The organism is Streptomyces sp. NPDC046939 (assembly GCF_040644575.1).
GTDB lineage: Bacteria > Actinomycetota > Actinomycetes > Streptomycetales > Streptomycetaceae > Streptomyces.
In genome coordinates, this window is record NZ_JBEYWV010000026.1 from 54649 (window position 1) to 138375 (window position 83727).

At 71.7% G+C, this 83727-nt stretch carries 86 protein-coding genes and 2 pseudogenes (1 of these 88 only partly in view); 41 read left to right on the forward strand and 47 right to left on the reverse strand.

Features of this window, described 5'->3' with window-relative positions; genetic code table 11:
* The 6 genes from ABZ877_RS26525 to ABZ877_RS26550 all read right to left on the reverse strand — a co-directional run.
* Positions 1 to 954, reverse strand: partial view of an ABC transporter permease subunit gene (locus ABZ877_RS26525; protein WP_361075426.1) — the 5' portion only. It extends 822 nt beyond the left edge of the window; 954 of the gene's 1776 nt are visible here — the first part of the coding sequence; it begins with the start codon at positions 952 to 954; its stop codon lies beyond the left edge, outside the window.
* Entirely contained in the window at positions 951 to 2426 is a 1476-nt protein-coding gene (locus ABZ877_RS26530) for an ABC transporter substrate-binding protein (RefSeq protein ID WP_361075428.1), read from the reverse strand. The genes ABZ877_RS26525 and ABZ877_RS26530 overlap by 4 nt, the downstream gene beginning before the upstream one ends.
* The gene (locus tag ABZ877_RS26535; RefSeq protein WP_361075430.1) at positions 2426 to 2983 is read right to left on the reverse strand and encodes a GNAT family N-acetyltransferase; all 558 of its coding nucleotides are present in this window, start codon (positions 2981 to 2983) and stop codon (positions 2426 to 2428) included. The genes ABZ877_RS26530 and ABZ877_RS26535 overlap by 1 nt, the downstream gene beginning before the upstream one ends.
* Before the next feature lie 116 nt (positions 2984 to 3099).
* Positions 3100 to 3615 carry a 2-C-methyl-D-erythritol 2,4-cyclodiphosphate synthase gene (ispF, locus tag ABZ877_RS26540; protein WP_361075432.1) on the reverse strand — a complete coding sequence of 172 codons (516 nt, stop codon included), beginning with the start codon at positions 3613 to 3615 and terminating at the stop codon, positions 3100 to 3102.
* On the reverse strand, positions 3605 to 4354 hold the full coding sequence (gene ispD, locus ABZ877_RS26545) for a 2-C-methyl-D-erythritol 4-phosphate cytidylyltransferase (RefSeq protein ID WP_361075434.1): 750 nt from the start codon (positions 4352 to 4354) through the stop codon (positions 3605 to 3607). The genes ispF and ispD overlap by 11 nt, the downstream gene beginning before the upstream one ends.
* A gap of 250 nt (positions 4355 to 4604) precedes the next feature.
* A complete protein-coding gene (locus ABZ877_RS26550; protein WP_003953493.1) occupies positions 4605 to 5087 on the reverse strand; it encodes a CarD family transcriptional regulator in 483 nt (160 codons plus the stop codon).
* Positions 5088 to 5722: 635 nt separating this feature from the next.
* Between ABZ877_RS26550 and ABZ877_RS26555 the strand changes: the two genes are divergently transcribed.
* The gene (locus ABZ877_RS26555) at positions 5723 to 6388 is read left to right on the forward strand and encodes a DUF461 domain-containing protein (RefSeq protein ID WP_361075436.1); all 666 of its coding nucleotides are present in this window, start codon (positions 5723 to 5725) and stop codon (positions 6386 to 6388) included.
* 101 nt (positions 6389 to 6489) lie between these two features.
* Here the strand turns inward: ABZ877_RS26555 and ABZ877_RS26560 are convergent, their stop codons facing one another.
* Complete coding sequence (locus ABZ877_RS26560; protein ID WP_018527980.1) at positions 6490 to 7170, reverse strand: response regulator transcription factor; 681 nt, start codon at positions 7168 to 7170, stop codon at positions 6490 to 6492.
* Positions 7167 to 8423 (reverse strand): ATP-binding protein, encoded by a 1257-nt coding sequence (locus tag ABZ877_RS26565; RefSeq protein ID WP_361075439.1) that lies wholly within the window; start codon positions 8421 to 8423, stop codon positions 7167 to 7169. Before ABZ877_RS26565 ends, ABZ877_RS26560 begins: the two co-directional genes overlap by 4 nt.
* 224 nt (positions 8424 to 8647) lie before the next feature.
* Between ABZ877_RS26565 and phoU the strand changes: the two genes are divergently transcribed.
* Positions 8648 to 9349 (forward strand): phosphate signaling complex protein PhoU, encoded by a 702-nt coding sequence (gene phoU, locus ABZ877_RS26570; protein ID WP_361075440.1) that lies wholly within the window; start codon positions 8648 to 8650, stop codon positions 9347 to 9349.
* A 113-nt stretch (positions 9350 to 9462) separates the two neighbouring features.
* On the opposite strand, the gene ABZ877_RS26575 is transcribed toward phoU, so the two are convergent.
* Positions 9463 to 9633, reverse strand: a complete 171-nt coding sequence (locus tag ABZ877_RS26575) for a hypothetical protein (RefSeq protein WP_361075442.1) — start codon at positions 9631 to 9633, stop codon at positions 9463 to 9465.
* A gap of 143 nt (positions 9634 to 9776) precedes the next feature.
* Here ABZ877_RS26575 and cpt point away from each other — a divergent pair, with 143 nt between their 5' ends.
* Positions 9777 to 10286 carry a chloramphenicol phosphotransferase CPT gene (gene cpt / locus ABZ877_RS26580; protein WP_361075603.1) on the forward strand — a complete coding sequence of 170 codons (510 nt, stop codon included), beginning with the start codon at positions 9777 to 9779 and terminating at the stop codon, positions 10284 to 10286.
* Positions 10287 to 10298: 12 nt separating this feature from the next.
* Here the strand turns inward: cpt and ABZ877_RS26585 are convergent, their stop codons facing one another.
* The 3 genes from ABZ877_RS26585 to ABZ877_RS26595 all read right to left on the reverse strand — a co-directional run bounded on the left by ABZ877_RS26585 (position 10299) and on the right by ABZ877_RS26595 (position 11940).
* Positions 10299 to 10499, reverse strand: coding sequence for an SCO3870 family protein (locus tag ABZ877_RS26585; RefSeq protein ID WP_361075444.1), 201 nt, complete (start codon positions 10497 to 10499; stop codon positions 10299 to 10301).
* A gap of 85 nt (positions 10500 to 10584) precedes the next feature.
* Positions 10585 to 11172, reverse strand: coding sequence for an HD domain-containing protein (locus tag ABZ877_RS26590; RefSeq protein WP_361075446.1), 588 nt, complete (start codon positions 11170 to 11172; stop codon positions 10585 to 10587).
* 9 nt (positions 11173 to 11181) lie between these two features.
* A complete protein-coding gene (locus ABZ877_RS26595) occupies positions 11182 to 11940 on the reverse strand; it encodes a GntR family transcriptional regulator (RefSeq protein WP_361075448.1) in 759 nt (252 codons plus the stop codon).
* Between the two features lie 175 nt (positions 11941 to 12115).
* Here ABZ877_RS26595 and ABZ877_RS26600 point away from each other — a divergent pair, with 175 nt between their 5' ends.
* Positions 12116 to 12553, forward strand: coding sequence for an ATP-binding protein (locus ABZ877_RS26600; protein WP_361075450.1), 438 nt, complete (start codon positions 12116 to 12118; stop codon positions 12551 to 12553).
* Positions 12554 to 13281: 728 nt separating this feature from the next.
* Here the strand turns inward: ABZ877_RS26600 and ABZ877_RS26605 are convergent.
* Complete coding sequence (locus tag ABZ877_RS26605) at positions 13282 to 13662, reverse strand: hypothetical protein (RefSeq protein WP_361075452.1); 381 nt, start codon at positions 13660 to 13662, stop codon at positions 13282 to 13284.
* A gap of 1100 nt (positions 13663 to 14762) precedes the next feature.
* Between ABZ877_RS26605 and ABZ877_RS26610 the strand changes: the two are divergent.
* The 4 genes and pseudogenes from ABZ877_RS26610 to ABZ877_RS26625 form a co-directional block, all read left to right on the forward strand.
* Positions 14763 to 15701 (forward strand): annotated as a pseudogene (locus ABZ877_RS26610) (replication initiator); the annotation flags it as partial.
* Positions 15694 to 15932, forward strand: a pseudogene (locus ABZ877_RS26615) (helix-turn-helix domain-containing protein). The pseudogenes ABZ877_RS26610 and ABZ877_RS26615, both read left to right, overlap by 8 nt.
* Positions 15932 to 17164, forward strand: a complete 1233-nt coding sequence (locus ABZ877_RS26620; protein WP_361075454.1) for a site-specific integrase — start codon at positions 15932 to 15934, stop codon at positions 17162 to 17164. Before ABZ877_RS26615 ends, ABZ877_RS26620 begins: the two are co-directional and overlap by 1 nt.
* A 305-nt stretch (positions 17165 to 17469) precedes the next feature.
* A complete protein-coding gene (locus ABZ877_RS26625) occupies positions 17470 to 17877 on the forward strand; it encodes a hypothetical protein (RefSeq protein WP_361075455.1) in 408 nt (135 codons plus the stop codon).
* A 100-nt stretch (positions 17878 to 17977) separates the two neighbouring features.
* Here the strand turns inward: ABZ877_RS26625 and ABZ877_RS26630 are convergent, their stop codons facing one another.
* A complete protein-coding gene (locus ABZ877_RS26630) occupies positions 17978 to 18739 on the reverse strand; it encodes a phosphoglyceromutase (protein WP_361075457.1) in 762 nt (253 codons plus the stop codon).
* Between the two features lie 145 nt (positions 18740 to 18884).
* Between ABZ877_RS26630 and ABZ877_RS26635 the strand changes: the two genes are divergently transcribed.
* From ABZ877_RS26635 to ABZ877_RS26645, 3 genes are all read left to right on the forward strand, one after another.
* Positions 18885 to 20162 carry an MFS transporter gene (locus ABZ877_RS26635; protein WP_361075459.1) on the forward strand — a complete coding sequence of 426 codons (1278 nt, stop codon included), beginning with the start codon at positions 18885 to 18887 and terminating at the stop codon, positions 20160 to 20162.
* A gap of 30 nt (positions 20163 to 20192) precedes the next feature.
* A complete protein-coding gene (locus tag ABZ877_RS26640) occupies positions 20193 to 20495 on the forward strand; it encodes a hypothetical protein (RefSeq protein WP_361075461.1) in 303 nt (100 codons plus the stop codon).
* 68 nt (positions 20496 to 20563) lie between these two features.
* On the forward strand, positions 20564 to 20755 hold the full coding sequence (locus ABZ877_RS26645) for a hypothetical protein (protein ID WP_361075606.1): 192 nt from the start codon (positions 20564 to 20566) through the stop codon (positions 20753 to 20755).
* Between the two features lie 23 nt (positions 20756 to 20778).
* Here ABZ877_RS26645 and ABZ877_RS26650 read toward each other — a convergent pair whose 3' ends face one another.
* A complete protein-coding gene (locus ABZ877_RS26650) occupies positions 20779 to 21279 on the reverse strand; it encodes a YbjN domain-containing protein (RefSeq protein WP_361075463.1) in 501 nt (166 codons plus the stop codon).
* A complete protein-coding gene (gene mshA, locus ABZ877_RS26655) occupies positions 21272 to 22621 on the reverse strand; it encodes a D-inositol-3-phosphate glycosyltransferase (RefSeq protein WP_361075464.1) in 1350 nt (449 codons plus the stop codon). Before mshA ends, ABZ877_RS26650 begins: the two co-directional genes overlap by 8 nt.
* A 192-nt stretch (positions 22622 to 22813) precedes the next feature.
* On the opposite strand from mshA, the gene ABZ877_RS26660 reads away from it, so the two are divergent.
* The 3 genes from ABZ877_RS26660 to ABZ877_RS26670 all read left to right on the forward strand — a co-directional run bounded on the left by ABZ877_RS26660 (position 22814) and on the right by ABZ877_RS26670 (position 26557).
* Positions 22814 to 23620, forward strand: a complete 807-nt coding sequence (locus tag ABZ877_RS26660; protein ID WP_361075466.1) for a class I SAM-dependent methyltransferase — start codon at positions 22814 to 22816, stop codon at positions 23618 to 23620.
* A 163-nt stretch (positions 23621 to 23783) separates the two neighbouring features.
* The gene (locus tag ABZ877_RS26665) at positions 23784 to 24884 is read left to right on the forward strand and encodes an NlpC/P60 family protein (RefSeq protein WP_361075468.1); all 1101 of its coding nucleotides are present in this window, start codon (positions 23784 to 23786) and stop codon (positions 24882 to 24884) included.
* A gap of 293 nt (positions 24885 to 25177) precedes the next feature.
* Positions 25178 to 26557, forward strand: coding sequence for a SpoIIE family protein phosphatase (locus ABZ877_RS26670; protein ID WP_361075470.1), 1380 nt, complete (start codon positions 25178 to 25180; stop codon positions 26555 to 26557).
* A gap of 36 nt (positions 26558 to 26593) precedes the next feature.
* Here ABZ877_RS26670 and ABZ877_RS26675 read toward each other — a convergent pair whose 3' ends face one another.
* The 3 genes from ABZ877_RS26675 to ABZ877_RS26685 form a co-directional block, all read right to left on the reverse strand.
* Entirely contained in the window at positions 26594 to 26929 is a 336-nt protein-coding gene (locus ABZ877_RS26675) for a DUF2516 family protein (protein ID WP_361075608.1), read from the reverse strand.
* A gap of 115 nt (positions 26930 to 27044) precedes the next feature.
* A complete protein-coding gene (locus ABZ877_RS26680; protein WP_361075472.1) occupies positions 27045 to 27662 on the reverse strand; it encodes a hypothetical protein in 618 nt (205 codons plus the stop codon).
* Between the two features lie 27 nt (positions 27663 to 27689).
* A complete protein-coding gene (locus ABZ877_RS26685; RefSeq protein ID WP_361075474.1) occupies positions 27690 to 28121 on the reverse strand; it encodes a helix-turn-helix transcriptional regulator in 432 nt (143 codons plus the stop codon).
* 164 nt (positions 28122 to 28285) lie between these two features.
* Here ABZ877_RS26685 and ABZ877_RS26690 point away from each other — a divergent pair, with 164 nt between their 5' ends.
* On the forward strand, positions 28286 to 29377 hold the full coding sequence (locus ABZ877_RS26690; protein ID WP_361075477.1) for a MerR family transcriptional regulator: 1092 nt from the start codon (positions 28286 to 28288) through the stop codon (positions 29375 to 29377).
* Here the strand turns inward: ABZ877_RS26690 and ABZ877_RS26695 are convergent.
* Together ABZ877_RS26695 and ABZ877_RS26700 are read right to left on the reverse strand one after the other, a co-directional pair.
* Positions 29368 to 29829, reverse strand: coding sequence for a TIGR03618 family F420-dependent PPOX class oxidoreductase (locus ABZ877_RS26695; protein WP_361075479.1), 462 nt, complete (start codon positions 29827 to 29829; stop codon positions 29368 to 29370). The two genes, ABZ877_RS26690 and ABZ877_RS26695, sit on opposite strands and share 10 nt — an antisense overlap.
* 32 nt (positions 29830 to 29861) lie before the next feature.
* Entirely contained in the window at positions 29862 to 31364 is a 1503-nt protein-coding gene (locus tag ABZ877_RS26700) for an MFS transporter (RefSeq protein WP_361075480.1), read from the reverse strand.
* 130 nt (positions 31365 to 31494) lie between these two features.
* Between ABZ877_RS26700 and ABZ877_RS26705 the strand changes: the two genes are divergently transcribed.
* Entirely contained in the window at positions 31495 to 31980 is a 486-nt protein-coding gene (locus ABZ877_RS26705; RefSeq protein ID WP_361075482.1) for a MarR family winged helix-turn-helix transcriptional regulator, read from the forward strand.
* 184 nt (positions 31981 to 32164) lie between these two features.
* Here the strand turns inward: ABZ877_RS26705 and ABZ877_RS26710 are convergent, their stop codons facing one another.
* The 4 genes from ABZ877_RS26710 to ABZ877_RS26725 form a co-directional block, all read right to left on the reverse strand.
* Positions 32165 to 34195: an AAA family ATPase gene (locus ABZ877_RS26710; RefSeq protein ID WP_361075484.1), complete on the reverse strand. Its 2031-nt coding sequence runs from the start codon at positions 34193 to 34195 to the stop codon at positions 32165 to 32167.
* An 85-nt stretch (positions 34196 to 34280) separates the two neighbouring features.
* Positions 34281 to 34934, reverse strand: a complete 654-nt coding sequence (locus ABZ877_RS26715) for a TetR family transcriptional regulator (RefSeq protein ID WP_361075486.1) — start codon at positions 34932 to 34934, stop codon at positions 34281 to 34283.
* 2 nt (positions 34935 to 34936) lie between these two features.
* A complete protein-coding gene (locus ABZ877_RS26720; protein ID WP_361075488.1) occupies positions 34937 to 37159 on the reverse strand; it encodes an aminoglycoside phosphotransferase family protein in 2223 nt (740 codons plus the stop codon).
* Positions 37160 to 37307: 148 nt separating this feature from the next.
* Positions 37308 to 38186 carry a GntR family transcriptional regulator gene (locus ABZ877_RS26725; RefSeq protein WP_361075490.1) on the reverse strand — a complete coding sequence of 293 codons (879 nt, stop codon included), beginning with the start codon at positions 38184 to 38186 and terminating at the stop codon, positions 37308 to 37310.
* Positions 38187 to 38358: 172 nt separating this feature from the next.
* Here ABZ877_RS26725 and ABZ877_RS26730 point away from each other — a divergent pair, with 172 nt between their 5' ends.
* A complete protein-coding gene (locus tag ABZ877_RS26730) occupies positions 38359 to 38550 on the forward strand; it encodes a hypothetical protein (protein WP_361075492.1) in 192 nt (63 codons plus the stop codon).
* Here ABZ877_RS26730 and ABZ877_RS26735 read toward each other — a convergent pair.
* The 3 genes from ABZ877_RS26735 to ABZ877_RS26745 form a co-directional block, all read right to left on the reverse strand.
* Positions 38541 to 39470: a GntR family transcriptional regulator gene (locus ABZ877_RS26735; RefSeq protein WP_361075494.1), complete on the reverse strand. Its 930-nt coding sequence runs from the start codon at positions 39468 to 39470 to the stop codon at positions 38541 to 38543. The genes ABZ877_RS26730 and ABZ877_RS26735 overlap by 10 nt on opposite strands.
* Positions 39471 to 39554: 84 nt before the next feature.
* Complete coding sequence (locus ABZ877_RS26740; protein WP_361075496.1) at positions 39555 to 40289, reverse strand: HAD family hydrolase; 735 nt, start codon at positions 40287 to 40289, stop codon at positions 39555 to 39557.
* Positions 40290 to 40321: 32 nt separating this feature from the next.
* Positions 40322 to 41218 (reverse strand): winged helix-turn-helix domain-containing protein, encoded by an 897-nt coding sequence (locus ABZ877_RS26745; protein WP_361075498.1) that lies wholly within the window; start codon positions 41216 to 41218, stop codon positions 40322 to 40324.
* 168 nt (positions 41219 to 41386) lie between these two features.
* Between ABZ877_RS26745 and ABZ877_RS26750 the strand changes: the two genes are divergently transcribed.
* Positions 41387 to 41578 (forward strand): hypothetical protein, encoded by a 192-nt coding sequence (locus tag ABZ877_RS26750; protein WP_361075500.1) that lies wholly within the window; start codon positions 41387 to 41389, stop codon positions 41576 to 41578.
* 14 nt (positions 41579 to 41592) lie between these two features.
* Here ABZ877_RS26750 and ABZ877_RS26755 read toward each other — a convergent pair whose 3' ends face one another.
* Positions 41593 to 42513: a GntR family transcriptional regulator gene (locus ABZ877_RS26755; RefSeq protein WP_361075502.1), complete on the reverse strand. Its 921-nt coding sequence runs from the start codon at positions 42511 to 42513 to the stop codon at positions 41593 to 41595.
* Positions 42514 to 42728: 215 nt separating this feature from the next.
* Between ABZ877_RS26755 and ABZ877_RS26760 the strand changes: the two genes are divergently transcribed.
* The gene (locus ABZ877_RS26760) at positions 42729 to 42914 is read left to right on the forward strand and encodes a hypothetical protein (protein WP_361075504.1); all 186 of its coding nucleotides are present in this window, start codon (positions 42729 to 42731) and stop codon (positions 42912 to 42914) included.
* Positions 42915 to 43001: 87 nt separating this feature from the next.
* On the opposite strand, the gene ABZ877_RS26765 is transcribed toward ABZ877_RS26760, so the two are convergent.
* Both ABZ877_RS26765 and ABZ877_RS26770 read right to left on the reverse strand, forming a co-directional pair.
* Entirely contained in the window at positions 43002 to 44282 is a 1281-nt protein-coding gene (locus tag ABZ877_RS26765) for a GNAT family N-acetyltransferase (RefSeq protein WP_361075506.1), read from the reverse strand.
* Between the two features lie 230 nt (positions 44283 to 44512).
* Complete coding sequence (locus ABZ877_RS26770; RefSeq protein ID WP_361075508.1) at positions 44513 to 45100, reverse strand: ABC transporter substrate-binding protein; 588 nt, start codon at positions 45098 to 45100, stop codon at positions 44513 to 44515.
* A gap of 165 nt (positions 45101 to 45265) precedes the next feature.
* Here ABZ877_RS26770 and dtd point away from each other — a divergent pair, with 165 nt between their 5' ends.
* A complete protein-coding gene (dtd, locus tag ABZ877_RS26775; protein ID WP_361075510.1) occupies positions 45266 to 45691 on the forward strand; it encodes a D-aminoacyl-tRNA deacylase in 426 nt (141 codons plus the stop codon).
* Positions 45692 to 45717: 26 nt separating this feature from the next.
* On the opposite strand, the gene ABZ877_RS26780 is transcribed toward dtd, so the two are convergent.
* The 7 genes from ABZ877_RS26780 to ABZ877_RS26810 all read right to left on the reverse strand — a co-directional run bounded on the left by ABZ877_RS26780 (position 45718) and on the right by ABZ877_RS26810 (position 53288).
* A complete protein-coding gene (locus ABZ877_RS26780) occupies positions 45718 to 46698 on the reverse strand; it encodes a folate-binding protein (RefSeq protein WP_361075512.1) in 981 nt (326 codons plus the stop codon).
* Positions 46699 to 46732: 34 nt separating this feature from the next.
* Positions 46733 to 47185 (reverse strand): transcriptional repressor, encoded by a 453-nt coding sequence (locus tag ABZ877_RS26785; RefSeq protein WP_361075514.1) that lies wholly within the window; start codon positions 47183 to 47185, stop codon positions 46733 to 46735.
* A gap of 16 nt (positions 47186 to 47201) precedes the next feature.
* Complete coding sequence (locus tag ABZ877_RS26790) at positions 47202 to 47774, reverse strand: FABP family protein (protein WP_361075515.1); 573 nt, start codon at positions 47772 to 47774, stop codon at positions 47202 to 47204.
* A gap of 240 nt (positions 47775 to 48014) precedes the next feature.
* Positions 48015 to 48857, reverse strand: a complete 843-nt coding sequence (locus ABZ877_RS26795; protein WP_361075517.1) for a hypothetical protein — start codon at positions 48855 to 48857, stop codon at positions 48015 to 48017.
* The gene (locus tag ABZ877_RS26800; RefSeq protein ID WP_361075519.1) at positions 48854 to 49657 is read right to left on the reverse strand and encodes a hypothetical protein; all 804 of its coding nucleotides are present in this window, start codon (positions 49655 to 49657) and stop codon (positions 48854 to 48856) included. Before ABZ877_RS26800 ends, ABZ877_RS26795 begins: the two co-directional genes overlap by 4 nt.
* Entirely contained in the window at positions 49654 to 50451 is a 798-nt protein-coding gene (locus tag ABZ877_RS26805; RefSeq protein WP_361075521.1) for a hypothetical protein, read from the reverse strand. Before ABZ877_RS26805 ends, ABZ877_RS26800 begins: the two co-directional genes overlap by 4 nt.
* A 122-nt stretch (positions 50452 to 50573) precedes the next feature.
* Positions 50574 to 53288: an AAA family ATPase gene (locus tag ABZ877_RS26810; protein WP_361075523.1), complete on the reverse strand. Its 2715-nt coding sequence runs from the start codon at positions 53286 to 53288 to the stop codon at positions 50574 to 50576.
* An 85-nt stretch (positions 53289 to 53373) separates the two neighbouring features.
* Here ABZ877_RS26810 and ABZ877_RS26815 point away from each other — a divergent pair, with 85 nt between their 5' ends.
* A complete protein-coding gene (locus ABZ877_RS26815) occupies positions 53374 to 54120 on the forward strand; it encodes an ABC transporter ATP-binding protein (RefSeq protein WP_361075525.1) in 747 nt (248 codons plus the stop codon).
* A complete protein-coding gene (locus ABZ877_RS26820; RefSeq protein WP_361075527.1) occupies positions 54114 to 56549 on the forward strand; it encodes an ABC transporter permease in 2436 nt (811 codons plus the stop codon). The genes ABZ877_RS26815 and ABZ877_RS26820 overlap by 7 nt, the downstream gene beginning before the upstream one ends.
* Before the next feature lie 6 nt (positions 56550 to 56555).
* Here ABZ877_RS26820 and ABZ877_RS26825 read toward each other — a convergent pair whose 3' ends face one another.
* The 6 genes from ABZ877_RS26825 to ABZ877_RS26850 all read right to left on the reverse strand — a co-directional run bounded on the left by ABZ877_RS26825 (position 56556) and on the right by ABZ877_RS26850 (position 61044).
* Positions 56556 to 56819, reverse strand: a complete 264-nt coding sequence (locus ABZ877_RS26825; protein WP_361075529.1) for a DUF3099 domain-containing protein — start codon at positions 56817 to 56819, stop codon at positions 56556 to 56558.
* A 125-nt stretch (positions 56820 to 56944) separates the two neighbouring features.
* The gene (locus ABZ877_RS26830; RefSeq protein WP_018527919.1) at positions 56945 to 57232 is read right to left on the reverse strand and encodes a DUF1416 domain-containing protein; all 288 of its coding nucleotides are present in this window, start codon (positions 57230 to 57232) and stop codon (positions 56945 to 56947) included.
* Between the two features lie 47 nt (positions 57233 to 57279).
* A complete protein-coding gene (locus ABZ877_RS26835; RefSeq protein ID WP_361075531.1) occupies positions 57280 to 58125 on the reverse strand; it encodes a sulfurtransferase in 846 nt (281 codons plus the stop codon).
* 135 nt (positions 58126 to 58260) lie between these two features.
* Positions 58261 to 58341, reverse strand: coding sequence for a putative leader peptide (locus ABZ877_RS26840; RefSeq protein ID WP_350203226.1), 81 nt, complete (start codon positions 58339 to 58341; stop codon positions 58261 to 58263).
* 674 nt (positions 58342 to 59015) lie between these two features.
* Positions 59016 to 59744 carry a DUF2993 domain-containing protein gene (locus ABZ877_RS26845; protein WP_361075533.1) on the reverse strand — a complete coding sequence of 243 codons (729 nt, stop codon included), beginning with the start codon at positions 59742 to 59744 and terminating at the stop codon, positions 59016 to 59018.
* Positions 59745 to 59988: 244 nt separating this feature from the next.
* A complete protein-coding gene (locus ABZ877_RS26850; protein ID WP_361075535.1) occupies positions 59989 to 61044 on the reverse strand; it encodes a hypothetical protein in 1056 nt (351 codons plus the stop codon).
* On the opposite strand from ABZ877_RS26850, the gene ABZ877_RS26855 reads away from it, so the two are divergent.
* Both ABZ877_RS26855 and ABZ877_RS26860 read left to right on the forward strand, forming a co-directional pair.
* The gene (locus ABZ877_RS26855) at positions 60994 to 61608 is read left to right on the forward strand and encodes a hypothetical protein (protein WP_361075616.1); all 615 of its coding nucleotides are present in this window, start codon (positions 60994 to 60996) and stop codon (positions 61606 to 61608) included. The genes ABZ877_RS26850 and ABZ877_RS26855 overlap by 51 nt on opposite strands.
* On the forward strand, positions 61609 to 62067 hold the full coding sequence (locus tag ABZ877_RS26860) for a hypothetical protein (protein ID WP_361075537.1): 459 nt from the start codon (positions 61609 to 61611) through the stop codon (positions 62065 to 62067).
* Between the two features lie 96 nt (positions 62068 to 62163).
* Here ABZ877_RS26860 and ABZ877_RS26865 read toward each other — a convergent pair whose 3' ends face one another.
* The gene (locus tag ABZ877_RS26865; RefSeq protein ID WP_361075539.1) at positions 62164 to 62418 is read right to left on the reverse strand and encodes a MoaD/ThiS family protein; all 255 of its coding nucleotides are present in this window, start codon (positions 62416 to 62418) and stop codon (positions 62164 to 62166) included.
* A 34-nt stretch (positions 62419 to 62452) separates the two neighbouring features.
* Positions 62453 to 63205, reverse strand: a complete 753-nt coding sequence (locus ABZ877_RS26870) for an alpha/beta fold hydrolase (protein ID WP_361075541.1) — start codon at positions 63203 to 63205, stop codon at positions 62453 to 62455.
* A 283-nt stretch (positions 63206 to 63488) separates the two neighbouring features.
* On the opposite strand from ABZ877_RS26870, the gene ABZ877_RS26875 reads away from it, so the two are divergent.
* The 5 genes from ABZ877_RS26875 to ABZ877_RS26895 all read left to right on the forward strand — a co-directional run bounded on the left by ABZ877_RS26875 (position 63489) and on the right by ABZ877_RS26895 (position 68810).
* Positions 63489 to 64286, forward strand: coding sequence for a response regulator transcription factor (locus tag ABZ877_RS26875; protein WP_361075543.1), 798 nt, complete (start codon positions 63489 to 63491; stop codon positions 64284 to 64286).
* A gap of 53 nt (positions 64287 to 64339) precedes the next feature.
* Positions 64340 to 65362, forward strand: a complete 1023-nt coding sequence (locus ABZ877_RS26880) for a LacI family DNA-binding transcriptional regulator (protein WP_361075545.1) — start codon at positions 64340 to 64342, stop codon at positions 65360 to 65362.
* A gap of 97 nt (positions 65363 to 65459) precedes the next feature.
* Complete coding sequence (locus ABZ877_RS26885) at positions 65460 to 66530, forward strand: trypsin-like peptidase domain-containing protein (RefSeq protein ID WP_361075547.1); 1071 nt, start codon at positions 65460 to 65462, stop codon at positions 66528 to 66530.
* A 121-nt stretch (positions 66531 to 66651) separates the two neighbouring features.
* A complete protein-coding gene (locus ABZ877_RS26890; RefSeq protein WP_361075549.1) occupies positions 66652 to 67386 on the forward strand; it encodes a response regulator transcription factor in 735 nt (244 codons plus the stop codon).
* Positions 67383 to 68810, forward strand: coding sequence for a HAMP domain-containing sensor histidine kinase (locus ABZ877_RS26895; RefSeq protein WP_361075552.1), 1428 nt, complete (start codon positions 67383 to 67385; stop codon positions 68808 to 68810). Before ABZ877_RS26890 ends, ABZ877_RS26895 begins: the two co-directional genes overlap by 4 nt.
* On the opposite strand, the gene ABZ877_RS26900 is transcribed toward ABZ877_RS26895, so the two are convergent.
* Positions 68803 to 70647 carry a bifunctional metallophosphatase/5'-nucleotidase gene (locus tag ABZ877_RS26900; RefSeq protein WP_361075554.1) on the reverse strand — a complete coding sequence of 615 codons (1845 nt, stop codon included), beginning with the start codon at positions 70645 to 70647 and terminating at the stop codon, positions 68803 to 68805. The two genes, ABZ877_RS26895 and ABZ877_RS26900, sit on opposite strands and share 8 nt — an antisense overlap.
* A gap of 140 nt (positions 70648 to 70787) precedes the next feature.
* On the opposite strand from ABZ877_RS26900, the gene mshD reads away from it, so the two are divergent.
* The 12 genes from mshD to pstB all read left to right on the forward strand — a co-directional run bounded on the left by mshD (position 70788) and on the right by pstB (position 83440).
* Positions 70788 to 71723 (forward strand): mycothiol synthase, encoded by a 936-nt coding sequence (mshD, locus tag ABZ877_RS26905; protein WP_361075556.1) that lies wholly within the window; start codon positions 70788 to 70790, stop codon positions 71721 to 71723.
* A 95-nt stretch (positions 71724 to 71818) separates the two neighbouring features.
* Positions 71819 to 72238 carry a GntR family transcriptional regulator gene (locus ABZ877_RS26910; protein ID WP_361075559.1) on the forward strand — a complete coding sequence of 140 codons (420 nt, stop codon included), beginning with the start codon at positions 71819 to 71821 and terminating at the stop codon, positions 72236 to 72238.
* Positions 72235 to 73143, forward strand: a complete 909-nt coding sequence (locus ABZ877_RS26915; protein ID WP_361075562.1) for an ABC transporter ATP-binding protein — start codon at positions 72235 to 72237, stop codon at positions 73141 to 73143. Before ABZ877_RS26910 ends, ABZ877_RS26915 begins: the two co-directional genes overlap by 4 nt.
* Positions 73140 to 74123, forward strand: coding sequence for a hypothetical protein (locus tag ABZ877_RS26920; RefSeq protein ID WP_361075565.1), 984 nt, complete (start codon positions 73140 to 73142; stop codon positions 74121 to 74123). The genes ABZ877_RS26915 and ABZ877_RS26920 overlap by 4 nt, the downstream gene beginning before the upstream one ends.
* Positions 74120 to 75064, forward strand: a complete 945-nt coding sequence (locus ABZ877_RS26925; RefSeq protein WP_361075568.1) for a hypothetical protein — start codon at positions 74120 to 74122, stop codon at positions 75062 to 75064. Before ABZ877_RS26920 ends, ABZ877_RS26925 begins: the two co-directional genes overlap by 4 nt.
* A 289-nt stretch (positions 75065 to 75353) precedes the next feature.
* Positions 75354 to 77645, forward strand: a complete 2292-nt coding sequence (locus ABZ877_RS26930) for an RNA degradosome polyphosphate kinase (protein WP_361075611.1) — start codon at positions 75354 to 75356, stop codon at positions 77643 to 77645.
* A 22-nt stretch (positions 77646 to 77667) separates the two neighbouring features.
* The gene (locus ABZ877_RS26935) at positions 77668 to 78621 is read left to right on the forward strand and encodes a CHAD domain-containing protein (RefSeq protein ID WP_361075613.1); all 954 of its coding nucleotides are present in this window, start codon (positions 77668 to 77670) and stop codon (positions 78619 to 78621) included.
* Positions 78618 to 79052, forward strand: a complete 435-nt coding sequence (locus tag ABZ877_RS26940) for an NUDIX hydrolase (protein WP_361075571.1) — start codon at positions 78618 to 78620, stop codon at positions 79050 to 79052. Before ABZ877_RS26935 ends, ABZ877_RS26940 begins: the two co-directional genes overlap by 4 nt.
* A gap of 219 nt (positions 79053 to 79271) precedes the next feature.
* Positions 79272 to 80402 carry a phosphate ABC transporter substrate-binding protein PstS gene (gene pstS / locus ABZ877_RS26945; RefSeq protein WP_361075573.1) on the forward strand — a complete coding sequence of 377 codons (1131 nt, stop codon included), beginning with the start codon at positions 79272 to 79274 and terminating at the stop codon, positions 80400 to 80402.
* Positions 80403 to 80521: 119 nt separating this feature from the next.
* Positions 80522 to 81529 carry a phosphate ABC transporter permease subunit PstC gene (pstC, locus tag ABZ877_RS26950; protein WP_361075577.1) on the forward strand — a complete coding sequence of 336 codons (1008 nt, stop codon included), beginning with the start codon at positions 80522 to 80524 and terminating at the stop codon, positions 81527 to 81529.
* On the forward strand, positions 81526 to 82605 hold the full coding sequence (pstA, locus tag ABZ877_RS26955) for a phosphate ABC transporter permease PstA (protein WP_361075580.1): 1080 nt from the start codon (positions 81526 to 81528) through the stop codon (positions 82603 to 82605). The genes pstC and pstA overlap by 4 nt, the downstream gene beginning before the upstream one ends.
* 58 nt (positions 82606 to 82663) lie before the next feature.
* Positions 82664 to 83440, forward strand: a complete 777-nt coding sequence (gene pstB, locus ABZ877_RS26960; RefSeq protein WP_361075583.1) for a phosphate ABC transporter ATP-binding protein PstB — start codon at positions 82664 to 82666, stop codon at positions 83438 to 83440.
* Positions 83441 to 83727: the final 287 nt, after the last annotated feature.

Here is an 83727-nt window from a genome sequence, read left to right on the forward strand (position 1 = left end):
CGTGGCCCGGGCCAGGCCGGGGAGCGCGCCCGCCTTCAGCGCGGGGCCGAGCAGCCATCGGCGCGCCAGGCCCACCGCCACGGCCGCCGCCACGCCCAGCGCGAGCAGCACGAGGAGGCAGCCCTGGAGGAGCGGCAGGTCGAGGTCGAGTGCGGCGGCGACCGCCGTGCCGCCGAGCCCGGGGATCGCGAAGACCGCCTCGACGGCCGCCGCCGCGCCGGTCAGCCCCACGACGGTGAGCCCGGCCTGCGGCAGTACGGCGGGCAGGGCGCGGCGTGCCGCGTGCCGGGCGATGCGGGCGCGGGGCATTCCGTTGGCCCGCCAGGTCCGCACCCAGGGTTCGGCGAACGCGGCGGGCAGCGCGTCCTGCGCGAGCCGCCCGAGGACCGCCCCGGCGGGGATGCCGAGCGCGAGCGCGGGCAGCACGGCGGAGGCGGGCGACTGCCAGCCCTGCGCGGGGAACCAGCCGAGCCGCACCGCGAACAGGGTGGCGAGGACGGAGGCGAGCAGGAACTCGGGGAGCGCGGCGAGCACCCCGGCGCCGACCCCGCTCGGCGGCCGGGTCCGGGTCGTGCCGCGCCACAGCGTCGGCAGGCACAGAGTGACGGCCAGGGCGACGGCGACGACCATCGCGTACGCCATCAAGGACAGGGAGACCGCGAAGGAGGCGGAGACGTCCGCGCCGACGTCGGCGCCCGTCACCCAGGAGGAGCCGAGATCGCCGTGGACCAGGCCCCGTACCCACTGGCCCAGGAAGGTGAAGGGGCCGTCGCCGAGGCCCAACTGCTCGCGCACCTCGGCGAGCTGTTCCGGGGTCGTGGGCGCGTCGCCGTACCGCGCGTGCAGGACGGTGAGCGCGGGGTCGGTGCGGGTCAGCCAGGGCAGCAGTGCGGTGAGCAGGAGCAGCCCGCCCGCCGCTGCCACGCGTCCGGCGGCGGTGCTCAGGTTCCTCATCGGGCGCGGGTCTCCAGACCGACGAACTGTCGCTCGTAGGGGTCGAGGACGGTTCCGCGCACCCCGGCGCCGACGCCCTGGAGGTGTTCCTCGTGGACGACGGGCACGGCGGCGTCGGTGCGCAGGATCGCGGCCTCGGCGGCGAGCACGGCCCGCCGGCGCGCGGTGCCGTCGAGTCCGGCGGCCTTCCGCACGGCGGCGTCGACGGCCGGGTCGCTGAGCTGGGAGATGTTGAAGCTGCCGCCGCTGGTGAAGTCGGAGGCGAGGTACGAGACGGGGTCGCCGGTGTCGAGCGCGGTGGAGCGGGACATCAGGAACGCGTCGTAGTCGCCCTTGAGCGCCCCGGACTCCAGGCGCGCGTAGTCCTTGACGACGAGCCGTACGTCGAACCCGGCCCGGCCGAGCTGTTGCTGAAGCGCTGCGGCGACCTCGGGCAGCTCGGCCCGGTTGGTGTACGTGGCGAGGGTGATCCGCTGCCCGCGCGGTGTCGCCGCCTTCGCGCGTCCGGTGACGGGGAGCTGCTTGCCGTCGGCCCAGGCGAAACCGGGGCCGAGGAGCCCGGTGGCGCGCTCGGCGTAGCCCTCGTAGACGCTCTTGGCCAGCGCGGACGTGTCGGCGCTCGCGCGCACGGCGGCACGGAGTCCAGGGTCGGCGAGCGGCCCCTTCCGGGTGTTCAGGTACAGGGTGGTGGTGCGGACGGTGGCGACCTTGCGGGCCCGGCCGCCGAGGACGAGCGCCTGTGCGGCGGGGACGAACTCGGCGAGCTCGATCTGGCCGGAGCGCAGGGCGTTGGCGCGGGCGTTGTTGTCGGCGACGAAGGTCACGTCGACACCGCGCGCCGCCGCCTTGCCGCGCCAGTGCCCGTCGAAGCGGTCGAGCGTCGCGGAGACGGCACCGTTCAGGTGGGTGAGGGTGAAGGGTCCGGTGGCGTGCCCGAGAGGGTCCACCTTGCCGTCCGTGCCGTCCTTGCCGTACGCGGCCGGGGAGAAGATCGCGAGAGATGGGTTGGCGAGCCGCGCAGGCAGCAGCGGGTCGCCGGTCGCGGTCGTGATCCGCACGGTCCGCTCCCCCGCCGCCCGCACCGTCAGCTCGACGTCGCTGAGCACGCGCGGCTTCACCTCGGCCCGCCCGGCGGCGCGAAGGGCCCCGGCCACGGCGTCGGCGGTGACGGGCCGCCCGTCCTGGAAGCGGGCGTCCCGCAGCGTGAACTCCCAGGTCGTGGCGTTCGTACGGGTCCACTGCGCGGCCAGCGCCGGATGGATCACGCCGTCGGTGTCCATGCGCGTGAGCCCGTCGACCACCGCGAGCCGGCTGAGCAGGAGCCCGTCGTCGCCGTACGGGGACATGCCCTGGGTCGGCGCGAAGGCCAGGTCGACGGCGATCCGGCCGCCCCGCGCGGTGCCGGTGAAGGACCCGCAGGCGCTGGTGAGCCCGGCCCCGGCCGCCGCGAGCAGGAAGCCGCGGCGGCGCATCACCGGGCGGGGACGGCTAGGGGCGCGGGCAGCGGCAGCTCGAAGTGGACGATGCCCTGTCCGCCGCCGGGCAGCTCGCGCTCGTCGCAGACCTCCTGCGCGAGGGAGCGCCAGAACGGTTCGGCGCCGGGCACGGCCGGGTCGGTGTGCAGATAGAGCCGCTCGTAGCCGCCCGCCGTGGCGACGAAGTCGGTCAGCTCCCGTACGAGGGCGCGGGCGAGGCCGTTGCGCCGGTGCTCGGGGCGTACGTAGATCCGGCAGAGCTGGGCGGTGGTGCCGGAGGGGAAGCGGTCGGCGACCCAGCGCGGGTTGGGCGGGGAGGCGGGCCCGCGGTCGCGCACCGCGCCGGTGGCGACGATCTCCCCGCTCGCCACGTGCTCGGCGACGAGCAGGGTGCAGCGCTCGGGGCGCAGGTAGGCGGTGGCCGGGTCGATGATGTCGGCGTGCCAGCGCGGCACGTACCCGGAGCGCAGATCGCGGTAGACGGTGTCCAGCATGACGGCGCGGGCTCCGTCCACGTCGCCGTCACCGGCCGCGCGGATCTCGTACTCACCCATTGCCTGACACTGCCTCACCGTGGACCGACGACACTTGCCGGTCCACTCTAACTGCAATCGATGTGCAGTAAGGTGGGCAGGGCCCAGGTGACCTGGGCCTATGCCTTCGATGCCTGCTACGCCTCCTGGGCGCGCACCACCAGGGCGGTCGCGATCGCCATGAGCCCCTCGTCGCGCCCGGGGAACCCGAGCCCGTCGGTCGTCGCCCCTGAGACGGAGACCGGCGCCCCGGCCGCCTCGGAGAGCAGCTTCTGCGCCTCCTCGCGCCGCTTGCCGATCTTGGGCCGCGGCCCGACGACCTGCACGGCGACGTTCCCGATGACGAAGCCCGCCTCGCGCACGATGCGCGCGGCCTCGGTGAGCAGGGTCAGCCCGCTCGCCCCCGACCACTCGGGGCGGCCGGTGCCGAAGTGCTGCCCGAGGTCGCCGAGCCCTGCGGCCGAGAACAGCGCGTTGCAGGCGGCGTGGGCGACGACATCGGCGTCGGAGTGCCCGGCGAGCCCGGGGCCCTCGCCCTCCCACTTCAGCCCGGCGCACCACAGCTCGCGCCCGTCCTCGAAGGCGTGGATGTCGGTCCCGATGCCGACCTGCGGCAGCGCCACGTGCGGCGGTACCTGCTGGTCAGAACCCATCGTTGGCCCTCCTGCGGGCGAGCACGGCCTCGGCGAGCACCAGGTCGAGCGGCCGGGTCACCTTGAACGCCTCCTCGTGCCCGGGCACGAGCACGACCTGGAGGCCCAGCTTCTCGACCATCCCGGCGCAGTCGGTGACGTCATCCTTGACGCTCTCGTGGGCGCGGACGAGCGTGGCGTGCGCGAAGCCCTGCGGCGTCTGCACGGCACGCAGCCGGGCGCGCGGCGGCGTGGCGACGACCGGCTCCGGCGAACCGTCATCGGTCGGCGTGACCTCCTTCACCGTGTCCGCGAGCGGCAGCGCCGGGACGACGGCGGGCGCCCCGTCCCGTACGGCCTCGATGACCGCGTCGACGGTGTCGACCGGGACGAGCGGCCGGGCGGCGTCGTGCACGAGGACGATGTCGATGCCGTCGGGCAGCGCGTCGAGCCCGAGCTTCACGGACTCCTGACGCGTCTCACCGCCGGCCACGACGACGAAATCAGTCCTCTCGGGCAGGGCGTGATCGGCGAGGAGCGTCTTGACCTCGGCGACGCCCTCCGGCGGCGCGACGACCACGACGAGGGAGACGGAGCGGGACGCCGCCATGGCGCGGACGGCATGGATGAGCATCGGTGTGCCGCTGAGCGCGCGGAGCGCTTTGGGGGCGCCAGGACCGAGGCGTACGCCCCGTCCGGCGGCCGGAATCACGGCCGCGGTGCGGGCGCCGCCGACGACGGGACGCGTTTCGTCAGACATCGGTTCCGTTCAGGTTTGTACGCTCGGGGGTGGTGGGTATGGCCACATCGTGTCGGGCGCGACTTCTTGACCGGACCCTTCCGTGACACTGGTCGAGCCAGCTGTCCGGGCCCGGCACACCCACAGAAACATAGACGGGTACGAACATGCCGCAGCGCCCGGCGACACCATCTGGGTCATCGGGCACCACGGCATTGTTCTGCGCGGCGGCTGGCCTGGACTGCGTATGTCTTCAGTCAGGCCGCGCGTATCAGGACGCGAGAACCTCGTCGAGCAGGGCCTCGGCCTTGTCCTCGTTCGTGTTCTCCGCGAGAGCGAGCTCGCTCACCAGGATCTGCCGAGCCTTGGCGAGCATGCGCTTCTCACCTGCGGAGAGTCCGCGCTCGCGCTCCCGGCGCCACAGGTCGCGCACGACTTCCGCGACCTTGATGACATCGCCGGACGCGAGCTTCTCCAGGTTTGCCTTGTAGCGGCGCGACCAGTTCGTGGGCTCCTCGGCGTACGGCGCGCGCAGTACCTCGAAGACCCGGTCGAGCCCGTCCTGACCGACCACATCACGCACGCCGACGAACTCCGCATTGTCCGCTGGCACACGTACCGTCAGATCGCCCTGGGCGACCTTCAGCACCAAGTAGGTCTTGTCCACGCCTTTGATCTGGCGAGTTTCGATAGCCTCGATCAGCGCGGCCCCGTGATGGGGATAGACCACGGTGTCGCCAACCTTGAACGTCATGTGACAGGTACCCCTTCCGTGGCTATCCAGGGTAACACGGAAACGGCGGGTTCTGAATGGCGTTTTCGCAGGTCAGGGCATATCTCGGGGCTTGACAACAACAACAGGAACGTGCTGCGGAGGGGTAGCGGAGCACGGTATTCGCAGGTCGGAGCGGCTCTCCGGCAAGCCCGAAACGACTACGTCACAGACGCCGGAACGAGGCCAGGAGGGGCGTAACGTCCCGTTTTGCGTAGTTCGAAGCACTGAAGTTCCGCTGCTCCGTTCGGGGTCACAGAGGTCCGTTCGAGCCGATTCGGAAATTGATCAACGCCGCCCCGTCGCGATTCCCGGAGTTTCCCTCCGTCGGGTGATCGTTTTTCCGGACCGCCATGCATTCCTTACCGGAAATCCCCACGCGCGCGTGGACAACGGCACGGGAAGCGTTATGTGAATGGTGAACCGGGCGCGGCGCGGACGACGGCCCATGCGTCCGACCGGGGTCGCGGGCGAGGCCAGGTGGCACGTAGGGGCGGGTCGGGTGCGGCGACCTGGGAACGGCTCGGTAGCCTAAGGCCGCTGACTGTCCCTTAGGGCGGCTTTACACCCCGGTGGAAGCCGTCCGCTTCGCCCACGTTCAAGGAGATGCCGCCGCCGTGAGCAGCAGCCTTCGACGCGGCGCCCTCGCCGCCGCCGCCATCGCGTTCTCGATCGCCTCGCTCGCCGCGTGCGGTGCCGGCAACAGCGCCGAGACCCTCCAGGTCAAGCCGGACAACGCCGAGACCTCCGTCGGTGACATCAAGGTCCAGAACGCGACCGTCATCACGCAGCCGGACCGCAAGTCCGACGGCCCGGCCGTGGTCAACGCCACCCTCTTCAACAACGGCTCGACCGACCAGACCCTCGACTCGATCAAGCTGGACGGCGTCGACAAGACCGCCAAGCTGACCGGCGCCAAGGGCGGCTCGAAGATCACGGTCCCGGCCGGCCAGTCGATCGTCCTCGGCGGCAAGGACAACGCCTCCGCCGAGTTCGCCAACAGCGACGCCGCGATCCTCGACGGCAACGCGCAGCTGATCACCTTCGGCTTCAGCAAGACCGGCGACGTGAAGATCCGCGGCTTCGTCGTGCCCGCCGAGAGCTACTTCGAGCAGTGGGGCCCGACCGAGGCGCCGGCCACGCCGAGCGCGAGCGCCAAGCCGTCCGCGTCCGCCTCGAAGAAGACCGGCTCCTCGCCGGACGCGTCCCCGTCGAACTCGGCGTCGAACTCGGCCTCCGGCAGCGCGTCCCCGGACGAGCAGACGGACGCCGGCGGCCACTGAGCCGTACGGCGCACGCAGCACGCAGACAGAACGGCTGAGGGCGGGCCCCGGGTTCCGGGAGCCCGCCCTCAGCCGTTCTGTCTGTTCCGGTCCGCGCCGGCCTACGGCTCGAACTTGTAGCCGAGGCCGCGCACCGTCACCAGGTAGCGCGGCGCCCCCGGATCGGGCTCGATCTTGGCGCGGAGCCGCTTCACGTGGACGTCGAGCGTCTTGGTGTCACCGACGTAGTCCGCGCCCCACACCCGGTCGATGAGCTGCATACGGGTCAGGACGCGGCCCGCGTTGCGCAGCAGCATCTCCAGGAGGTCGAACTCCTTGAGCGGCAGATCGACCTTGGAGCCGGAGACGGTGACGACGTGCCGGTCCACGTCCATCCGGACCGGGCCCGCCTCCAGCGCCTGCGGGGCGACCTCCTCGGGCTCGCCGCGGCGGCGCAGGACGGCGCGGATGCGGGCGACCAGCTCGCGCGAGGAGAACGGCTTGGTGACATAGTCGTCGGCTCCTATCTCCAGGCCGACGACCTTGTCGATCTCGCTGTCCTTGGCGGTCACCATGATCACCGGCACGTTCGACCGGCCGCGCAGCTGGCGGCAGACCTCGGTGCCGGGCAGGCCGGGCAGCATCAGGTCGAGCAGCACGAGGTCGGCGCCGTTGCGCTCGAACTCGTCCAGGCCGTCGGGCCCGGTCGCCGCGATGGCGACCTCGAACCCCTCCTTGCGGAGCATGTAGGACAGGGCGTCGGAGAAGGACTCCTCGTCCTCGACGACGAGCACTCGGGTCACGGAAGGACCTCCGGGGCGGGGATGGATGCGTAGGCGGTGGTGGTGCGGTCGGACCCGGGTGCGTCGTCTTCGTCGCGTACGGGGGGCTTGCCCGGGGTGCGGGTCGCGGCGGCCTCGGGCAGCCGCAGGGTGAACGTGGAGCCCTGCCCCTCCGAGCTCCACACGGTGACCTCCCCGCCGTGCGAGGCGGCCACGTGCTTGACGATGGCGAGGCCGAGACCGGTGCCGCCGGTGGCGCGGGAGCGGGCCGGGTCGACGCGGTAGAAGCGCTCGAAGATGCGCTCCTTGTCCTTGTCGGATATGCCGATGCCCTGGTCGGTGACGGCGACCTCGATCAGATCGCCGCCGGGCGCGGCCACCCGGCGGGCGGCGATGCCCACGCGTGTGCGCGCGGGCGAGTAGTTGACGGCGTTCTCGACGAGGTTGCCGAGGGCGGCGGCGAGCTGGCCGCGGTTGCCCCAGATCTGCAGGTCCGCGGTGCCGCCGGCGGCCATGGTGATCTGCTTGGTGGCGGCGGGCTGGCGGCAGCGGTCGATGGCCTCGGCGACGAGCTCGTCGACGCGGACCGGTTCGGCGTCCTCCAGGGGATCGTCGTTCTGCACCCGGGACAGGTCGATGAGCTCCTGCACGAGGCTGGTCAGCCGGGTCGCCTCGATCTGCATGCGCCCGGCGAACCGCTCGACGGCCTCGGGATCGTCGGAGGCGTCCATGACGGCCTCCGACAGCAGCGACAGAGCGCCCACCGGCGTCTTCAGCTCATGGCTCACATTGGCGACGAAGTCGCGCCGTACGGCCTCGATGCGCCGCGCCTCGGTCAGGTCCTCCACGAGGAGCAGCACGAGGCGGGAGCCGAGCGGGGCGACCCGGGCGGAGACCGCGAGGGCGTCGCCGCGTCCGGTGCCGCGCCGGGGCAGGTCCAGCTCGACCTGGCGTATCTCGCCGTCGCGCCGGGTGTCGCGGGCCATCTGCAGCATCGGCTCGACGGCGAGCTTCCCGCCGCGTACGAGACCGAGCGCGTACGCCGCCGAACTGGCCTTGACCACGCTGTCCGCCTCGTCGAGGACGACGGCGGAGGAGCGCAGCACGGACAGCACGGTGTCGACGCCGGGCGGAAGGACCGGGTCCGTGTGCAGGGAGGTGCGGGTGGGGCGCTTCTGGTCGCGTTCGCTCCAGCGGAACGCCAGCATCGCGATGACACCGGTGCACACTCCGGCGATCGCTGCCGCTGCGGCGACCGCCGCGTTCACGTCCATGTCTTCAACGATATGCGGCACGACCGGGTCCTCCACAGCCGTCCGAGTGGTCGCTCGAACACTCGTCGCCCAGAGTTCACCTTGGATACGGGGTTGGTTCACTTGGGGTGCCGGATCCGGACGCGTACGGCCTCGAACGTGGGAGCGTGGGGCTCACCCGGCCCCACAGAGCCCCACGGAGAGCCTCACGGAGAGAGCCTCACGTACAGAGAGGGAACGTTCGTATGCGTGACGCGTACCACGAGGAACTTGACTCGATCGGCGAGGGCCTGGTCGAGATGGCCCGCCTTGTCGGGTCGGCGATCGGGCGCGCCACCACGGCCATGCTCGACGCCGACCTGAAGCTCGCCGAGAGCGTGATCGCCGCCGACCAGAAGGTCGACGACCTTCAGCACGACCTGGAGGCGCGGGCCATCGCCCTGCTCGCCCGGCAGCAGCCGGTCGCCACCGACCTGCGGATCGTCGTCACCTCGCTGCGGATGAGCGCCGACCTGGAGCGCAGCGGCGACCTCGCCCAGCACGTCGCCAAGCTGGCCCGGCTCCGCTTCCCCGACCGCGCCGTCCCCCACGACCTGCACGCGACCATCCTGGAGATGGGCCAGCTCGCCCAGCGCCTCATGGCGAAGGCGGCCGAGGTCATCATCACCAAGGACGTCGACCTGGCGATGCAGCTCGAACAGGACGACGACGAGATGGACCTGCTGCACCGCACCCTCTTCCAGCACCTCATGGACGAGAAGTGGAAGCACGGCATCGAGACGGCCGTCGACGTCACCCTGCTCGGCCGCTACTACGAGCGCTTCGCGGACCACGCGGTGTCGGTGGCGAAGCGGGTGGTGTACCTGGTGACGGGCGAGCACGCGGACGTGCAGGCGTCTTCGTCGTCGGCGTCGTCCTCGGCGGTGACGGCGGTGGAGACGGCCTGAGGACCGGACGCTCCGGACACCTCCGGATGCCTCCGGATGCCTCCGGACGACGACAGGGCCCCGCGGGCGCGGAGACGCGGGGCCCTGGCTGTGCGCTTCGCCGGCTGTGCGGGTCAGCCGCAGCAGCCGCCGCACTGGCAGGGGGCGCCCGACTGGCAGCCACAGCCGCAGCCCGAGCCGCAGCCGCAGGCGCCGAGCAGCACCAGCCTCGGCGCGGGGCGTGGGGCCGGGGCGGCGGCGGATGCTTCGGGGGTCCGGTCGGGCCTGGATGACTCGGCAGCCATGGGCTTCCCTCCTGAACGCGGGATCTCTACGGGTCTGTGCCCATTGCATGCCCGCGGGGGTGGGCGCATCAACGGCGCATACGCGCGCGGTAAAGCATTGGCGGTCGCGCCACCGGCGGATCTACGGTGCGACGGTGACTGACGTGATCGTCCTCAACGGCGGCTCCAGCTCCGGCAAGTCGGGCATCGCCCGCTGCCTCCAGTCCGTCCTCCCCGACCCTTGGCTGACGCTCGGCACAGACACCCTCATCGAGGCGATGCCCGCGTCGGGTACGGGGATCGACTTCTCCTCCGACGGCTCGGTGACGGTCGGCCCGGCCTTCCGCGAACTGGAACGGGCCTGGATCGCGGGCGTGGCGGCGATGGCGGCGGCCGGGGCGAGGATCGTGGTGGACGAGGTCTTCCTGGGCGGCCCGGACTCCCAGTCCCGCTGGCGCGAGGCGCTACGCGGTTCGTCGGTGCTCTGGGTAGGGGTCCACTGCGACGCGGAGGTGGCGGCGGCGCGCGAGGTGGCGCGGGGCGACCGGGTGACGGGGATGGCGGCGCGGCAGGCGGAGCTGGTGCACAAGGGCGTGACTTACGACGTGGAGGTAGACACGACCCACACGGAGTCCCTGACCTGCGCCCGAGAAATCGCCCGCCACGTCGCCTGAGGTGCCGGTCGCTCAGTTCCCGCGCGGCCGAGCGTCCCGCACCCAGGTGACGACGGTCAGCGCGGCGGTGACGTACATCAGCACGCTGAAGAGGGTCACGTCCTCGACGTACTGCTCGTAACCATGAGCCTGCAACTGGAGCGAGAGCGCGGCGAGGACGGTGCCGAGCGCGGCGGTGGCGGCGGTGACGGCGACGAACGGGCCTTTGTGCACGGGAACTTCCCCCTTGGCAGAGAGACGGCTGGTCATCAACGAGGCTACATGGAAGGCAAATCGACGGCCTCCGCTTCCCGAGGCCTCAGGTCGATGGCGGAGCTTCCCCCATGGCCACCCGCAACCAGTCCAACGGGGCCTGCGCCAGCAACTCGTCGGCCAGCCGCTGCGCGGACGCGGTGACGAGGCGCGCCCGGCTGTTGTCGACCCACCGCTGAGCACCGGCGTAGCCCTGCCCCCTGTACTCCAGCCCTTGCAGCATGCACTCCAACTTGTCGGCGTCCCGCGCGCAGACCGCCTCGGCGGATTCGTTGGCCTCGTACTCGGCGACGACGGCACGCACAGCCGCGCGAAGGATCTCGGGCATACCGTCCGTCTGATCGGCGGTGACCGCTTCGGCGTCGGCTGCGTCGGCGTACTTCTTCCCCAGGTGGTTCACATCCCCCGTACGCGTCTCCTGGGAGTCGTGCCACACCGCGAGATGCGCCGCGCGCGCCGCGTCGGCGCCTTCGAGGGTGGCGATGACGGAGGCGAGCAATGAGGTCCGCCACGAGTGCTCGGCCACGCTCTCGGGATCCCGGACCCCGGCCATCCACCACCCGGTCCGCCGTGCGTTCTTGAGAGTCCCCGCTTCCCACAAGAAGTGGGCGACCTCTTTGAGCTGGTCGGTCACGATGTCCCCTCACGCCTCGAAGTCGTACTCCAGGATGTAGGAGGCGGCGTCCAGGGTCATTTCGTTGATCTCGACGGGGCGGCCCTCGGCCGTGTACGCGGTGCGGCAGATGAGGAAGACCGGAGTCCCCGTGGACATGCTCAACTGTGCCGCCTCGTCCTTCGAGGGCATCCGTGAACGGATCTCCTCGCGGAAGTGCACCGGTTCGTAGCCGAGTTCGGCGAGCCTGGCGTACGTTCCGCCCGGCCCGGTGTCCAGACGAGTGATCGCGGTGCCGGTCACCAGGGACGAGGGGAGATAACTCACCGCGAGCAGAACGGCCTTGTCATCCAGCACGAAGCGCCGGCGCCGCACACACACGGTGTCCTCGGCGGCCAAGTCGAGGACTGCTCCGACGCGTTCGGGCGCCACCTCGTCCGACACCGAGACCTGGTCGACCACCAGATTGCGGTCCTCGATATCCGCCGACCAGATGGAACGGCCGTTGCCCCACTGCTGCTGGGCGAGACGCTGAATGCCGCGCCGCCGCAAGGGCCGGTACTCCCGTACGAACACACCGGCACCCTTACGGGCTTCGGCCACACCTTCGTCCCGGAGAACGCCCAGGGCCTGACGCGCTGTCATGCGGGCCACGCCGTACGTGGCCATGAGGTCGTTCTCCCCGGGGAGCCGATCACCAGGACCGTACTCGCCCGACTGGATCGCCTCGCGCAGAGCGTCCGCGATCCGCTGGTATTTGGGCCGACGGTCTTTGTCGGTGTTGGCCATCCCGCGGGCCTCCTCTCATCTCTAGACACCTTAGGCCACGGGTTGACGGCTTGCTCGGTGCGCTCGCCGAGCCGACCACACCGCACTCACCCTTGACCTCTCTAGAGACGCGCGCCACAGTGGAACATGTCTAGAGAGGATGCGCGGCGGCCTCCATGAGGGACGGGGTTCCTGCATGACGTCATCCGAGATCGATTCTTCCCGCGAACGAACTCCGTGCCTCGGCGCGATGGCCTTGCACCCCGTCGCGGAGTCCGTACCTCGGGCCCGGCGCTGGTTCCGCAAGTTCATCGCCCCATACGACGTGAGCTGCCCCGTCGAGGACTGCGTCCTCCTGATCTCGGAACTGGTGACCAACGCGATCGTTCACGGCAAGTCGGACGAACCCGGGGTCGTCCGGGTCCAGTGGTTCCGCGAAGGAACCTCCTTGCGCGTCGAGGTGCACAACCCTGGGCTATCGGGAAACGTGCGGCTCAGATGCCCGGACGCCAACGATTCGCACGGGCGCGGGCTGCTCCTGGTCGACGCCATCGCCGACTCGTGGCACTCGGGGGCCAGCCGCTTCGGCGGAACGGTGGTCTCCTTCGAGATGGCCGGCACCTGGTCCGCGTGAGCGCGGCCCGATCGGGCGAGCGACACCGACTCCGGCTGCGAAAAGCCCCCTACCAGCGGTGACCCGCGTGCAGGGGGCTTCAGCCAACGTGCGGGCTACTTCTTCTTGCCCTGGTTCTTGTCTGGGATCTTGGGGACCTGCGTTCTTGCAGCTCCGGGGCTTGCTGGCGGACACCTGGTTGGTCGACATTGGTCGTTGTCGGCCGGTGTTGAGCAACCCCGGACGACCCAGAGACGGCCCAGCCATCAGGTTCACCTGCGGCGGCTGATGACGTCGCGGAGCGTCTCAAGCCAGCTCATCAAGAGCCACCGCAGTCTCCACCACCATCCACGCTGTCTTCCTTGCGGCTGCGGGCTGGCTGATATTCGTGGAGGCCGGCGCGGAGGACGAACATTGGCGCTCTGAGTTCGACGACCACCACCATGCAGGTGGCAGTAGCCGTTCCGCCCAGCCGGGTTACCGCACATTCGCCCTTGCCGTGTCATGCCCAAGCAACGCCTCATGAGCGGAGTCTGACAGGGCCTATGTGAGCAAGAGCCCCAAGTGAGACAACTGCACCGCGTAGCTACAGGACAGGCCTACGGATGTCAGCTTGGGAGGCGCGCGTAAGTTAGGGGCGGGTCAACTCCTGAACTGCGAGGGGACGGCGTGGTAGGCCGTCGACGTTGACGCCCTACTTCCCGTCGTTCCCGCTGTCCCCCGACGAACCCGGCACGGGTCTGGCACGGTCAGCTTCCCGACGTTGGCAGGTCTGGTGCCGGGCGCTCAGCTGGGTCGTCCGCCCACAAGCGCAAGCATGATGGCGTCGACTCAAGGGCGCCTACAACAGCCCCGAACTTCCTTCCATCCTCGTGTACGAACTCCAGGTCGTACCGATGAGACTCAGCATCGATACCCGACCGCACGAGGTTCAGCTTCTCGACAGCCACCTGGTAGTGCCGATGCAGTCCCGACCGCGCCAGTTGCTCGGCCTCGTCGAGAGTTTGGACCTGTGGCCAGTCCCCCTGCTCTGCAGAGTTCTTCAGCTTCTCGAAGACAACCTTGATGGCGGCGGTGATGGCCGTCGCTCCGATGCCTCCGGCTGTCCCCGTCGTGACCTGCATGATCACTTCGGAGAATGATCCTGACGCCCCCCCAGTTGTGTACGCCGGTACGTGCCGACACAGTGCTGTGCAGTGGCACGTCGCCTTGTTCTGCCCAAACCACAGTATTCAGTTCGTCGATGACCTGTTCGACGAACATGTCGAGGTGATCCAGTTCCAGCTCCCAGACTTCGTCCGGGTACCGGCCCAGATCGTCCCCGAGAGATACTGAGATACGAGACTCTTGTGCTTTCACGACTGCTCCAGCCTCAGGGTGTAGCTGATGGTGACAGGTTGCCTGGTTCGCTCGCAGGGAAACGTGTACTTGCAGATGCCGGAGCTACGCGAACGATCTTGAAAGCCGTTGCGGCGCGAGTCGTCATGGGTACAGATCTGGAACTCATAGCCTGAGTTGAAGGCCCCTGACCAGCATCGACAGCCAGGGGCCTTCGTCATGCAGACTGCCCTTTGATGACTGTGATCCCCGCGAGCTCCCGGCCTATCGGGCTATCAGGCACGTCAAGGGCACGGCCACAAGGGCATGGTGGTGCGGCTACCCGCTCCTGGTTATGAGTGCGGTGACGATCGGGGACAGGGCAGCAACGAATGGGGTCAGGATCCGAACTACGCCCTGCCACTTGGGTGGCTCTGGCGGTGAGCTTGCGCAACGCGCGCACTCGCCGCTAGATTGCGCGTAACCATTGCTGCGCAATGGGTTATGGATTACGGTTGGCTCGTGCTCTCCGGGCACTAAGGCTCTCCTAACGCCATCGGACGCTTGTAATCTGTGAGAGGTGACGCAGGCGTCCTTTAGGCATGTCTTTTTTCTGTTGTGGGCAGCGGGACTCTAGCATCTCGCCACACACAACTGCCGCATTCCCGACCGGCGTTGACTTTTCCCGCAGGTCGGATGGGCATACATGGGCCCAACGCCAAAAGTCAGCGATGCCCTTAGCGGAGAGTCTGCCCCATACTGGGCGGATGGGCAAGAATCGCAGGCGGGAGGCCCCATCTGCCTTGGTTTTATTAAATCAACCTCGTCTTTTGGGTCAAAGATCCTTGGATCCGAAGGTCGGTAGGACACCCCTGCCCCTCAACCCACCACCTTCCCCAGCTCCCATCCCGTCCGCCCCTGCCGCTGCGGCGTCCTCCACGACCAGGACGACCCCGCCCTCGGCACACCCCTCGACCCCGACACCTACGACTACGAGGCAGCCGTCCTCTGGAACGCACACGCGGGCCTGCTCTGGCGCCGCTTCTCCATCTACCTCCGCCGCGAGGTCGCCAAGCGCGCCGGCCTCACCCAACGCGCCCTCCGCGACTACGCCCGCGTCTCCTTCGCCAAGGTCGCCGAGTACCAGAAACGCGGCGCCGTCCACTTCCACGCCGTCATCCGCATCGACGGCCCCCAAGGCGGCGACACCCCACCACCCGCCTGGGCAACCGCCGAGCTGCTCACCGACGCCATCCGCGCCGCCGCCCGCGTGGACGGCCCGGTCATCGACGACCGCGCGCACGCCTTCACCTTCGGCCGCCAACTCGACGTCCGCACCATCCGCTCCGCCGACCTCGACGACGGCCAGGACCTCACCGAGCGGGCCGTCGCCGCCTACATCGCCAAGTACGCCACCAAGGGCGCCGAAACCGCCACGGGAGCCCTCGACCGCCCGCTCAAGTCTCTCGCCGAACTCGCCCAGCTCGACATCAGCGACCACGCCCGCCGCATGGTCCGCACCGCCTGGACGCTCGGTGCACGAAAGGAACTCGCAGACCTCCGGCTCCGCGCCTGGGCCCACATGCTCGGCTTTCGCGGCCACTTCTCCACCAAGAGCCGCCGCTACTCCGTCACCCTCGGCGCCCTCCGCGACGCCCGAGCCGAATGGCGCCGAAGCCAAATGACGGAGGCCACCGAAGGCCGTACCAACTCTGAACATTCAGGGTTGGTCACGCCCCTCATCCTCGCCCACTGGGTCTACGCCGGAACCGGCCTCACCGACACCAAAACCTGGCTCCCCGAAACCCTCGAACCCGCGCCCGGAACGGAAGGAGAGCCCACCCATGGCTAGCCGACACCGCGCCGCCACCGACGTGGCTGCCGAGTCGTGGACGCTGCCATCGCGGTTTCTGACTCCTGAAGATCTGGTGGCGATGTTCGACCTGCCCAGCGTCGAGACGGTCTACCAGTGGCGTCGCAAGCGCACGGGCCCGCGAGGCTTCCGGTCGGCCAGCATCTGCATTATGCCCCCGTGGATGTCCGGGCCTGGGTCGAGTCCCTGCGCGAAGGGGCGGCCGCCTGATGGCTGGGCACATCCAAGACCACTGGTACAGAGCCGAGACCGGCCCGGATGGGAAGCCGCGCAAGGCCAAGACCGATCGGTACGGGACTGGGCAGCGTTACCGCGCTCGCTACATCGGCCCGGACGGTACCGAGAAGTCCAAGAGCTTCCCCGGCAGGCAAAAGCGCCTAGCGGAACAGTGGTTGGCCCACATCGAGGCCGACATGGCGCGCGGGCAGTACATCGACCCTCGTGCCGCCCGGATCACGTTCCAGCAGTACGCCGAGCGCTGGGTAGCCACGCAGGGGGCCGACCCGAACACCCAAGCCTCGATGGAGTTACAGCTAGGACTGCACGCCACCCCGTATCTGGGTACGCGTCCGCTCGGCTCCTTCCAGCCTGCGCACGTCCGCGACTGGGTGCGCCAGCTCCAGGAGAACGGCGTCCGGGGGACGGATGCCCGGACGATCTACTCCAACGTACGGACTGCTTTGAGCGCAGCCGTGGACGACGGACACCTTCCCCGCAACCCTTGTGCTGCCCGTTCCGTCCGGCCGCCGGTCGTCGACACGAAGCGTGTGCTCCCGTGGACGCCAGAGCGGGTATTCGCCGTCCGGGCCGCCATGCCCGAGCGCTTCCGAGCCATGGTCGACCTGGGCGCCGGTTGCGGGCTCCGCCAAGGCGAGATCCTCGGCGTCGCCGTCGACGCGATCGACTTCGAGACGGACACGCTCCACGTCGTCCAGCAACTCAAGCTGAGCCGCAGCAAAGCCGTGTTCGCTCCGCCCAAGGGCGGCAAGCTCCGGGACGTACCGCTTCCCGGTCCGGTCGCTGACGCGCTCCGCGCCCACATGAAGCTGTTCCCGCCGGTCGAGATCACCTTGCCGTGGAAGGTCGCGGACGGGACGCCCGTAACCAAGCGGCTGATCTTCACCGGGCCGCGTGGTGGTCACGTCTGGCGGACGTCCCTCAACGAGGAGGTGTGGAAGCGGGCGCTGGCCTCAGCCGGCGTGATCTCTGATCGAAGGCCGGGCGAGTCGTATGCCGAGTCTCGCGAGAACGGCATGCACGCGCTGCGACACTTCTACGCCTCGGTCCTCCTGGACGCGGGCGAGAACGTCAAGGCTCTCGCCGAGTACCTGGGCCACTCAGATCCGGGGCTGACGCTCCGCGTGTACGCGCACCTCATGCCGTCCAGCCAGGAGCGCACCCGCAAGGCAGTCAGTGCAATCTTCAAAGTGCAGAAGCCCTAGCCCCTCAATAGCCACTTCGCGGCATTTGATTCGGATCCTCACACTTTGAGATCCGTTTCAGGGTTCCAAATCTAGGTTCCAAATCTAGGTTTAAAACCTAGGTTTAAATCGCTTCAGCCAAATCGGTTTGGCCAAACCGATTTGGCAAAGCTGATTTGGCAAACCGAACCTGGCCGCCAAACCTGAAAGTCACTGTCCAGCCGGCCCTCGTCAGCGAGCGGCGCAGCGAGCCCAGGGAACAGCGCGACGCAAGACGGCAGGAGCGGCACGGCGACGCGGGGAGGCTCCTGGAAGGATGGAGACCCTTGGGAGACTTCAAAGAATTCTGGCTGCTCCGCTTGTCCACGAACTTGGACAGGCTGTCCACGCAAACGAACAAGGCGGCTTTTAGCTGGCCGTTTGTCTGGCACGTGATGACTATGGGAAAGTTCCAGCGGCATGCGAATGCCGCCCGTCCAGGGGCGGCATTCGCCTCCATTGCCATACCCCAGAAATCACGGTGTGAAGTGAACAGAGCACAGTTGGAGGACTTCATGGTCCCACGCGTAGGCGTAACCGTCGACATCCACCCTCGCGATCTGCCGATCATGCTCATCGGCACGGCAGGCGGCACGTTCGCCCTGTGGACCAACGCCCCCGCCGAGATCGCCATCCCGACGGTCCTTCTGATCGTCTTCAACGTCCGAGTGCGTCGCTGGAGTCGACGCGCCTGACGGTCCGATCAAGCACCTGGCGGCCCACAGATGGCCCCGGGGTACAGACAAGCCCCTCACCGACAGCGAAATAGCTGGTGAGGGGCTTGATCGTTTCGCGTTACTTCTTCTTGCCCTGGTTCTTGACCGCCTCGATCGCCGCCGCCGCCGCGTCCGGGTCCAGGTACGTACCCCCCGGGTTCAGCGGCTTGAACTCGGCGTCGAGTTCGTAGGTGAGCGGGATGCCCGTCGGGATGTTGAGGCCCGCGATGTCGGCGTCCGAGATGCCGTCGAGGTGCTTGACCAGGGCGCGGAGGGAGTTTCCGTGGGCCGCGATCAGGACCGTGCGGCCCGTGAGGAGGTCCGGGACGATGCTGTCGAACCAGTACGGCAGCATGCGGTGCACGACGTCCTTGAGGCACTCCGTGCGCGGGCGCAGCTCGGGCGGGAGCGTGGCGTAGCGGGCGTCGTGGAACTGGGAGAACTCCGCGTCGGCGTCGAGCGGCGGCGGGGGCGTGTCGTAGGAGCGGCGCCAGAGCATGAACTGCTCCTCGCCGAACTCCGCGAGGGTCTGCGCCTTGTCCTTGCCCTGGAGGGCGCCGTAGTGGCGCTCGTTCAGGCGCCAGGAGCGGTGGACCGGGATCCAGTGGCGGTCGGCGGCCTCGAGCGCCAGCTGCGCGGTGCGGATCGCGCGCTTCTGGAGCGAGGTGTGGACCACGTCGGGGAGCAGGCCGGCGTCCTTGAGCAGCTCACCGCCGCGGACCGCCTCCTTCTCGCCCTTCTCGTTCAGGTTGACGTCCACCCAGCCGGTGAACAGGTTCTTCGCGTTCCATTCGCTCTCGCCGTGGCGGAGGAGGATCAGCTTGTACGGTGCGTCGGCCATGGGGCCAAGACTAATCGGCCGCCTCATGCCGTGCCGATTGACGGTCCCCGTCAAATGAGTGGCCCGGCGAGACAGCCCAGTCGTAAGTTGTGTGGCGCTGCCGCACCGCTTACATCAACGCCTTTTCGCCCCGGGGGACGCACCCATGTCAGTCACCGCGCTCAGACGTGCCGCCACGCAATCCGTCGCCGGACTCCCCCGCGCCTTCTGGTGGCTGTGGACCAGCACCCTGGTGAACCGGCTCGGGGGGTTCGTTCTCACCTTTCTCGCGCTGTATCTGACCGCTCAGCGCGGGTTCTCCGCCGCTTACGCCGGGCTCGTCGCCTCGCTCATCGGGCTCGGCGGTGTCATCGCCTCGATCCTCGGCGGGGTCCTCGCCGACCGGCTCGGGCGGCGGCCCACTCTGCTCGGCGCGCAGCTCGCGACGGCCGCGACGGTCGCCGTCCTCGCCTTCGTGCGCGACCCGGTCTCCATCGCCGTCACCGGCTTCGCGCTCGGCCTCGCCTCGAACGCGTCCCGGCCCGCCGTCCAGGCGATGATGGCCGACATCGTCCGGCCCGAGGACCGGGTGCGGGCCTTCTCGCTCAACTACTGGGCGATCAACCTCGGGTTCGCCGTCTCGTCCGTGTACGCGGGTTTTCTCGTCGCACAGAGCTATACCGTCGGGTTCCTCGTCGAGGCCGGCATGACGCTCGCCTGCGCCCTCGTCGTCTTCGTCAAGGTCAAGGAGACCCGGCCGGACACCCGGAAGGGCGTCAGCTCATCGGCCCCCTCCGTGGCCGGTCCCGCCGTCACCATGGTCACCGTGCTGCGTGACCGGCGCTTCATGCTCATGGTCGGGCTGTCGTTCCTCGTCGCCGTCGTCTTCACGCAGAGCTCGGTCGGGCTGCCCATCGTCATGGGGCAGGAAGGGCTGTCCAGCTCCGATGTCGGGCTCGTCGCCGCGGTCAACGGGGTCATCATCGTCGCGCTCCAGATCCCGCTCACCCGGTTCATCGAACGCCGGGACCCGGGGCGGCTGTTGACCGTCTCCTCGCTCCTCATCGGGTTCGGCTTCGCCCTCACCGCGTTCGCTGGGTCCGTCCTCACGTACGCCCTGACCGTGGCCGTGTGGACGCTCGGCGAGATGGTCAACGCGCCGACCCAGTCCGGGCTCGTGGCGAAGCTGGCCCCCGCCGAGGGGCGCGGGCGGTATCAGGGCGTCTATACGACCTCGTGGTCCGCGGCGGCGCTCGTCGCCCCGCTCGTCGGCGGCTGGGTCCTCGACTCGGCGGGCGCGGGCTGGCTGTGGGCCGGGTGCGCGGCGCTCGGGACCGTCACGTCGGTCGGGTACTGGATGCTGATGCGCGGGCTCGACGGGAACCGGGTCGCCGCGGGAAGCCCCGTCGACACCACGGCCGCCGTCACCAACACCCCCGCTTGACCCGGCCTCCCGACGGGTACGGAGCCGTACATGTCCGAAGTCGCCAGGACCGACAGCACGGGCGCGGGCACCGGCGTGGGCAGGGCGGAAGACCCGCCCAGAACCCTCGTCGCCGGTGTCGAGGTCGACGTGCCCAACAGCATCCCCGCGATCCGCGCCGCGCTCCCGCTGAAGCGCCGCACGGAGTTCGACCGTGCCATCAACGCGGCCGGGATCGGCGAGATCCACGCCGTGATGCGCCACTGGATGCTGGAGGCCGTGCCCGATCCGGAGGCCGACGCGATCCTCGCGCGGCTCGCCCGGGACGAGGCGGAGAGGCGGGGCCCGGCTTGAGTCGTCGTCGCAGGCGCAGCGCCTGCCGTATCGCGTACGCGCCGCCCGCGGACGACACCCTGGCCAAGATGGCGAACGGGGACGCGTTCCGCGCCGAGATGGGGCGCACTCTGGCACACGATCCGTACGGGCACGGGTCCAGCTCGGTCGCCGGTGAGCGGGACCGCCGCGAGGCCACGATCGGCGGGGCGATCGTCCTGTACTACGTGTCGGGGACCGTGCTGACCGTCACCGTCGTGCGGATGGTCGCGCTGAGCTGACCCCAGCGGCCCAGCGTCCGCCGTTACTTCGACGGGCGCTCGATCAGGTGCGTGAACGCGTCCAGGTTCCGTGTCGACTCGCCGCGCGACACCCGCCACTCGTACTCCCTGCGGATCGCGCTCGCGAAGCCGAGTTCGAGGAGGGTGTTGAACGCGCCGTCGGCCGCCTCCAGGACCGAGCCGAGCAGGCGGTCCAGCTCGGTGGGGGCGACGGCGGCGAGCGGCAGTTTGCCGGTGAGGTAGATGTCGCCGAGCTGGTCGACCGCGTAACTCACGCCGTACAGGCGGAGGTTGCGCTCCAGGAGCCAGCGGTGGACGCCCGCCTCGTTCTCGTCGGGGTGGCGGATCACGAAGGCGTTCAGCGAGAGGCTGTGCCGGCCGACGCGGAGCGAGAGCGTCGTGGAGAGCTTGCGGGTGCCGGGGAGCTTGACGACGTACGCGCCCGGTTCGGGGTTCTCCCACTCCAGCTCGGCGTCCTTGAGCACGGACTCGACGGTCTCGGCGGCGGTGGAGTGGTCAGCCATGGTGCGAGGGTACGTGACGGCGGTGTTCCTGCATGGCGGCCGTGTAGACGTCGGCGGTCCGCGCCGCCGAGGCGTCCCAGCCGAAGTCCTTCGCGTGCCGGGCCGCCGCGGCGCCCATCGCGTCCACGAGGTGGGGGTGGTCGGCGAATTCGCGCAGCACGCGCGCGTAGCGGGCAGGTTCGTGACCGTCGACAAGGAAGCCCGTTTCGTCATGCCGTACGGCGACGGGCAGGCCGCCGACCGAGGCGGCCAGTACGGGCGTCCCCGCGGCCTGCGCCTCTATGGCGACGAGCCCGAACGACTCGCTGTACGACGGCATGACGAGCACGGACGCGGCGCGGAACCAATCCGCGAGCTGGTCCTGGCCGACCGGCGGGTGGAAGCGGACGACGTCGGCGATGCCGAGGCGGGCGGCGAGCTTCTGCAGGGCGGCGGGCTTGGCGAGGCCGCTGCCGCTCGGGCCGCCGACGACCGGGACGACGATCCGCGCGCGCAGCTCGGGCCGCTCGTCGAGGAGGACGGCGACGGCCCTGAGCAGGATGTCGGGGGCCTTGAGGGGCTGGATGCGGCCCGCGAAGAGCGGCACGAGCGCGTCCTGGGGCAGGCCGAGGCGGGCGCGGGCGGCGGCGCGGCCGTCGGCGGGGCGGAAGCGGTCCAGGTTGACGCCGGGGTGGACGACGGCGACCTTGGCGGGCTCGGCGTCGTAGTGCCGGACCAGTTCGTCGCGCTCCTCGGCGGTGTTGGCGATGAGGCGGTCGGCGGCGCGGACGATCTGGGTCTCGCCGATGACGCGGGCGGGCGGCTCGGGGGTGTCGCCCTCGGCGAGCGCCGCGTTCTTGACCTTGGCCATGGTGTGCATGGCGTGGACGAGCGGGACGCCCCAGCGCTCGGCGGCGAGCCAGCCGACGTGGCCGGAGAGCCAGTAGTGCGAGTGCACGAGGTCGTAGTAGCCGGGGCGGTGGCCCGCCCACGCCTGCATGACGCCGTGCGTGAAGGCGCAGAGCTGGGCGGGCAGCTCCTCCTTGGCGAGGCCCTCGTAGGGGCCCGCGTCGACGTGGCGGACGAGGACGCCGGGGGCCAGCTCGACCTCGGGCGGCAGGCCGCCGGTGGTGGCCCGGGTGAAGATCTCGACGTCGATGTTGATCGCGGCGAGGCGCTTGGCCAGCTCCACGATGTAGACGTTCATGCCGCCCGCGTCGCCCGTGCCGGGCTGGTGCAGGGGGGAGGTGTGCACGCTGAGCATGGCGATCCGGCGGGGGCGCCGGGAGCCGCCGGGGAAGCGCAGCCGGGCCGCGGGCGCCCCGGAACCGGAGCGGCGGAACCTGGTCACGTACTGGCTCACGTGGCGGGCCCTCCTCGGTGGGGCGTACGGACGGTGGAGCCTGCGGTGCTCCGGGCACGACGCGGAGAGGGCAGGAGCCCTCTTCCAAGAGCGGCAACACCGGAAGGTCCGCCTCCATTTCCAGTTTGCCGAATCATTACCGTTCGGGTCTCAACCAAAATCCCTTCGCCCGCACCGCATACCCTCGTAGCCATGAACCCGCGTACCCCTTCCCGTCCCGTGGGAACGGTGACGCGGGGAACCACCAACCCCAACCGGCTGCGCCGCATGGACCGCTGGATCGCCGCCACGCACGGCGCCGCGTTGCGCCGCGCCGACGACCCGGTCGCCGTCGACCTCGGCTACGGGGCGGCGCCCTGGACCGCCGTCGAGCTGCTCGCCCGCCTGCGCGGGACCGCGCCCCACGCGCGCGTGGTCGGCATCGAGATCGAACCGGCGCGGGTCGCGGCCGCGAAGCCGTACGAGCGCGAGGGGCTCACCTTCCGCCACGGCGGCTTCGAGCTGCCCCTCACCACGCCGCCCCTGCTGATCCGCGCCGCGAACGTGCTCCGCCAGTACGACGAGGACCAGGTCGCCGGGGTCTGGGAGCGGCTGTGCGGGCGGCTCGCGCCGGGCGGCCTCCTGGTCGAGGGGACCTGCGACGAGATCGGGCGGCGGCACGTGTGGGTGGCCCTGGGTCCGGAGGGTCCGCGCACGGTGACGTTCGCGACCCGGCTCGGCTCCCTGCACACCCCCTCCGACCTCGCCGAGCGCCTGCCCAAGGCGCTGATCCACCGCAATGTGCCCGGCGAACCGGTCCATGCCTTCCTCCGCGACTTCGACCGCGCCTGGGCCGCCGCGGCCCCCTACGCCTCGTACGGGGCGCGCCAGCGCTGGATCCGCACGGCGCGGGCCCTGTCGGAGGCGTGGCCGGTCGTGGACGGGCCGGGGCGATGGCGGCAGGGCGAACTGACGGTCGAGTGGGAGGCGTTGGCACCGCGCGGGCCGTTCACCGGCTGAACCACGGGCGTTCACCCGTTCCCGGGAACGATCAGCCCGTTCCGTTCGTCACACCGTGCGGGGTCTGTCGCATTCGGCGCTCACGTGGCACGATCCCCGGAGCGCACACATGTTACTGACGGTAAATCAGGTGCGGTCGGTCGTGGCTGTGGGGGCGGAGCGGATGAGCAAGCGGAGCACGATGACGATGGCGGCCGTGGCGCTGGTCTGCGCCGTGACCGTCCTTACGGCACCGGGCGCGGCCTTCGCGGCACCGGCACCGCCCGCCTCCCCGGGCCCGTCGCCGTCCGCGTCCGCGCCGTCCCCGTCCGCTTCGGCCACGGTCGAGACCAAGGACCTCGAAGCCGTCCGCAAGAAGATCGAGAAGCTGTACCACGACGCCGCGGTCGCCACGGACGCGTACAACGCGGCGGAGGAGAAGGCCGACCAGCAGTCCGTCGAGATCGTGAAGCTGGCCAGGAAGATCGCGGCGGGCCAGGAGCGGCTGGACCGCCTGGAGGCCGGCGCGGCCGCGGCGGCCCGCGAGCAGTACCGCACGGGCGGTGTCCCCCGCGAGGCGCAGTTCCTGCTCTCCGGCGACCCCCAGCAGTTCCTCGACAACGCGGGCCGGATGCACCAGGGCCAGCTCGCCACGAAGAACCTGCTCCAGCAGCTCGAACAGGCCCAGAAGGACCTCGCCGGGTACGCGGCCGACGCCTCCGCCAAGTGGAAGGACCTGGAGCAGGGGCGCAAGAAGAAGGCCGCCGCGAAGAAGCGGATCGAGAAGCAGATCAAGGAAGCCCAGGCGCTGGAGAGCAGGCTCGAGCAGAAGGAGCGCGAGCGGCTCGCCGAGCTGGAGGCAGAGGCGGCCGAGAAGGCGCAGACCGCGTGGCTCTCCTCGGGCGCCCTCAAGGACGTCGACGGCACGGCCACGCAGGCCGGCAAGGAAGCGGTGCGGTACGCGACCGCCCAGATCGGCAAGCCGTACGTGTGGGGCGCCGAGGGCCCCAAGTCGTTCGACTGCTCCGGCCTCACCTCGCAGGCGTGGGCGGCGGCCGGGACCCCCATCCCGCGCACCTCGCAGGAGCAGTGGAAGCGGCTCAAGCACGTCGACGTGAAGGACATGCGCCCCGGCGACCTCATCATCTACTTCGCCGACGCCAGCCACGTCGGGATGTACATAGGCGACGGGTCGATCGTCCACGCCCCCCGCCCGGGACGGGACGTGACGGTCGCGGGCGCCGGTTCCATGGAGATCCTCGGGGTCGTACGGCCCGACGCCTGAACCCGTACGTTCCCCGCGCCCCTCTCCCCCACGGGGGTGAGCTGGGGCACGTGACCGAGCACACGCGGGTGCACACGGGCGCGCCCGGTTCCGGCGCTCCGGCGTGATGTTCGTCATTCCCCCGCATCCGGGCAGGTCCGCGACCTGCCCAATTCCGGCCCCTGCCCCGGCATATGACGCTGGCCGTGCGCCGTTCGCCATTCCGCTGACGAGCCGGGTACCGCTAAGGTCCCCGTCTGGTGACGACGACCTTCGTCGCACCACGCCCTCGGGGGAGGGAAGGAAACCGAGCGATGCCCGTACCCGTACCGCGGCAGAGAGCGATCCCCGCCGTGGAAGGTGGTCAGGCTCACGCCGCGCCGACCGGAGCGACCACACAGGCCGCGGAACCGCCCCGACCGCAGACGACCACCCGCGCCACCGCCGAGGCGCCCGCCGCCACGACGACGGGCACCGCCCCGGCCAGGACCACGACCGAGTCCGTCCTCACGCTCCTGGTGATCGAGGACGACCCGGCCGGCCCGTTCAGCATCCCGGAGCTGCCCGACGCCGCCGGACGGCCGCTGCGCGTGCGCACCGCCCGCAACCTCACCGAGGCCGAGCGGCTGCTCACCCATGACGTGCACTGCGTCCTGCTCGACCTCGCGCTGCCCACGCCCGGCGCGAGGCCCGGTACGGGCGCCGGTCCCGACACGGACGCGGACACCGACGAGCTGGCGACCCTCCGGCACGTCCTGCGCCTCGCGCCGCGCCACGCCGTGCTCGCGCTGACCACGTCGGGCGACGCCGAGCGCGCCGCCGAGGCGGTCCGGGTCGGCGCCCAGGACTATCTGTTCCGCGACGAGCTGGACGCGCGCCTCCTCGGCCGCGCCGTCCGCTACGCCGTCGAACGCAAACGCGCCGACATCGCCCAGCGCAAGCTCACCGAGTCCCGCATCCGCGCCCAGGAGAACGCCCGCCTGGAGCGCGGCCTGCTGCCGACGCCGCTGCTCGACGGCGCGCCCCTGCGGTTCGCCGCCCGCTACCGGCCCGGCCGCTCCCGCGCGCTGCTCGGCGGCGACTTCTACGACACCGTCCGCACCCCGGACGGCACGGTCCACGCGATGATCGGCGACGTCTGCGGCCACGGCCCCGACGAGGCCGCGCTCGGCGTCGAACTGCGCATAGCGTGGCGGGCGTTGACGTTCGCGGGGCTGTGCGGCGACGCGCTGCTCTCCACGCTCCAGCAGGTCCTGGAGCACGAACGGGAGAGCGAGGAGATCTTCGCGACCCTGTGCATGGTGGACATAAGCCCGGACGGCCGCCGCGCGGGCCTGTGCCTGGCGGGCCACCCGGCACCGCTGCTCACCAGCGCGGGGCGACCCGCGACACTGCTCCCGTACGAGAACGGCGGCCCGGCGCTCGGTCTGCTGCCGAACGCGCGCTGGCCGCGCACACAGGTCGAGCTGGGCGCGTCCTGGAGCCTGATGCTCTACACGGACGGCCTCATCGAGGGCCGGATCGGCGAGGGCAATCAGCGCCTCGGCCAGGAGGGCATGGTCGAACTGATCCGCCGGCGGCAGGCGGACGGCCTGGACGGCGAGGAGCTTCTGGAAGCCGCCATGAACGAGGTCCGCGACCTCAACGGCGGCGATCTGACGGACGACGTGGCGGTCCTGCTGCTCGACCGCTGAGCCCGCTGAGCTTCTAGCTTCTAGCTTCTAAAAGGGTCAGCGGCCGCCGTTGTACGGACCGTACGGGCCGTCGCTGCTGGAGCCACGCCCCCTGCGGCCCCCGCCGCCGGTGATCTGCCGGACGGCGGGCCGCACGTCCACCATGTAGACGATGGTCGCGATCAGCCCGATGATCGGCAGGAACGACAGGATCGGGAAGAGCAGGTTCACCACGAACGCGAGCCCGAGGATGATCAGCCAGAACGGCTTGGTCTTCTTGTCGGCGGCGCGGTAGGCGTCCTCGCGCCTGATGGCGGCGTCGACGAGCGCGAAGCCGCTGAAGGCGATCAGCGCAAGGCTCAGCAGCCACATCACATTGGCGAACCCCTGCATCAGCACAACGCCACCACCAAAATCGTCCGACAGTTCCCGTGACCTGCGGCCACCGTACCCGCACAACGAGCCGGGCACGCGCCTCGTGCCCGGCTCGTGACGCTGCGGGTCGCTGCTAGGCGCCCGGCGTGCTCTCGCCGCTCTCCGGGTCCTTCTTCGCGGTGGTGGTCTTCTTCGCCGGCGCCTTCTTGGCGGTGGCGGGGGCCTTCTTCGCGGTCGCGGGCTTCTCGGCGGCCGGGGCGGCGGCGCTCGCGGTCGCGGTCTCCGGCCGGGGCTCCGGGTCCGGCTCGACGGCCACGGCGATCTCGTTGATCTCCTCGGCGGCCTCGCCGCGCCACGCCTTCACGGCCTCCTCGCCGTGCTCGGCGACCTTCTCGTACGCCTCGCGCGCCTTGACGGCGGCCTCGGCGGCGAGACCCACCCCGCGCAGGGCGAGGTCCTGGGCGCTCTCGGTGAGCTTCTTCAGATCGGTGTCGAGGGTGGCCACGAACTCGCTGAACTTCGACGTGACGACCGCCTGCGCCTCCTTGGCGCGCGCGGCGGCCTTGTCCTGCACGTCCTTGGGGTCGGTGTTGCGCACGGCCTCGAAGCGCGCGGGCGCCTCGGCCCGCAACTGCTCCACGAGCTGGGGCACCTTCTTGGCCTGCTGGAACGCCAACTCGGCCGTTCCGGCCGCGAAGTAGAGCGGGGTCGGGTCGGAGAAGGTCTTGCGCAGGTCGTCCTTGATGGCCATTGCGTGGTCCTCCCGGATCACATCTGCTTACGTCGTCGAGGGCTGGGCATCGCCGTCGTCACGCGTCGGGTTCTCACGCGTCGAGTTCTCACGTGTCCCGTTCTCATGCGTTCCGTTCTCATGCCGGAACGAGTCGTATATCTGCAACAGCACCTGCTTTTGGCGCTCATTGAGCGAGGGGTCGGCAAGGATCACCGCACGCGTCTCCACGTCGTCCCGCTCCCGCTCCGCGTCGAGGATCCCGGCGCGTACGTACAACGTCTCGGCGGAGATCCGCAGCGCCTTCGCGACCTGCTGCAGCACCTCCGCGCTCGGCTTGCGCAACCCGCGCTCGATCTGGCTCAGGTACGGATTGGACACACCGGCGGCGTCCGCGAGCTGACGCAACGAGAGCTGCGCGTTCCGGCGCTGCTCGCGCAGGTACTCGCCGAGATTCCCGACGACGTTGAGCGATGCCATACGCCGATGGTGCCGCACCCGCGCTAACTCTTGCAAGCGAGTGCTTGCAAAAGTGTTCCACGCCACGCGAACTCCCGGCGTTGACCTTGCCCTTGGGGAAAGACCCAGCATCGGGAGGACCGGGCGGCACGCCCGGTACGAGGAGGAAGTGCGGAGGAACGGGCATGACGCTGCTGACCATCGGCGCGTTCGCACGGGCGTCCCGGCTGTCGCCGAAGGCGCTGCGGCTCTACGACGAACTGGGGCTGCTGCCCCCGGCGCGCGTGGACCCCGTCACCGGCTACCGCCTGTACGAGCGCGGACAGTTGGAGCGGGCGCGGCTCGTGGCCTGGCTGCGGCGGATCGGGATGCCGCTCGCCCGGATCGCGGAGGTGTGCGCGCTGCCTCCGGGCGCGGCGGCCGAGGAGATCCGCGCGTACTGGGCGCGGGTCGAGGCCGACACCGCCGCCCGCCGGGACCTGGCCGCCTTCCTCGTCGACCACCTGTCACGGAAGGACTCCGACATGCCGACGAGCACCACCGAACCCCTGGGCATCCGTTACGCCGCCCTCTGCGACCGGGGCCTGGTCCGCGAGGCCAACCAGGACACCGCCTACGCGGGCCCGCGCCTGCTCGCCGTCGCCGACGGGTTCGGGCCGTCGGGAGCGCGGGCGAGCGCCGCCGCGGTCGACGCGCTCCAGCAGTTCGACGCGGAACGGTACGGCGGCGAGGGCGGCACCGTCCCGGCCGGTGAACTCCTCAACGCGCTCCAGGACGCGGTCGCCGACGCCGTCACGGGACCGGACCCCGCCGGCACGACCCTCACCGCGCTCCTCCGCACCGGCCCCGGCGCCCAATTGGCCCTCGTCCACATCGGGGACACCAGCGTCCGGCTGCTGCGCGACGGCGAACTGTTCCAGATCACGCACGACCACACGCTGGTGCAGTCAATGGTCGACGAGGGCCGCCTCACTCCCGAGGAGGCGCTCACCCACCCGCGGCGTTCCCTTCTCGTACGGGCCCTGGGCGCGGCCCCCGAAGGCGACGACGCCACCGCCCTGGACCTGCGCCCGCACGAGGCCCGCCCCGGTGACCGCTACCTGCTCTGCTCGGACGGGCTGTCGACCGTGGTCCCGGAGAACGACATCCGCCGGGTCCTGACCGGGACACCCGAGCCCGAGCACGCGGTACGCGCCCTGGTCGACCTGGCCAACGCGGCCGGAGGCCCCGACAACATCAGTTGCGTGGTCGCCGACGTCGTACCGGCTCACGACTGATCGGCCACCCCGTCGAGCGCCGTGCCGTACAGGCGCGTCACCGCGATCCGGAGGACGACCCGGCGCTCGGCGACCATCTCCGCGTAGAACTCCTCCTCGGCGCCCTCCTCGACGAACTGCCGTGCCATGGTCAGGAGTTCGCGGCCGACCGTGTCGCCGGGTGTCGTGCTCGGGGCCGTCACCTCCGCCTCGCCCTCCGCCACGGCGAAGGCGAAGTCGTCGCGTCGGACGTGGAGCGCGGCGTGCGGGTCGGCGCGGTAGTGGCGCGGCTTGAGGCGGTCCTGGGTGGTGGAGACACGGAGCAGGCGCTCGGCCGGGCTCCAGTGGTACAGGACCGTGGACAGGTGCGGGTGGCCGGTGGAGCGGACGCTCGCGAGGGTGCCGAAGCCGCCCTCTTCGAGGATCTCCGACAGCTCGGGCTCGGTGAGGGAACGGGGGGCGGGGCCGGGCATGGGGGTCTCCTTCTTCGGTGGCTCAGGTGGCCTTAGGCGGCCTTAGGCGGCCTACGGGGCTTACGCGGATCGCTGGCTGGGGCTACGCGGCTTGCCTTACGGGGATCGGGTGCGCGCAGCACCAGCAGCGCCACCAGGAACGCCGCCCCGATCAGTCCGGCCCCGACGCCGAACGCGAGCCGGTATCCGCTGGTCAGGGCCGTCTCCCGGGCGGCTCCCCCGGCGAGCAGCGTGCCCGTGCGGGACGCGGCGAGCGTGGACAGGACGGCGACGCCGAGCGCCATGCCGATCTGCTGGGTGGTGTTGAAGAGGCCGGAGGCGAGGCCCGCGTCCTCCTCCCCCGCCGCCGACATGCCGAGCCCGGCGAGCGCCGGCAGGACCAGCCCGCCGCCGGAGATCAGCAGCATCACGGGGAGCAGATCAGGGACGTACGAGCCGTGGACGGGCACCCGCGCGAGATAGCCGAGGGCGCCCGCGAGCAGCACGAGTCCGGCGAGGAGCACCTGGCGCTCCCCGAAACGGTGGGCGAGCCGCGCCGACGCACCGAGCGAGACCGCCCCGATCATGACGGCGGCGGGCAGCATGGCGAGGCCGGTCGCGAGGGCCCCGTACCCCAGGACCCGCTGCATGTAGAGCGCGGCGAGCACCTGGAAGGCGAACATCGCGGCGAGCGTGAGGATCTGGGTGACGCCCGCGCCGACGACGGCGCGCGAGCGCAGGACGCGCAACGGCATGAGCGGCGTGCGCGCCCGGCTCTGCCGCACACCGAACCCGGCGATCAGGGCGAGCGAGCCGCCGACCGACCCCACCGTCTGCGCCGACCAGGCCCCGTACTCCTCGATCTTCACGACGCCGTAGATGCCGAGCATCAGCCCGCCGGTGATCAGCAGCGCGCCCCACGCGTCGGCGCCCGCGCGCAGTCCGAGGCCGCGGTCGGCGGGGAGCGCGGGCAGGGCGAGGGCGAGGACGGCGGCGCCGATGGGCAGGTTGACGAAGAAGATCCAGTGCCAGTCGAGGGCGTCGGTCAGTACGCCGCCGAGCACCTGCCCGATTGAGGCCCCGGCGGCGCCGGTGAAGCTGAACACGCCGATGGCGCGGGCCCGTTCGCGCGGGTCGGTGAAGAGGGTGACCAGGATGCCGAGCCCGACGGCGGCGGCCATGGCGCTGCCGACCCCTTGCAGGAACCGGGCGGCGAGCAGCACGGCGGAGCCGGTGGCGAACCCCGCGAGGAGCGAGGCGGCGGTGAACACGGCGGTGCCGGTCAGGAACATCCGCTTGCGGCCCACGAGGTCGCCGAGGCGTCCGGCGAGCAGGAGCAGGCTCCCGAAGGCGATGAGGTAGGCGTTGACCACCCAGCTCAGGCCGCCGGGCGAGAGGCCGAGGTCCTCCTGCATGGCGGGGAGGGCGACGGTGACGATGGAGCCGTCGAGGATGATCATCAGCGTTCCGGTGGCGATGACGCCGAGGGCGAGCCAGCGGGAACGGGGGCGGGGCGGCGCGGGTCGCGCGGCTTCGGTGACGGGCGGGGCGGACACGGCGAACGGTCCTCCTGGGTCGGGCCACCACCCCCTCCGGGCGGCGACGACGGAATGACCGTAACAGATAGTTCCGTTGCAGACTATCTTTCACGGGATCGTGACCGCGAAGGCGACTACCCTGAAGGCCATGACCGCCATGACGCCCGCCCCCACCCGGACCAGGCCCGACCTCTCCTACCTCCTGGACCACACCAGTCACGTGCTGCGGACGCAGATGGCGGCGGCGCTCGCCGAGATCGGCCTGACGGCGCGCATGCACTGCGTGCTCGTGCACGCGCTGGAGGAGGAGCGCACGCAGAACCAGTTGGCCGAGATCGGCGACATGGACAAGACGACGATGGTGGTGACCGTCGACGCGCTGGAGAAGGCGGGGCTCGCGGAGCGCCGCCCCTCCAGTACGGACCGGCGGGCGCGGATCATCGCGGTGACGGAGGAGGGCGCGCGGACGGCGGCGCGCAGCCAGGAGATCGTGGACCGGGTCCACGAGGAGGCACTGGCCGCGCTCCCCCCGGCCGACAGGGAGACGTTCCTCCGCCTCCTGACCCACCTGACCACAGGCCACCTCTCCACCCCAACCCCGTCCCCCACCCGCCGCCCACGGCAGAGGGCGTGAGACGCCGCCAAGGACAACCCGGCCAGGGGCGCGGGGAACTGCGCGCCCAGCCACGACACACCCGCACCCACCCAACAAACCAACCGGGACAGCCCCCTCAGGGGCGCGGGGAACTGCGCGACCAGCCACAACACACCCGCACCCGCGAACAAACAGACCGGGCCACCCCGGAGGCACCCCGCCCCTACCGCGGAGCGAACGGCAACGCCCGCCCATGCACAACATCCAGCCGCGAAACCGCCCGGGTCAGCACGACATACAGCCGCTCCAACCCCCGCACCTCCCCTCCCACCACCGCCGCCGGTTCCACCACAACGACGTGGTCGTACTCCAGCCCCTTGACCTCCCCGGCCCCGAGCACCGCGACCCGCGCCCCGAGCTCCCCCACCCCGGCCACCCGCACACCGGCCCGGGTCAGCGCCGAGCGAACCCCCGCCACGTCCCCCTCCGCCGCGATCACCCCGACCGACCCCTCGTACGTCAGCGCCCGCCGCACCGCCCGCACCACCCCGCCCGCCACGTCCTGGACGCCGACGCGTTCGACCCGCACCTCGCCGTCCCGGCGCAGCGACCGCGCCGCGGGCACGTCGACGTCGATGCGCTCCAGCACTTGGTTCGCCAGTTCGACGACCCCGGCCGGCACCCGGAACCCGGTGGTCAACGCCACCACGTCGGCCCCGGGCTTGCCCAGGTGACCCAGGAGTTCACCCCAGTTCCGCGCAGCCCACGGCGTGGTCCCCTGCGCGAGGTCCCCGAGCACGGTCAGCGACCCGAACGCGGCGCGCCGGGCGACGACCCGCGCCTGCATCGGCGAGAGGTCCTGCGCCTCATCGACGACGATGTGCCCGTACCCCTCAGGACGTTCGATCAGCCCGGCGACCTCGTCGAGCAGCACAAGGTCCGCGGCGGACCACTTCGCGGACTTGTACGAACGTGAGGGCCGGTCCCACAGCAACGCCTTCTGCTCGTCACCGTCCAGCACCCCCTCCGCGGCGGCGGCCAGCTCCCCGGGGTCGGACAGCAGCCGCCACAGCACCTCCTCGGGGCGGACCCGGGGCCAGACGGCGTCCACGTACTCCCGTACGGCCCGTGACCGCCCGATCTTCCGCAGCCAGGCGTTGGTCACCGCGACACCGCGCCGCTCGGCCCGCTCCCGCACAAGCCGCACGGCCCGGTCGCGTACACGCTCGCGCCCCATGGCGTACGGCGGCTCCTCCTCGCGTACGTCGGCCACGATGCGCCGGAGTTCGGTGAGCGGTACGCGCCAGCGGTAGGACCCGTCGGGCACGGTGAGCCCGTCGGGGGCGGCGTCGGGTGAGACCCGGGCATAGAGCGCGCGGCGCAGCACCTCCGCCATCCGCACGTCGTGCTTGACGACGGCGGCGAGGTCGCTGTCGTCCCGGGCCGCCCCTCCCCGCTCGACCAGCTCCTCGACGGTCGACTGCCGCACCCCGCTCTCCCCGAGGGCGGGGAGCACGGCGGAGATGTAGGTCAGGAAGGTCCGGTTGGGCCCGAGGACCAGCAGTCCGCCGCGCTGGATGCGCTGCGGATACGTGTAGAGGAGGTACGCGGCCCGGTGCAGCCCCACGGCGGTCTTGCCGGTGCCGGGCGCGCCCTGCACGCACAACGACGTGCCGATCCCGGCCCGCACCAGGTCGTCCTGGTCGGGCTGGATGGTGGCGGCGATGTCCCGCATGGGGCCGACCCGGGGCCGTTCGATCTCCCCGGCGAGGATCCGGCTGCCGCCGCCGTCCTCCCCGGCGCCGAGCCGCTCGTCCTCCATGCTGGTCAGGTCGGCGGAGTCGCCCGGGCTGCCCGGCGCCCAGCCGAACCGGCGCCGTACGTCCACACCCTGTGGATCGTTGACGCCCGCCTGGTAGAAGGCCCGGGACACCGGCGCCCGCCAGTCGACGACGAGGGGCGGCGCGGCCGGGTGCTCGGTGATCCGCAGCCGCCCGACGTGGTAGCTCTGCCCGGCGTGCTCACCGGCAGGGCCGAAGTCGAGCCGCCCGAAGAACAGCGGCCCGCGCGGCAGCTCCTTGAGCCCTTTGGCGAGACTGCGGAGCTGGTATCCGAGGACTTCGGCGTCGGCACCGGAGGCGGAGGCGTTCTCCCCGATGACGACCTGTTCGTCGGCCCCTTCGACCATGGCGGTGAGGGCGGCGCGGCAGGTGTCGTGGAAACGGCGTTCGGCATGGAGGGAGGACTGGTCCATGCGTCCACGGTACCCCGAAAACGCAACCCGGTTAAATCTTTTACTCAGACCCGGAAGTGAAACCCGAACTCGAACCGCGACAGCCCTACATCGGGGCGCTCCGCCCGCCGCCCCCGCCGAACCGCCCCGGCAACCCCGCCACCAACTGCCCGAACCCGGCCTCGGCGGCGCGCACCGCGTCCGCCTCCACCGCGTCCGCCGCCTCCCCGTCCCGGATCCGCCGCACGTTCTCCTCGGCGAGGATGCGCTGCACCGCGACGATCTGCCCGGCGGCGAGCCGCGCCTCGACGGCCGGTCCGCCCAGCGCCTTGGCCAACGCCAGCTCCGACCGCTCCCGGTACCCGTACAACCGCGCCACCAGGGACGGCGTCCCGTACAACAGCTCCTGGTACGCGAGCACGTCCGGGTGATCGCACAGCCCGGTCACCGGGTCCCGGCGCCGGAGCCCCGCCAGGAAATGCCGCCGCAACGCCTCGACCGGCGCCTCCCCGTCACCCCGGCCCGCCACGACCCGGGCCGCCTCGTCCTCGTGATCGGCGAACCGGTGCAGCACCAGGTCCTCCTTGGCCGGGAAGTACCGGAACAACGTCGGCTTCGACACCTCCGCCGCCGCCGCGACCTCCGCGACGGACACCTTGTCGTACCCCCTCTCCAGGAACAGCCGCACAGCGACATCGGAAAGCGTCTGCCGAGTCCGCTGCTTCTTGCGCTCACGGAGGCCGGGGGCGGGGGTGGTCATGGTCAGGAGGGTACGGGTCCCGGCTCCGCGTGCGGCAGCGCGAGGGCGAGGTACGGGTTGGCCGCCGTCCAGGAGCCGCGGGGCATGTCCAGCCACCTCAGGGCCTTGTGGAGCGTCGTCGTGTACGAGCCCACGGCGCGCCGGACGTTCGGGGCGTCGAGGCCGGACCCGGTGACGAGCCGGTCCAGGTCCACGTAGGCGGAGCGGACGATCTCCAGGCCCTGGTACACGGGCACGTCCTGTTCCCAGCCGGCCGTGTGGGCGGCCGGGAGCAGTCGCCGCCAGCGGGCGTACATCCGGTCCCGGATCTCGCGCGTCGTCGGCGTGAGGTGGATGTGGCGCACGAGGTCGTAGAGCGGGTCGCCCACCATGGCCATCTCCCAGTCGATGAGGGTGAGGCCGAAGCCGCGCTCGCCCCGCACCAGGTTCCACGGGTTGAGGTCGCCGTGGAGCAGGACGTTCGGGCGCTCGCGCACCTCGTGCCGGCGCAGGCGCTCGTCCAGCCCGGTGGCGTCCGGCAGGCCGAGGCGGGCCGCCAGGTCCTTCGTCGTGCGCGACAGTCCGGCGACCATCTCCACGAGCCGGCCGCAGAGCCATCCGTGGAAGCCGGAGCCCGCCATGTCCTGCGCCAACGGCCCCGGATCGACCTCCGTCAGCCTCGCCAACTGGTCGACGAGGTCATGGGCCTCGCCGAGGAGCAGTCCGTGCACCGGATGGGCCGGGCGCAGTCCCGCCTCGGCCGGGCCCACGTACGTGTGGATCGTGAACGGCTCGTCGAAGTCGCTCTCGCCCAGGGCCAGCACCTTGGGCACCCGCACGGCCACGCCCGCGTCCTCGATGGCCCGCAGGACCGCGTGCTCGGCGAGGAACCGCGGCTCGATCGGGCTGTCCGTGCCCACCTTCCGGCGGACCATGACGGGGGCGTCGTAGCCGCCGACCTCCACCACCGTGCCGAGGTGGGCGGTGCCCTTGAAGATCTGCCGCGCGGTCGCCGCGCCCTCCGCCCACAGGGCCGCCTCGACCTCCGCCTCGGAGAAGGGCGCCCGCAAGGGCACGCGGTCGTCGCGCCGCCAGTTGATGGCCGCGGAGAAGAACCTGCCCCGGTGGCGCGAGCCTCGCGCCACCCGCCACCGGAAGAGCAGCGGCTCGATCGCGTCCGTGGCCAGCACGTCCCGCAGCCGCAGCGGCCGCCGGGCCACGAGCAGGGCCCGGTGGACCTCCTCCGACGCCGCTTCAAGATCGCTCTGCGTGAAGGTGTCGCCGAGCGATCCGACCGCCCTGATCACATCCGGATACACGGACTGGGCGCGCTCGAAGTCGACGTAGTGCCGCAGGTCCTCGTCGAGCCCCGCGACCGCCGCCGGGCGCACCCGGCGCATCGCCTCCCGCCAGCGCTCGATCACCTCGGTCCACTGCTCCCGCGGATAGCGCATCCGCACCAGGTGGACGGCGAGGTCGTGCAGCGGATCGCCGTACGTCGCCAGCTCCCAGTCCACGAACATCAGCGGCGGCACGCCGTCGTAGGTGACGATGACGTTGTCCCGGTGCAGATCGCCGTGGAGGAGGCTGAACGGACGCGGGGTCAGCTTCGGCGCCCAGTCCGCGTACAGCCTCAGGGCGTTCTCCGGTACGCCGAGCGCCACGAACAGTCCACCGTATTCAGCCCAATTGGGCTGGCGCACCTGCTCGTCGGCCGCGAGCGCCAGCCTGCGCAGGAACCCCCGGCAGTCACGGTCGCGGGGCCAGTAGGACGGCCGGGGCGGCAGGCGCTCCTCCGGGACGCGCGCCATGTCCGCGAGCAGACCGGCGAAGGCGTCGATCAGCAGCGAGTCGACCGGCTTCCCGTCCCGGCACACGCCGGACAGCGGCGTGCCCTCCATATAGCTGTGCACGGCGATGTCATCGCGCCGCGCCAGGCACTGCGGTACGTGGCCGAGCGTGCCGCCGATCGCGTCGAGGACCGCCCGCTCGTCGGGCCACGTCCTGATCACCACCGAGGGCGCGTCCTTCTTGCGGCGTCTGACCATCACGCGGGAACCGGCCGGACGGCCGAGAAGGGCCGCCTCGTCGGCGGAGAGCTGCACCACCTGGTTGCAGTTGTGGTGTCCGCTCAGCTCCTCGCCACGGCGTCGCGCGCCCTCGACGACGCTGTCCCACAGCCACGGCGTCCGTACCTCATGGACCTCGTCGGGCTGCTGGGACCTCAGGGCGAGATCTGCGCCCACCGGTCACTCCTGGATACTCATGCATCGGGCCGTAACAGGCCCACAGAGTAAACCCGGACGGGACAGCCCACATCCTGAGACCGGGACTGCCGTATACGGACGGAGTAAAGACAACTCTTCCGTGGCGCGCGTTCGGACGACGACCGATTCAGTACGCCAGGTGCTCCCACACCGAGTCGAACCACGCCTGCCACGCCGCCACGAAGACCGAACCGCGCGAGTCCGGGTTGTCGTCCTTGAGGTAGTGCGTGAGCATCGCGCCCAGGCCGAGCACGTCCAGCGCCTCCACCGTCTCCTTGTCGCTGAGGACGATGGGCCGCTCCAGGACCTCGTACGGGCCGTGCAGCGCCTGCGCGCCGTTGATCAGGTACAGCTTGAAGGCCGGCGCCAGATCCACATGGCGTATCTCGACCCGCGCGTACTCCACCAGGCCCTCGGCCTCCAACTGCCTGAGCTGCACCTCGATGGAGCCGCTGTGCCGGTGGGTGATCCCGAGCAGCCTCTTCTGCAGCCGCGCCGTCAGACGGCCGCCCGGGTCCTCGATGGCCCGCGGATACGGCAGGTCGAGGGATTCCGAGGGCAGCAGCATCCGGATGGTGACGCCGCGCGGCCGCGTCTCCTCGGACCTGATCCGTTCGATCTGCCCGCGGACCTGGGTGTCCAGCGACTCCGACGTCAGGGTGAAGACGTCGAGCGCCAGCTCCTCCTGGGTGAACGCCTCGTCGAAGAACTCGCGCAGCGTCACCCGGCCGCTTCTGGCCGCCCTCGCGGTGTACGACTGGACCTGCTGGGCCTTGACCACGCGTGTACCGCTGCCCTGCCGGGACTCGACCCAGCCTTCGTCGCGCAACTGCTGAAGCGCCTTCTGCACGGTGTCGCGCGAGACGTCGTAGGTGTCCGCCAACGCGCGCTGCGGCGGCAGGGGCGCGCCCAGCGGCAGATCCCCTCCCGCCATCCGTGCGCGCAGATCCTCGACGACGCGGAAGACCGCGCTGCCACCGCTCGAACCGCCTCGGCCGCTCACCACAGGGGGAACGTACCTCCGTCAGCCCAACCGCACACCGGTTTCAGTCAACTTCCCGTACACGTATGTCCGTTGATTAACGATCTGCCCGTCCGGGGAGGACCCATCCAAGTCAACCAGTCCAATTGGACCAGTAGGTGACGGCAGCGACGCGACATCACAAGGGGTGGGGTACATGAATCCGGTATGGCACGTCCTGACGCCTCTGATCGGCTATGGCGTCGAACAGTTCCTGCAGTCCCGGTACGGGGTGTTCGGCGTCTTCGCGCTGGCGGTCCTGACCCTCCTGTGGTCGGCCGAGCGGAAGTCCACTCCGTGGGCGTTCACCGGGGTCGTGCTCGCGCTCCTGGTGCTGGCTCAGGCCTGAGCCCGCGCCACGTGCTCCCAGATGCCGTCGAACATGGCCTGCTCGGCCTGGGCGAAGGCCGCCGCGTCCCCGCGGTCGTCGGCGTCGAACACGAACATCGGCGTATCGAACCCCTCCACATCGCACAGCGGCACCGGGTTCGCCCCCTCGTAGTCCTCCACCTCGCGGAGGAAGCGGCCGGGGATGTAGTGGCCGACCAGGGCCACCCGGCGGTTCAGGAGGTAGACCTTCCGGGTGGGGGTGCCGAGGGTGTAGCGGAAGGTGACGTGGGCGTCGATGCCGCTGCGGCGCAGGCCCGTGACCGTGTTGGTGAGGACCGTCTGCTGGGCGGCGCGCTGGGCGCGGCTGCGTTCCTTGACGGCGCGGTCCAGGGCCTCGTCGTGGCCCCAGCCCTTGTCGGGCGAGGGGTAGTCGAGGTCCTGGTCGAGGAGCGGCAGCAGGACGCGGAGGCGGACCGATTCGGGGCGGTCGGTGCCCTCGTAGACGCGGCGCAGGGGTTCGCCGAGCGCGGTCATCAGGGTCTCGGCCGTCAGGCAGGCCACGTCGACCCGTACGCGGGGCTGCCCGAAGGCGGCGACGAGGCGGGGGCCGAGGATGGAGCGGGCCGCGCGGGAGCCGCCGGGGGCCGGGGCGGCGGAGGCGGCGGCGACCTGGGGCGGGCTGCCCTTGCTGACGTTGGTCAGGAGGCCGTCCGCGTGCAGGTGCTGCAGCGCGTGCCGGATCGTACCGCGCTCCACGCCGAACTGTTCGGCGAGCGCGGCCTGCGTGGGCAGCCGGTCACCCGCCTTGAGGACGCCTTCTCTGATGCGCTCGCGCAGGATGCCGGCGATCTCGTCGGAGGTGGCTCTGGGGGTGGGGCTGCTCTTGCCGTTCACCGCGACGTACTCCCGTCCCGCCTCGGCAAGTTTCCGCCTTGCCAAGTTGCGTCAACTCTACGTCAGTTGGTCGCCAACTCCACCTGACGTGCGCGGAGCAACGGGTTCCGCGGGGGGCGTCGGGCGGTCCTACGGACCCCGCAGGATGGTGAGGAGGGTCTCCAGGGAGCTGATCACGTGGCGGGCGCCCGCCTCGCGCAGCGGCACGGCCTTGCGCTCGTTGCGCGCGTAGCCGAGGAACGGGACGCCCGCGGCGCGTGCGGCCAGCAGGTCCGTCGGGGCGTCGCCGATCATCAGGGCGGCGGCCGGGGCCGCGCCCAGGGCCCGCAGGGCGAGGTTGAGGCAGTACGGGTCCGGTTTGAGCAGGCGGAGGTCGTGGGTGCGGCCGTAGATGTGGGGCTCGAAGCAGGGGGCGAGGCCGCGGCCCTCCAGGTAGCGGCGGGCCGCCTCGGGCGAGTTGTTGGTGGTGATGGCGAGGCGGGCGCCGACCGCGGACCAGGTGCGGATCAGCGGGTCCGCGTGTTCGGTGGGCCAGGCGGAGCGGACCGCCTTGAGCTCCTGTTCGGTGAGACGTTTCTCCATCTCGATGACGAGGTCGCTGTCGGGCCGTTGCAGCCCCAGGCTGCGCAGCGCGCTGTGCGGATCGCCGTCGGTGCGCTCCGCCGGGGTCAGCACCTCGCCGAGGCCCTGCGCGTCCAGCCAGTCGACCTGCTCGCGGGCGATCACGGGCGCCGGGCGCCCCGCGAAGAGGCGGCAGATCGGCCCGTCGAAGTCGAAGAGCACATGGCGTGCGCCCCTGACCAGATCGGCGAGCGACCGGCCCGCACCGTCGAACTCCGTCTCCGCTCCCGTCACTTCGGCCACGGGAACGCTCTGTTTCGTCGCATCTGAAGTCACTAGGAGAGTGTCAGGTCGGAGGTGATGGTTTCCCAGAGGGCGGTGAACCACTTCTGCGACTCCTCCACGAACGCCCGGTCCCGGTGGCCCGCGCGCTGCTCGAAGGAGAACAGCAGGGCCTGCGAGCCGGTGGCGGCGTACATCTCCAGCTTGGTGCCGCTGTCGATCTCCTCCTCCCGGCGCGTGACCATGTAGTACGAGAGGAGCGCCTCCGCGTCGTTCAGCAGGTAGAGCTTGACCGGCGGGGTGAACGGCAGCGCCCGGAAGGTGACCTGGACGTCGATGCCGTGCGAGGAGCGCAGGGAGCGCAGGTTGTGGCGCAGGACCTGGCCCTGGGCGTTGCGCGTGGCGAGCCAGCGCTGGTGGACCGCCTCGTCGTCGGCGCGGTCGGTGCCGTCCGTGTCGTCGGGGACCGGCACCGGGAAGGCCAGGTCGATGTCGCGGCTCGGCAGCAGGATGCGTACGTCGATGGACTCGGGCCGCATCCGGCCCTCGTGGATGAGGCGCAGCGGCTCGCCGAGGGCCAGCATCAGCGTCTCGGAGGTCATGCAGACGGCGTCGATACGGACCTTGGGCTGGGCGAACGCCTCCACCAGGCGGGGCGCGAGCGCGACCATGGTGGGCCGTGGCTCGTCCCGGGCCGGGGAGGCGCTGGCGATGCGCGGGGGGCTGCCCTTGCTGATGTTGCTCAGGAGGCCGTCCGACTGAAGGAGGTGCAGCGCCTGGCGGACCGTGCCGCGCTCCACGCCGAACTCGACGGCGAGCGCCGCCTGCGTGGGCAGCCGCTCGCCGGCGCGCAGCCGGCCGGCCCTGATGCGCTCCCGCAGGTCGTCGGCGATCTCCTGGGGCGAACGCCTGCCCCCGCCGTTCAGTGCCGCGTCTGCCATGTCAGCCATGTCTGCCACGCTCCCCAGTCACGAACCAAATGGTACAACTCCCTGTCACTTGGCGGCACTTGTTGATGACTTGTTTATTACCAGCGACCAAGTGGGCACAACTACAGTAGAGTTGGTCGCCAACTCGGACCAACCAGCATCACCGCAGCCGAAGAAGGAGGAAATGTCATGGCCTTCCTGAGCCTCCTCTCCGCGGTGTTCGTGATCACCTTCGAGCAGCTCGTCCAGTGGCACTACGGACCGGCCGGCATCGCCGGTCTGCTCCTGCTGGCCATCGGCGCGAAGTCGCGGAACGCCACGTGCAGTTCCGTCGGCGGCGTCCTGCTCGCCATCATGGTGGCCGGCCCCGCGCTCACCTGAGGAAAGGGACCGCACTAGGCGCTCAGCGTCAGGTCCCCGCTGATCGTGTTCCACAGGCTGTTGAACCAGAGGTGGGACTGTTCGACGAACGTCGTGTCCCGCAGTCCCGCCCCCTGCCGGAACCCGAACAGCATCTGGCGCACGCCCTGGGTGTCGTAGACGTCCACCCACTCGTGGTCGATCTGCGTGTCCCGCCGCGCCAGCGTGTAGTACGCGAACAGCGCCTCCACGTTGTTGAGCAGGTACAGCTTGACCGGTGGCGTGAACGGCAGCGCCCGGAACGCCACCTCGACGTCGATGCCATGCGTGGTCCGCAGGGCCAGCAGGTTGTGGCGCAGGACCTGCCCCTGCGCGTTGCGCTGCTCCAGCCAGTCGCGCTGCAGCCGGTCCGTCGTCACGCCGTCCGCCTCCACCTCGGCGTCGGCCGGGGCGGGGAAGGCGAGGTCGATGTCCCGGCTCGGCAGCAGCACCCGCACGCGCACCCTGGCCGGTTTTATGCGGCCCGCGTGGATCTCGCGCAGCGGCTCGCCCATCGCGAGCGTCAGCGAGACCGACGTCAGACACAGGGCGTCGATCTCCACGTCGGGATGGCGGAACGCCGCCGCGACCCGCTGCGCCAGCGCGACCATCGTCGGCTGCGGCAGGCCGCCGGAGCCGTCCGGCGCGGGGCGCGTGGTGTCCGCGACGGTGGCCGGGCTCCCCTTGGAGACGTTGGACAGCAGTTGCTCGGACTGCAGGATGCGCAGCGCCTGGCGCACGGCGGAGCGGTCCACACCGAAGTCGTCCGCCAACTGCGCCTGCGTGGGCATGCGCTGGCCGGGACGGAGAACCCCGGAGCGGATCCGGGTGCGCAGTTCATCGGCCACCTCGCGGTACGTCCACTGCGTCCGCGGCGGCTCCGGCCGTCCATTGACGGCGGCATGTTCCGCACTCACAGCCAAAGACTACAACTTCCCGCCATCTTGGGGGAGTTGCGGGAAAGGTGGTTATGAGTCGCGCTTCAGCGGAGATAAGTATCAGTGAGTTGGTGACCAACTTGCGCGACATGGTCGGACAACCTCGGGGGTTGGCGTCGGTCACACAGGTTGGTCTACGTCACCGGCATGGAGCCGGAGTTGGTCACCACTCGGACCTAAAGGGGGTAAGTCCAATGCCGGTCCTCGCCATCCTGATCGCCGCTCTCGCTATCGGATTCGAGCAGCTCATCCAGTGGAAGTACGGCCCGATGGGCATCATCGCCTTCGTCGTGCTCTCCATCGGCCTCAAGGCCAAGAACACCACCATCAGCGGCATCGGGGCGGCCATCCTCGTCCTGCTGCTGGCCCAGAGCGGCTGACCGGGCTCCCTTCCGGAGGGGAGCCGGGAGTCCGGTCGGTCTTCGACCCCGTACGTACGCAAGCGATACGTGCGTACGGGGTCGCCGTCAGAACATGTCGACGCACCACGGGCGTCTCGCCGTACGGAACAGGGCGTCGGCCCGCGCGGCGGCGCCCTCCGTCTCCTCCCCGACCCGGCCCAGAGCGGCCAGCCGCACCGCCGACACATCGCCCAGCCACAACGCGCCCAGCTCCCCGACGTCGAGCGTGAGCTGCGGCGCCTCGGTCGTCGGGACGCACGACGCCCCGTCCGGCCCCGCCGACAGCCGGAACCGGCCCTCGGCGAAACCCGCGCCGTCCCGCACCTGGACGACCAGATCGCCGCTCGCCGCGTACGTCCGCGCCTCCAGCGCCCGTACGACGTCCAGGATCCGCACCCACAAGAAGTCGGCCTGCGTCACGATGCGGGCCGCGCGCGGGTCCGGGAGCAGGTGGGGCAGCAGGTCGTCGGGGGCGCGGCCGTCCGTCCGCACCGTGGTGACCCAGTCGATCGAACACAGGTGGTGCCACAGGGCGCGCTCGGCGGCCGGGGTGGCGCCGAGCAGGTTCAGCACGGTCGCCGTGTTGCCCGGCACCTTCGCGTCGCCCCAATGATCGTCCGCTCGGTACGCGACAAGGCCGTCCACCTCGCCGTCCGCGGTGCGGTACACCGCGTAGAACGGCTCCGTCCAGGGGTCCTCGGGCGTCGGCCACCTACCGGTCGCGTACTGCCACCAGAAATCGTCCCGCGACGGGACGCCGGCCACGCGGGCGCGCACCCGCGCGTGCAGCGCCGGGCCGATCCGGCGCACCTCCTCCGGGTCCGCCGGATCGATCCGGGCGCCGTCCGTCGGGCCCGACCAGCGTGGGTCCAGGCCGGCGCGCGGCACGTCGATCTCCCACCGGGCGGTCGTGGCGGCCGGGCCGAAACCGTAGCGGCCGTAGATGCGGTACTCGGCGGCGATCAGCGTCGCCGCGACGTCGCCCCGGGCCTTCGCCTCCGCCAGGTCGTCGGCCATCATGCGGCTCAGCAGGCCGCGGCGGCGGTGCGTCGGGCTGACCGTGACGTTCGTGACGGCATCGGTCGGGACGGTGGCTCCGCCCGGGACGCTCAGGGTCTGCGCGAACGAGCGGAAGGTGGCGACCTGGTGCCCGGGCCGGCCCGGGTTCGTCTCGTCGAACGCGGCGCGGGTGCGGGTCAGGTCGAAGTGGGCCCGGCGCTTGGTCACGGTCTCCGGTGACGTGGTGGGGGTGCGGAGGAAACCGGCGTTCAGGGCGCGGGACCAGGCGGGGAGTTCTTCTTCGGTGATGGGCCGTACGGGGGTGCCTTCGGCGGGGCGGGTGATCATGGGGCCACGTTAGGGGTGGGGCGGGCTTGGTGTCGCCGGGATTCTAGGGCCCCGGGGGCGGGTGGTTCGGTGCGGGTACGTCGTGGCTGGTCGCGCAGTTCCCCGCGCCCCTGAGAGCGCCGCGAGCGTCGGTCTTCGTCGCCGGGTGCGGGTTCTTCGTGGTTGCTCGCGCAGTTCCCCGCGCCCCTGGAGGCTGCGGCTTCGCCGCGCCTCCCCCGAGGGCACGCCCCTCAACCCCCGTTGACCAGCAAGTCGTCCACCTGGGCCTCGCCCTCCCTGTAGCGGCGGGCGATTTCCGCGATGCAGTCGTCCGCCGTTCGCTGGAGGTGGTGGCGGCGGGTCGAGACCTGGTGCTCGTAGCGGATGAGGCGGCCCATCGCCGCGTGGAGTTCGTCGTCCGTGCGGGCCGCCAGGTCGGAGAGTTCGACCTCGGAGAGCATCTCGGCGGCGAGGCGCCGGTACTCCTCGCTGTGCGGGGTGCCCAGGGTGACGTGGCGGGCCGAGGAGCGCTGGCGCGTCGGCTGGTCGCGGAGGATCTCCGAGAGCCGGTCCACGACGGGCGTCTCGGGGTCGCGGCGTCGCCCCAGTTCGGCGCGGAGGATGTCGATGCGGCCCTGGAGCAGGCGGCGTACGTAGCTCAGGTCCGCCTCGTCCTGCTGCGACTCCCGGCGCACCCGGCGCAGCTCGGGCAGGTCGAGGCGGGCCAGGTCGTGCGTGGGGGCGGCCGGCAGTTCGGGGCTGTCGACGCGCTGCACGGGCGGCCGGGCCGCCGCGGCGTCCGGGTCCCCGGACCGAAGCGTGCTCGGTGTGTGGCTCATGGCTTGGGCATCCATGGTGTGCTTACCGTCCCCTCGACCGGACCGCCGCCGTGCGCCACCGGCGCACCGCGTGTGTGCATGGTGCCACTCCCGGTGCCCGCTCTGTGCGCGAGTACCCCATATCCGCCCCGGATGGGGGGTTCTGGACCACGGCATGATGGGGGCATGCGAGCAGTTGTACAGAGGGTGGACGGCGCCAGCGTCGTCGTGGACGAGGAAGTCGTCGGCGAGATCAAGGGGGAAGGGCTCTGTGTCCTTGTGGGCGTCACCCACGAGGACACAGAACAGAAAGCCGCTCAGCTCGCCCGCAAGCTGTGGTCCTTGCGGGTGCTCTCCGACGAGAAGTCGTGCAGCGACGTCGACGCGCCCCTGCTGGTCATCAGCCAGTTCACGCTCTACGGCGACGCCCGCAAGGGGCGCCGCCCCACCTGGAACGCGGCGGCGCCGGGGCCCGTCGCCGAGCCGCTGGTCGACGAGGTCGTGGCCCAGTTGCGGGCGCTCGGCGCCACCGTGGCGACGGGCCGGTTCGGGGCGCAGATGCGGGTGTCGTTGACCAACGACGGACCGTTCACCGTGCTCCTGGACCTCTAGACCCGAACCGGGCGGGCAGCGGAGCGCTACGGCTCGACCACGACCTCCTGCGCCGCCGCCGTCGTCTCCGCCATCAGCTCCGCGTCCACCGGCACGTTCCGCTTCACCAGGGCGAGGGCGATCGGGCCCAGCTCGTGGTGGCGTACGGACGTCGTCACGAAGCCGATCTTGCGGCCCTCGGGGCCGTCGGCGGCGAGCCGGACGTCGGCGCCGTGGGGCGGCAGGTGGACCTCGCTGCCGTCGAGGTGGAGGAAGACGAGGCGGCGCGGCGGCTTGCCGAGGTTCTGGACGCGGGCGACCGTCTCCTGGCCGCGGTAGCAGCCCTTCTGGAGGTGGACGGCGGTCTCCAGCCAGCCCAGTTCGTGCGGGATGGTGCGGTGGTCGGTCTCGAAGCCGAGGCGCGGGCGGTGCTGCTCGACGCGGAGCGCCTCGTAGGCGAGGAGTCCGACGGCGGGGCCGTTCTCCTTCGCGTACGGTTCGAGGTCGCCGCGCGGCAGGAAGAGGTCGCGGCCGTACGGGGTCTCGCGCACGGTCGCCCCGTCCGGCACCGGGGCGATGGACCCGGCGGGCAGGTGCACGACGGCGATGTCGGCGGTGCGGTCGGCGACGTCGACCCGGTAGAAGAACTTCATCGACTCCAGGTACTCCACGAGGGCGTCCTGGGTGCCGGGCTCGACATGCGCCCACGTGGTCGTGCCGTCGTCGACGAGGTACAGGGCGTGCTCGATGTGGCCGTTGGCGGAGAGGATCAGCGCCTCGGTGGCCTGGCCGGGGGGCAGCTCGGTGACGTGCTGGGTCAGCAGCAGGTGCAGCCAGCTCAGCCGGTCCTCGCCGGTGACGGTGATGACGCCGCGGTGGGAGAGGTCGACGACGCCCGAGCCGTCGGCGAGGGAGCGCTGCTCGCGGAAGAGGTCGCCGTAGTGCGCGGCGACGCCTTCGTCCACGCCCTCACCGGGGACGGCGCCGGGCAGGGTCAGCAAGGGGCTGCTCGTTGCGTGTCGCTGCATGTTCACCAACATTACGACGAGGGGCCGACGCCGCTTATTCCTGCGCCTGGTCCTCTTTCCGGGAGTCCGTGCACTTGGCGCAGCGGCCGAAGATCGCGAAGTGCTTCAGGTCGGTGTCGAAGCCGAACTCGCGGCGCAGCTTGGCGGTGAACTCCGCGGCCACGTCGACGTCGGCCTCGATCACGTCCGTGCAGTCCCTGCACACCAGGTGGATGTGGTGGTGGCGGTCGGCGAGGTGGTAGGTGGGGGCGCCGTGGCCGAGGTGGGCGTGGCTGACCAGGCCCAGCTCCTCCAGGAGTTCGAGCGTCCGGTACACCGTGGAGATGTTGACGCCCGACGCCGTCCTGCGGACCTCGCTGAGGATGTCGTCGGGGGTCGCGTGCTCCAGGGTGTCCACGGCCTCGAGAACAAGCTGGCGCTGCGGCGTCAGCCGGTAGCCGCGCTGCCGCAGATCGCTCTTCCAGTCGATTCCCTCGGTGCTCACCACACCACCGAGTGTAGGACTACTTGAAGAAGGCGATGCCGTCGTCGGGCATGTCCGGGAGGTTGCGCGCCATCTCGGCGACCTCCTCCGGGGTGACGACCTTCTTGAGCTGTGCCGACATGTAGGGGCGCAGCGGAACCTCGGGGGTCTGCTTCTCGCCGACCCACATCAGGTCGCTCTTGACGTAGCCGTAGAGGCGCTTGCCGCCGCTGTAGGGGCCGGAGGCGGCGGTGCGGGCGACCGCGTCGGTGGCCAGGTCGATCTGCGGCTTCTTGTCGGCGAGCTCGCCGTACCAGACCTCGACGACGCCGTCGTCGCGGACCATGACGACCTCGACCTTGCGGTCCTTGTCGACGCGCCAGAAGCCGGACTCGGTCTCCAGCGGCTTCACCTTGTTGCCGTCGCTGTCGAGGATCCAGCTGTGCGAGTGGTACTCCAGGAAGTCCCGCCCGTCGTGGGTGAAGGAGACCTCCTGACCGAAGTTGGCCTTCTCGGCGCCCGGGAAGTCGGTGACGCCTGCGCCTGCCCAGTTGCCCAGGAGGAAGGCGAGCGGGACGAGGTCGGGGTGCAGGTCGGACGGGATCTGGATCATGGCGTTACTCAATCGGTGCGATAGGTCAGCGCTGGCCCTGGTACAGCTTCTTCACGGTCAGACCGGCGAAGGCGAGGACGCCGACGCAGACCAGGACAAGGAGAGCGGAGAAGAAGGCCTCAAGCACGGGTGCTCCTCGGTGAGCGGATTACATCGCGGGTGACATACAGAGCCGGGCCCCACTGTAGTCGGGTGGGGCCCGGCGCTCTCGGTGAGGTCCGCCGCACGCGGCGGCCGGGCTCAGCCGAGGAGCTGGTTCTGCAGGGCGACCGTCTGGCGGAAGGGGACCTTGGGCGTGCTGCCCTTGCCGGACTGGACGACGAGGGCGACCAGGTCACCGGATTGGATGTAGGCCTGCCGGACCTGCTCCGCGTCGTAGGGCGGCACCTCCTCGTACACGTTGAGCTTCGTGTACTGCACGGGGGTGCCGACGTCCCCGGTCCAGGAGAAGTCCTCCTCGGTGGAGGGTGCCCCGAGTAGCGCGGAGGAGTTCCCGGACACGTGCGCCGCGTACTCGCGCGCGAAGGCTCCCGTCTGGAAGCGGAGCAGGTAGATACGGGTGTGCGTGCCGTCGGGCATGGTCCAGCCGCGGGCGGCCACGTGGCGCAGGCCGCCGTCCTTCAGGAACTGCGCGAGATCGCTCCGCGCGTCCTCCTCGTACGCGTTCAGGTAGTCCGCGGTGGGCAGCCAGCCGTCCTTGCCCGCGAGCGCCTTGTCGCCGGTCGCCCCCTTCGGCGCGGGCAGGATCAGCTCGCGCAGGTCCGCGAAGTGCTCCTCGCGGGCGTTCGTCTCGGCGAACGCGGCCGGGGCGCCGGCGGGCAGCGGCGGCTTCTCGATCGCGGGGTACTCCCAGCGGCCGTCGCTCTCGGTGGCGAGGCCCGGCAGGTCGCCGCGGTCCTGCTGTGTGACGGCGTAGGCGGCACCCGCGCCCACGGCGGCGAACACGGTGACGGCCGCCGTCCAGCGCAGCACGGCCCGCAGCACGCGGCGGTCCTTGCGGACCGGGGCGGGTGCGGGCTCGGGCACGGTCGCGGGCTGCGGCAGCTCGGGCGCCGGTTCGGGCTGTTCGGTCGTCTGGGTCATACGAGTTCTCCCCGCGACGCGATGTGGTCGAGCTGTTGGCCGAGCAGCGTGGCGACGGCCTTTCTGTCGATGGCCTTGGTGCCGTACGCGGTCACGGTGACCAGGACGTCGTCCTCGTAGGCGCTGCACAGCAGCATGTCGAGCTTGGTGTCCTTGGTGCGGGGCGCCAGGAAACAGTCCGCGTTCTTGTGGCCCTTGATCTTCGGGCCCTTGGAGAATCCGGCGAACGTGTGCAGGAACGCCGACCGGAACGACTCCAGCGCGCGGCCCATCCGCCTGTTCTCCAGCTCGGCGAGCTGGATCTCGACCACGGCGTAGTCGGCGTCCTGGTTGACGTAAGGGCGGGAGAACTCACCCGAGGCATAGCTGCGCATCGCCAGGCCCTTGAGCTTCAGCTTGTCGATGGCCCTCTGCTGGGCGTCGCGCTGGCGGGCGGGCAGGTCGTCGCTGCCCTTCTTGAGCCGGGCGACGGCTTCCGGGCCGGTGATCGCCTTGTCGTTGCCGAACTCGTCGATGTCGGGTCCGGGGACGTACCCCTCGGGCATCGGCAGCAGGCGCTCCATGAGGTCGCTCTTCGCGCCGGTCGCGCGGCCCGCCCGCTGCTCCTGCTGCTTCGGCTTGCCCCATACCGTGGTCGTCACGGTGCGGTCGGCGGCGTCGACCTTCGTCACGGTGTAGCCGGTGCCGCCCGCGACGGCGAGCAGGACGGCACAGGCGGCCGCCACGGCGGGCCACCGCCGGCGCTTGCGCGCGGCGGGCGTCTCCGGGGTGTTCTCCGGAGCCGGGATCTGGTCGCTCACAGCCGCTCCAACTGCTTCTTCGCGAGGTCCATCGCGGACTTCTTCGGGATGGGCCTCGTGTCGTAGAGCCAGATGTCCATGACGATGTCACCGCGTGTGGCGAGGGCCCTCGCCTCGTACAGCGGCAGATAGCCGGGCTCGGTGTGCGGATGGTCGAAGACCCAGACGCGGCCCTTGGAGCTGCCGGGGATGGGCTCGCCGTCGTTGCCCGCCCACTTGCTCTCGCTCATGTACCCCTGCTGGCCGCTGAGGAAGTCACGGGACCCGAGCTTCTCCGCGTCGCGGAACTGGATCAGGTGCACCTTGGCCGAGGACCGGCCCTTCTTCCAGGCGGTCACCGCTGCCCGGCGGAAGGAGGCCGTGGACAGCTCGCGGAACATGTAGTCCGGCTCTCTGTAGTCCTTCGCGTAGCCGTACAGGTCGCGCCAGCCCTGTACGGAGTCCGCCTCCTGCGTTCCCGCGGGGCGCCGGACGAGCAGTTTGCGCAGGTCGCCGTCGGTGCGGGTGCGCCGGTCGCCGGTGGCGGCGTACGCCTGCGGGGCCGCGCCCCCGGCCTGCGCCATGGTCTGCGCGGCGAGTGGCGGCAGCGGGTCGGGGTCGCGGTCGGCCTGGACGAGGTAGCCCGTGCAGACGCCCGCGACGACGCCGAGCACGGCGGCGCAGGCGATCAGCAGGGTGGTGCGGCCGCGGCGGCGCGGGCGTGTGGTCGCGGGAGCCGCCTCGGGCGGGTCCGGCTGCGACGGTGGTGGTGCGGACGGCGGCTGATCGGCCGTCAGCGGTGGTGCGTCTTCCAACGGGTCCCCCCACGGAACTCGACGCGCGGATTCCGTATCCGCGCGCACAGGAGACCCACAGACACCCGTGCGGGTTGCATGGATTTCGGTAACGAAACCGCCTCGGCCGGGCGCGGGCGGGCTCACGCCTCCGTCAGGTCGAGCCCCGCCAGCTGCGCCCTGCTCGCGACGCCGAGCTTCGGGAACGCCCGGTAGAGGTGGTAGCCGACCGTCTTCGGGCTGAGGAAGAGCCGGGCGCCGATCTCCTTGTTGGTCATCCCGGTCGCCGCCAGCCGGACGATCTGCAGCTCCTGCGGGGAGAGCGCGTCAAGCGCCACGGACGCGCCGGACGGTGTGCCCGGGTCGCCGGTGGCGCGCAGTTCCGCGCGGGCCCGCTCCGCCCACGGCGTGGCACCGAGCCGCTCGAAGGTCTCGGCCGCCGACCGCAGATGCGCCCTGGCCTCCGTCTTGTGCCGCTCGCGGCGCAGCCGCTCCCCGAACAGCAGCCGGGTGCGGGCCGCCTCCCAGGGCCGCCCGCTGTCGGCGTGCAGCCGTACGGCCGTGGTGAACAGGGTGTGCGCGCGTCCCCAGTCGTCCTCGGTCAGCGCGCGGCAGCGGTGCAGTACGGCGTCGGCCCAGGGCTGCCCGGACGCCTCGGCCCAGGACGCGAACCGGGCGAGCGGCGCCCGCGTCGGGTCGCCGGTGCGGGCGGCGGCCTCGATCCAGTCGGGGGCGGCGTACACGCTGTGGATCTGGCGCCGCGCAGGCCCCTCCTGCGCGGAGGCGAGGCGCTGGACGGTGGCCGCACCGTCGCCGCGTCCCAGGTCGGCGAGGGCGAGCGCCCATTCGGCCCAGGCGAGGCTGTTGACGATGCCGGTGGCGTCGTAGTGGTCGTGGCAGCGGGCGGCGTGGGCGCGTGCCTCGTCAAGGTCGCCGCGTACGGCGGCCAGCCAGGCGAGCATGCCGTGGAGATGGCCGCCGCGGTGCGGCTGGCCGGTGTCGGCGGCGAGCCGCAGCCCCTCGGCGGCGGTGGCCGCCGCCTCCCGGAAGCGGCCCAGGTACAGCTCGCTCGCGGCCAGCGGAAGGTGGGCGAGCGGCAGCCAGCCGATGTCCCCGCCGTCCCGGCACTCCTCCGCCACCTCGGCCGCGATCCGCCGCCCGGCCTCGAAGTCGCCGATGAGGCCCGCGACGAACGCCGCGTTGATCCGCAGGGCGCGCGGCGCCTTCGTCGCGGTCCGGCCGTACGCGACCAGGGGCCGCATGACGGGGACGGCGTGGGCGGGCCCCTGCTCCAGGAAGACGGCGGCGCCGCGCACCGCGTCGATCGCGGGTCCGAGTCCGTCGCCGGGGTCGAGGGCGAGGGCGGTGAGCCGGTCGGCGCAGCCGCGCAGCCGTACGGGGTCGCCGAGCTGCCAGGCGTTGCGTGCGGCGTCGACAAGGAGCGCTGCCGCCTCGGCGCCGCCCGCCAGCGCCTCCGCGCCGCGCACCAGCAGGTCGTGGGCCTGCTCCGGGGCGCCCTCCTCGAACGCGGCGCGGGCCCGCAGTGCGTGGAGGCGGGCCAGGGTGTGCGGGTCGTCGGGGGCGGGGCGGGCCTCGTCGAGGAGGGCGCGGGCCCGCTCGGGCAGGCCCGCGTCGGCGGCGGCGCGGGCGGCGTCGACGAGGCGGCGGGCCTTTCGCGCCGGGTCGGTGGTGAGGGCGGCGGCGCGGGCCAGCGCGGCGCCCGCGCCCGCGTGACCGCCGAGGGCGTCGGCGCGGGCGGCGGCCCGGGCGAGCGCGTCGGCGACCTCGTCGTCGGGGCCTGTCGCGGCGAGCGCCCGGTGCCAGACCTGCCGGTCGGGGTCGTCGGCGAGGGCGTCCGCCAACTCCGCGTGCACCGACCCGAGTTCGCCGTGTCCGGCGGTGCTCAGGATGGCGCCGCGCATCAGCGGGTGGCCGAACTCCAGGCGCCCCGCGCCACCCCGCAGCCGCACGAGCCGAGCCCGCTCGGCCTCCTGGAGCGGGGCGCGCCCGGTCACCCGCTCGATCACGGCGAGGTCCCCGTCGCCCGCCGCCGCGACCAGCAGGGCCCGGCGCGCGGGCGCCGAGAGTCCGGCGACCCGGGCCGCGTACGCGTCCTCCAGGCGGCGCGGCAGCGGCAAGGCCGTGTCGCCGCCGAGCACATCGACGTACGGCGGGAGTTCACGCAGCGCCAACGGGTTTCCCGCGCACTCCGCGACCGTCCTGGCCCGTGCCGCGCGCGGCAGCTCCGGCGCGTGCGCGTCGAGCAGCCGTCCGGCGCTCGTCCCGTCGAGGCCGGTCAGGCGGAGCGAGGGCAGGCCCGGCGGGTTGAAGCCGTGCCCGAGCCGGGCGCCGAACAGCAGCACGACCCCCTCGGCGGCGAGCCTGCGGGCGGCGAAGAGCAGAGCCTGCGCGGAGTCGTGGTCGAGCCAGTGGGCATCGTCGATCACGCACAACACGGGCCCGTCGGCGGCCAGTTCGGCGAGGAGCGACAAGGTGGCGAGGCCGGTGAGCAGACGGTCGTCCGTCGCCTCCGCGCGCAGCCCGAACGCCCCGCGCAACGCGTCCGCCTGCCGCGCGGGCAGCCCGTCCAGCCGGTCGAGCACCGGGTGGAGCAGCAGATGCAGCGAGGCGAACGGGATCTCCGCCTCCGTCTCGATCCCGGTGGCCCGCACGACGCGCATGCCGTACGTGTCCCGGGCGCGCCCGGCGGCGTACGCGAGCAGCGCGCTCTTGCCGATGCCCGGGTCGCCCCGGACCACGAGCACCCCGCTTCGCCCCTCGGCCGCCGCGCCGAGCAGCCCGTCGAGCCGCGCCTGTTCCTCGTCGCGGCCGTACAACCGGCCGTCTCCCCCGCCCATGCGGCGCATCCTAGATCGCCCTGGGCGCCGGTCCTGGGCACATGTCCGATACCGGCGCCGTCCGCGCCCGGCCAGGCTCTCGGCCATGGAGAAAAGACCAGCGGACGCGTCCGTCGTCCTCGACCACGTCACGCGCCGCCATCCCGGCGGCGAGGCACCGGTGACCGCCCTCGACGACGTGTCGGTGACGTTCGCGCACGGCACGTTCACCGCCGTCATGGGACCGTCCGGGTCCGGCAAGACAACGCTGTTGCAGTGCGCGGCCGGACTCGAACGGCCGCAGGCGGGACGGGTGCTGGTGGCCGGGCACGATCTCGCGCGGCTCAGCGAACGCAGGCGGACGCTCCTGCGCCGCGAGCGGATCGGATTCGTGTTCCAGTCCTTCAACTTGCTGCCGTCACTGACCGCCGCGCAGAACGTCGCCCTGCCGCTGCGCCTCGCGGGCCGCCGCCCCGACCCGGCCCTGGTCCGGCAAGGGCTGGCCGCCGTGGGCCTCGCCGACCGGGTGGGGCACCGGCCGGCCCAGCTCTCCGGCGGCCAGCAGCAGCGCGTGGCGCTCGCCCGCGCCCTCGTGACCCGGCCCGCCGTGCTCTTCGCGGACGAGCCGACCGGCGCGCTCGACGCCTCGACCAGCCGCGAACTCCTCCAGCTCATGCGCACCCTCGTCGACCGGCACGCCCAGACCCTCGTCATGGTCACGCACGACCCGCTCGCGGCGGCCTGCGCCGACCGCGTCCTCTTCCTCGCCGACGGCCGTCTGACCGGCGAGATCACCGATCCGACCCCGGACGCCGTGACGACCCGGATGCTCCACCTGGAGGCATCGTGCTGAACCTCGCCCTCGCCACCCTCCGCACCCGCTGGGCCTCCCTCGCGGGCTGCTTCACCGCCCTCGTCCTCGGTACGTTCCTGATGGCGGCGGCGGGCCAGGTGCTCGCCTCCACCCTGACCTCGCCCGAGCGCGGCCCGCAGCGGTACGCCGCCGCGCCCTCCGTCGTCGTCCCCGACACCGAACTCGTCGTGGACACCGCGCGCGGGACGAGCAGCGCGCCGCTCGCCGCACCCCGCCCGCTGACCGCCTCCCTCGCCGGGCGCGCCGCCGAGCTGCCCGGCGCGGTCGTCGACCGGATCGTCCCGGCGCGGCTCGCCTCCGGCACCGCGCTGACCGGCCGCCCCTGGTCGGCGCACCGGACGGCCCCGCACCGGCTGACGGCGGGCCGTGCGCCGCGCGCCGCCGACGAGATCGCCCTCGCCGGGCGCGGAGCCCGCCCGGGCGCGCGGGTCACGGTCGTGACGGCGGCGGGCCCGGCCTCGTACCGCGTCGTCGGCACGACGACCCCGGGCCCCGAGCCGACCGTCTTCTTCACCGACGCGCGCGCCGCCCGCCTCTCGCCCCGTGTCGACGCGCTGGCACTGTGGCAGCCCGCCCCTGAGGTGCGCGCGCTGGTGCGCGGCACCGGCGCGCACGTCCTGACCGGCGACGACCGGGCCCGCGTCGATCCGGCGCGGGCCGCCGACGCCAAGGCCCGCAACGACGCCAACACGGTCGTCGGGATCGCGGGCGGCTTCGCCGTGTTCGTCAGCGCGTTCGTCGTGTCGTCGACGTTCGCGTACGCCACCGGGCGGCGCCGCCGCGAGTTCGCCCTGCTCCGCTCGGTCGGCGCGACCGGCCGCCAGGTGCGGCGCATGGTGCGCGCCGAGGCGTGGCTGCTCGCGCTCGTCGCCTCCGGGATCGGCGCCCTCCTCGGCCCGCTCGCCGCGCCCGCGCTCCTGGACCGGCTGATCGCGCTCGGCCTGGCCCCCGCCTGGACGGTGCCGAGCGATTCCGTCGTCCCCGCCCTCGTCGCCTTCCCGACCGGGGTCGTCGTCGCGCTCGTCGCCGCCGCGACCCCGGCGCTGCGGGCCGGGCGCACCGGCCCCGCCGAGGCGCTGCGCGAGGCGGCGGTCGAGAGCCGGGCGATGACCCCGGTCCGCTGGGTCCTCGGCCTCGGCTGCCTGACCACGGCTCTCGTCTCCATGGCGGTCAACGCGCTCACCGAGCCCGACTCCGCCACCCACAACAAGACGGGGATGCCGCTGGTCATGCTCCTCGTCGCCGCCGCCGCACTGCTCGCGCCCGCGGTCGCCGCCCCGGTCGCCCGGCTCGTCGCCGTACCCCTGTCCCGGCTGCCCGGCGCGGCGGGCGAGGTCGCCGCGTCCGCCGCGCTCGCCTCGGCCCGGCAGACCGCGATGACGGCCGCGCCCGTCCTCGTCACGGTCGGCCTGACGGCGGCGCTGCTCGGCGGCGCGGCGACCGGCGACGCCGCGAAGGAGGAGATGCGGACGCGGCCCGTGCGCGCCGAGTACGTCGTCACGGCACGCGGTGACGGCGGCCTCGACCGCGCGCTGGTGGGCCGGTTGCGCGCGCTGCCCGGCGTGGACGTGGCGACGCCGACCGCGACCAGCGTCTACACCCTCGAAGGCGACACGGCGCTGATCCGGCGGCCCGTCGACGCCGTCGACCCGAAGGCGCTGGCCGCGGCGGCCGACATCCCGGTCACGGCGGGCTCGCTGGCCGCGCTCCGTCCCGGCACCGTCGTCGCGTCGCCCACCTGGGAGCGCCGCCTGGGCGAGACGTTCCGGGTCTGGGGCGCCGACGGCACCCGGACCACGCTCAAGGTGGTCGGCCTGCTCGGCGCGGGCGCCACGGCCGACGCGTACGTCACGCCCGACCGGGCCCTCGGCGCCCGCCCGTCGCTCGCGTACGTGAAGCTGCGCCCCGGCACCGCACCGGCCACCGTGCGCACGGCACTTGAACGGGCCACACGCGGGCACAGCGCCACCGCCCTGACCAAGGAGGAGTGGAGTGCGGGCGCGAGCAAGGAAGGGGGCGGCCGGTCCGCGAGCCGGACGGGGCTCCTCGCCGTCCTCGCCGTCGTCCTCGCCTACACGGTCCTCTCCCTGGTCACCCTCTCCCTGATGGCGGCCGCCGACCGCGCGCCCGAACGCCGCGCGCTCGCCCTGCTCGGCGCACGCCGCCGCCAGATCGCCGCGTTCGCCGCGACGGAGGCGCTGCTGGTGGTGACGGTCGGCACGCTGCTCGCCCTCGGCGCGGCGACGCTCAGCCTGGCCGGCCTGTCGTGGTCGGTGCTGCGACTGACCGGCCCGACCTGGCCGAGCGTCCCCTGGGCGGCGACGAGCGCGGCGACCGCGGTCTGCGCGCTGCTCGCGGTGGTGGCGGCGGCACTACCGGCGGCACTGGACCGCCGCCCGGGAACATGAGACCCGTTACGGACGAGGCCGCTTCTTGCCGTCCAGCTCGTCCCACCACTCGTCCGACTGGGCGTCGCCCGACGGATCGTCCCACCAGCGGTCCTCGGGCCCCCGCCGGTTCGCGACGATCGCGGCGACCGGCGGGATGACCATGGCGACCACGCACATCCCGACGGCGGCGGGCACGGACCAGAGCCGCACGAGCCCCCACGCCAGGACGAAGAGGCCGATGCACAGCCCCATCATGGCGAAGTACACATGCTTCCGCCGCGCAGACATACCCCCAGCGTAGGCCCGCCGCGAGGCCCCCGCGCAAGCCGAAGGACCGCACCCCGTACCAGTGGCGTCCAACCCCCGGGGATGCGGCCCTTCGAGCCTGTCGTGTGCGCGTCGCGGCGCCGCCGTCACACGGCGATCGCGACCTCCGCGAGACCACCGGTCCGCGCGACGACCGTACGGTCCGCCGTCCCGCCCGGCACCAGCGCGCGCACGGTCCACGTGCCCTCGGCCGCGTAGAAGCGGAACTGGCCCGTGGCCGAGGTCGGCACCTCGGCGGTGAACTCGCCGGTCGAGTCCAGGAGGCGGACGTAGCCCGTCACCGGCTCGCCGTCACGGGTCACCTGACCCTGGATCGTGGTCTCACCGGGCTTGATCGTCGAGGCGTCGGGACCGCCGGCCTTCGCTCCACACATACGTAACTCCTAGGCAGGAAGGGTCTGTTGAACCCGGGTCGGGGGTCTTACTTCGCGGCGCCGAGCTCGATCGGCACACCGACGAGGGAGCCGTACTCGGTCCACGAGCCGTCGTAGTTCTTGACGTTCTCGACACCGAGCAGCTCGTGCAGGACGAACCAGGTCAGCGCGGAACGCTCACCGATGCGGCAGTACGCGATGGTGTCCTTGGCCAGGTCGACCCGCTCGTCCTCGTACAGGGCCTTGAGCTCGTCGTCCGACTTGAACGTGCCGTCGTCGTTGGCGTTCTTCGACCACGGGATGTTGCGCGCGGACGGGACGTGACCCGGGCGCTGCGACTGCTCCTGCGGCAGGTGGGCGGGGGCGAGGAGCTTGCCGGAGAACTCGTCGGGCGAGCGCACGTCGACCAGGTTCTGGCTGCCGATCGCGTTCACGACGTCGTCGCGGAAGGCGCGGATCGAGGCGTCCTGCGGCTTCGCCTTGTACTGCGTCGCCGGGCGGTTCGGGACCTGCGAGCCGTCGACCAGGTCGCGGGAGTCCAGCTCCCACTTCTTGCGGCCGCCGTCGAGGAGCTTCACGTCCTGGTGGCCGTAGAGCTTGAAGTACCAGTACGCGTAGGAGGCGAACCAGTTGTTGTTGCCGCCGTACAGGACGACGGTCGTGTCGTTGGCGATGCCCTTCTCCGACAGGAGCTTCTCGAAGCCCTCCTGGTCGATGAAGTCACGGCGGACCGGGTCCTGGAGGTCCTTGGTCCAGTCGATGCGGATCGCGTTCTTGATGTGGTTCTTGTCGTAGGCCGAGGTGTCCTCGTCGACCTCGACGATCGCCACGTTCGGGTTGTCGAGGTTGGCCTCGACCCAGTCGGCGTCGACCAGGACGTCACTGCGGCTCATGCTGTCTTCCTCCGGGGCAGTTGCGGCGGGGCATGCGGGGATTCGGTGCGCGGAGTGGGCGCGGGCGGCCCCGAGTTCCGGACTCGAGGGGCCTGGGAGAAGGCGGGGCCGGTCGTGTGTGGCCGGGTGTCCCGCTCAGACAGTGCGACAGAGCATGGCGGCGACGCGGCACAGGTCTACTGCCCGCCGCTTCGTGAGGTCCGCCTGTCGCTTCATGCGTCCGATCGTAAGGACGCATCGGGCATCGTGTCACCGCCATGTCGCATGCTGAGACGCAATCGTCCGGATGGCGGGACGTGAGGGGGATCCGGCGGGTCGCGGGGCGGCGGCCGAGGCGCCGGAAGGGCCCGGCCTTCTGCGGAACGGACGTCGCCGTCTCGCAGTGCGGACGGGGCCGCGCCGTCTGAGTGCGGGGCGGGTGCCGCGCCGTCCGGCAGGGGGGCGGGCGGCGTGCCGTCTCGCGGTGCGGGGCGGGTGCCGCGCCGTCCCGTAGCGGGGCGGATGCCGCGCCGCCCCGCAGCAGGGCGGATGCCACGCCGCCCCGCAGCGGGGCGGATGCCACGCCGCCCCGCAGCAGGGCGGATGCCACGCCGCCCCGCAGCGGGGCGGGTGCCGCGCCGTCCCGCAGGGGGCCGGACCACGCGCCGTCCCGCAGTGCGGGGCGGATGCCGCGCCGCCGCTCAGCGGGGCGAGTGCCGCGCCGTCCCTCAGCAGGGCGGGTGCCGCGCCGTCCCGCAGGGGGCCGGACCACGCGCCGTCCCGCAGTGCGGGGCGGATGCCGCGCCGCCGCTCAGCGGGGCGAGCGCCACGCCGTCCCTCAGCGGGGCGAGTGCCGTTGCCGTCTTGTCGGCTTCGGACTCGGTCCCGCCGTCGTTCGGTTCTGTTCGTCCCTACCCGACGAGCTTCAGGTTCGAACCCTTCACCGTGATCTCCACGCCGTCCTTCACCGCCTGGACGTTGTCCAGTTCGATCCCCGCGGGCAGCTCGTCGATCGCCTGCTGGAAGTCGGTGACCGCCCGCACCCGGCCCTCCGCCAGATCGAACGCGCCGATCTTCGGCAGGCTGTCGGCGCGCGCCGAGACCTTGCCGTCGGTCACCTTCACGGCGCTCAGCACCGTCGGGTGCAACGTGCCCACCGGCGTCTTCACCGACACCGCCACCTTGATCTTGTCGCCGCCGCCGTACGAGAGACCGTCGATCTGGGCGGTGACACCGGGTGCCACCTGGGCGACGTCCCCCTTCTTCACGGCCTTCAGGAGCTCGTCGTAGGAGATCCGGGCGGTGCCCGTCGCCGTGTCGGCCGTCGCCGAGCTGTAGCTGCTGTCGAACTCCACGCCGTGCATCTCGGCGTCCAGGTCCGCGATGCGGATGCTGCCGCTGCCGCTCTTCGCGTCGTAGTCCTTGATGCCGATCTCCACGTCGTCCAAGGTGCCGCCCACCACCTGCGTGAGGAACGGGAAGCCCTTGATGCTCACATCAGGGGTGTCGGCCAGGCCCTCGCTCGTGCGGATCCTGTCGGCGGCCTTGTCCTCGGCGAAGTTCACCGCGACGCGGTCGGCGATCACGAAGAGGCCGCCCACGATGACGACGAAGATCAACAGTATTCGCAGTGCGCGCATCGGGGTCCCCCCATTTGCCGTGTGTACGTACCCGGCGCCTGGTCTTCCCCGGCCGGGGTGGATCTCGGGGCCGAGGGTACGTTGCCGCGGGGGCCTCCGGCGGGACCGGGCGGGGTTGTAGCGGAGTTGTCGATCACCGCGGGGTCTGCGGACGCGGGGTTCGTCGTGGCTGAGCGCGCGGTTCCCCGCGCCCCTGGAGCAGGCGGCTTCGCCGCAGCTCCGACGGGGACGCGGGGGGGGACGGTCAGATCAACGCGCGGCCCAGCAGGTAGATGGCCGGGGACGCCGCGGCCAAGGGGAGCGCCACGCCCGCCGTCATGTGGACGAAACGGGACGGGTAGTCGTACGAGGCGACCCGGTGGCCGATCAGCGCGCAGACACCCGCGCCGAGCCCCAGCAGGGCCCCGCCCGTGCCCAGGTCCGTCACACCGCCGGCGGCGATCCCCGCCCCGGCGGCCGCGAGCAGCGCGACCACCACGGACGCGGGCGTCGACAACGGCAGCGCGCGGGCCACCATCGCGACGGCCACGGCGGCCGCCCCGACGACGACCGCGTCCGGCTCCGCCGCGAGGAACCCCGTGGCGATGATGGCCAGCGCCGCCGAGGTGACGGTCGCCATCAGCCCGTACATGCGCTCGTCCGGCGACGCGTGCGAACGGAGCTGGAGGACGAGGGTGAGCAGCACCCAGACCCCGAGGGTGCCGAGGATCGCGGCGGGCCCGTGCTCCCGCCCGGCCGCGAGCAGGGCGACGTCGGCGACGACCCCGCCGAGGAAGGCGAGGGCGATGCCCTGGCGGGCGGGCCACATGCCGTTGAGCCGGAACCAACCTGCGGCCGTGACCGCCTGGAGCAGCAGCAACGGCACGAGCAGCCCGTACGAGCCGATGAGGGCGCCGCCCGCGAGGAGCACGCCGAGCGCGGCCGTCAGCGCGGCGGGCTGTATACCGGGCTCGATGATCGGCGACCGCCCCTCGGCGCGGGCGCGCTGAGCGTCGGTGACACGGGCATTACCGGTGACAGTGGCCGGCCCATACCCCGGCTCACCGGCCCCCTCAGAAGAACCGCCGGCCACCCCATCCCCACCCCACTCCGCCTGCTGCTCCCCGAACACCTGCTGCTCCCCGTGGGACTGCTGCCCGCCGCGAGACGACTGCGCCTCGTAGGACTGCTGCCCCCCGCCAGACGGCTGGCCGCCGTAGGACGACGGGCCCCCGTGATCCTGCGGGGCCCCGTACACCTCTTGGCCCCCGTGGGACTGCTGAGCGCTGTGGGGCTGCTGGCCCCCGTAAGACGGCAGCACGCCCTGGACCTGCGCGCCTCCGTAAGACTGCTGCCCGCCGGGGGACTGCTGGCCCCCGTACGACTGCTGAGCGCCACGAGACTGCTGCCCGCCGGAAGGCTGCTGGTCCCCGTAAGTCCGCTGCCCACCCTGGGGCTGCGGCCCACCGTGCGACGGCTGAGTCCCGTAGGGCTGCTGACCGCCGCCAGATTGCTGTCCGCCGGAGGGTTGCGGACTGTGGGGCTGCTGCCCGCCGTGGGACTGTTGGCCCCCGTAGGACTGCTGCCCGCCCTGGGGCTGCGGCCCACCATGCGACGGCTGAGCCCCGTAGGGCTGCTGACCGCCACGAGATTGCTGCCCGCCGGAGGGCCGCTGGCCGCTGTCGGACTGCGGCCCGCCGTGAGACTGCTGAGCCCCGTAGGACTGCTGCCCGTCGGAGGGCTGCTGGCCCCCGTACGACTGCTGCCCGCCCTGCGGCTGCGCGCCTCCGTGAGACTGCGGGTCCCCATATGGCTGTTGGCCGGCGCCAGACTGCTGAACCCCGTAGGACTGCTGAGCCGCATGGGGTTGCGGGCCACCGTGTGATTGCTGGCCGTCGTAGGGCCGCTGGCCGCCGCGCGGCTGCTGAACTCCGCGAGCCTGCTGGCCCGCGTAAGACTGCTGGCCCTGCTCATCCCCGTACGGCTGCTGGCCTGCGTAGGGCTGCGGGCTCCCGTGAGGCTGCTGGCCTCCGTATGCCTGCCCATCCCCGTACGCCTGCCGACCCCCGCCAGCCTGCTGGCTTCCGTACGCCTGCTGGCCCCCGCGAACCTGCCGCCCCCCGTACGCCTGCTGACCCCCGCCAGCCTGCTGGCCTCCGTACGCCTGCTGGCCCCCGCGAGCCTGTCGCCCCCCGTACGACTGCTGCTCCCCGTACACCTGCTGGCCTCCGCGAGACTCCTGCCCCCCGTAAGCCTGCCGGCCCCCCTGAGCCCCCTGCTCCCCATAAGGCTGCTGCTGCGGCACATGCTGTTGAGGGGGCTGGGGCCGGACCGGGGGCTGTAGTTGGGTGTCCCATGTCTGGGCTTGCCATTGTTGGGTTTGGGGGCCCTCGTCCTCGTAGCCCGGCTGCGGGTACTGCTGATCGTTGGTCATCGGGTGTCACCCTCCTGCGAACGGCGGGAGCACCTCGACCGTGCCGCCCTCGGCCAGCCGTACCGTCTCATGCTCGCGGGTCCCCACGGGATCCCCGTCGATCAGGAACGAGGAGCGCCGCAGGACCCGTACGAGATCGCCGGGGTGCCGCGCGCGGGCCGCGTCCAGGGCCGCGGCCAGGGTCTCCGCGTCGTACGGTTCCTCGGCGACGCCGGCGGCCGCTTTGGCCGCCGCCCAGTAGCGGATCGTGCCCTGAGCCATGGGGGCGGCTCCTCTCCTCGTTGCGGTCGGCGTCCTATTGTGCGGCACCCGCGGCGACGGCCCACGCGCCGATCCGGTCGAGCAGGGCGTCGCTCGCCGCGTGCTCGGCGTGGCCCATGCCGGGTTCCAGCCAGAGCTCGGCGCCGCCCCCGGCCGCCTCGGCGAGCATCCGGGGGTGGTCGACGGGGAAGTACGGGTCGCGGTCGCCGTGCACGACGAGCAGCGGCGTCGGCGCGATCAGCGGCACCGACTCGACCGGGGAGAGGGGGACGGGGTCCCAGTCGTAGGGGTGGATACGGGTGCGCAGGCCGAGCCTGCCGACCACGCGGCCCGTGGGCCGGGTCACCACCCAGTGCAGCCGCCGCATCGGGGCCGTCCCCCGGTAGAACCAGCGGGCGGGGGCGCTGACCGCGACGACCGCGTCCGTGCGCGCTTCTGTGCGCCCCCTGTGCGACGCGGCGTGCCGCAGAACGACGGAACCGCCCATCGAGAAGCCGACCGTCACCACGCGCGCGTGGCCGAGCGAGCGTGCCCACTCCACGACCGCGGCCAGGTCGAGGACCTCCCGGTCGCCCACGGTCGAGCGTCCGCCCGAGCGGCCGTGACCCCGGAACGAGAACGTGATCACGGCCGCACGCTGGGCGAACACCGCCGCGGCGCGCCGGACGTGCGGCCGTTCCAGATCGCCCGTGAAGCCGTGCGCGAGCACGATCACGGGGTCCTCGCCGGGCGCCGGACCGGGCTCGTACGCCGCGTCGATGGCGACCCCGTCAGGTGTCCGCAGCATTACGCGCCGTGTCCGTTCAGTGATCGGTCGCACGGAAGATCCGCTCTCTTCATCTGCCGGACCCCAAGTCATGTGGGCTATTGTGCTGTGGAGAGGACTCGGGCAACGCAGCCCCCGGGTCCTTTTGTGCTTTCAGGAGCACAGGCAAGCACCACCACGAAGTACCGCGAAGAAGTACCACGAAGCAGTGCCGCAACGTCCTCGCAGGGACCGAGGAGGAACCAGACGTTATGGGCCAGCGAACCGTGCACGAACGTATGACGACCCGGGTAGGTGGGGCGCGATGAGCTCTCTGCTGCTCCTCACCAACGCCCTCCAGCCGTCGACGGAGGTGCTCCCCGCGCTCGGCCTGCTGCTGCACTCCGTGCGGGTCGCCCCCGCCGAGGGCCCCGCACTGGTCGACACCCCGGGTGCCGACGTCATCCTCATCGACGGCCGCCGCGACCTCCCGCAGGTCCGCAGCCTCTGTCAGCTCCTGCGCTCCACGGGCCCGGGCTGTCCGCTGGTCCTCGTCGTGACGGAGGGCGGCCTCGCCGCCGTCACCGCCGACTGGGGCATCGACGACGTGCTCCTGGACACGGCGGGCCCCGCCGAGGTCGAGGCGCGGCTGCGGCTCGCGATGGGCCGCCAGCAGATCGTCGCCGACGACTCCCCCATGGAGATCCGCAACGGCGACCTCTCCGTGGACGAGGCGACGTACAGCGCGAAGCTCAAGGGCCGCGTCCTGGATCTGACCTTCAAGGAGTTCGAGCTCCTGAAGTACCTGGCGCAGCACCCCGGCCGGGTCTTCACGCGCGCGCAGTTGCTCCAGGAGGTGTGGGGCTACGACTACTTCGGCGGCACCCGCACCGTCGACGTGCACGTACGGCGCCTGCGCGCCAAGCTCGGCCCCGAGCACGAGTCGCTGATCGGCACCGTGCGCAACGTCGGCTACCGCTTCGTCACCCCGGAGAAACCGGAGAAGAAGGCCGAGGGGAAGGCTGAGGAGAAGGCCGGGGAGAGGGCTGCGGCGGGCGTCGGCGACAAGGCGGGGAAGGGCACGCGCAAGAGCGCGTCGGCCGGCGTTTCCGCCGAGGCGTGAGAAGGGGGCGCACGCCCTGCCCACGGCGGGGTCCATCCGCGTAGACTCCGCGCGTGGCCAAGGTGACTCGGGACGACGTGGCGCGACTGGCGGGTACTTCGACCGCTGTCGTGTCCTACGTGATCAACAACGGACCCCGGCCGGTCGCCCCGGCCACGCGGGAGCGGGTGCTCGCCGCGATCAAGGAGCTGGGGTACCGCCCCGACCGGGTCGCCCAGGCCATGGCGTCGCGGCGGACCGACCTCATAGGCATGATCGTGCCGGACGCGCGCCAGCCGTTCTTCGCGGAGATGGCGCACGCCGTGGAACAGGCGGCGTCCGAGCGCGGGAAGATGGTCCTCGTCGGCAACTCCGACTACGTGGGCGACCGCGAGGTCCACTATCTGCGCGCGTTCCTCGGCATGCGGGTGTCGGGGCTGATCCTCGTCAGCCACGGCTTCAACGATCTGGCCGCCGCCGAGATAGAGGCGTGGGACGCGCGCGTGGTACTGCTGCACGAGCGGCCCGAGTCGATCGACGACGTCGCCGTCGTCACCGATGACGTGGGCGGCGCCCAGCTCGCCACCCGCCACCTCCTGGAGCACGGGAACGCGTACGTGGCGTGCCTCGGCGGCACCGCGGAGACCCCGTCCGTCGGCGACCCGGTCTCCGACCACGTGGAGGGCTGGCGCCGCGCGATGCAGGAGGCGGGCATCCCCACGGAGGGCCGGCTGTTCGAGGCCCCGTACAACCGGTACGACGCGTACCAGGTGGCGCTCGGTCTGCTCGCCGGGCCCGACCGGCCGCCCGCCATCTTCTGCTCCACCGACGACCAGGCCATCGGAGTGCTGCGGGCCGCGCGCGAGCTGCGCATCGACGTGCCGGGCGAGCTGGCCGTCGCCGGGTTCGACGACGTGAAGGAGGCGGGGCTCACCGACCCGCCGCTGACCACGGTCGCCTCGGACCGCTCGGCGATGGCGCGCGCCGCCGTGGACCTGGTCCTCGACGACTCGCTGCGCGTCGCGGGCTCGCGCCGCGAACGCCTGAAGCTGTTCCCGTCCCGGCTCGTCGTACGCCAGTCCTGCGGCTGCGCATAGCCCGACGGGCCCGTCTTTATTTCGGGCAAACAGGCTTCTGCCGGGACTCTCAGGGCGCACTCAGGCGGCTCTCATGTACGGGGCACACGCTGGTCCCATGACCGAGAGCTTCCGCCACAGCGGCGAGTACCAGCAGGACAGCACCGCCCCGCAGCAGTCCCCGTACTCGGGGAGCGCCTACCCTCCCCCGCCGTCGTACGAGCCGGGGCAGACCGCTCAGTTCGCGACGTACGGGCCCGAGACGCGGCAGGTCCCGGCCCCCGCTCCGAAGAAGCGCAGGCGGCTGCGCGGACCGGTCGGGCTGCTCGCCGCCGTGGCCGTCGCGGCGGCCGCGGTCGGCGGCGGCACCGCGTACGCCTTCCAGGAGCTGAGCGGCACGGACACCACGGCGTCCAGTTCGACCAGCACCACCGTCGTGCCGAGCAGCCAGAAGGGCACCGTCTCCGGGGTCGCCTCGGCGGTCAGCCCGTCGATCGTCGAGGTCAACGCCTCGCTCTCGTCGGGCTCCTCCACCGGTTCGGGGGTCGTCCTCACCAGCGGCGGCGAGGTCCTCACCAACAACCACGTCATCTCCGGCGCCTCCGCCATCAAGGTGCGGACGAGCGACGGGAAGTCGTACACCGCCGAGGTCGTCGGCACCGACAGCAAGAAGGACCTGGCGCTCATCAAGCTGAAGAACGCCTCCGGTCTGAAGGCCGCCACGCTCGGTGACTCCTCCGGCGTCAAGGTCGGCGACCAGGTCGTCGCCATCGGCTCCCCCGAGGGCCTGACCGGCACCGTCACCAGCGGCATCGTCTCCGCGCTCGACCGGGACGTCACCGTCCCCACCGACGAGGGCCAGCAGCAACAGCAGGGTGGCGGCAGCGGGCAGTGGCCGTTCGAGTTCGGCGGGCGCGAGTTCAACGGCGACACCGGCTCCTCCACGACCACGTACAAGGCGCTCCAGACCGACGCGTCCCTCAACCCCGGCAACTCCGGCGGCGCCCTCATCGACATGAACGGCAATGTCATCGGCATCAACTCGGCCATGTACTCCGCCAGTTCCGACTCCTCCGGCGCGTCGGGGGACTCCTCCGGCGCGGGCAGCGTGGGCCTCGGCTTCGCCATCCCGATCAACACCGTCAAGGCCGACCTCGCCACGCTGCGCGCCGGAGGCGCCGACAACTGACCGCCCCGCGCGGAAGGCCCCGCCCGGCAGGCGACGCGCCGCACCGTACGCGGCCGCCGCGCCGCCGTGCGAGGCTGAGAGACGGTCCCGTCCGCACCCACCCTCGAAGGAAGCGCAGCCCATGAGCCCCGCCGAAGGCGACCGCGACCCGCACCGCATCCTCATCGTCGACGACGAGCCCGCGGTGCGGGAGGCGCTCCAACGCTCCCTCGCCTTCGAGGGCTACGCCACCGAGGTCGCCGTCGACGGCGCCGACGCGCTGGAGAAGGCCGCCACCCAACGGCCCGACCTCGTCGTCCTCGACATCCAGATGCCGCGCATGGACGGCCTCACCGCCGCGCGCCGCCTGCGCGCCACCGGGTCCACCACCCCGATCCTCATGCTCACCGCCCGCGACACCGTCGGCGACCGGGTCACCGGCCTCGACGCGGGCGCCGACGACTACCTGGTCAAACCGTTCGAACTCGACGAACTGTTCGCGCGGGTGCGGGCGCTGCTGCGGCGCAGCGGGTACGCGGCCGCCGCGGTCGGGGGTGTCGACGACTCGGACGTTCTCTCCTTCGCCGACCTGCGCATGGATCTGGCGACCCGGGAGGTCACGCGGGGTTCGCGGACCGTCGAGCTGACCCGCACCGAGTTCACGCTCCTTGAGATGTTCCTGGCCCATCCTCGGCAGGTCCTCACGCGGGAGCAGATCCTCAAGGCCGTGTGGGGCTTCGACTTCGAGCCGTCGTCCAACTCGCTCGACGTGTACGTGATGTACCTGCGGCGCAAGACCGAGGCCGGGGGTGAGCCGCGGCTCGTCCACACGGTGCGGGGTGTGGGGTACGTGTTGCGGTCCGGCGGGGCCGAATGAGCGGGGTGCTCCGCAGGGTGCGGGGGTTGCCGTTGCGGTCGCGGCTCGCGCTGCTGGTGGCGGTGGCGGTGGCTGCGGCGGTTGCGGCGGTGGCGGTGACGTGCTGGTTCCTGACCCGGGGCCAGTTGTACGGCCAGATCGACAACAATCTGGCCAATGAGGCGCATTCGCTGGGTCGGTCCCAGACGGCCTACATCGTCAGCAACTGCGGCGTCTCTCAGTCACCGGCCCAGCCCGGCTTCCCGGGCCCCACGGTCCAGATCGTCTATCCGAACGGGCAGGTCTGCACATCGCCCGGGGACGCCTCGATCCCCGTGCAAGCCTCCGACCTGCGGGTCGCACGCGGCACGCAGTCCACCAGCACCCACACCACCACCGCCTCCGACGGCACCGACATGCGCGTCGTGACGCTGTCGGCGTTCGACCAGGACGGCGAACGTCTGGCCCTGTCCGTCGCAAGCCCGCTGCACGAAGTGACCAAACCCCTCACCACCCTGGCCTGGGTCCTCCTCCTGGTCGGTGGGATCGGGGTGCTCGGGGCGACCGCTGCCGGGTTGTGGATCGCGCGGGCCGGGTTGCGGCCCGTGGACAAGCTCACCGACGCCGTGGAGCACGTGGCGAGGACCGAGGACCTGACCGTCCGCATCCCGGTGGACGGGAACGACGAGATCGCCCGGCTGTCCGCGTCGTTCAACTCGATGACCGCCTCCCTCGCCTCCTCCCGCGAACTGCAGCGGCAGCTCATCGCCGACGCGGGTCACGAACTGCGCACGCCCCTGACCTCGATGCGGACCAACATCGAACTGCTCACCCGCAGCGAGGACACGGGCCGCGCCATCCCCCCGGACGACCGCAGAGCGCTGATGGCGTCGTTGAAGGCGCAGATGACGGAGCTGGCCGCGCTGATCGGGGACTTGCAGGAGCTGTCGCGGACGGGGCTGGGCGCGGGCGACGGCCCCGTGAAGGTCGTCTCCCTGCACGAGACCGTCCGCAGCGCCGTGGAACGCGCCCGCCTGCGCGGCCCCGAGCTGACCATCGACGCCGAGCTGGCCCCCTGGTACGTCCGGGCGGAACCGGCGGCGCTCGAGCGGGCGATCGTGAACCTGCTGGACAACGCGGTGAAGTTCAGCCCGGAGAAGGGCACGGTCGAGGTGCGGCTGATGCGTGGGACGCTCACCGTGCGGGACCACGGGCCCGGCATCCCCGCCGATGAGCTGCCGTACGTCTTCGACCGGTTCTGGCGCTCCCCGACCGCCCGCGCGCTGCCGGGGTCCGGGCTCGGTCTGTCGATCGTGGCGCGGACCGTGGAGGCGAGCGGCGGCGAGGTCGCGCTGGCGGCGGCCGACGGCGGCGGGACGGTCGCCACGATGCGGTTGCCGGGCGCGCCCACGCCGCCGCCGGAGATCCCCGAGTCCGCTACTTGATGATGGTGATCCGGTCCGCCTTCGGCGGCGCGATCGGGTTCGCGGCCGAGGAGTTGGCGGTCAGGTAGTCGTTGAACGCCTTCAGATCGTCCGCGCCGACCAGCGGGTTCTTGCCCTGGCCGAGCGCCGCGAAGCCGTCGCCGCCGCCCGCGAGGAAGGAGTTCATCGCGACGCGGTAGGTGGCGGCGGGGTCGATCGCCGCGCCGTTCAGCCTGATCGAGTCGGTGACCACGCGGGCGGCGCCCGACTTGGTCATGTCGAGGGTGTACGTGAGCCCGGCCGACGGCTGGAGGATCTTCGGCGAGGCCGCGTTCGAGCCGCTGACCTGCTGCTGGAGCGCCGTGATGAGCTGCGCGCCGGTGAGGTCGGCGAGGTTGACCGTGTTGCTGAACGGCTGGACCGTGAACGCCTCGCCGTACGTCACCACGCCGTCGCCCTCGCCGCCGCTCGCCTTGTAGACGAGGTCGGAGCGGACGCCGCCCGGGTTCATCAGGGCGAGGGACGCCTTGGGGTCGAGGGTCTTGGCGTGGGCGAGCTGCGCGTCCGCGATGAGGTCGCCGAGCGGCTCCTCGGGCGTACCGGCGCCACGGCCGGGGATGTCGCCGGAGATGTAGCCGACGGCCTGGTTCGCGACGGGCGCGGCGAGCTTGTTCCAGCGGCCGATCAACGCGGTCATGTCCGGCGCCTTGGGCTGGGTGCGGGTCACGACGTGGTTGGCCGACGTCGCCGACCTCACGGAGGTCCGCACGATGTCCTTGGTGCGGCGGTCGTACGTGAGCGCGGTGTCCGTGTAGAGCTTGCCGTAGGAGGACGCCGAGGTGACCAGGCGCGGGTTGCCCGCCGGGTCCGGGATCGTGCACACGTACGCGTTGTGCGTGTGGCCGGTGACGAGCGCGTCGACCTTCGGCGTGATGCCCTTGGCGATGTCGACGATCGGGCCGGAGACGCCGGAGCCCGCGCCGGACGCGTCGCAGTCGTAGTTGTACGAGGACGACGCGGGCACCCCGCCCTCGTGGATGAGGGCGACGATCGACTTCACGCCCTGCTTGTCGAGGATCTTCGCGTACTTGTTGACGGTCTCGATCTCGTCGTGGAACTTCAGGCCCTTGACGCCCTCCGCCGACACGATGTTCGGCGTGCCCTCCAGCGTGACGCCGATGAAGCCGACCTTCACGCCCTTGTGCTTCCACACCCAGTACGGCTTGAGGATCGGCTTGCCGGTCTTCTCGTCCGTGACGTTCGCCGCGAGGTAGGGGTAGTCCGCGCCCTCGAAGGTGTGGCCCTTCTCGAAGCAGCCGTCCTTGGGGTGGCAGCCGCCGTTCTGGATGCGGGCCAGCTCGGTGGCGCCCTCGTCGAACTCGTGGTTGCCGACACCGGTGACGTCCAGGTCGAGCTTGTTCATCGCCTCGACGGTCGGCTCGTCGTGGAAGAGGCCGGACAGGAGCGGGCTCGCGCCGATCAGGTCACCGGCGGCGGCCGTGACGCTGTACGGGTGTCCCTTGCGGGCCGTGCGCAGGGAGGTGGCCAGGTACTCGACGCCGCCCGCGTCGACCTGCTTCGTCGTGCCGTCGGCCTGCTTCTCGGTGACCTGGCCCGACGATCCGGCCGGCGGCTCCAGGTTGCCGTGGAAGTCGTTGAAGGACAGGAGCTGGACGTCCTGGTAGCGGCCTCGGTCGTACGTGCCGTGGCCGCCGTGCTTGTCGTGGGCCGCGCTCGCCGGCAGCGCGGCGATCAGCGCGCCCGCCGTGGCGAGGGTGGCGACGGCGCCGAGCGTCGCCTTGACGCGACGGCGGACCGGGCGGGGCCCCGCTCCGGAAACTGGTCTGAATATGGGCATACGTCCCCCAGGGGCGGAAGAGTGCTGCTGCTCGCGTGACAGCGGGAAGCCTAGGGTCAACGCGCGTAGCGCAACAGGGGTCCGCTGGTTACGAGCTGGTTGCCGCCACCTGGCCACGGCTCCGCCGTACCCTCGTCCCCATGACCACCGACCCCGCCTCCGCCAGCGATCCGGTCCGCCCAGGACGCCAGATCGAGACCCTTTCCGCCCTGACCGACGCGCAGGCCGCCACCGTGCTCGCGCTGCTGACCGACGCCGCCCGCGCCGACGGTCAGCAGGCCGTCTCGGAGCAGGGACGGCTGCAACTGCGCGGCGGCGAGCGCGAGGGCGTGCACCACTTCCTGCTCACCGTCGGCGGGGAGCTGCTCGGGTACGCGCAGCTGGAGGACACCGACCCGGTCGAGGCGCCGGCCGCCGAGCTGGTCGTGCACCCCGGCTTCCGCGGGCGCGGCCACGGCCGGGCGCTCGGCGCCGCGCTCCTCGCCGCCTCCGGGAAGCGGCTGCGGGTGTGGGCGCACGGCGGGCACGGCGCGGCGCGCCACCTCGCGCAGGTGCTCGGCCTGTCCCTCTTCCGCGAGCTGCGGCAGATGCGCCGACCCCTGACCGGCCTGGACCTGCCCGACCCCGTGCTGCCCCCGGGCGTCCGCGTGCGCACGTTCGTGCCGGGGCAGGACGACGCGGCCTGGCTGGCGGTGAACGCGGCAGCCTTCGCACACCACCCCGAGCAGGGCTCCCTCACCCAGCGCGACCTCGACGACCGCAAGGCGGAGCCGTGGTTCGACCCGGCGGGCTTCTTCCTCGCGTTCCGGGGCGACGAGCTGGTCGGCTTCCACTGGACGAAGGTGCACGCCGAGGAGCGGCTCGGCGAGGTGTACGTGGTGGGTGTCGCCCCGGGGCAGCAGGGTGGCGGGCTCGGCAAGGCGCTGACCACGACGGGCCTGCGCCACCTGGCCGCGGCCGGGCTTCCGACCGCGATGCTCTACGTCGACGCCGACAACAAGGCGGCGGTGAGCGTGTACGAGCGGCTCGGGTTCAGCACGTACGAGACGGACCTGATGTACCGCACGGAGTCCTGACCAGCACCTTTGTCCCGTGGGGGTGGCGTCGCTTGACGCCACCCCCTCTCTTGCATCACCCTTTCACTACTTGATTAGTGAAAGGGGGTACGCCTGTGGCCGAGCGCGAGCACGCGATCGAGTTCCGGATCGACCGCCACAGCGGCGTCGCCACCTACCTGCAGATCGTCCACCAGACCGAGCAGGCCCTGCGCCTCGGCCTGCTCGAACCCGGCGACAAGCTGCCCACCGCCCGTGAGGTGGTGGAGGCGACGGCCATCAACCCGAACACCGTGCTCAAGGCCTACCGCGAGCTGGAGCGTTCGGGGCTGGTCGAGGCGCGCCGGGGCCTGGGCACCTTCGTGCGCAGGTCCCTCGGGTCCGCGCCCGCCGACTCACCGCTGCGGGCGGAGCTCGACGACTGGGCGAGACGGGCGCGGGAGGCGGGGCTCGACCGCGAGGACGTGGCCGCCCTGTTCGGCAGCGCGTTGGAAGCACACTTCAGCACCACCAGCACCACCAAGGGGACCCCATGAGCACGGCCATCGAGGCGACCGGCCTCGTCAAGCGGTACGGGCGGCACGGCACGGCCGCCCTCGACGACTGCTCGTTCCGGCTGCCGACGGGCCGGATCAGCGCGCTCGTCGGACCGAACGGGGCGGGCAAGTCCACGCTCCTCTCGATCGCCGCGGGCCTGCTGCGGCAGAGCGCCGGCCGGATCGAGGTGCTCGGCGGCGTCCCCGGCGCCGCCCGCCCCAAGGTGGCCTATCTCTCCCAGGACAAGCCCCTGTACCCCCAGCTCTCCGTCGCGGACACCCTGCGCATGGGCGCCGAGCTTAACCCGGGCCGCTGGGACGCGGCCTACGCGGCGAGAGTCGTCGAACAGGGCGACCTCGACCCCCGGGCCCGCGTCCGCTCGCTCTCCGGCGGCCAGCGCACCCGCGTCGCGCTCGCCCTGGCGCTCGGCAAGCGGCCCGAGCTGATGCTCCTGGACGAGCCGATGGCCGATCTGGACCCGCTCGCCCGGCACGAGCTGATGGGCACGCTCATGGCGGACGCCGCCGAGCACGGCACCACCGTGCTCATGTCCTCGCACATCGTCGCCGAGCTGGCCGACGCCTGCGACCACCTGCTGCTCCTGGGCGGCGGTCGGATCCGGCTCGGCGGCGGCATCGACGACCTGACGGCCGCGCACAGCCTGGTCACCGGGCGCGGCGACCTGTCCCGGCACACGGTCGTCGAGTCCCGCGCGTCGGGGCGCGGCGTCACGGCCCTGATCCGCCGCGACGGCCCGCTCGACGACACCTGGCAGGTGCGGGAGCCCTCGCTCGAGGAGCTGCTCCTGGCCCACCTCCGGGCGCCCGACGCCCCGGCGCTGCTCACGCCGGGCACCACCGCCCGCACGGGCCGTACGACGACCGGATCGGCGGTGTCCGCATGAGCACGTCGACCATCGAGCGCCCCGGCACCGGGGCCGGGAAGCCCCGGAGCGCCCTGCCCGGCGCCGGCGGCCTGGTCCGCACGGTGCTGCGCCTGCACCGCACGGCCCTGTGGATGTGGCTCGGCTATGTCGCGATCACGCTCGGCCTGCTGCTCTGGCTGTGGGGGCCGGGGTCGTCGGACGCGCAGAAGGCGTTCGACTCCTTCGGCTACAGCGGATCGCAGGGCAACGCCTTTCGCGGCCAGTCCTCCTCCCTCCCCCTCCTCGGCTCCTTCGACGCCGTCTTCTACAACCCGTTGTCGCTGACCCGGATCGCGGCGGTCGCCGTCGCCGTGTTCGCCGCGGGCCCGCTGATCGCCCGGGAGCTGGAGTCGGGCACCGCCCGGTTCGCCTGGACGCAGTCCGTCTCCCCGGCCCGCTGGCTCGCCACGAAGCTGGCCGTGCCCGCGCTGCTCGTCACGGTCGGCACCGCCCTGGTCGTCGTCCTGTACCGAGGGGTGTGGGACGCGCGCGGCCACCTCCTCGTCGCCGGGATCGGCCCGCGCGACTTCGCCTTCTCGATCGGCCCGGCCACGGTCGCCGACGCCCTGTTCGGCCTCGCGTTCGGCGTCCTCGTCGGCCTGCTGGTCCGCCGTACGCTGCCCGCGCTCGCCCTCGCCGGGATCGGCCAGTACCTGGTCGGCGCCCTGCGGGGCAACTCCTGGCCGTTCCAGGGCCGGTACCAGCAGCCCGAGCTGCCCGTCCACAGCAAGGCGCTCACCTCCGGCGGCACGGAGATCAGCGACCCCGGCTGCTACGAGGACCTGAAGTGCCTCGCCCGGCACCATGTCACCGGCTTCACCCGCCACTACCTGCCCTCCCCCGACTACTGGCCCCGCCAGCTCACCGAGACCGGCCTCCTGCTCGGCCTCACCGTGCTCGCCGTCGCGGCCGCGTTCCTCGTCCTGCGCCGCACCCAGCCGAAGGAGACCGCCGCATGAGCCTCGCGCTTCCCAGGCCCCGGGGCCTGACCTGGACCGTCCTGCGACTGCACCAGGTCGCCCTGTGGCTGTGGGCCGGTTACGTGGTGGTGGCGGCGGGCGTGCTGCTGTGGCTGTGGGGGCCGGGCACGAGCGGACTCTCGTACAACGGGCACTGCAAGGCGGACCGCGTCACCGCGTGCGTCCCGGGCGGGCAGACCGCCGACACGTACAGGACCGCGCTGGCCGCCGTCGACGCGTCGCTGAGCTACCTCCCCCTGCTGGTCGCCGTCTTCACGGGCGGTGTCCTCCTCGGGCGCGAGCTGGAGCGGGGCACGGCCCAGCTCGTCTGGACGCAGTCCGTCACCCCGGCCCGCTGGCTCACCACCAAGCTGGCCGTGCCCGCGCTGTTCCTCACCGCCGGCACCGGCCTGCTGCTCGCGCTGCGCCGGGCCGTCGCCGCGGCGGCCCCCGCCCTCAGCGACAACCAGTGGTGGACCGGCGGCTCCTTCGAGCTGCTCGGGACGACGGTCGTCGCGCTGCCTCTCCTGGGCCTCGCCTGCGGTGCGCTCGGCGCCGTGCTCCAGCGCAGGGCGGGCGCCGCCGCGGTCTTCTCCGGCGTGCTCCTGCTCCTGTTGTCCCTGTGCGCCGGCCTGGCCCGCCCATACCTGTGGCCGACCGTGACGCGGTCCGGCTCCGTCGCGCAGGGCTACCCCGGCTTCACCGGCGAGGTCGTCGACGAGGGCGCGCTCACCGGCTCCGGCGCCCACATCGCCGACCCCCTGTGCGTCGACGACCGCGCCTGCCTCACCGAGCACGACATCACCGGCTACTACACGGAGGGCCACCCGCCCGCCCACTTCTGGCCGCTGCAACTCATCGAGACGGCCCTGCTCCTGGCCCTGGCCGCCCTGGCCACGGCCCTCACCTACCGCATCCTGAAGAGAAGAGTCGCCGCATGACGTGCGCCCCGTAAGGGGCGCGGGGAACGGCGCGAGCAACCACCCATCGGCCGGCACCCGGAGAACAACGCTCAACCCCCACGGCGCTGCATCCCGACCCGAACAAAAACTGGGCCGCGCCGTGCCCGCCCCCGGGACGTCATGTCACCGTAACCGGCGATTCAGAACGCCTTGACACGCTCACGGAATGCAGCGCCCCGCCCCCGAACCCGCGCAGACCCCGGGCCCCACCCCGCTGGGCCGCCTCCACATCGCGCCCGAGGAGGGCCCGAGGCGGAAGAATGGGGCCATGAGCCAGTCGAGCCAGTCCAACGCCGCACAGGACCCGACCACCGCCGCGCCGTCGCAGCCGTCCGTGGGCTCGCTCGCCGCGCACCGCCCCCAGCCGGTGGCGGGCGCGGACCACGACCGCGCGGCCGCCAAGCTGGCCGGAATCGTCGCCGACATCGACGCGGACCCGGACGACTACGAGGACGAGTACGCCGGTCAGGACGAGAACGGCGCCGAGCTGCCGCAGGGCCGCTTCCTGGACCGCGAGCGCAGCTGGCTGGCGTTCAACGAGCGGGTCCTCGAACTCGCCGAGGACCCGAACACCCCGCTGTTGGAGCGCGCCAACTTCCTGGCGATCTTCGCCTCGAACCTCGACGAGTTCTTCATGGTCCGGGTGGCGGGGCTCAAGCGCCGCATCGCGACCGGCGTCGCCACCCGCTCCGCCTCCGGGCTCCAGCCCCGCGAGGTCCTGGAGCTGATCTGGAACCGCTCGCGCGAGCTGATGGCGCGGCACGCCGCCTGCTACCAGGACGAGGTCGCCCCGGCCCTGGCCGACGAGGGCATCCACGTCGTGCGCTGGAACGAGCTGACCGAAAAGGAACAGGCCCGCCTCTACACCCTGTTCATGCAGCAGATCTTCCCGGTCCTGACCCCCTTGGCGGTCGACCCGGCGCACCCCTTCCCGTACATCTCGGGGCTCTCCCTCAATCTCGCGGTCGTGGTGTCGAACCCCGTCTCGGGCCACCGCCACTTCGCCCGCGTCAAGGTCCCGCCGCTGCTCTCCCGCTTCCTGGAGGCGTCCCCGCAGCGCTACGTCCCCATCGAGGACGTCATCGCCGCCCCGCGCCACCTGGCGGAGCTGTTCCCCGGCATGACCGTCGAGGAGCACCACATGTTCCGCCTCACCCGCAACGAGGACCTGGAGGTGGAGGAGGACGACACCGAGAACCTGCTCCAGGCCCTGGAGAAGGAGCTGATGCGGCGCCGCTTCGGCCCTCCGGTGCGCCTGGAGGTCGAGGAGACCATCGACTCCGAGGTGCTGAGCCTGCTCGTGCGGGAGCTGAAGATCAGTGAGGCGGAGGTCTACCCGCTGCCCGGCCCGCTCGACCTGACCGGCCTGTTCTCGATCGCGGGCCTGGACCGGCCCGAGCTGAAGTACCCGAAGTTCGTCGCGGGCACGCACCGCGACCTGGCCGAGGTCGAGTCGTCGTCGGCGCCCGACATATTCGCCGCCCTGCGCAGCCACGACGTCCTCCTGCACCACCCGTACGACAGCTTCTCCACCTCCGTACAGGCGTTCCTGGAGCAGGCCGCCAACGACCCGGACGTACTCGCGATCAAGCAGACGCTGTACCGGACGTCCGGTGACTCGCCGATCGTGGACGCGCTGATAGACGCCGCGGAGTCCGGCAAGCAGGTCCTCGTCCTGGTGGAGATCAAGGCCCGCTTCGACGAGCAGGCCAACATCAAGTGGGCGCGCAAGCTGGAAGAGGCGGGCTGCCACGTCGTCTACGGCCTCGTCGGCCTGAAGACGCACTGCAAGCTGTCGCTCGTGGTGCGCCAGGAGGGCGACCAGCTCGTCCGCTACTCCCACGTCGGCACCGGCAACTACCACCCCAAGACGGCCCGCCTCTACGAGGACCTGGGGCTGCTCACCGCCAACCAGGAGGTCGGCGCCGACCTCTCCGACCTCTTCAACCGGCTCTCCGGCTACTCCCGCCGCGAGACCTACCGCCGCCTCCTCGTCGCGCCCAGGTCCCTGCGCACGGGCCTGGTCACGCGGATCGAGAAGGAGGTCCAGCACCACCGGGCGGGCCGGCCCGCGTACGTCCGCATCAAGGTCAACTCGATGGTCGACGAGGCCGTCATCGACGCGCTCTACCGCGCGTCGCAGGCCGGTGTCCCCGTCGACGTGTGGGTGCGCGGCATCTGCGCGGTGCGCCCCGGCGTCACGGGCCTGTCCGAGAACATCCGGGTCCGCTCGGTCCTCGGCCGCTTCCTGGAGCACTCCCGCGTCTTCGCGTTCGGCAACGGCGGCGAGCCCGAGGTGTGGATCGGCAGCGCCGACATGATGCACCGCAACCTCGACCGCCGCATCGAGGCCCTGGTCCGCGTCGAGGACCCGGCCCACCGGGCGGCCCTCAGCCGGCTCCTCGAGACGGGCATGTCCGACACCACCGCCTCCTGGCACCTCGGCCCGGACGGCGAGTGGACCCGGCACGCGCTCGACGCGGAGGGGCGGCCCCTGCGCAACGTACAGGAGATGCTCATTGACGCCCGGAGGCGCCGGCGTGGCACAGCGACACCTTGATTCCGTCCCGGCCCCCGCCACGATCGCCGGTGACAGCGCGGACACCGCGGACTCGGCCCTCGCCTCCTACCTGCGGGAGCAGGCGACCGAGTTCCTGCGCGCGCTGCGCCAGCACCGCGAGAGCGGCGCGGCCGGGGAGACGGCGTGCGCGGCCCGCGCCCTGCGCCGCGCCGCCCGCCGGATCAGCGGCACCCTGCACACGTTCCGCCCGCTCCTGGACGCCGAGTGGTCGGATGCGCTGCGGCCCGAACTGGCGTGGCTGTCCGGCACGTTGGCGCAGGAGCACGCGTACGCGGACCGCCTGCTACGGCTGAACGACGCGCTGCACCGGCTCACCACCGTGACCGCGCGCCCCGTCGTGCACGCGGTCGCCCGGGCGGACACCGGGGTGCCCCCGGCCCGCGAGACCCTCACCCTCGGCGCCGCGAAGGCCGCCGCCCTGCTCGACCGCCAGCTGACCCTCGCCAAGACGCGCGCCCACAGCACCGCGCTCGGCGCCCTCGGCTCGTCCCGCTTCCACGCGGTCGCGGACAACGTCGCCGTCCTCGCCAGCGAGGTCCCGCTGCGCGGCGCCGACACCGAGCTGAAAAAGCTCGCGACCGCCGCCGAGTCCCGGCTCACCGAGGCGGTCGCCGCCCTCCACCCGACCGGGCACCCCTACAACCCGGACGCGGACACGCCCTGGCACCACGTACGCCTCCTGCTCCGGCTGCACCGCTACGCCCAGGAGGTCGTCCCCGGCGGGCCCGCGACCGGCGCCCGCCTCGCCGACGACGAGGCCGCGCACGCCCTGAACGCCCACCGCGACGCCGCCGAGGCCGCGGCCGCCGCCGCGCAGGCCGCCCGCACCCCGCGCATCGCGCCCGCCACGGCGTACGCCCTCGGTGTGCTCCATGCCGACCAGCGCCATCAGGTGGAGGCGGCCAGAACCGCGTTCAGGCAGGCATGGCACCGCGAGGCGGTGGGAACCCCATGACCGTGCGCGCCGACGACACGACCCCCATCCGCGCGGCCGGCTGCGTCCTGTGGCGCCGCTCCCCGTTCGACGACGGCCTGGAGATCTGCCTCGTCCACCGGCCCAAGTACGACGACTGGTCGCACCCGAAGGGCAAGCTGAAGCGCGGCGAGAGCGAACTCGACGGCGCGCTGCGCGAGGTACGGGAGGAAACCGGCCACACGTGCGTCCCGGGGGCCACGCTGCCCACCGCCCGTTACGTGGTCGGGGGCCGCCCCAAGACGGTCGCGTACTGGGCGGCGGAGGCCACGTCCGGCACCTTCACCCCGAACCGCGAGGTCGACCGCGTCATATGGCTCCCCCCGGCGGCGGCCCGCCACCGCCTGACGGAACCCCGCGACCGCAAACTCGTGGACGCTCTACTCACGGCCCTCCACGTCAACCTGACGTAATCCCTCCGTGACCTAACCACACCGCCCGCTTAGGTTCACCCTCCGTTCATTCACGGCCATCGGTCACTTCACCTGATCTGCCTAATTTCGGCCGTGCACGGTGAGTTCCCGCAACAAGGGACCCGCTCACCGTGCACTGAGAAACCCGAGAACCACGCAGACTTCGCACGCCGCCACGGACGACAAGAGGCCGGCGGCTCCTGGAAGGAACATCCGAAGGTGAAGCTTCAGCGCAAGAACCGGCTCCGCGCCCTCTCCCTCGGCGCTCTCGCCGTCTCCGGCGCCCTGGCCCTCACGGCGTGCGGCTCCGACGACACCGGCAACACCACCGGCGGCGGCGCCAGCTCCTCCGCCAAGGCCGGCAACATCAAGTGCGACGACGCCAAGGGCCAGCTCCTGGGCATCGGCTCCTCCGCCCAGGCCAACGCGATCGACGCCTGGCGCCAGGCCTACGCGCAGGCCTGCTCGGGCGTGCAGATCAACTACAAGCCCGACGGTTCCGGCGCCGGCGTCACCGCCTTCAACCAGGGCCAGGTCGCCTTCGCCGGTTCCGACTCGGCGCTCAAGCCCGACGAGATCACCGCCTCCAAGAAGGTCTGCAAGACCGGCCAGGGCATCGACCTGCCGATGGTCGGCGGCCCGATCGCCGTCGCCTACAACGTCTCGGGCGTCGACAACCTCGTCCTGGACGCCAAGACCCTGGCCCAGATCTTCGACTCGAAGATCACCAAGTGGGACGACGCGGCGATCAAGAAGCTCAACCCCGACGCGAAGCTGCCCTCCACCAAGATCCAGGCGTACCACCGCTCGGACGAGTCCGGCACCACGGACAACTTCACCAAGTACCTGAAGGCCACCGCCCCGGCCGACTGGAAGTACGAGGGCGGCAAGGCGTGGCAGGCCAAGGGCGGCCAGTCCGCGCAGGGCTCCTCCGGCCTCGCCCAGCAGGTCAAGCAGACCGACGGCGCCATCTCCTACTTCGAGCTGTCCTACGCCAAGGACGGCGTGAAGACCGTCGACATCGCCACCGGCGCCGCCTCCCCGGTCAAGGCCACCACGGAGAACGCCTCCAAGGCCATCGCCGACGCCAAGATCATCGGCTCCGGCAAGGACCTCGCCCTTGAGCTGAACTACGCGACCAAGGCCGAGGGCGCCTACCCGATCACCCTGGTCACGTACGAGATCGTCTGCGACAAGGGCAACAAGCCCGAGACCCTCGCCGCCACCAAGTCCTTCCTGGGCTACACGGCCTCCGAGGAGGGCCAGGCCGCCCTCTCCGACCTGGGCTACGCCCCGATCCCCACGGAGATCAACACCAAGGTCCGCGAGACCGTCGCCGGCCTGAGCTGACCCGCGTGCGGGCCACCCCACCGACAACGGGTGGCCCGCACCGTCCGGTGCACCGCCGCCAGAAGCCCCGTACGCGACCACGACGCGCGGCAAGGGCTTCGCAGACCGGAGAAAACCCGATGGACATAGCCACGCAATCACCCGCGCCACCCGCGCCCGCCGACCGTCCGACCCCAGCGCAGCAGAAGGCCGCCGCCCGCGGCGCCACCCGCCCCGGTGACCGGGTCTTCCTCGGTCTCTCGCGCGGCTCGGGCATCCTGCTCCTGGTGATCATGGCCGCGATCGCGGTCTTCCTCACCTACCGCGCCTCGCTCGTCCTCACCAAGAACGAGGGCAACTTCCTCACCACCTTCGAGTGGAACGCCACCGCCGACCCGCCCGTCTTCGGCATCGCCGTCCTCGCCTTCGGCACGATCGTCACGTCGATCATCGCCATGGTGATCGCGGTCCCCGTCGCCGTCGGCATCGCGCTCTTCCTGACGCACTACGCGCCGAAGAAGCTCAGCGGCACCATCGCCTACGTCATCGACCTGCTCGCCGCCGTGCCGTCCATCGTGTACGGCCTGTGGGGCGCCCTCTTCCTGGTGCCGCACATGACCGGCCTGTTCAGCTGGCTCGACGACTACTTCGGCTGGACCGGCATCTTCTCCTGGCAGGGCGGCGCCCCGCGCACCCTGCTCACCGTCGGCATCCTGCTCGCGATCATGATCCTGCCGATCATCACCAACGTCTCCCGCGAGGTCTTCCGGCAGGCCCCCCTGATGCACCAGGAGGCGGCCCTCGCCCTCGGCGCCACCCGCTGGGAGGTCATCCGCATGTCGGTGATCCCCTTCGGCCGCTCCGGCGTCATCTCCGCCTCGATGCTCGGCCTCGGCCGCGCGCTCGGCGAGACGATGGCCGTCGCCACGGTCCTCTCCCCCGACTTCCTGATCCACGCCAGCCTGCTCGACCCGGGCGGCGGCACCTTCGCGCAGAACATCGCCGCGAAGTTCTCCGAGGCCAACGACCAGGGCCGCGACGCCCTCATCGCCTCCGGCCTCGTCCTCTTCGTCATCACCCTGCTGGTCAACGGCGCGGCCCGGTTCATCATCGCCCGCCGCAAGGAGTACTCGGGGGCCAACGCATGAGCAACGCGACGCAACCCGCGCCCGCACCCGCGAAGCGCCCCGCCGCCTCCCTCTCCGCCGCGCGCCTGCCCCGCTGGTCGCCCTGGGCCATCGCCCTCGGCTCGATCGCCGCGGCCTGCGCCATCGGCCTGGCCGCCGGCCTGAGCAGCCGCATCCAGTGGGGCCTCATAGCCGCGCTCCTCTTCGTCCTCGTCACCTACGGCATCGCCGCCAAGGTCGAGGGCAAGCGCCAGGCCAAGGACCGCACGGCGACCAGCGTCGTCTGGGTCGCCTTCATCCTGGCCGTCCTGCCGCTCGCCTCCCTCGTCTACGAGACCGTGAGGCGCGGCATCAAGGTCCTCGACCCGTACTTCCTGTCCCACTCGATGGGCTTCGTCACCGCCTACCAGCCCGGCGGCGGCATCTACCACGCGATCCTCGGCACCCTGGAGCAGGTCGGCCTCGCCACCCTGATCTCCGTGCCGATCGGCCTGCTGACCGCGATCTACCTGGTGGAGTACGGCCGCGGCAAGCTCGCCAAGGCGGTCACCTTCTTCGTCGACGTCATGACGGGCATCCCGTCGATCGTCGCGGGCCTGTTCATCCTCAGCTTCTGGATCCTGATCCTCGGCTTCGGCTTCTCCGGCTTCGCCGGCTCGATGGCGCTGTCCATCCTGATGATCCCGGTCGTGGTCCGCTCCACCGAGGAGATGCTCAAGCTCGTCCCCAACGAGCTGCGCGAGGCCTCGCTCGCCCTCGGCGTCCCGAAGTGGCGCACCATCCTCAAGGTCGTCCTGCCGACGTCGATCGGCGGCATCACGACCGGCGTGATGCTCGCGGTCGCCCGCATCGCGGGCGAGACGGCGCCGGTGCTGCTCCTGGTCTTCGGCAACCCGCTGATCAACACCAACCCGTTCGACGGGCCCCAGGCGTCGCTGCCGCTCTACATCTACCAGCAGTACGCGAGCAGCGGCGGCAGCGAGGCGGCGTACGACCGCGCCTGGGCCGCGGCCCTGGTCCTCATCGCCTTCATCATGATCCTGAACCTCGTGGCCCGCGGCATCGCCCGCTGGAAGGCCCCGCAGACGAGCCGCTGACGCGGCCATGGCGCTCACGCGCTCCTCAGCGACTCGACCCGGAAGTAGTGAACAAGTTATGGCCAAGCGCATCGACGTAAGCGGACTCACCGCCTACTACGGATCCCACAAGGCGATCGACGACATCTCGATGACCGTCGAGCCCCGCTCCGTGACGGCCTTCATCGGCCCCTCCGGCTGCGGCAAGTCGACCTTCCTGCGCACCCTCAACCGCATGCACGAGGTCACCCCCGGCGGCCGCGTCGAGGGCAAGGTGCTCCTGGACGACGAGGACCTCTACGGCTCCCACGTCGACCCGGTCGCCGTACGCCGCACCGTCGGCATGGTCTTCCAGCGCCCCAACCCCTTCCCCACCATGTCGATCTTCGACAACGTGGCGGCGGGCCTGAAGCTCAACGGCTCGTACAAGAAGTCCGAGCTGAACGACGTCGTGGAGAAGTCCCTCAAGGGCGCCAACCTCTGGAACGAGGTCAAGGACCGCCTGAACAAGCCCGGCTCCGGCCTCTCCGGCGGCCAGCAGCAGCGGCTGTGCATCGCCCGCGCCATCGCGGTCGAGCCCGACGTCCTGCTCATGGACGAGCCCTGCTCGGCGCTCGACCCGATCTCGACCCTCGCCATCGAGGACCTGATCGGCGAGCTGAAGGAGCAGTTCACGATCGTCATCGTGACGCACAACATGCAGCAGGCGGCCCGTGTCTCGGACCGCACCGCGTTCTTCAACCTCGCGGCGGTCGGCCAGCCCGGCAAGCTCATCGAGATCGACGAGACGGAACGCATCTTCTCCAACCCGTCGGTCCAGGCGACGGAGGACTACATCTCGGGCCGCTTTGGCTAGCCGCCCCTGACCCGGACTCCTCGTGGCGCTGCATGGCGGTGCCGCCACGAGGCCCGGAGAGCCCGCCCCCGTCAGGGGGGCGGGCTCTCCCTTCAAGAGGGGGCTGGTGATCAGCCCCGCCAGGGGCGCGGGGAACTGCGCGCTCAGCCACGAAAAAGCCGCGGACGCGTCTGCTCGTGACATGAGCAGACGCGTCCGCGGCTTTTCGTGGGGTGGGCGCGCCGGTGCCCGCGCCCCAGGGGGGGCCGAAGGCGACGCCCCCCAGACCAAGCCCGACCTAGCCGGCG

Excerpts from the sequence above, each read along its gene's own strand:
- ABZ877_RS26530 (WP_361075428.1), bottom strand. The coding sequence starts at position 2,426 with ATGCGCCGCCGCGGCTTCCTGCTCGCGGCGGCCGGGGCCGGGCTCACC.
- ABZ877_RS26535 (WP_361075430.1), bottom strand. The coding sequence starts at position 2,983 with ATGGGTGAGTACGAGATCCGCGCGGCCGGTGACGGCGACGTGGACGGA.
- ispF (WP_361075432.1), bottom strand. The coding sequence starts at position 3,615 with ATGGGTTCTGACCAGCAGGTACCGCCGCACGTGGCGCTGCCGCAGGTC.
- ispD (WP_361075434.1), bottom strand. The coding sequence starts at position 4,354 with ATGTCTGACGAAACGCGTCCCGTCGTCGGCGGCGCCCGCACCGCGGCC.
- ABZ877_RS26550 (WP_003953493.1), bottom strand. The coding sequence starts at position 5,087 with ATGACGTTCAAGGTTGGCGACACCGTGGTCTATCCCCATCACGGGGCC.
- ABZ877_RS26565 (WP_361075439.1), bottom strand. The coding sequence starts at position 8,423 with ATGGACGTGAACGCGGCGGTCGCCGCAGCGGCAGCGATCGCCGGAGTG.
- phoU (WP_361075440.1), top strand. The coding sequence starts at position 8,648 with ATGCGTGACGCGTACCACGAGGAACTTGACTCGATCGGCGAGGGCCTG.
- ABZ877_RS26575 (WP_361075442.1), bottom strand. The coding sequence starts at position 9,633 with ATGGCTGCCGAGTCATCCAGGCCCGACCGGACCCCCGAAGCATCCGCC.
- ABZ877_RS26595 (WP_361075448.1), bottom strand. The coding sequence starts at position 11,940 with ATGGCCAACACCGACAAAGACCGTCGGCCCAAATACCAGCGGATCGCG.
- ABZ877_RS26600 (WP_361075450.1), top strand. The coding sequence starts at position 12,116 with ATGACGTCATCCGAGATCGATTCTTCCCGCGAACGAACTCCGTGCCTC.
- ABZ877_RS26620 (WP_361075454.1), top strand. The coding sequence starts at position 15,932 with ATGGCTGGGCACATCCAAGACCACTGGTACAGAGCCGAGACCGGCCCG.
- ABZ877_RS26630 (WP_361075457.1), bottom strand. The coding sequence starts at position 18,739 with ATGGCCGACGCACCGTACAAGCTGATCCTCCTCCGCCACGGCGAGAGC.
- ABZ877_RS26635 (WP_361075459.1), top strand. The coding sequence starts at position 18,885 with ATGTCAGTCACCGCGCTCAGACGTGCCGCCACGCAATCCGTCGCCGGA.
- ABZ877_RS26640 (WP_361075461.1), top strand. The coding sequence starts at position 20,193 with ATGTCCGAAGTCGCCAGGACCGACAGCACGGGCGCGGGCACCGGCGTG.
- ABZ877_RS26645 (WP_361075606.1), top strand. The coding sequence starts at position 20,564 with ATGGCGAACGGGGACGCGTTCCGCGCCGAGATGGGGCGCACTCTGGCA.
- ABZ877_RS26650 (WP_361075463.1), bottom strand. The coding sequence starts at position 21,279 with ATGGCTGACCACTCCACCGCCGCCGAGACCGTCGAGTCCGTGCTCAAG.
- ABZ877_RS26660 (WP_361075466.1), top strand. The coding sequence starts at position 22,814 with ATGAACCCGCGTACCCCTTCCCGTCCCGTGGGAACGGTGACGCGGGGA.
- ABZ877_RS26665 (WP_361075468.1), top strand. The coding sequence starts at position 23,784 with ATGAGCAAGCGGAGCACGATGACGATGGCGGCCGTGGCGCTGGTCTGC.
- ABZ877_RS26670 (WP_361075470.1), top strand. The coding sequence starts at position 25,178 with ATGCCCGTACCCGTACCGCGGCAGAGAGCGATCCCCGCCGTGGAAGGT.
- ABZ877_RS26675 (WP_361075608.1), bottom strand. The coding sequence starts at position 26,929 with ATGCAGGGGTTCGCCAATGTGATGTGGCTGCTGAGCCTTGCGCTGATC.
- ABZ877_RS26680 (WP_361075472.1), bottom strand. The coding sequence starts at position 27,662 with ATGGCCATCAAGGACGACCTGCGCAAGACCTTCTCCGACCCGACCCCG.
- ABZ877_RS26685 (WP_361075474.1), bottom strand. The coding sequence starts at position 28,121 with ATGGCATCGCTCAACGTCGTCGGGAATCTCGGCGAGTACCTGCGCGAG.
- ABZ877_RS26690 (WP_361075477.1), top strand. The coding sequence starts at position 28,286 with ATGACGCTGCTGACCATCGGCGCGTTCGCACGGGCGTCCCGGCTGTCG.
- ABZ877_RS26695 (WP_361075479.1), bottom strand. The coding sequence starts at position 29,829 with ATGCCCGGCCCCGCCCCCCGTTCCCTCACCGAGCCCGAGCTGTCGGAG.
- ABZ877_RS26705 (WP_361075482.1), top strand. The coding sequence starts at position 31,495 with ATGACCGCCATGACGCCCGCCCCCACCCGGACCAGGCCCGACCTCTCC.
- ABZ877_RS26710 (WP_361075484.1), bottom strand. The coding sequence starts at position 34,195 with ATGGACCAGTCCTCCCTCCATGCCGAACGCCGTTTCCACGACACCTGC.
- ABZ877_RS26715 (WP_361075486.1), bottom strand. The coding sequence starts at position 34,934 with ATGACCACCCCCGCCCCCGGCCTCCGTGAGCGCAAGAAGCAGCGGACT.
- ABZ877_RS26730 (WP_361075492.1), top strand. The coding sequence starts at position 38,359 with ATGAATCCGGTATGGCACGTCCTGACGCCTCTGATCGGCTATGGCGTC.
- ABZ877_RS26745 (WP_361075498.1), bottom strand. The coding sequence starts at position 41,218 with ATGGCTGACATGGCAGACGCGGCACTGAACGGCGGGGGCAGGCGTTCG.
- ABZ877_RS26750 (WP_361075500.1), top strand. The coding sequence starts at position 41,387 with ATGGCCTTCCTGAGCCTCCTCTCCGCGGTGTTCGTGATCACCTTCGAG.
- ABZ877_RS26760 (WP_361075504.1), top strand. The coding sequence starts at position 42,729 with ATGCCGGTCCTCGCCATCCTGATCGCCGCTCTCGCTATCGGATTCGAG.
- ABZ877_RS26765 (WP_361075506.1), bottom strand. The coding sequence starts at position 44,282 with ATGATCACCCGCCCCGCCGAAGGCACCCCCGTACGGCCCATCACCGAA.
- ABZ877_RS26770 (WP_361075508.1), bottom strand. The coding sequence starts at position 45,100 with ATGAGCCACACACCGAGCACGCTTCGGTCCGGGGACCCGGACGCCGCG.
- dtd (WP_361075510.1), top strand. The coding sequence starts at position 45,266 with ATGCGAGCAGTTGTACAGAGGGTGGACGGCGCCAGCGTCGTCGTGGAC.
- ABZ877_RS26780 (WP_361075512.1), bottom strand. The coding sequence starts at position 46,698 with ATGCAGCGACACGCAACGAGCAGCCCCTTGCTGACCCTGCCCGGCGCC.
- ABZ877_RS26790 (WP_361075515.1), bottom strand. The coding sequence starts at position 47,774 with ATGATCCAGATCCCGTCCGACCTGCACCCCGACCTCGTCCCGCTCGCC.
- ABZ877_RS26795 (WP_361075517.1), bottom strand. The coding sequence starts at position 48,857 with ATGACCCAGACGACCGAACAGCCCGAACCGGCGCCCGAGCTGCCGCAG.
- ABZ877_RS26810 (WP_361075523.1), bottom strand. The coding sequence starts at position 53,288 with ATGGGCGGGGGAGACGGCCGGTTGTACGGCCGCGACGAGGAACAGGCG.
- ABZ877_RS26815 (WP_361075525.1), top strand. The coding sequence starts at position 53,374 with ATGGAGAAAAGACCAGCGGACGCGTCCGTCGTCCTCGACCACGTCACG.
- ABZ877_RS26825 (WP_361075529.1), bottom strand. The coding sequence starts at position 56,819 with ATGTCTGCGCGGCGGAAGCATGTGTACTTCGCCATGATGGGGCTGTGC.
- ABZ877_RS26830 (WP_018527919.1), bottom strand. The coding sequence starts at position 57,232 with ATGTGTGGAGCGAAGGCCGGCGGTCCCGACGCCTCGACGATCAAGCCC.
- ABZ877_RS26835 (WP_361075531.1), bottom strand. The coding sequence starts at position 58,125 with ATGAGCCGCAGTGACGTCCTGGTCGACGCCGACTGGGTCGAGGCCAAC.
- ABZ877_RS26840 (WP_350203226.1), bottom strand. The coding sequence starts at position 58,341 with ATGAAGCGACAGGCGGACCTCACGAAGCGGCGGGCAGTAGACCTGTGC.
- ABZ877_RS26845 (WP_361075533.1), bottom strand. The coding sequence starts at position 59,744 with ATGCGCGCACTGCGAATACTGTTGATCTTCGTCGTCATCGTGGGCGGC.
- ABZ877_RS26865 (WP_361075539.1), bottom strand. The coding sequence starts at position 62,418 with ATGGCTCAGGGCACGATCCGCTACTGGGCGGCGGCCAAAGCGGCCGCC.
- ABZ877_RS26870 (WP_361075541.1), bottom strand. The coding sequence starts at position 63,205 with ATGCTGCGGACACCTGACGGGGTCGCCATCGACGCGGCGTACGAGCCC.
- ABZ877_RS26875 (WP_361075543.1), top strand. The coding sequence starts at position 63,489 with ATGAGCTCTCTGCTGCTCCTCACCAACGCCCTCCAGCCGTCGACGGAG.
- ABZ877_RS26885 (WP_361075547.1), top strand. The coding sequence starts at position 65,460 with ATGACCGAGAGCTTCCGCCACAGCGGCGAGTACCAGCAGGACAGCACC.
- ABZ877_RS26890 (WP_361075549.1), top strand. The coding sequence starts at position 66,652 with ATGAGCCCCGCCGAAGGCGACCGCGACCCGCACCGCATCCTCATCGTC.
- ABZ877_RS26895 (WP_361075552.1), top strand. The coding sequence starts at position 67,383 with ATGAGCGGGGTGCTCCGCAGGGTGCGGGGGTTGCCGTTGCGGTCGCGG.
- ABZ877_RS26900 (WP_361075554.1), bottom strand. The coding sequence starts at position 70,647 with ATGCCCATATTCAGACCAGTTTCCGGAGCGGGGCCCCGCCCGGTCCGC.
- mshD (WP_361075556.1), top strand. The coding sequence starts at position 70,788 with ATGACCACCGACCCCGCCTCCGCCAGCGATCCGGTCCGCCCAGGACGC.
- ABZ877_RS26915 (WP_361075562.1), top strand. The coding sequence starts at position 72,235 with ATGAGCACGGCCATCGAGGCGACCGGCCTCGTCAAGCGGTACGGGCGG.
- ABZ877_RS26920 (WP_361075565.1), top strand. The coding sequence starts at position 73,140 with ATGAGCACGTCGACCATCGAGCGCCCCGGCACCGGGGCCGGGAAGCCC.
- ABZ877_RS26925 (WP_361075568.1), top strand. The coding sequence starts at position 74,120 with ATGAGCCTCGCGCTTCCCAGGCCCCGGGGCCTGACCTGGACCGTCCTG.
- ABZ877_RS26930 (WP_361075611.1), top strand. The coding sequence starts at position 75,354 with ATGAGCCAGTCGAGCCAGTCCAACGCCGCACAGGACCCGACCACCGCC.
- ABZ877_RS26940 (WP_361075571.1), top strand. The coding sequence starts at position 78,618 with ATGACCGTGCGCGCCGACGACACGACCCCCATCCGCGCGGCCGGCTGC.
- pstC (WP_361075577.1), top strand. The coding sequence starts at position 80,522 with ATGGACATAGCCACGCAATCACCCGCGCCACCCGCGCCCGCCGACCGT.
- pstA (WP_361075580.1), top strand. The coding sequence starts at position 81,526 with ATGAGCAACGCGACGCAACCCGCGCCCGCACCCGCGAAGCGCCCCGCC.
- pstB (WP_361075583.1), top strand. The coding sequence starts at position 82,664 with ATGGCCAAGCGCATCGACGTAAGCGGACTCACCGCCTACTACGGATCC.